Source organism: Pseudomonas alkylphenolica (genome assembly GCF_004025535.1).
Taxonomy (GTDB): domain Bacteria; phylum Pseudomonadota; class Gammaproteobacteria; order Pseudomonadales; family Pseudomonadaceae; genus Aquipseudomonas; species Aquipseudomonas alkylphenolica_A.
On sequence record NZ_QJRG01000050.1, the window covers coordinates 111,260 to 226,602 of the forward strand.

Annotated in this window: 78 protein-coding genes and 1 pseudogene (2 of these 79 running past the window's edge); 41 read left to right on the forward strand and 38 right to left on the reverse strand. The window is 62.1% G+C overall.

The window, feature by feature from the left end:
* Positions 1–938: the 3' portion of an AraC-like transcriptional regulator QhpR gene (gene qhpR / locus DM813_RS27395; RefSeq protein ID WP_128326537.1), read on the forward strand. The gene continues 73 nt to the left of window position 1, outside the view; the window shows 938 of its 1,011 coding nt (coding positions 74–1,011); its start codon lies off the left edge, out of view; its stop codon occupies positions 936–938.
* A gap of 41 nt (positions 939–979) precedes the next feature.
* Here the strand turns inward: qhpR and DM813_RS27400 are convergent, their stop codons facing one another.
* The 13 genes from DM813_RS27400 to DM813_RS27460 all read right to left on the reverse strand — a co-directional run bounded on the left by DM813_RS27400 (position 980) and on the right by DM813_RS27460 (position 16,027).
* The gene (locus DM813_RS27400; RefSeq protein WP_128326538.1) at positions 980–2,443 is read right to left on the reverse strand and encodes a flavin monoamine oxidase family protein; all 1,464 of its coding nucleotides are present in this window, start codon (positions 2,441–2,443) and stop codon (positions 980–982) included.
* Between the two features lie 159 nt (positions 2,444–2,602).
* The gene (locus DM813_RS27405) at positions 2,603–3,385 is read right to left on the reverse strand and encodes a cyclase family protein (protein ID WP_128326539.1); all 783 of its coding nucleotides are present in this window, start codon (positions 3,383–3,385) and stop codon (positions 2,603–2,605) included.
* On the reverse strand, positions 3,372–4,370 hold the full coding sequence (locus DM813_RS27410) for an NAD-dependent epimerase/dehydratase family protein (RefSeq protein WP_128326540.1): 999 nt from the start codon (positions 4,368–4,370) through the stop codon (positions 3,372–3,374). Before DM813_RS27410 ends, DM813_RS27405 begins: the two co-directional genes overlap by 14 nt.
* Positions 4,361–5,353, reverse strand: a complete 993-nt coding sequence (locus tag DM813_RS27415; RefSeq protein WP_128326541.1) for a fumarylacetoacetate hydrolase family protein — start codon at positions 5,351–5,353, stop codon at positions 4,361–4,363. Before DM813_RS27415 ends, DM813_RS27410 begins: the two co-directional genes overlap by 10 nt.
* Positions 5,350–5,922 carry a cupin domain-containing protein gene (locus tag DM813_RS27420; protein ID WP_128326542.1) on the reverse strand — a complete coding sequence of 191 codons (573 nt, stop codon included), beginning with the start codon at positions 5,920–5,922 and terminating at the stop codon, positions 5,350–5,352. The genes DM813_RS27415 and DM813_RS27420 overlap by 4 nt, the downstream gene beginning before the upstream one ends.
* A 10-nt stretch (positions 5,923–5,932) precedes the next feature.
* Positions 5,933–6,748, reverse strand: coding sequence for an SDR family NAD(P)-dependent oxidoreductase (locus DM813_RS27425; RefSeq protein ID WP_128326543.1), 816 nt, complete (start codon positions 6,746–6,748; stop codon positions 5,933–5,935).
* Positions 6,738–9,197, reverse strand: coding sequence for an efflux RND transporter permease subunit (locus DM813_RS27430; RefSeq protein ID WP_241653252.1), 2,460 nt, complete (start codon positions 9,195–9,197; stop codon positions 6,738–6,740). Before DM813_RS27430 ends, DM813_RS27425 begins: the two co-directional genes overlap by 11 nt.
* Positions 9,198–9,200: 3 nt before the next feature.
* Positions 9,201–10,259: a WD40/YVTN/BNR-like repeat-containing protein gene (locus DM813_RS27435; protein WP_128326544.1), complete on the reverse strand. Its 1,059-nt coding sequence runs from the start codon at positions 10,257–10,259 to the stop codon at positions 9,201–9,203.
* Positions 10,260–10,316: 57 nt separating this feature from the next.
* Positions 10,317–11,684 (reverse strand): DUF1329 domain-containing protein, encoded by a 1,368-nt coding sequence (locus DM813_RS27440; RefSeq protein WP_128326545.1) that lies wholly within the window; start codon positions 11,682–11,684, stop codon positions 10,317–10,319.
* Positions 11,685–11,698: 14 nt separating this feature from the next.
* Complete coding sequence (locus tag DM813_RS27445) at positions 11,699–13,381, reverse strand: DUF1302 domain-containing protein (RefSeq protein WP_128326546.1); 1,683 nt, start codon at positions 13,379–13,381, stop codon at positions 11,699–11,701.
* A gap of 83 nt (positions 13,382–13,464) precedes the next feature.
* Positions 13,465–14,586, reverse strand: coding sequence for an FAD-dependent oxidoreductase (locus DM813_RS27450; RefSeq protein ID WP_128326547.1), 1,122 nt, complete (start codon positions 14,584–14,586; stop codon positions 13,465–13,467).
* Positions 14,587–14,683: 97 nt separating this feature from the next.
* Positions 14,684–15,082, reverse strand: coding sequence for a Rieske (2Fe-2S) protein (locus DM813_RS27455; RefSeq protein ID WP_128326548.1), 399 nt, complete (start codon positions 15,080–15,082; stop codon positions 14,684–14,686).
* 3 nt (positions 15,083–15,085) lie between these two features.
* Positions 15,086–16,027 (reverse strand): VOC family protein, encoded by a 942-nt coding sequence (locus DM813_RS27460; RefSeq protein ID WP_128326549.1) that lies wholly within the window; start codon positions 16,025–16,027, stop codon positions 15,086–15,088.
* A 273-nt stretch (positions 16,028–16,300) separates the two neighbouring features.
* Between DM813_RS27460 and DM813_RS27465 the strand changes: the two genes are divergently transcribed.
* The gene (locus DM813_RS27465) at positions 16,301–17,248 is read left to right on the forward strand and encodes a LysR family transcriptional regulator (RefSeq protein ID WP_128326550.1); all 948 of its coding nucleotides are present in this window, start codon (positions 16,301–16,303) and stop codon (positions 17,246–17,248) included.
* A gap of 152 nt (positions 17,249–17,400) precedes the next feature.
* Positions 17,401–18,558 (forward strand): alpha/beta hydrolase family protein, encoded by a 1,158-nt coding sequence (locus DM813_RS27470; protein WP_128326551.1) that lies wholly within the window; start codon positions 17,401–17,403, stop codon positions 18,556–18,558.
* Positions 18,559–18,600: 42 nt separating this feature from the next.
* Here the strand turns inward: DM813_RS27470 and DM813_RS27475 are convergent, their stop codons facing one another.
* The 4 genes from DM813_RS27475 to DM813_RS27490 all read right to left on the reverse strand — a co-directional run bounded on the left by DM813_RS27475 (position 18,601) and on the right by DM813_RS27490 (position 23,508).
* Positions 18,601–19,878 carry an OprD family porin gene (locus tag DM813_RS27475; RefSeq protein ID WP_128326552.1) on the reverse strand — a complete coding sequence of 426 codons (1,278 nt, stop codon included), beginning with the start codon at positions 19,876–19,878 and terminating at the stop codon, positions 18,601–18,603.
* Positions 19,879–19,914: 36 nt separating this feature from the next.
* Complete coding sequence (locus DM813_RS27480; protein ID WP_128326553.1) at positions 19,915–21,249, reverse strand: MFS transporter; 1,335 nt, start codon at positions 21,247–21,249, stop codon at positions 19,915–19,917.
* Positions 21,250–21,441: 192 nt separating this feature from the next.
* Positions 21,442–22,518, reverse strand: coding sequence for an aromatic ring-hydroxylating dioxygenase subunit alpha (locus DM813_RS27485; protein ID WP_128326554.1), 1,077 nt, complete (start codon positions 22,516–22,518; stop codon positions 21,442–21,444).
* 36 nt (positions 22,519–22,554) lie between these two features.
* The gene (locus DM813_RS27490; protein WP_128326555.1) at positions 22,555–23,508 is read right to left on the reverse strand and encodes a PDR/VanB family oxidoreductase; all 954 of its coding nucleotides are present in this window, start codon (positions 23,506–23,508) and stop codon (positions 22,555–22,557) included.
* A gap of 254 nt (positions 23,509–23,762) precedes the next feature.
* Here DM813_RS27490 and DM813_RS27495 point away from each other — a divergent pair, with 254 nt between their 5' ends.
* Positions 23,763–24,236 (forward strand): MarR family winged helix-turn-helix transcriptional regulator, encoded by a 474-nt coding sequence (locus tag DM813_RS27495; protein WP_128326556.1) that lies wholly within the window; start codon positions 23,763–23,765, stop codon positions 24,234–24,236.
* On the opposite strand, the gene DM813_RS27500 is transcribed toward DM813_RS27495, so the two are convergent.
* Positions 24,233–25,051 carry a helix-turn-helix domain-containing protein gene (locus DM813_RS27500; RefSeq protein ID WP_128326557.1) on the reverse strand — a complete coding sequence of 273 codons (819 nt, stop codon included), beginning with the start codon at positions 25,049–25,051 and terminating at the stop codon, positions 24,233–24,235. The two genes, DM813_RS27495 and DM813_RS27500, sit on opposite strands and share 4 nt — an antisense overlap.
* A 108-nt stretch (positions 25,052–25,159) precedes the next feature.
* Here DM813_RS27500 and DM813_RS27505 point away from each other — a divergent pair, with 108 nt between their 5' ends.
* From DM813_RS27505 to betI, 5 genes are all read left to right on the forward strand, one after another.
* Complete coding sequence (locus DM813_RS27505; protein WP_128326558.1) at positions 25,160–25,483, forward strand: DUF2834 domain-containing protein; 324 nt, start codon at positions 25,160–25,162, stop codon at positions 25,481–25,483.
* 140 nt (positions 25,484–25,623) lie between these two features.
* Complete coding sequence (locus DM813_RS27510) at positions 25,624–27,120, forward strand: aldehyde dehydrogenase family protein (protein ID WP_241653253.1); 1,497 nt, start codon at positions 25,624–25,626, stop codon at positions 27,118–27,120.
* A 9-nt stretch (positions 27,121–27,129) separates the two neighbouring features.
* Positions 27,130–28,314 (forward strand): iron-containing alcohol dehydrogenase, encoded by a 1,185-nt coding sequence (locus DM813_RS27515; RefSeq protein ID WP_128326560.1) that lies wholly within the window; start codon positions 27,130–27,132, stop codon positions 28,312–28,314.
* Positions 28,315–28,379: 65 nt separating this feature from the next.
* A complete protein-coding gene (locus DM813_RS27520) occupies positions 28,380–29,825 on the forward strand; it encodes a purine-cytosine permease family protein (protein WP_128326561.1) in 1,446 nt (481 codons plus the stop codon).
* Between the two features lie 117 nt (positions 29,826–29,942).
* Positions 29,943–30,584: a transcriptional regulator BetI gene (gene betI, locus DM813_RS27525; protein WP_128326562.1), complete on the forward strand. Its 642-nt coding sequence runs from the start codon at positions 29,943–29,945 to the stop codon at positions 30,582–30,584.
* Positions 30,585–30,596: 12 nt separating this feature from the next.
* Here betI and DM813_RS27530 read toward each other — a convergent pair whose 3' ends face one another.
* The 3 genes from DM813_RS27530 to DM813_RS27540 all read right to left on the reverse strand — a co-directional run bounded on the left by DM813_RS27530 (position 30,597) and on the right by DM813_RS27540 (position 33,172).
* Complete coding sequence (locus DM813_RS27530; RefSeq protein ID WP_128326563.1) at positions 30,597–31,172, reverse strand: GNAT family N-acetyltransferase; 576 nt, start codon at positions 31,170–31,172, stop codon at positions 30,597–30,599.
* A gap of 161 nt (positions 31,173–31,333) precedes the next feature.
* Positions 31,334–31,789, reverse strand: coding sequence for a type II 3-dehydroquinate dehydratase (locus DM813_RS27535; protein WP_128326564.1), 456 nt, complete (start codon positions 31,787–31,789; stop codon positions 31,334–31,336).
* A 15-nt stretch (positions 31,790–31,804) separates the two neighbouring features.
* On the reverse strand, positions 31,805–33,172 hold the full coding sequence (locus DM813_RS27540; protein WP_128326565.1) for an MFS transporter: 1,368 nt from the start codon (positions 33,170–33,172) through the stop codon (positions 31,805–31,807).
* A 164-nt stretch (positions 33,173–33,336) separates the two neighbouring features.
* Between DM813_RS27540 and DM813_RS27545 the strand changes: the two genes are divergently transcribed.
* Positions 33,337–34,221, forward strand: a complete 885-nt coding sequence (locus tag DM813_RS27545; RefSeq protein ID WP_128326566.1) for a LysR family transcriptional regulator — start codon at positions 33,337–33,339, stop codon at positions 34,219–34,221.
* Positions 34,222–34,278: 57 nt separating this feature from the next.
* On the opposite strand, the gene DM813_RS27550 is transcribed toward DM813_RS27545, so the two are convergent.
* Positions 34,279–40,761: a hypothetical protein gene (locus DM813_RS27550; protein WP_128326567.1), complete on the reverse strand. Its 6,483-nt coding sequence runs from the start codon at positions 40,759–40,761 to the stop codon at positions 34,279–34,281.
* A gap of 2 nt (positions 40,762–40,763) precedes the next feature.
* Positions 40,764–48,143, reverse strand: coding sequence for a hypothetical protein (locus DM813_RS27555; RefSeq protein WP_128326568.1), 7,380 nt, complete (start codon positions 48,141–48,143; stop codon positions 40,764–40,766).
* Between the two features lie 458 nt (positions 48,144–48,601).
* Between DM813_RS27555 and mnxG the strand changes: the two genes are divergently transcribed.
* Entirely contained in the window at positions 48,602–54,358 is a 5,757-nt protein-coding gene (gene mnxG, locus DM813_RS27560; protein WP_164897313.1) for a manganese-oxidizing multicopper oxidase MnxG, read from the forward strand.
* A gap of 29 nt (positions 54,359–54,387) precedes the next feature.
* Entirely contained in the window at positions 54,388–56,376 is a 1,989-nt protein-coding gene (locus DM813_RS27565) for a YncE family protein (protein ID WP_241653254.1), read from the forward strand.
* 21 nt (positions 56,377–56,397) lie between these two features.
* On the opposite strand, the gene DM813_RS27570 is transcribed toward DM813_RS27565, so the two are convergent.
* From DM813_RS27570 to DM813_RS27600, 7 genes are all read right to left on the reverse strand, one after another.
* Entirely contained in the window at positions 56,398–57,984 is a 1,587-nt protein-coding gene (locus DM813_RS27570; protein ID WP_128326570.1) for an arylsulfatase, read from the reverse strand.
* A 112-nt stretch (positions 57,985–58,096) separates the two neighbouring features.
* A complete protein-coding gene (locus DM813_RS27575) occupies positions 58,097–58,921 on the reverse strand; it encodes an SDR family NAD(P)-dependent oxidoreductase (protein WP_128326571.1) in 825 nt (274 codons plus the stop codon).
* Between the two features lie 26 nt (positions 58,922–58,947).
* Positions 58,948–59,364, reverse strand: a complete 417-nt coding sequence (locus DM813_RS27580; RefSeq protein ID WP_128326572.1) for a MaoC family dehydratase — start codon at positions 59,362–59,364, stop codon at positions 58,948–58,950.
* Positions 59,365–59,378: 14 nt separating this feature from the next.
* The gene (locus DM813_RS27585; RefSeq protein ID WP_128326573.1) at positions 59,379–59,819 is read right to left on the reverse strand and encodes a MaoC family dehydratase N-terminal domain-containing protein; all 441 of its coding nucleotides are present in this window, start codon (positions 59,817–59,819) and stop codon (positions 59,379–59,381) included.
* Positions 59,820–59,848: 29 nt separating this feature from the next.
* On the reverse strand, positions 59,849–61,033 hold the full coding sequence (locus tag DM813_RS27590; protein ID WP_128326574.1) for a lipid-transfer protein: 1,185 nt from the start codon (positions 61,031–61,033) through the stop codon (positions 59,849–59,851).
* Between the two features lie 27 nt (positions 61,034–61,060).
* Positions 61,061–62,161, reverse strand: coding sequence for an acyl-CoA dehydrogenase family protein (locus tag DM813_RS27595; protein WP_241653264.1), 1,101 nt, complete (start codon positions 62,159–62,161; stop codon positions 61,061–61,063).
* Positions 62,162–62,398: 237 nt separating this feature from the next.
* The gene (locus DM813_RS27600) at positions 62,399–65,209 is read right to left on the reverse strand and encodes a LuxR C-terminal-related transcriptional regulator (RefSeq protein WP_128326576.1); all 2,811 of its coding nucleotides are present in this window, start codon (positions 65,207–65,209) and stop codon (positions 62,399–62,401) included.
* Between the two features lie 198 nt (positions 65,210–65,407).
* Here DM813_RS27600 and DM813_RS27605 point away from each other — a divergent pair, with 198 nt between their 5' ends.
* The 18 genes from DM813_RS27605 (at position 65,408) to DM813_RS27690 (ending at position 89,281) form a co-directional block, all read left to right on the forward strand.
* Positions 65,408–66,562 (forward strand): CaiB/BaiF CoA transferase family protein, encoded by a 1,155-nt coding sequence (locus tag DM813_RS27605; protein WP_128326577.1) that lies wholly within the window; start codon positions 65,408–65,410, stop codon positions 66,560–66,562.
* A 51-nt stretch (positions 66,563–66,613) separates the two neighbouring features.
* Positions 66,614–67,417, forward strand: coding sequence for an enoyl-CoA hydratase/isomerase family protein (locus DM813_RS27610; RefSeq protein WP_128326578.1), 804 nt, complete (start codon positions 66,614–66,616; stop codon positions 67,415–67,417).
* Positions 67,418–67,477: 60 nt separating this feature from the next.
* Positions 67,478–69,034 carry an acyl-CoA synthetase gene (locus DM813_RS27615; RefSeq protein ID WP_128326579.1) on the forward strand — a complete coding sequence of 519 codons (1,557 nt, stop codon included), beginning with the start codon at positions 67,478–67,480 and terminating at the stop codon, positions 69,032–69,034.
* 4 nt (positions 69,035–69,038) lie between these two features.
* Positions 69,039–70,571, forward strand: coding sequence for an acyl-CoA synthetase (locus DM813_RS27620; RefSeq protein ID WP_128326580.1), 1,533 nt, complete (start codon positions 69,039–69,041; stop codon positions 70,569–70,571).
* Positions 70,572–70,689: 118 nt separating this feature from the next.
* Complete coding sequence (locus DM813_RS27625; RefSeq protein ID WP_128326581.1) at positions 70,690–71,829, forward strand: acyl-CoA dehydrogenase family protein; 1,140 nt, start codon at positions 70,690–70,692, stop codon at positions 71,827–71,829.
* Positions 71,830–71,858: 29 nt separating this feature from the next.
* Positions 71,859–73,070, forward strand: a complete 1,212-nt coding sequence (locus DM813_RS27630; RefSeq protein WP_128326582.1) for a lipid-transfer protein — start codon at positions 71,859–71,861, stop codon at positions 73,068–73,070.
* Positions 73,067–74,224 carry an acyl-CoA dehydrogenase family protein gene (locus DM813_RS27635; protein ID WP_128326583.1) on the forward strand — a complete coding sequence of 386 codons (1,158 nt, stop codon included), beginning with the start codon at positions 73,067–73,069 and terminating at the stop codon, positions 74,222–74,224. The genes DM813_RS27630 and DM813_RS27635 overlap by 4 nt, the downstream gene beginning before the upstream one ends.
* A 21-nt stretch (positions 74,225–74,245) precedes the next feature.
* A complete protein-coding gene (locus tag DM813_RS27640) occupies positions 74,246–75,247 on the forward strand; it encodes an acyl-CoA dehydrogenase family protein (RefSeq protein WP_128326584.1) in 1,002 nt (333 codons plus the stop codon).
* Positions 75,248–75,257: 10 nt separating this feature from the next.
* Entirely contained in the window at positions 75,258–76,046 is a 789-nt protein-coding gene (locus DM813_RS27645; protein WP_128326585.1) for a crotonase/enoyl-CoA hydratase family protein, read from the forward strand.
* Positions 76,047–76,213: 167 nt separating this feature from the next.
* A complete protein-coding gene (locus tag DM813_RS27650) occupies positions 76,214–78,046 on the forward strand; it encodes a DUF1302 domain-containing protein (RefSeq protein WP_128326586.1) in 1,833 nt (610 codons plus the stop codon).
* Positions 78,047–78,090: 44 nt separating this feature from the next.
* On the forward strand, positions 78,091–79,458 hold the full coding sequence (locus DM813_RS27655; RefSeq protein ID WP_128326701.1) for a DUF1329 domain-containing protein: 1,368 nt from the start codon (positions 78,091–78,093) through the stop codon (positions 79,456–79,458).
* Positions 79,459–79,589: 131 nt separating this feature from the next.
* Entirely contained in the window at positions 79,590–81,710 is a 2,121-nt protein-coding gene (locus DM813_RS27660; protein ID WP_128326587.1) for a helix-turn-helix transcriptional regulator, read from the forward strand.
* Between the two features lie 134 nt (positions 81,711–81,844).
* Positions 81,845–83,197 carry a coniferyl aldehyde dehydrogenase gene (locus DM813_RS27665; RefSeq protein ID WP_128326588.1) on the forward strand — a complete coding sequence of 451 codons (1,353 nt, stop codon included), beginning with the start codon at positions 81,845–81,847 and terminating at the stop codon, positions 83,195–83,197.
* Positions 83,198–83,226: 29 nt separating this feature from the next.
* Positions 83,227–84,312 carry a Zn-dependent alcohol dehydrogenase gene (locus DM813_RS27670; RefSeq protein ID WP_128326589.1) on the forward strand — a complete coding sequence of 362 codons (1,086 nt, stop codon included), beginning with the start codon at positions 83,227–83,229 and terminating at the stop codon, positions 84,310–84,312.
* A 65-nt stretch (positions 84,313–84,377) separates the two neighbouring features.
* On the forward strand, positions 84,378–85,571 hold the full coding sequence (locus tag DM813_RS27675) for an acyl-CoA dehydrogenase family protein (RefSeq protein ID WP_128326590.1): 1,194 nt from the start codon (positions 84,378–84,380) through the stop codon (positions 85,569–85,571).
* Between the two features lie 10 nt (positions 85,572–85,581).
* The gene (locus DM813_RS27680) at positions 85,582–86,724 is read left to right on the forward strand and encodes an acyl-CoA dehydrogenase family protein (RefSeq protein WP_128326591.1); all 1,143 of its coding nucleotides are present in this window, start codon (positions 85,582–85,584) and stop codon (positions 86,722–86,724) included.
* A 106-nt stretch (positions 86,725–86,830) separates the two neighbouring features.
* On the forward strand, positions 86,831–88,186 hold the full coding sequence (locus tag DM813_RS27685) for a DUF1214 domain-containing protein (protein ID WP_128326592.1): 1,356 nt from the start codon (positions 86,831–86,833) through the stop codon (positions 88,184–88,186).
* A gap of 57 nt (positions 88,187–88,243) precedes the next feature.
* A complete protein-coding gene (locus tag DM813_RS27690; RefSeq protein WP_128326593.1) occupies positions 88,244–89,281 on the forward strand; it encodes a DUF1254 domain-containing protein in 1,038 nt (345 codons plus the stop codon).
* Between the two features lie 135 nt (positions 89,282–89,416).
* Here the strand turns inward: DM813_RS27690 and DM813_RS27695 are convergent, their stop codons facing one another.
* Positions 89,417–90,787: a DUF1329 domain-containing protein gene (locus DM813_RS27695; RefSeq protein ID WP_128326594.1), complete on the reverse strand. Its 1,371-nt coding sequence runs from the start codon at positions 90,785–90,787 to the stop codon at positions 89,417–89,419.
* Positions 90,788–90,810: 23 nt separating this feature from the next.
* Complete coding sequence (locus tag DM813_RS27700; protein WP_128326595.1) at positions 90,811–92,643, reverse strand: DUF1302 domain-containing protein; 1,833 nt, start codon at positions 92,641–92,643, stop codon at positions 90,811–90,813.
* A gap of 205 nt (positions 92,644–92,848) precedes the next feature.
* Here DM813_RS27700 and DM813_RS27705 point away from each other — a divergent pair, with 205 nt between their 5' ends.
* On the forward strand, positions 92,849–95,314 hold the full coding sequence (locus tag DM813_RS27705) for a LuxR C-terminal-related transcriptional regulator (protein ID WP_128326596.1): 2,466 nt from the start codon (positions 92,849–92,851) through the stop codon (positions 95,312–95,314).
* Here DM813_RS27705 and DM813_RS27710 read toward each other — a convergent pair whose 3' ends face one another.
* Complete coding sequence (locus DM813_RS27710; RefSeq protein ID WP_128326597.1) at positions 95,315–98,041, reverse strand: LuxR C-terminal-related transcriptional regulator; 2,727 nt, start codon at positions 98,039–98,041, stop codon at positions 95,315–95,317.
* Positions 98,042–98,233: 192 nt separating this feature from the next.
* On the opposite strand from DM813_RS27710, the gene DM813_RS27715 reads away from it, so the two are divergent.
* From DM813_RS27715 to DM813_RS27750, 8 genes and pseudogenes are all read left to right on the forward strand, one after another.
* Entirely contained in the window at positions 98,234–99,361 is a 1,128-nt protein-coding gene (locus DM813_RS27715) for a CaiB/BaiF CoA transferase family protein (protein WP_128326598.1), read from the forward strand.
* 148 nt (positions 99,362–99,509) lie between these two features.
* Positions 99,510–100,697: pseudogene (locus DM813_RS27720) on the forward strand (lipid-transfer protein).
* A gap of 31 nt (positions 100,698–100,728) precedes the next feature.
* A complete protein-coding gene (locus DM813_RS27725; RefSeq protein WP_128326599.1) occupies positions 100,729–101,169 on the forward strand; it encodes a MaoC family dehydratase N-terminal domain-containing protein in 441 nt (146 codons plus the stop codon).
* A gap of 9 nt (positions 101,170–101,178) precedes the next feature.
* The gene (locus DM813_RS27730; protein ID WP_128326600.1) at positions 101,179–101,613 is read left to right on the forward strand and encodes a MaoC family dehydratase; all 435 of its coding nucleotides are present in this window, start codon (positions 101,179–101,181) and stop codon (positions 101,611–101,613) included.
* 45 nt (positions 101,614–101,658) lie between these two features.
* Entirely contained in the window at positions 101,659–102,489 is an 831-nt protein-coding gene (locus DM813_RS27735; protein WP_128326601.1) for an SDR family NAD(P)-dependent oxidoreductase, read from the forward strand.
* A gap of 18 nt (positions 102,490–102,507) precedes the next feature.
* Positions 102,508–103,659, forward strand: a complete 1,152-nt coding sequence (locus tag DM813_RS27740) for an acyl-CoA dehydrogenase family protein (RefSeq protein WP_128326602.1) — start codon at positions 102,508–102,510, stop codon at positions 103,657–103,659.
* 129 nt (positions 103,660–103,788) lie between these two features.
* Positions 103,789–105,357: a long-chain-fatty-acid--CoA ligase gene (locus tag DM813_RS27745; protein ID WP_128326603.1), complete on the forward strand. Its 1,569-nt coding sequence runs from the start codon at positions 103,789–103,791 to the stop codon at positions 105,355–105,357.
* 12 nt (positions 105,358–105,369) lie between these two features.
* Positions 105,370–108,027: a LuxR C-terminal-related transcriptional regulator gene (locus DM813_RS27750; protein ID WP_128326604.1), complete on the forward strand. Its 2,658-nt coding sequence runs from the start codon at positions 105,370–105,372 to the stop codon at positions 108,025–108,027.
* A gap of 92 nt (positions 108,028–108,119) precedes the next feature.
* Here the strand turns inward: DM813_RS27750 and DM813_RS27755 are convergent, their stop codons facing one another.
* The 5 genes from DM813_RS27755 to DM813_RS27775 form a co-directional block, all read right to left on the reverse strand.
* Positions 108,120–109,493: a DUF1329 domain-containing protein gene (locus DM813_RS27755; RefSeq protein ID WP_128326605.1), complete on the reverse strand. Its 1,374-nt coding sequence runs from the start codon at positions 109,491–109,493 to the stop codon at positions 108,120–108,122.
* 33 nt (positions 109,494–109,526) lie between these two features.
* Positions 109,527–109,940: a GFA family protein gene (locus tag DM813_RS27760; RefSeq protein WP_128326606.1), complete on the reverse strand. Its 414-nt coding sequence runs from the start codon at positions 109,938–109,940 to the stop codon at positions 109,527–109,529.
* Between the two features lie 11 nt (positions 109,941–109,951).
* Positions 109,952–111,352 carry an MFS transporter gene (locus DM813_RS27765; RefSeq protein WP_128326607.1) on the reverse strand — a complete coding sequence of 467 codons (1,401 nt, stop codon included), beginning with the start codon at positions 111,350–111,352 and terminating at the stop codon, positions 109,952–109,954.
* A gap of 73 nt (positions 111,353–111,425) precedes the next feature.
* Positions 111,426–112,424, reverse strand: coding sequence for a flavin reductase family protein (locus tag DM813_RS28750; RefSeq protein ID WP_241653255.1), 999 nt, complete (start codon positions 112,422–112,424; stop codon positions 111,426–111,428).
* Positions 112,425–112,490: 66 nt separating this feature from the next.
* Positions 112,491–113,552, reverse strand: coding sequence for an LLM class flavin-dependent oxidoreductase (locus DM813_RS27775; RefSeq protein ID WP_128326608.1), 1,062 nt, complete (start codon positions 113,550–113,552; stop codon positions 112,491–112,493).
* Positions 113,553–113,637: 85 nt separating this feature from the next.
* Between DM813_RS27775 and DM813_RS27780 the strand changes: the two genes are divergently transcribed.
* Positions 113,638–114,555, forward strand: coding sequence for a LysR family transcriptional regulator (locus DM813_RS27780; protein ID WP_128326609.1), 918 nt, complete (start codon positions 113,638–113,640; stop codon positions 114,553–114,555).
* A 66-nt stretch (positions 114,556–114,621) separates the two neighbouring features.
* Positions 114,622–115,343: the 5' portion of a Ku protein gene (locus tag DM813_RS27785; protein ID WP_128326610.1), read on the forward strand. 124 nt of this gene lie beyond the right edge of the window; the window shows 722 of its 846 coding nt (coding positions 1–722); the start codon lies at positions 114,622–114,624; its stop codon lies beyond the right edge, outside the window.

Here is a 115,343-nt window from a genome sequence, read left to right on the forward strand (position 1 = left end):
TCGGTCTGGCGGGCTTGTCTTCGGAAGTGCTTGAACGCCCCGACGCGATCATCCCGTTGAGTAAATACACCGCGTTGCTGGAAATTACGGCGGCGCATACGGACCCTGACCTGGGTTTGCACCTCGGGCTGGGCCTGCCAGGTGAGGCGCCTCAAGCCAGCCTGCTGGGTGGCTTCGGGCACGCGGCGCGCAGCGCTGCGAGCGTGCGTGCCTTGCTGGAGTTCGTCACGCGCTACATGGTGGTTCACGCCCAGGCCAACGAGTTTACCTGGCAGCTGCGCGGCAACCTGCTGGAAATGTGCTATCGCCTCACCGACCCCAGTATCACCGAGCGTCGCCAGGATGCCGAGTACGCCATGGCGGTGTTGTTCACCCGCCTGAGAGCCTACACGGGTGATCGTTTTGCCCCTGTTCGGGTCGACTTCGTCCACCCGCAACCGGCCGACATCACCCAGCACCGCCAGGCCTTCCAGTGCCCGATACGTTTTGATCAACCCGGCAATGTACTGGTCTGGCCGGCGGCGATGCTCGACGCGCCATTGGTCACGGCGGACCCCAGGTTGTTTCAGGCGTTGCTGCCGGGGCTTGAGCAGGAGCGCAGGCGGCGGCTTGCCGACAGCGACCTGTCGATGCAGATCAGCCTGGCCATCGAGGCCGATCTGAAGGGCGGCAAGGTCGGGCTGGAGGAAGTGGCGTCACAGCTGTGCATGAGCAAACGCACCCTGCAGCGACGGCTCAGCGAACTGAACGTGGAGTTCAACGAACTGGTCGAAGACGTACGCCAGGCCAGGGCCATGACACTGGTTCGCCAATCGTCGTTGAGCCTTACCGAAATTGCGATGCAGCTGGGCTACAACGAGGCCAGCTCGTTTACCCGGGCATTTCGGCGCTGGACCGGGCTGACGCCGCGTGAGTACCGCCAGCAGATCCAGCACTAGCCGATAGCCGGGGCGCGGCTATCGGCAGGCTTTCCGGGCTATCAGCCGAGCAGCTTCTGCGTGCGCTTGGCGGCCTGGCCGCCGGCAGCGATGGCGCCATCGATGAAGCCGCGCCAGCCTTCGCCATGGTCGCCCTGGCCGAAGATCACCCGGCCGCGGTCCTTCTGGAAGTGGTCGTAATATTTGCCCAGCCAGTTGGGCTTGTAGCTGCAATAGGTGCCCTTGGAATAGGGGTCGAGTGTCCACTCATAGCCGTAGCAGGCTTCTACTTCCATGCCCGGGAAGAACTGACTGACCACCTGTTGCACCGCGTCTTTGTCCTGAATGTCGAGCTTTTCCGGGTCGCTGCCGAAACCCACGAAAATGGTGTGGTCTTCAGCCTTGGCGTAGGTAACCAACAGGTTAAGCGGCTGTTTCGAGTCGGCGATGCCGAGCAGTTTGCCCTCGGTTGGCAGCTTGCCTTTGGTGCGAACGAACACTTTGATCCCGCTGCCACTGTGACCTTCCTTGGCGGCCTCCACCAGTGCCGGGTCGAGCGCGGGAGTGAAGGCGATGCGCGGCAGCACGTTCATCGGCACCGCGACGATCACCGCGCCCGCCGACAGGGTATCGCCTTGCTGGGTGGTCACCAGCACGCGGTCGCCTTGCTCGACCACCTTTGTGACCGGCGAAGACAGGCGTACCTGCGGCTTGCCGTCGTCGACCATGGCGTTGATCAGGCTGACGGTGCCGTCCTTGAAGGTGTAGTGGCCCAGGGAGTCGACGAACAACGACAGGTCCCAGCCCGGCAACGACCACCAGCGCACAGCATCGGCGTAAGAAGCGCGATCGCTGGTGGTGTGTGCAGCGCCGGCGACATAGGCATCGACGATCGTGCGTTGCAACGGGGTGAGCTTGAGCTGGGCATAGCGGTCGGCGGCGGTCATGCTGTCGACGGCGAGCAGCTCGCTCCAGGTGTGCTTGGCGTCGTAAGGGCGCTCCCAGAGTTTGCGGCCTTCCGCGAAGTAGGCGTTTACCGCCTGGGCGACGGTTACCAGGTCTTGCCCCTTGAGCTCGACCCGCTTGCCCTCATGAAGCACGTAGATGGTCTGCTGGTCTTCAACGAACGGTTCGGGGGTTTCCTTGAGCTTGAGGCCGTAGCGTTGTACCTCGCTCCACACGAACGGTTGCGTCCAGTGAATCCAGGTGCCACCCAGTTCGATCTTGTGGCCGGCGAACTCACTGCTGAAGGTGCGCCCGCCAAGACGGTTGCGTGCTTCCAGGACCAGGGTCTTGTAGCCGTTCTTCATCGAGTCGCGGGCGGCGGTAATACCGGCAAAGCCACCGCCGATGACGATCACGTCGTAGTCGCAATCAGGTCGCTTGCTGGCGCGCTGTGGCGTGTCCGCAAAGGCAGTGCCCTGCGGCACGGCCGCTACCGTGGCCACCGCACCGGCTGCGCCTACCACGCCTGCGTTGCGGAGAAACTTGCGGCGGCTGACGCCGGTATTGTGATGCTTGTCCATAACCACACCTTTTATTCCGGGATTGATAGTGCTGGGGCTCGCCGCAGCCTGCCGGAATCGGGTGTGGTTCGATTGTCGAGGCACGCCAACCTTTTGCCATCGGGTGCCAAGTCGAGCCGGGCAGGCCTACCGGGCTCGATTGAACAGGTGCTGCCTACTTCATTCGAACAACGCTACCGCGCGAACAAAACCCGCCGAGGCATGGCGAATTTTGTAGGGGAAACACGAAACCCAGAAACCCGACGCTGGCAGCTGATCCAGGTTGGCCAGCTTCTCCATTTGCCCGTAACCAATGTCACGCCCGGCCTTGTGCCCCTCCCAGATGATCGAAGCGTCGCCCGACTCGGCGAAGCGCTCGCGGGTGTACTTGAACGGGGCGTCCCAACTCCAGGCGTCCGTACCGACCACGCGTACGCCGCGCTCCAGAAGATACAAGGTGGCATCACGCCCCATTCCCACGCCCGCGTCCAGGTAACCCGGCTGCCCGAACAACTCACCGGCGCGGGTGTTGATCAGCACGATTTCCAGTGGGCTCAGGCTGTGCTCGATGCGCCGTAACTCTGCTTCCAGGTCCGCTACGGTGACCACGTGACCATCGGGCAAGTGCCGGAAGTCGAGTTTTACCCCGGGCTGCAAACACCAGTGCAGCGGCAGTTCATCGATACCAAACGCCGGTTTGCCGCCATCCGTTGTCGATGCATAGTGCCAAGGGGCATCCATGTGGGTGCCGCTGTGCGTGGTGATGGAGAGGCGCTCTGCCGCCCACGACTCATTGCCGGGCAGGTCTTCTTTGCGCAACCCGGGGAACATTGCCGCCATTTCCGGCCAGCCTTGCTGGTGGTCCATGTAATCGATGCGCGGGAGCAGTGGCGGTGGGTCGGTATAGGGGTTGTTGTCGAGACAGACCGACAGATCGAGCATGCGGCACTTATTCAGGTTCATGGACAGCGACTCCGGCGTTGGGTGTTGTCGATGGGGTGGAACGCGGTTTCAGGTTCAATGCATTGCGCAGCAATGCCGCGGCGGAGCCATCGTGTCGAAAGCCGATGGCACGGGCGCGGGGGGCGCGAAGGGGAGGCAGGCGCCCGAACAGACGTTCCAGCTGTGGGTCGGGTTTGAAGCGAATGTGTGCGCCGTTGTTCTGGCCAAAGCGGGCACCCAGTGCATCGAGCACCTGGGCAATGGACAACTGAAGCACCGGTAGCTGCCATAGACGTTCATGCGCCAGATTGTTGAGTTGCGCCGCGTGCAGCAGGTTGTCCACGCAGCAGCGCGCCGACATCCACCAGGCCGTGGCCTGGGGTGATACCGGACAGTCATAGGCATCACCGGCTGCAAAGGCATGCAGCAGGTCGCTCATGAACGCGGATTTCAACTCGTTCGACTCACGCGGGCGCGCTACGATGCCGGGCAGGCGCAGCACGCGACCATCGACTTCGCCCCGGCGTGCCAGGTCTTCGATGGCAATCTCGATCATGCGCTTGTGGGCCGCATAGGAGAGCTGAGGCTGTGAGACCTGCGACTCGTCCATCCGTGCCGGCAGGTCACCGCCGTAAACGGCAACGCTGCTGGCGTAGACCAGCACCGGCGGGCGGTGGTGATTGCGCAACTGGTGCAAGAGCTCAAGGCTGGCTTGCAGGTTGACCTGGTAACCGAGTTCATAGTGCGCCTCGGCAGCGCCGCCGGGAACGCTGACGAGGTGAAACACCACGTCAATGCCGTCGGCCAGCACTCTGCGCAGCAGCGCAGGATCAGTAATGCTGCCGCTGTGGCGACGTAGCCGGCGGTCTTCGGGGAAGCCCTCCAGCGTTTGGTCGAGCAGCAGCAGCGCGTCGATTTTCTGCCCGCGCAGTTCACCCTGTTCAAGCAGGCGGGCAACCAGTTCACGGCCGACAAAGCCATTGGCGCCACTGACCATCACGCGCATGGCCAACCTCCTTGCACCACGCGCTGGTCAATGGCACCAAACAGTATCTCGCCGTCCAGGCCTCTGGCTTCCATGCGTACCCGGTCACCGAAGCGCATGAACGCGGTGCGCGGCGCACCCTCGGCAATGGTTTCGATGGCACGGCGCTCGGCAATGCAGGCTGATCCGACGCTGCGATCACTGTTGGACACGGTGCCGGAGCCGATCAGCGTGCCAGCGCTCAAGGGGCGGGTCAGCGCGGCGTGGGCTATCAGCTGGTGAAAGCCGAAGTGCATGGCGCCGCCATGCGGATGGCCGAACCACTGGCCATTCCACTGAACCTGCAACGGCAGGTGGACGCGGCCATCGCACCAGGCGTCGCCCAGCTCGTCCGGGGTCACGGCCACAGGGGCAAAGCTGCTTGACGGTTTGGCCTGGAGGAAACCGAAGCCGGTTTTCATCTCGCGTGGTGCCAGGGCACGCAGGCTGACGTCGTTCAACTGCAGCAGCAGGCGCACATGGCGCAGTGCCTGTTCGGCCGGGCAGCCCATGGGGACCGTGTCCAGCAATACGGCAAACTCGCCTTCGAAATCGATGCCATGTGCTTCGCTGGGCAAAGGGATGTCTGCACGCGGGCCAAGGAAATCGTCGCCGGCGCCCTGGTAGATCAGCGGAATGCGTTCGACTCCCTCAATGGGGGCGAGGTTGAAGGCTTTCTGCATCAACTCGCCATGGCTGAGGAAGCAGGAGCCGTCCAGCCATTGCCACGCCCGTGGCAATGGCGCCAGCAACTGCTCGACAGCCAGTGCAAAGCTGCCTGCGGCCTCATTGTCATTCAGGCGGCGATACAACTGCTCCAGCGCCGTGTGCACGTGCTCCCAGTTATCCAGCGCGGCCTGCAGGGTCGGGGCTATGGCGCTGGCATCTACCGCGCGCAACAGATCGCGGGACACCACGAGCAGGCAGCCGTCGCGCGTTCCGTCATTGAGCGTGGCCAGCTTCATGGCAGCAGCTCCTGCAGGTTGGCGGTGTAACGGCCGTCGAGCAGGATGAATACCATCCTCGCCATGTGTTCGGTGCGGTTGCTCCAGGCGTGGTTGGTACCGCGCTGCACCACGATGTCACCGCGTTTGAGGTGCACCTCTTCGTCGTCGAGCACCAGCCAGACTTCACCTTCGGTGACGACGCCGTAGTCCAGTGTTTCGGTGCGGTGCATGAGTTTGTGCCGGGACTGGGCGTTACCGGTACCGGCGTGGGACTGGCCAATTTCAGCGAACGCCGCTGCGGCATCCTCGGCGCTGACCTGGTTTTGCACGCTGTCCGGCGGGATATCCACCACGCGAATGACACTGCCCAGAGGCCCGGGACTGAGCTGCAATGGCTGGGCCGTAGGGTCATCGGCATTGTCCAGCGGAGCCGGCGAAGTGGTGCTGTTCCACACCTCGTAGAAAACCGTGCCAGGGACGGCCTTGAGCGGGAAATTGTTCGGCGTGGCGCCGGCGCTTGCGATCACGGCCAGGCCCTCGGCGTTGTGGCCGGTCACGATGCGTTTGAAACCAGGAAGTTGTTGCATGACTTCTCCTTTAGTTGCCATCGCCGATGGTGGTGCCACCGTCGACGATGATGTTCTGACCGCTGATGAAGGCGCCGCCGGGTGCGGCCAGTAACAGCGCCAGGGCGGCGATTTCTTCAGGGCGCCCGACACGGCGCAAGGGTGTGAGCGCCAGGCGGCGCTGCATCACCTCGGGGTTATCCGTGAGGGGGCGGGCGAATTCGGTTCCGATCACGCCAGGGCTGATGGCATTGACGCGGATGTTGCTGGGCCCCCACTCGACGGCGAGGTTGCGCGCCAGTTGTGCCAGGCCCGCCTTGGATATCCCGTAGAGCCCAAGCGCTTTGTTGCCGCGCACGCCGGCAATGCTCGCCATGAGAATGACGCTGCCGCCGCCTTGTGCGGCCATGGCCGGGAGCAAGTGGCGGGCAAGCCAGACGCTGCTACGCAGATTGACGGTAAGCGTCAGGTCCCAGTCAGCGTCGCTGGCGCTGGCGATCGGCCCCAGGTGCGGTGCGACGCCAGCGTTGCAGACCAGCACGTCGATCCGGCCCAACTGCGCCAGCGCCTGTGTTGCCAGTTCAACGACGTCAGGCTGGCAAGACAGGTCAGCAGGCACGGCATGGGCCTCTATACCGGCGTCCCGCAGCACGGCGGCGGTATCCCGGGTGGCCTGAATGTCTTCGCTGCTGACAACCAGCCTGGCGCCGGCGCGACCCAGCTGCCAGGCGACCGCCAGGCCGATTCCGCGTGTTGCACCGGTAACAAGCGCTGTTTTGCCGGCAAGTGAGAACAGGTCATTGTGCAAAAGCGATTGAGCTGTCCCGGCTTTTTGATCACGCGACATGGTGCACCGCCTTGTTCAAACGGATGTCGGCTGACGTCGTACCTGGCGAATCAGCCGTCGGAACCGTTCCGGCTGCGGTAACGCGACGCGGCAACAGGAAGTAGGCGAGGGCTGGCAGCAGTATCAGGGCACCGACCATGTTCCAGACGAACATGAAGGCCAGCAGCACCCCCATGTCGGCCTGAAACTTGATCGGCGAGAAGATCCAGGTGCCCACGCCGATGGCGAGGGTTACACCGGTCAGCATGACCACCTTGCCGGTGAACAGCAGAGCCTGGTAATACGCCCTGGACAGGCTGGCGCCCTGGCGCAGCTGGGCCAGCACGATACTCATGACGTACAGGGCGTAGTCGACACCGATGCCGACACCGAGGGCGATCACCGGCAGGGTGGCGACCTTGACGCCCATCCCCAGCGCAACCATCAAGGCCTCGCACAGAATGGAGGTCAGCACCAGCGGCAGGACCGCGCAGAGCACCGCTCGCCACGACCGGAACGTCACCAGGCACAGCAGGACAACGGCGCCGTACACCCACCAGAGCATGTCGTGGTTGGCTTGCTTGACGACGATGTTGGTCGCCGCTTCAATGCCGGCGCTTCCGGCAGCCAGGAGGAACGAGGCCTCTTCATCGCCGTTGTCGCGGGCAAAGGCTTCGACGTGATCGACCACGTTAGTGAGCGTGTCGGCCTTGTGGTCCTTGAGGTAGGCATAGACCGTCAGCAGGCTGCAGTCATCGTTGTACAGGCCGCGTGGCGCACCGGCGGTGACCATGTTCAAGGTGGCCTGGTTGTTCACCAGCTCGTACCACTTGGGGTTGCCCTCGGAGAGGCCGACCAGTACACGGCGATTCAACAAGGCCAGTGAGTTGGTCGAGTCGACGCCTTCAAGCCCGCGCAGTTGCCAGTCAAGGTCGTCGACGCGTTTGAGCGTGCTGTACGCCGAACACACGCCGGCCGGGGTCTTGACCATCACCGCGAAGACATCGCTGCTGGCACCGTAGTGCTGGGTGATATAGGCATTGTCACGGTTGTAGCGCGAGTCCGGACGCAGCTCGGGCGCTCCGGCATCCAGGTCGCCCACCTTGAGCTTGAGACTGACCGCATAGCCGCCACAGGCCATGAGCGCCGCGACGATCACGCACCCCGTAGCCCAGCGCTTGCGGGTAAAAAGGTCGAGAAAGCGCCAGACCACGTGCTTTTCTGCGCCGCCAGCCTCGGCTTCTTCGGCGCGCAGGCTGCGCCGCGCGGCGGTGGGGCTGACGCCGATATAGGACAGCAGCACCGGCAGCAGGATCAGGTTGGTGAAGATCAGCACCGCAACGCCAAGGCTGGCGATCACTGCCAGGTCCTGGATGACCTGGATCTTGATGATCATCAGCACCGCGAAGCCGACCGCGTCGCACAGCAACGCCGTAAGACCGGCCAGAAACAACCGGCGGAAAGTGAAGCGTGCCGCCACCAGGCGGTGCATGCCGCGGCCGATGTCCTGCATGATGCCGTTCATTTTCTGCGCGCCATGGCTCATGCCGATGGCAAACACCAGAAAGGGCACCAATACCGAGTACGGGTCGAGCTGGTAGCCCAGCATTGGCAGCAAGCCAAGCTGCCAGATCACCGCGACCAGCGAACAGGTCACCACCAGCACCGTGCTGCGCACACAACGGGTGTACCAATAGAGCACCGCAGCGGTTATCAATATGGCGGCGGCGAAGAACAGCACGATCTGCTTGAGGCCATCGATCAGGTCACCGACGACTTTGGCGAACCCGGTGATGTGGATTTCGACACCTTGTGCCTGGTACTTGCTGCGCAGCGTTTCAAGCCCGTGCGCGAAGTCGGTGTAGTCGAGTGGCTGACCGTCCGGCGTGCGCTCCAGCAGCGGCACATAGACAATACTGGAGCGCTGGTCGAAGGCCACCAGTTGGCCTATCTCGTTGGAGCGCTCCACGTTGCGCTTGAGTGCCTCCAGGCTGGCACTGCTGCCGTCATAGCCATCGGGGATGACCGGGCCGCCTTCCAGCCCCTCTTCGGTGACACCTGTCCAGCGTGTCGAGGGCGTCCAGAGCGATTTCATCGCTGCCCGGTCAACTCCGGGCAGCAGGTAGACCTCATCGTTGAGTTGCTGCAGCGTGTGCAGGTAATGACTGTCGTAGATGCTGCCCTGCGGGTTGACCACGGCAATGCGCACGGCATTGCCTAAACCGGCCAGTTCCTGGCGATGTTCCAGGTAATTGACGATAAACGGATGCTCGCGGGGAATCATTTTTTCGAAGCTGGCGTTAAGCGTCAGGCGTGTCGCCTGCCAGCCCAGCAGCAGTGTCGCGGCCAGGCACAGCAACAGCACCAGGGCGCGATGGTTGAACAGCGCGCGCTCCAGCAGAGAACCGGAAGTGCTGTCGAACTGATCGAGGCCGCCTGAAGACGGCACAGGGGAAGTAGGTACGTGCATGGCTCAGTCCGCGATGGTGTTAGGGGAGAAGGGCGCCAGGCGCCGTGGCCCGCCCATGCCGACGGCGACCAGGGCGCCATCGGCCGCCTCGGTAACGGCAGTCAGTGGCAGCCCTTCGGAGACGCCTATGGGTTGCAAGTGCAGATCGGTCAGCGCGCTGCGCATGAGCATCCCGGCCTGATTCACCGCCAGCAGATGCTTGCTTGCGATACGCAGGGCGTTCAGCGAGGCCGGAACAGGGTTGTTGACCGACTGGAAGCTTTGGCCGCCATCATCGGAGGCGAACAGCGTGCCGCGCAGGCCACCGACCAGCATCCGGCCGTTGGGCAGCAGGGTGGCTGCGAAGTAACTGCCCTCGTAGGGGCCCTTGAGGGCGTCAAACGTGCGACCGCCATTGATGGAGCGCAGCAGCAAGCCTTGCTCCCCGGCAATGACGACCTCATCACCCTGCCGCGCGACGGCATAAAGGTGCAGGCCACGGGGATTGGGCAGCGTTCCCATCAGGGACTGCCAGCTAGTGCCGCCATCCCTGGTGATCAGGGCAAGGCCGTAGGCGCCCAGGACAATGCCGTGGCGGGCATCAGCAAAGCTCATCGCCAATAGCGGTTTGTCGGCGCCATCGGCCAGCAATCGTTGCGCGGCCGCGATCCGCCGCGCGTCGTCGGTACGTTCGGCTGCTTTTAGTTCCAGCGCAGCCGCTTGCTTGCCATCGAGCTGCAGCTGCCAGCTTTCGCCGCCGTCATTGCTGTGCAGTACCACGCCGGAATGACCGACGGCCCAGCCATTGCTGGCGTCGGCAAACTGAACGGCGGTCAGCGTGGTGCTGACCGGGCTGACAGCCTGTCGCCAGTGTTGGCCGTTGTCATCGGACAGCAGCACCACGCCACGCTCACCGACCGCAACCAGGCGGGCGCCGGCAGGCGTGACGTCCAGGAGCACCGCGCCCAGTGCCTGAGTGCCGGCAAGCGCCTTCTGCGAAAGGACATCCACGGTTTCTGCTGCCCAAGCAGGCAGCAAGGCGCAGCTGGCTGCCATCAGCAAGCCACAGACTATCTTCTTCATCGCACGCAACCTTTGTTGTTCTTGTTTGCAGCAGGCGGGGCTTGCGCCCCGCCAACATCAGCGCACGCCTTCTCCGGCCATGGCGTCGGCGGTAAACACCGCATCCTTGTAGGGCGGCACGATGCGGTACTGCTCGTTCTTGCCGGCAAACACATCACCGACGAACCAGGCACCGGAGAGCAGGTCGTAGAACCCGGTCGTGAGCGAGGCGGTGCCCGGAAGGTCGGGCAGCACGACAGGCGAGGTCCACAGCACTTTCGCCAGTTGCCCCTGGGCGTCGTAGCGATCGCCAAGCACAGCTGTCCAGGTGTCCTCATCGAGGTAGTAGGTGCTTTTTGGCATGACGTGCCGGGCACCTTTTTTCAGCGTGGCTTCAACCACCCAGACACGGTGCAGTTCCCAGCGCACGGCGTCGGCTTTCATGTGGTGCTTGTCGAACAGGGCTTCGGGGCTTGAAGCGGTGAGTACGCGGTTGGCGTTGTAGGGGATGTACAGTTCTTTCTTGCCGACCAGCTTCCAGTCGAAGCGGTCGATGCGACCATTGAACACATACAGCTCGTCGAAGCTCATCACCCCCGCAGTGGCCGGTGTCGGGGTATCGCAACAGGCGTTTGGCAGGCGGCGGACCCGCCGCTGGCCGGGCAGGTAGGTCCAGGCCGCAGAGCTTTCGGCGTTGAGGTTCTCAAGGCCGGTGATGGCTTCGCCGGCACGCAGGGGCGGGCCATCGTTGGTCATGCGGATCGACCAGTACACGCCCTTGTCACTGCTGAAACCGGGGAGGTACCACGGCATCTGCAGGTCGGCCCGCGAATCGTTGGTCAGTACATGCTTGCCGTCTGCCGTGGTCAGGTACTGGGTGAAGCTGGCGTGCCAGGAAGCCCCGCGCCAGCGCAGCAGGTGGTTCCAGATCGCTTGCGCGCCGTCCTCGGGGATCGGGAACGGAATGCCGCCGGCAGCGCCTACTGGCATGGGGCCGGCCGGGCCGTCGACCAGTTTGCCGCTGGTGGCGTTGGCGAAGGTCGCCTCGTAGACCGACTGCGGAGCAGCGGCGCTGCGGTGGGTGGGGTACACGACGACCTGATAGCTGTCCGGGTATTTTTTCAGCATGGCCTGGGTGCCGGCCGAGAGCTTGTCGGCGTACTGCGCCATGTTCTGTGCGGTGATGGTGAGCAGCGGCTGGTCGGCCGCGAACGGATCACTGCGCTTGCCACCTGGCTTATAGGCAGGGTCGGCCTGGGTCAGGCCACCTTGCCACTCAGGGATGCTGCCGTCGGCATTGCCGGCGCGTTGCGCGCCAAACGGCGTCAGGGTCGACTTCAGTTTTGCCGCTTCATCGGCGGAGACAGCCGCCATGGCACCCTGAGCAATCATCAGCGAAGCGCTCAGGGCAGTGAGCAGGTGTACCCATTTATTGGTGTGTTTCATCGAAAAATCCTCGGTCAGAACGTGCGGCTGACGGTGAAGGCGATGAAGTCGCGGTCTTTGAGCGACTGTTCGAAGGTGTAGTGGTTATCGGCGTCCAGGAAGGTGTTTTCCGGGCCGTAGTAGTGCGTGTAGGTGAGGCCCAGGTTCCAGGTGTTGAGGTAGTTGCCTTTGATCCCGATGTTGATGTCGCCGCCGTTGTCGGCACCAAAACCTGTGCCCAGCGCCTCGGAGGCGCCGTTGGTGTAGCTGGCACCGATTGGTACAGAGACATCCAGGCCCGGCAGGAGCTGGCGGTACATGGGCTCGTAGACCAGGCGCAGGCTGGTGGCGTCGCGGTCGGCATTGGGGTCGAGGGCGTCGCTGTTCTTGCTGACACTCATGACCCTGTTCCAGGCAATTTCACCGAGGAAGCTCGCTTCCGGGGCGATGAAGTTCGGCTCGAGGCTGGACAGCCAGGACAGGTTGGCGTGCAGCGTGCGCCCCGTTGCGTACAACGGCTCATCGTCGTTGTTGATCGATTCGCCGGGGGCCAGGGCGTGCTGGCTGGTGGAGGCCAGGGGTTGATTCCAGCGTGTGGAAAGTTCACCGGCAATGTTGTAGTTGCCGACGGTGGTGGAGAAGCTTGCCCCCAGCGCCTCGATACCTTCCGGATACACCCAGTAGTACTCGCCGGCCTTGCCCGACAGCGGGTTAAGGTTGGCAAAGTCCGGGCGCACATTCAGCTGCGGGTTCTTGTCGTGGAAACGTATCGCGTACAGGCCCCAGTCGACCGTCTCGGTGCGCCAGCGCAGTTGCACACCGCCTTGCCCCGAGTCCTTCGCCTCTTTGTCATTGCCGTGATAAAAGGCCAGTGGCTGGGCCCCCGGAAACAGCGGCGCACCAACGAACATGCGCTCGTTGCCGTCACCGAAGGTGTCGCTGGAGGAAAAATAGCTGCCGGCGGCAGGCAATCGGTTAGCCTCCCATTCGAACTGGTAGTAGGCGCCAATGGAGACATCCGGGGTCAGTTGCAGCTGACCGGAAAGTTGCTGGACGGGGCGGATCAGTTCCTTGAACTGGGTGTTGGGCACCGACAGGCCTTTGACGACATCGATCGGTGCCATGCCGCCGGCGATACCGTTCATGCCGTAGAACAGGCTTTCGCCCCACTGCATGGCGTACTGACCGACACGACCGGACGCTTGCATGTCGCCGATTTCCGCCTTGCCGAAGATGAACGCATCCAGCAGTTCGCCCTTGCGGCCGTGCAGGGTGCGGGTGTCGTCGGTGAATTCGTCGTAACTCACCGAATAGCTGTTGGCCCGCGACGGGTCGTTGTTGTCGGTGTCACGGTTGTAGACATCGTCGTACCAGGCGGCGCCACTCAGGCGGGCACCGACGTTGCGGTAGGTGATATCCATCTCCGAAAGCAGATCGAGGCGGTTGGAGATCAGGCCCTTGTCGAAGTTGCGGTCGCCGTCGTCGAGGTTCTGCGCGGTCTGGCCCTCGATCAATTTGTCGCTTTGGTCCTTGGTGCGCCAGGCCGCGCTGTATTTGAGGGTGTTATCCCAGCGTGCCCGAAGGTCGGGGTTTCCCGTATCGAATTCAAAGGCACGGGCGTCCGGCAGGCCGGCGCTGATGGCCAGCACGGAGACAGCCAGTGCCAAAGGTTTGAGCGGCGGCAACGGCCGCGCAGGTGCGCGCTTGCGAGACAGCATTCAAGTCACCTCATTCTTGTTTTTGTAGGTCTGTGTTGGCGTGCGGGCGGGGGCAGCACAGGCGTGGCAGCCCCGCTGCGCTGTCAGACGGGGCGTGCCGTGACTTCGAGCATTTGCTTGACCAGTGCGATGCGGTCGAACTCCGGGTCTTTTTGCATTTCCTTTTCGCCCGCGAGCAGCGACTTCTCGCTGATGAACTTGCAGCGCTCGAACCTGCGCGCCATGAAGCGCTGCAGCTGGTCGGCCAGGTTGCCGCCAGTGGTGAGCTCTTCGCTGAGGACCACGGCGTCCTCAATCGCCATGCCCGCACCCTGGCCAAGGTGGGGCGTGGTGGCGTGCGCCGCGTCGCCGATAAGCAGCACACGGCCGCAGTACCAGGGCTCATCGACAAACACCGCCTCAAGCGGCTTGTAGACGACTTGCGCGTTGTCGGTGATCTGCTCGCGCAGTTGCTCGATCAGGCCGCCAAAGCCGGTCAGGCGTTTGCGCAGTTCCTCGGCCAGGGTGCGTTCGTCCATCCACGGGTTGCCCGGCTCGTGGGAGGTGGTGAACAGGTACATCAGGTCATCGGCCAGTGGCACCAGGCCGGCGTTGCCGAACGGGCCCTGGTAGTTGGCCAGGTGGTCGATTTCGGCGACGCGAGGGAAGTTGTAGCGCCACACCGATTGACCGGTGAACTGCGGTTGGTACGTGTCGCCGAACAGCAAGCTGCGCACCCTGGAAAACAGGCCGTCAGCACCCACCACCAAGGCATAGCGCCCACGGCTGCCATCGCTGAGCAGCACCTCGACGCCATCGGCATCCTGCTCGAACTGCTCGATGGAGGTGCCCAGGCGCACCCGGGTGCCCAGTGCGATGGCGGTTTCGCTGAGTACTTTGTGCAGCGCGCGGCGCGAGATGCCGACGTTGGCGGGGTACTCCGGCCCGGCCAGGCGCTGCCCGGGAATGCGCACCAGCGGCACACCGTCGGTGTTGTAGATGCCGACGTCCTCGAAGGCGTAGGCGGCGTCAAGGTAGGCGTCGAGCAGGCCCAGCTTGGCCATTTCGCGCACGACGTTGCTTTGCTGGATGATGCCGACCCCGTAAACCGTCCATTCGGTTTTCAGCTCGACCAGGTCAACCTCGATCCCTTTGCGGCGCAAGGCAATGGCGGCGCACAGGCCACCAATACCACCACCGACGATCAGTACGTTTGCAATAGTCATGACGTTACTCACGTGTTGTTCTTGTTCTGCGCAGCCATCACTGGATGCGGGCGTTTTTCGTGTGTGGCCCGAGTTTCCCGAGTGCCACAGCATTTGACTAATCGAGTCCCCGGATGCGACCTATCGCGCTACGCGATACTTCAATGGGCTGCCCCAGGGAGTCGATACACAGGCGCAACCAGCCGTCCTCGCAGCGAAACGCGAGCCCGGTCAACGATTGCCCCAGGCACGGGCCGAAGACGCATTCGCCGCTGTCCGGCATGAACTGCGCGCCGTGCGCGTAGCAAATGACCCGCTGCCCGTTGGCGGACAGGAACCGGTCCTTGCGGTACTCAAGGCGTACATCGAGATGCGGGCAGCTGTTGCGGTACACCCGCAGCGCGCCTCGATGCATGAGCGCAAACACGCTGTCGTGCCCTGAGTTGAACGGATCAAAGCCGATCGCCTGGCCTTCTTCGAGGTGCTCGAGCGGGCACAGCGCAACGCTGCGGTCCACGGCTCAACCCTGCTTGGGTGGCGGGCCACCCGGCGCCCATTTGTCGCGGGAGGTGAAGAGGAATAATTGCGAGTTGTCCGCGGACATCGGCGCCTGGCGAGCCGCCCAGGCGTCGTCGTGCTTGTCCATGTCGGCGTCGTATTCGATGTGGCAGCCCAATGGGCTGTTGAAATACCAGAACCAGTTGGAGCCGAAGAGGTGACGACCGGGGCCCCAGAAGCTCGTCCAGCCTTTTTCCTGGAAGCGGGTGCCCGCCAGCAGCACTTCGGTGCCGCTGCCCATATGAAAGGTGAAGTGCTCGCAGCCCTGCATGTGCGGCGGGGTCTGGATCATGAACAGGCAGTGATGGTCATCCATGCCGCGTGCGCGCATGAACGGGCCGACACCGACAAAACTGTCGGTGGTGACGAAGCCCAGGCGATCTCGGTAGAAGGCTTCACCTTTGGCCGCATCGGGGACGAAATACACCACATGCGAAAGCGAACGGGGCCGGGCGTCCATCTGTGGCGTGATACCCGGCTGATTGATCGGGCGTTGCGGCGCGCTGCCAGGGGCGTTGGTGAGGTCGGCAGGCGCCGTGAAGGGGCGGCGCCAGGAAACCTGGAAGGCAATCGCAAAGCCCAGGTCATCGACCGTGTGCAGGGCGCCATTGACGTCGCGGCGCACCTCGCGGTCGCGGCTCAGTTCATCTTCGATGGCGGCAAGGTCGGCGCTGCTTTCCACGCCGTAGATGGTTTCACGCAACGAAGGTGCGGGGCCCAGTGAAGGCGGCAGGTCCGGGGCGTCGGCAGGACGAATGATGATGGCCGAGCCGTCCAGGGACTCGAAGTGGCCCCCGTCAGCATCCAGGTGCACTGCACTCAGTCCGTAGTCACGCAGGCAATCCGCACAGGCTTGCAGGTCATCGACGCCAAATACCAAGGCATCAAGGCCAAGAATGTTCATGGCTACCACTCCATTGAAATTATGATCCGGCAGCGGGGCCGGTGGTGGTGTCGCTGCGCCAAGCTGGCTGCACGACTGGCGAGCAGGGTGCTGTCAGCGTCGGTGGCTGACCAATCGCAATGGGGGATGCCTGCTATCGGCAAACTCCATACATGGCTGCGAAACCCGCAGGCATTGGGCTGCCGGGGTGCGCGGCGCGCCGATGGCTTGACGTATCGAGAAGGGCGGACGAAGGTATCGCGAAAATAACTACAAAAACGGAGATGCATCGCCATGCGATTTCATCATTTGGATCTGAACCTTCTGGTGGCACTCGATGTGCTGCTGGATGAGCAGAACATCACCCGTGCTGCCGAACGCCTGCACATGACCCAGTCCGCTACCAGCGGCGTGCTCGGCAGGCTCAGAAAGTACTTTGAGGATGACCTGCTGGTGCAGGTAGGCCGGACCATGCAACCCACGCCCTATGCGCTGGAGCTGGCGAAACCGGTGCGTGAGGTGTTGCTGACGATCCGCTCCTCGATCACCGCCAAGCCGGTGTTTGATCCTGCCTCCAGCAAGCGGCATTTTCGCCTGGTCACCTCCGATTACCTGATCAGCGTGCTGTTTGCCCAGGTGATCCAGCGCATTTACCAGGCCGCGCCCGGGATCACCTTCGAGATGCACCCGCCTGGCGAGCAGGGCGTGGAGATGACCCTGCGCGGGGAAATCGACCTGATGATCGTGCCGGAGCGCTACCTGATCGAGGGGCATCCTTCGCAACTGCTGTTCGAGGAAGAGCATGTTTGCGTGGTATGGAGTGGTAACACGGCGGTCGGGGAGTCGCTGACGCTGGAGCAGTACATGGACATGGGCCACATTTCTGTCGGCTTTGGCCGCTCGCGACAGCTGAGCATTGAAGACTGGTTCATGAGTCAATACGGCTTCAAGCGCCGGCTCGAGGTCATCACCAACGACTTCAACACGCTGCCGCAGCTGCTGGTCGGCACCCATCGCGTGGCAACCATGCACCGCAGGCTGGCCGAGCTGTACTCGCATTACCTGCCGCTGCGCATCCTGCCCCCACCGGTGAAAATCCCGGTGATGCGGGAAATCATGCAGTGGCATCGCAGCATGGACGGTGACCCCATGCACCGTTGGCTCAGAGAGACCGTCCGCGAGTTCATTCAAACGCTCGACCAGGCCGGCGGACAGGTCAGCAAAGCGCTGGTAGTCAGCTAGCGCCCGGATGTGGCATCGCGTTTGCCGATACCTCGCATCCCCACTCGCGATTGGCCAAAGCGCGGCGCGCTGCATAACGTCCTGCTCTGATCGTGCCCGGTACGGCTGTTGCTGCCGGGCTCGCCTTCAGACCGCAAAAGGACAACAAGAACATGTTCCGCTACTTCCCCACGAATTATGTCTGGAACCTCTCGGTGGATCTCGCCATCGAAATGGGCGCTCGCCTGGGCGAGATCGAAGCGATGTGCGCGCCGCTGCAAGAGGCGGCCAAACAACCTGATGCAGCCGGCTCCGCTGCGTTTCGCCAGACCTGGTCATCGATGGCCGACAAACTCTGTGGCCTGGCCGAAGAAGACGAAGTGGCTGGACGCCTGTTGTCGGCAGGCGAAAAGTACAACCGCGCCGCCACTTACTACCTCACCTGCGAGCGCCTGCAGGCCCATGGCGCAGCGGGGCGTGAAGCACTGTATCAGCGGTTTCTGCACACCTTTGCCCGTGGCATTGCCTTGTCCGGGGAAAACTGCGAGCGCGTTGAAATCCCTTATGAAGGCAAGCACATCAGTGGCCTGTACGTGCGCGCCGAAGGGGTCGAAGGCCCGGCACCGCTGCTGGTTCAGGTCAACGGCCTGGATTCGACCAAGGAGATGAAATACCGCGTCGGCCTGCCGGCCTGGCTGGCCCGGCGCGGCGTGTCCTCGTTGATCATCGACCAGCCGGGAACCGGCGAGGCGCTGCGTCTGCACGGCCTCACTGCGCGTTTTGACAGCGAGCACTGGGCCAGCCGGGTGGTGGACTGGCTGGAAACGCGCAGTGACGTCGACGCCAGGCGCATCGGCATGGAAGGCGTATCGCTGGGCGGCTACTACTGTCCGCGTGCTGTGGCGTTCGAGCCGCGTTTCGCCTGTGGCGTGGTATGGGGCGCCAACCACGACTGGCGTGATGTGCAAAAACGTCGCCTTGAAAAAGAAGGCAGCTTCCCGGTGCCGCATTACTGGAGCCATGTCTGCTGGGTATGGGGGGCAAAAGACATCGATGACTTCATGCGCATTTCAGAGAACGTGCACCTGGACGGCATTCTTGACCGCATCAAGGTGCCGTTCCTGGTTACCCATGGTGAGCAGGACTCGCAGATTCCGCTCAAATGGGCTCACCGCACCTTCGAACAGCTGGTCAACAGCCCGAAACGCGAGTTGAAAGTGTTCACCGAGCGGGAAGGTGGCGTGCAGCACTCAAGTTTTGATAACAGCATCAATGCGGGTCACTACATTGCCGACTGGATCGCCGAAACCCTGGGCGGGCGTACGGCGTGAAGCGGGCGCTGCCTGTGCCAGGCACAGGCAGCGCCAACCGTTTCACCAGACCTTGAGGGTGTAGTCGACGTTTATCCGCGTTTCGTTGTCGCTGCGAAACGTCGAGGCCGCTCCCTGCTGATTGCGGTAGAACGCTTCCCTGACGCGAAACGCCAGGCCTTTCGCCGGGCCGGACTGGATTACATAAGCCAGCTCCAGGTCTTTGGACGATTCGCTGAGGTTGCTGCCCCCCAAGGCGGGCAGGTCAATGTTGTCACCGTGCAGATAGCGCACCATCCCGGTCAGCCCCGGAATCCCCGAAGCGGCAAAGTCGTAGTCATACCGTAGCGCCCACGTCCGCTCCCTGGGGTTGACGAAGTCGGCACTCATCGTGCCGTCGCTCAACACCACTGGCTCGCCACCGGCGATGTAAGGGAAGGCAGTGTCGCCAGACTGGCGCATGTAGCCGATCCCCACGCTATGGCCACCCCAGAGGTAGCTGAACATCCCGCCAATGTTGAGGTTATCGACGTTGCCAGCCTTGGCCTGGCCGTCCTCCCGGCTGTTGAACACGCGGATATCCGATCGCACCTTGCCAGCCCCGAACGGTAGCGTGTGCAGCACGCCGAAAAAGTCCTGGCGGTAGATGTCCTGCAGCTCGGCATGGATCAGGCGCACGGTCAGGCTGTCGGTCCAGCGATAGTCACCGCCATAGAAGTCGAAGCGTTCAGACGTCGCACCGGGCCTGAAGCGGCCATTGGGCGACGCCACTGCCATCGGTTGATAGTCGGTGGAATCGCGCAGGTTGACCCTGTCCATGCGTCCTGCATGAACGGTCAGGCGGTCTATGTCGTCCGAGATCAGGTAGGCGCCACGAAACGACTGCGGCAGAAGGCGCGCCGGGCTTGCATTGATCACCGGTAACGCCGGGAACTGCGTGCCCAGCGACACCCGGGTTTTCGACACTTTGCCTTTGAGGGCCAACCCGAGTTCCGAGTATTCGTCCCTTGCCTCACGGGTGACCGGGTTGTAGGCGAGCAACTGGGTACCGGTGCGATCAGGCGACGAGTCGAGCTTGAGCCCCAACAATCCGGTCATATCCAGGCCGAAGCCTACCGGGCCGTCGGTGAACCCGGAGTTGGCTTTGACGATAAAGCCCTGCGCCCACTCACGGGCAGCGGCGTAGGGCGTCTCGCCTTTGTAGTCGCGGTCCAGGTAAAAGTTTCGTGCGGTGAGCGTAACGCTGCTGTCTTTGATGAAGTCTGCAAAGGCACTTTGCGATAGCAGTGCCGCGAGTATTCCCAGGCCGGTCAGCCTGAAACTGAAAGCGTGTGTGTACATGCACTATCACCTTATTGTTATTGTCAGGGGTGATGCTCAGGCGGCGGGTTTCAGTGCAACCTGCAGCACGGCACGGCTGTTCAGGCGCCAGACGGCAATCGCAGCGACAACGAAAGCGCTGGCAAACAGCAGGTAAAGGTCGGCCGGTTGCCAGTGGGCATCGATCAGACGGCCTGCGACCAGCGGCGAGAGGATGGCGCCCATCCTGCCCATGCCGATCCCCCAGCCCAGCGCGGTGACGCGTTGCTCCGGTGCATAGATGCTGGGTGTCAGTGCGTACAGGCCGGCCACGCAGCCGTTGACCAGCACCCCGATCATCAGGACCAGCGCGAATGCCAGGTCAAGGTTGGCGGTGAAGTGGACGAAGAGGGCGAGAAACAGCGCATTCAGGCACAGGTAGCTGATCAACACCCGAGGTAGGCAGTAGCGGGCCGCCAGCAAGCCGATCAGCGAAGTCCCGACGATGCCGCCGACATTGAGCAATACCCCGCCCGTGATGCCCTGCTGGTTGGAAAGCCCGGCGCTGACCAGCAGCTTGGGTGTCCAGCTCATGACGAAGTAGAAGCCGAACATGACCAGGAAAAAGCTGGCCCAAACCAGCAGGGTCGACCGCCGCAAGGCCTTGGAAAACAGACCGGCGAGCGTTTCCCGGAATGAAGCCTGGGCACCGCTCTGGGGTGTTGGCAGGTGGCTGACCGGCTCCAGGCCTACCCGGTGCAGCAGGCGGTTGAGGCGACTCAGGGCATTGCGCGGCTGGCGTGCCACCAGGTAGGCAATGGACTCGGGCAGCACGACATACATGACCGGCAGTACCAGCAGTGTGACCACACCGCCATAGAGGAACACCGAACGCCAGCCCAGATGCGGAATGATCTGCGCTGCAATCACGCCGCCGACCGTCGCGCCCAGGGCATAAGCGGTCGATTGCAGGCTGATCGCAAGGCTTCGCCACTTCTTGTTGGCGTATTCCCCGGCAATCACATAGCTGCTTGCCAGAACCCCGCCAATACCCAGTCCGGTCAGCAGCCGGAGCGCGCCGAGCATGGTCACCGAAGTGGCCTGGGAGGACAGCAGCATGCCCACCCCGGCGATCGAGATGCACAGCAGGATCAGCGGGCGACGGCCAAACCGGTCGGCCCAGGGTGCGATGAACAGTGAGCCGAGGGCCATGCCCACCAGCCCGGCACTGAGCAGGTAGCCAAGCTCGATGCCGCTGAGCCCCCACTCGCTGGAAACCGATGCCGCGGTAAAGGCCATTACCAGTACATCAAAGCCATCCAGCATGTTGATCAGGAAGCAGAGGGCGACGACCACCCACTGAAACGCCCCCATGTCTTTCTCTTCCAGCGCGATACTGATCGACTGACTCATCGCCCGGCACCTCCTGTCGACAAAGCCAGAGGGTTTTTGCAGGCGAGCGTGGTCATCCTGCTGGGGAGGAAACGTGAGAAATTCATTGAACACCTTCTTGTTTTTGTTAGGCGTGCTACGCAGGGCCCCGGCATTGGTAGCCGGGTGATCTCCGGCTGCCGATCCGATCAGGATGGATCGGCAGGGCGGTGCTTAAGAGGACTGGCGAAGCTGCTCGATGATCTTGCGGGCGCGATTGGCGCCCACGTCGACATGGATATCCACCATCGGCTTGCTGCCGAACGCGAGCATGTTCTTGTACTGGGCTTCGATAACGACCTTGTCTTCATCGAAGGTCATTACCGTCTGCTCCACGACCTTGGCCTTGGTTTCTTGCGGATTGCTCTTCGGGTTGGTCGCCATGCTCCAGAAGTAGTGGCAGGTGGTTTCGGTTTCCGGCGTGACACCATGGAAGCCACGCATGTGAAACCCGTCCCGTTGCGGATCATCGAGCGACACGGTGTTGGCGTCTGCCGCACCGGTCCAGATGCGCAGGTGGGTGACGTGGAATTCGATTTCCTGCCAGCGATCGACCTTTCCCTTGAAGGGGTAGGCTGCCGTGTAGGTGGGCGGCGGCACGGAGTCCGGCATGTGACGCGTGACCTTCACCGTGGTGTCATCGCTGTCGACCTGCATGTGGGCGTTCATGTGAATGCTGGCATTGCCGCCGATGGTGCGCAGGTGCACATAGCCCAGGTGGCTCAGGTCCAGGAGGTTGTCATGGATGAGCTGATAGGGGGCGTCGTAGTGGTAGACGTCACCTTCGAACAGGTAGTCGGCATCGCTGTGGAAGGCATAGGCAGGCGGTTCGCCCGTGGGCGCCTGCTGATCCGCACTGCCGAACCAGATCCAGATGATCTGGTCGCGCTCACGAACGTGGTACGCAGGTACCTTGGCCTTTGAAGGAATCTTGGCCTGGCCGGGCACTTCCATGCATTGCCCGGCGGCGTTGAACAACAGGCCGTGATAACCACAGCGCACGCCGTGCGCCTCAAGCGTGCCGTGTGACAACGGCAGGGCGCGGTGGCAGCAGCGATCTTCAAGGGCCGCCGGCTGGCCATCGGCGGTGCGGAACAGTACGACGGGTTTACCGAGCAAGGTCCTACCCAGCGGTTTGTCTTGCAGTTCCCAGGCAAAGCCTGCGACGTACCATTGATTGAGTGGAAACAGTGGCAGCGCTGCAGGCGCTCCCACCTCATAGGCCAGCGCCTGGCCGTGCGATGTACTCATGGTGATCTCCATCTGTCGGGTGTGTTGTTGTCGGGGTTACAGGTCCAGCACCAGGCGCGCACTGCGCGCGCGGGAGCAGCACGGGGTGAATCGGTCGTTGCGGGCATGCTCTGCGGCGGTCATGAATTGGTCGCGGTGATCGGGTTCACCCGTCAGCACCGGGGTGATGCAGGCCCCGCAGATGCCTTGCTCACAGGAGCTTTCGATGGCCACGTCGTGCTCAAGCAGCACCTCCAGGGCAGACTTTTGCGCCGGCACCTGGATCACTCGACCCGAGCGGGACAGCTCGATTTCGAACGGCTGATCGCCCTCCAGCACCTGCGACGGGGCTGCAAAGTCTTCCCGGTGCAGCTGCGGGTCACGCCAGCCGCACGCCTTGGCGGTGGCAAGAATGTGCGACATGAAGCCGGACGGGCCGCAGACATACAGCTGGTCGCCGAGTGCCGGGCGGGCGAGGACCTGCGCGGCATCCAGGCGTTGTTCAGCCGGGCCGTTGTCGACATGAACGTGAACATGGGCGGCGAAGGGGGCCTGGCTCAGCACGCCGAGAAATGCCAGCCGTTCCGTAGCCCGGCCGCAGTAGTGCAGCTCGAACGGCTTGTTCGCTGCGATCAGGGTATGGGCCATGGCCAGAATCGGCGTGATGCCGATGCCGCCGGCAAACAGGACATAACGTTCGCCCGACAGGTCCAGGTCAAAGAGGTTGCGCGGGTTGCCGATGGTCAGCGTCGAACCCACGGCAATATCGGCATGCATGCGCCGCGAGCCGCCGCGAGACGCCGGCTCTTCGAGCACCGCTATCAGGTAGCGCCCGCGTTCGTCAGGGGCGTTGCACAGTGAATACTGGCGGGTAAAGCCGGGTGCGACCTGCACGTCGACATGTGCGCCTGCGGTGAAAGCAGGCAGTTCGGCGGCATTGGCAGCCATCAGTTCGAAGCTGCAGACACCGGCGGCTTCAACGGTTTTTCGGGAAACATAAACTTCGAGCATGAGCGTAACCCCACCGCGGATGAGCAGTGTTTGAAAACGAGTGGACGTTGGGCCGCTAGCAGCGGCCAGGCGGACGAACGGGGGTGATCAGGAAGGCGGGGGCAGGAACAGGCGAGTCATGGCACGGTACCTCTGAGTTTTTATTGTTGTACGGCGCGCTTATGATGCAGGCGCGCAGTCGTTGCGTGATTCTTATCCTAAGCATTTTAGTTGCGGTGTCAACTAATTCAATCGACGTTCAGGAACCGCTCGTCATGACCCCATCAACACCCCTCAATCTGGACCGCTACGTTCCTGCGTTGCTGACCTTTCTCACCAACAAGATGTCGAGCGGTGCGTCGGCGTGCTATCGCAAGCATTTCGGGATCGGCATCGTTGAATGGCGGGTGCTGGCGTTGCTTGCGGTGGAAGACCACATCAATGCCAACCGCATGGTGCAGGTGATCGGCCTGGACAAAAGTGCCGTTAGCCGGGCACTGCAACTGCTTGAGCGTGATGGTCATGTTTCAACGCAGGTGGATGCCAAGGATGCGCGCCGCTACACCGTGACCCTGACACCCTCAGGGCGCACGCTGCATGACCAGGTGCTGGAGATAGCCCTCAAGCGCGAGCAATTGCTGCTGGCTGCCTTGAGCGAAGATGAAGTCGATACGCTGATCGGCTTCCTGCACCGTATGAGCGGTCAGCTGGACGCCGTGAACGCGGTGGAGCCGGAGCCGCGCGGCTAGCCCTGAGCCGCCGCGTACTGCGCATACGCCGCCGTCATCACCTGCCAGGTGTGCGCATCGGCGGGGATCAGGTGTTCGATGCGCAGCGACGCCACGCTGATGTCCAGCGGCATGCCGAATGTCGTAAATGTGGACAGAAACCTCAATTCCCCTTGGCGGGCGCGGACCCGGGTCAGCACCACAGGCGTTGGCGCCGTCTCCAGCGGCAGATGGGGCGGGCAGGGCAGTTCGCCTAGCAGGCGAGCCAGGTCGGGACTGCTGGCAGCCTCGCGGGTAGCGCGCTGCCAGGCAATCGCACGGATCTCTTCGGCATTGACCAGATGATCACCCAGGCCACCAGGGCGTAGCAGGGTGTCGAGCAGGTTGAGGCCGGACCCGCTTCCAGCCGGTACCCCGGCCATGTCAAAAAGCAGGCCGGCGCTGGCATTGGCGGCAGTGATGTCCCAGTTGCTGGCAATCACAATCGCCGGCGCCGGGTTGTTGGCCAGCAGAATGTGCCCGATGGCGCCATGCACCATTGCCATGGCCGGTGCATCGGGCGCGGACGCCATGTAACGGGGTGCATACCCCGCCGCCAGGAATACCTCGTTGCAACCTTCCAACGGTACGTCGAGGGCGGATAACAGCGCATGCAGCGTGCTGGGACTTGCCTTGGCGCGTCCCGTCTCGATGCAGCTCAGGTGGCGCTGGGATACACCGGCGATGAGCGAAAGGTCGAGCTGGCTAAGCCGGGCCTGATGGCGAAGACGGCGAAGATGCTCCCCGGCGGATGCGCTGGCACCTGTAAGCGTGGCGTGGAACGTGTGTTGGCGCATGGGTGAACTCTGACTGTCCCTGTGTGAAGCGTCCATGACCTTTCAGGTCATTGAGCGGCGATCCACTCTATCACTACTGTACAGCGGTCACTCACCAAGGAGCGGATGATGAAAACCCACTGGATTGCACTGCTGCCGTTGCTGGCTTTTTCGCTGTACACCGGCTGGACGCTGTTTACAGCCGATCAGTCGCTGATTGCCTTCGGACTGGAACTGATGTCGCGGCAGGACACCGCACAAGTGGTCATCGATCTGTACCTGATGGCGGCGCTTGCCTGCCTCTGGATGCTGCAGGATGCCCGGTCGCGGGGCGTTACAACGCTCAGTGTGCTGCCTTACCTGCTGGTTACAGTTGTCTTCGTCTCTATCGGCCCACTTCTGTATCTGGTGGTCAGAGGCCTACGCAGCAGCGCAGGGAATAAGCAGCGCTGAAATCATTCGTGCATTTCAAGCCCGCCAACGCGGGCTTTTTATTGAAATAAAATTCAATACGCGATGATTTGTTATTGAAGATATTTTCAGTAATGCCTAATATCGGCCGCAGCCTGACAAGAACAAAACGAGGTGTTGCCGTGCCAGAATTGAAAGACAGGGCCTACTGGCTCGAAAAAGCGCAGTCGCTGCGCATTGAAGGACGGGCATTTGTTGAGGGGCGCTATGTCGATGCGCAAAGCGCTGCGACCTTCAACGCCTACAGCCCGGTTGACGGTTCGCTGCTGGCGCCTGTCGCCCTGTGTGCCAGCGCCGACGTCGACCTGGCGGTGGCTGCCGCCCGCCGCAGCTTCGAGGCCGGCGTCTGGTCGCAGCTGGCGGCCCGCGAGCGCAAGGCGGTGTTGCTGAAGTGGGCGGCGTTGCTGGAAGCCCACAGCGATGAACTGGCAGTGCTGGAGTCGCTGGACAGCGGCAAACCCATCGCCGACACCACGGGCGGCGACCTGCCGGGCACGATCTACTGCCTGCGCTGGTTCGCTGAACTGATCGACAAGGTGCACGGCGAAGTCCCGGCGACCGACCCACAGTTCTTCGGCACCGTCACTGCGCAGCCCATGGGCGTGGTGGCTGCGGTGGTGCCGTGGAACTATCCGCTGTTGATGGCCGCCTGGAAATTTGCCCCGGCCCTGGCCGCCGGCAACAGCGTGGTGCTCAAACCGTCGGAAAAAACCCCGCTCAGCGTCTTGCGCGTTGCCGCCCTGGCGGTGGAGGCGGGTCTTCCTGCAGGTGTGTTCAACGTGGTCACCGGTGATGGTGCCGTCGGCCGCGACCTGAGCCTGCATGGCGATGTCGACTGCATTGCCTTCACCGGCTCGGGAAAGGTCGGGCGGGAAATCGCCCGGAATGCTGCTGCCTCCAACCTCAAACGGGTCTGGCTGGAGCTGGGGGGCAAATCAGCCAATATCGTCATGGCCGATTGCCCGGACATTACCCAGGCTGCGCGCTCGGCCGCTGCCGCGATTTTTGCCAACATGGGCCAGGTCTGCAGTGCCGGGTCGCGCCTGTTGGTGCAGCGCTCTGTTGCCGAACCGTTGCTGCGCGAGTTGCTCGTCGCTGCCGACGCCTACCAGCCGGGGCACCCGTTGGACCCTGACAGCGTCACCGGCGCCATCATCGATGGCGTGCAGTTCGAGCGCGTTTTGCATTACATCGACATCGGCAAGCAGGAAGCGCAACTGCTCAAGGGCGGACAGCCGCTGGCGCTGGAAGCGTCCGGTGCCTACCTGGAACCGACGATTTTTCTCGCCGAGGATTCATCGGCACGCATCGCCAACGAAGAAATCTTCGGCCCGGTGCTGGTGGTGATTCCGTTCGACACCCTTGAAGACGCCATCGCCATTGCCAACCAGACCGAATTCGGCCTGGCCGCGGCGGTGTGGTCATCCGATCTCAAGACGATCCATATCGCTACCCGCCAGCTCAAGGCCGGCACCGTCTGGGTCAATTGCTATGACGAGCTGGTGGACATGAACTTCCCGTTCGGTGGCTTCAAGGAGTCCGGCAACGGCCGGGACAATTCGGTACATGCCTTGAGCAAATACACCGAATTGAAATCAACCATCATGCGCTGCGCTTAAGGTGAACCCGTGGAAAACAATCTTTCAGCATTGAACCCGCAGAAGTGGACCGTTCCGGTGCCGATGGAATACGGCCCGGGCGTGCGCAACCAGCTCGCTGCCCTGTGCCGGGAATTCAACATTTCCCGGCCGATGATCATCACCGACCAGGGTTCGTTGAACCTGCCTTTCGTTGGCGAAATTCAGCGTAGCCTGACTGAGGCTGGCCTTACCTGTGGCCTGTACGGTGGTATCGAGCCGAATCCGACCGATGTGTCGGTGATGGCCGGTGCGGCGGCGTACCAGGCATGGGAAGCCGACGGCATCATCGCCCTGGGCGGCGGCAGTGGTCTTGATGGCGGTAAAGCGGTTGCCCTGATTGCCCGCCAGCAGCGTTGCGAGCTGTGGGCGTTCGATTTCGACAAACCGGTGCCTGCCGGTTTCAGTGCCGCAGACTTCCCGCCGGTGATCACCATTCCGACCACCGCCGGTACCGGTGCCGAGACCGAAAGCACGGCGATGCTCACCGACACCGGGCGCGGCATCAAAGGCTGTGTCTGGCACCCTCACGCGCGGCCATCCGCGGTCATCCTTGACCCCGAGTTGACGCAAAGCCTGCCGGCCAACCTCACCGCCTGGACCGGTTGCGATGCGATCATTCATGCTCTGGAGGCCTACTTCGTACCGAGCTTCAATCCGCTCAGCGACGGTGCTGCCTTGCAGGCCCTGAACCTGCTGTGGAGCTCGATCGACACCGCCGTGGTGCACGGCCGGGACCTGGAGGCGCGGGGCAAGATGCTCATCGGTTCGTGCCTGGCCGGGGTGGCCTTCCTCAAGGGCCTGGGCCTGGTGCATGCGCTCAGCCACATGGTCGGGGCGACCTACAACACCCACCATGGCCTGACCAACGCGGTCATTCTGCCGGTGGTGTTGCGATTCAATGAAGCGGATATCACCCCACGACTCAAGCCCGTTGCGCAGGCACTGGAGTTGCCCGACGCCCGCTTCGAGACCTTCTACAACGCCGTGTGCGCCATGCTCGACCGCCTCGACATTCCCAAGTCTCTGGCTGCCCTGGGGGTCAAACACGCTGATATCGGCGAAATTGCCCGCAAATCCGTGGGTGATCCCGCACGCCTGACCAACCCGCGGGACAGTTCGCTGGAGCAATTGGAGGCGCTGTTGGCCCAGGCCATCGAGCGCGCTCGCGACTGATCGCCTGAACCACGCTTCGCGTTTTTCGCCGTGCAACCAAACCAATAAAAAAAGGTGCAACCGCCATGTCTGCGTCTAGCCAAACGGCGTCCAAGGGACGTCTGAACCTTGAAACACGCTCCATCGATTACGTCCCGCTTGCAGAACGTCACGGCAAGGCCTGGCATTTGTGGCCGATCTGGTTTTGCGGGGAAGCGCACCTGACCACCCTGGCGGTGGGCATCATCGGCGTCGGCATGGGTGCCAACCTGTTCTGGTCGGCGCTGGCGATCTTCCTGGGCTGCGCCTTCGGCACGCTGTTCATGGCCGGCCACTCGACTCAGGGCCCGCAAATGGGGCTGCCGCAGCTAATCCAGTCGCGCCCGCAGTTTGGCTACCTGGGCGCGCTGCTGGTGTATGTGGTGGCGATCGCCACCTATGTCGGCTACAACGCCTTCAACCAGTTGCTGGTCGGGCAAACCCTGCATGAGTTGTTCGATGTGCCGGAAAACGGCTCGGCGATTGCCTTCTCGTTGCTGGCGATCATCATGGCGATTGCCGGCTACAACACCTTCCACAAGGTGCAACGCTTGCTGGCCTTCGTGTTGATTGCGGTGATGCTGGTGTTCACCATCGGCCTGTTCTTCTTTGTCCAACTACCGCCAGAGCAACTGAGCGTATCCGGCTTCAAGGCCACGCCGTTCCTGGCGCAGTTCTTTGTGGCGGCGGCGTATCAGCTGAGCTGGGCGATCTACGTGTCCGACTATTCCCGCTACCTGCCTGCCAACGTCAGCGTGCGCTCGTCGTTCTGGTGGACCTACCTGGGCGCGATGATCGGCGGGGTGTGGATGATGCTGATCGGTGCTCTGGCGGCGGCATTGAGCCCGGGGCAGAATCTTGCCAAAGGCCTGGTGATGCTCGGCAACACGCTGTTCAGCGGCTTCGGTGAGTTCCTGCTGATTCTCGCCGTGCTCAGCCTGGTGACCAGTGCTGCGCAGAACTTCTACGGCGCGTCGATTACCCTGCTTAGCATTGCCGATACGATCAAAAGCCAGACCTCGACCTTGCTCAAGCGCATCGTATCGATGCTGCTGGTGGGCGGCACGGCAATCGGCATCGCCATGACCGCCTCCGATAACTTCGTGAAGGACTTCGGCGACTTCCTGGCGATCCTGCTGTACTTGTTCACGCCGTGGACGGCGATCAACCTCGTGGACTTCTACAAAGTGCGCCACGGCAAGTTCTCGATCACCGAGATCTTCAAGCCCAACGGCATCTACGGTCGCTGGAACTGGCGCGGGATCGGTGCCTACGTGGCAGGCTTCGTGGCCATGCTGCCGTTCTCCAGCACCGGGTTGTACACCGGTTATGTGACCACCTTGCTCGATGGCGCAGACATCAGCATGCTGGTGGGCCTGGTGGTCTCGGCAGTGGTGTACGGCTGGCTGTGCCGTTCGCAGAACATCCAGGCCGAACTGTCGCGAATCGACGAACTGGACAAGCACCTGGAAAGTGGTCTGCAAGCCGGTTGATCGCAGCTTCAGTCAACTCACCGCCTGTAACGGGCGGTGAGTTTATTTGCTGTTGCTCAGGCGCCAAAAGTTGCTAGATTGGCGCCTCGTTTCGCGTACCTACAAGGTTGTTGATGGATGAGCAGTGAATCTGGACTGGTCGAACCGAAGAAGCGCCGGACACGTATCGACCCTTCGATGCGACGCAAGGCCATTATCGAGGCAACGATGCAGTGCATCACCCGCTACGGCCACAGCGGCAGCACCCTGGAGCGCATCTGCGCGCAAGCCGGGGTGTCCATCGGTTTGATCGGCCACCACTTTTCCAGCAAGGAAGAGTTGATGCTGTCGACCTACCAGGAACTCACCGACCAGTTGCGCGAAGAAACCCGCAAATACCTGGAAGTGCAGGGCGGTTCGCCCGACGACCGGCTGCTGGCGATCATTCGCTCGTCGTTTCGCGGGCAGATCTTCAACGAGTTCATCCTCACCACCTGGCTGGGCTTCTGGGGCGCGGCGGTGTCGTCGGATGAACTGCGCGCACTGAACAAAAAGCTCTACGCCGACTACCGCAAGGAACTCGAGGCGGTGTTCAAGGCCATCGGCAAACAAAACGGCACGCAGATAGACGCCAAAAGCGCCGCGCTGACCATTACCGCGCTGCTCGACGGGTTCTGGCTCGAATGGGCGCTCGACCATAAAGCCTTCAGTGCCAAGAAAGCCGAGAAGTGCTGCATCACCACGGCGCACATGTTTGTGAACTGCGCAGCACCTGTTTGACCGGCAACGATCTCAATCCGTCAGTTGCAGGCGATGGATCACCTGGCAGGCATTGTTGGGATCACGCACGGTCGAAAAGCCGAAGTCGCGTGCCAGGTCCTGCATCTCGGCATTGGTCGCCGAGTCGACCGAGTGCATCGCCTTGAAGCCATTGGCTCGCGCCTTGTCGATCAGGTGACCGAGCAGCAGCGCGCCCAGGCCACGACGCTTCCATTGATCGTCGACGGTCACCGCGCATTCACATTCGCCGGCCTGGTCACAGGCCGCATAACGGCTGATGCCGACTTCCCGTAGCTCGCCATCGACATGCGCCAGCGCCACATACGCCATGTTGTCGTGGTGATCGATGTCCATCAACTGATCCAGCATGGCCTCGCTGGGCTCCTTGATCTGGCACAGAAAGCGAAAATGCCGCGATTCGGGTGAGAGGCGCATGATGAAGGCCTTCTCGCGTGCACGGTCCTCGGCGCGCAGTGGCCTGATCAGTACGTGCCCGCCATCGTCGAGCGGTTCGATCCAGTGCTCACCCGCTTGCGGCGCGAAGGCGGGGGTAGAGGGTGTTGGTGTATTGGCGTGGAGAGAGGTCATGAGATGTACTCCGAAAGGTTGGAGAGATTCATCAAGCATGCTTCATATCTACACCTGTCCGCGCGTTCCGGTTTGATGCATGTCAAACATGAGGTGGAAGGCCCATGCAAATGGCCCCGGGCGGTACTGCAAGGGGCCATTTGCATTGCGTGATGGCGAGCTTAAGCGGTAGTACGCTTGCGCTCCAGCAGGCCGGCAACTGCTTTAAGCGCCAACGGATAGCCGTCAGCACCCAAGCCGCAAATGACCGCGTTGACCACACCGGACATGATCGAGTGGCGATGGAGTTCATCGCGGGCATGGATATTCGACAGGTGCAGCTCGATCAGCGGCGTTTCGATCAGCTTCAACGCATCGAGCACCGGGATCGAATGAAACGACAGCCCCGCCGGGTTGATGATCAGCGCTGCGCCTTGTTCATAGGCTTCCTGAATCCAGTCGACCATAACCCCTTCGTGGTTGGTCTGGCGAAACTCGCAGTGCAGGTCGAGGGCGGTTGCTGCGGCCACACTGTCGTGCTGGATCTGCGCCAGTGTGGTGTGGCCGTAGATGTGCGGTTCACGGCGCCCGAGCATGTTCAGGTTCGGGCCGTTGAGGATAAAGACGGTACGGTTCATGGTCGCTCTGCCGGATCAGTTGGAAGGTTGCTTGTTGAACAGGACGCGCGGTTCGCCTTCGGTGGGTGGCTGGTCAGCGACCCGGTTGAGGTCGATACCGCGGGTTTCCGGGCCGATGACAATCATCGCCAGGGAAATCAGGTTGATCGCGGCACACAGTGACACCAGCGGCCATGGCGAGTTGCCGGACTGGCTCATCAGCCACACGGCGATCATCGGCATCGGGCCACCGATCAGCAGGTTGGCACCGGTGTAGGCCAGGGCCGAGCCCGAGTAACGCACCTGGGTCGGGAAGGCTTCGGCAAACGCCACCGGCTGGATACCGCTCTGAAACTGGGTAAAACCGAGGAACAGCCCCATGATTGCCATGATCGCAGCAACGTTCTGGGTGTTGAGGATCGGGAAGTACACGGTCAGGATCAGCAGGGTCATGCACGAGCCAAATGCCAGGGCTTTCTTGCGCCCCCAGCGATCCGACAGGTAGCCGCCGGCCAACGCGCCCAAAATCGCAAAGACGTTGGCTACCATCAGCGACATGAAGCCCATCGACTGGCTCATGCCCAGGTGCTTGGTCAGGTAGCTCAGCGAAAAAATCACGATCAGGTAAAACAGTGCTGCGGGCGAGCAGAAGAACAGCATCAGCCGCACGATGGTCTTGCGGTGGCTGCCTAATGCCGCTTTCAACGGGCTTTTCACCGGTTTCACCGGTGCGTTCTGCAGGGCGACGAAGGCGGGGGTTTCATCGACTTTCAAACGGATGAAAATCGCCACCACTACCAGCACAAAACTCATCAGAAAGGGGATGCGCCAGCCAAAACTCTCGAACTGCTCGCTGCTCAGCAGAGCTGCCAGGCCCATCAACACGCCGTTGGCGAGGATCTGGCTCAACGGCGAGCACAGGCCCAGCAGGCCGGAGTAGCGGCCACGACGATCAGGGGCGGCATGCTCCAGGGCCATCAGTTGCGCACCTGTGGATTCGCCACCCAGCGCAAAGCCCTGAATGATCCGCAGCAACACCAGCAGGATCGGTGCCCAGACCCCGACCTGGCTGTAGGTCGGGAGCAAGCCCATCAGCACGGAGGCCAGGCCCATCATGGTCACGGTGGCGAGCATCAGGTTGCGCCGCCCAAGCTTGTCACCGAGGTAACCACAGGTGATCGCCCCGAGCGGGCGGGCCGCGAGGCCGACACCGAAGGTGGCCAGCGAGGCGAGCAGCCCGGCGGTGGGCTCCATGGCCGGGAAAAACAGTTTGGGCAGCACCGTGGCTGACACCGCGCCATACAGGGTGAAGTCGAACCATTCCAGGGCAGTGCCGATGGTGGCGGCCGTCACCGCTTTGCGGGACATCCGGGCATCGGCCGGGGAGCGAGTGGTTGTGCTCATTAGCGGTACTCGTCGTTGTTTTTGTCGTTATGGACTCGCGAAGCGCCGCTGGACCGGCGTCGGTGCAGTGCGCGTCGAAGTGAGTAGACGGTAGCGCAATTGGCTTGCAGAATAATTATTGAAAAAACAACATTTCAATAAGCTAGCCTTATAGGTTATTGCGCATGGAACTTCGTCATCTGAAAGCCTTTGTGGTGGCTGCCGACTTGCAGCACTTCAGTCAGGCCGCCGAGCAACTGGGCATTGCCCAACCCGCGTTGAGCCAGTTGATGCGCACCCTGGAAAAAGAACTGGGAGTGGCGCTGTTTCGCCGTGAACACCGCAGCGTGGCGCTGACCGCGGCCGGCCAGGCGTTCCTGCCCCATGCCCGCCAGTCGATTGCCGCCAGCGAACTGGCCAGCGCTGCCGCTCGCCGTGCGCGCCGGGGCGAAGCAGGGGAGATCAACATCGGCTACCACTCGGCGCTGTTCGAGGCGAACCTGCCGCAGCTGCTCAGGCATTACTTCAGCAGCTTTCCCGAGGTCAAGGTGTCGTTGGTGGATGCCGGCATTCGCGGGCAGTTCGACATGTTGCTCACCGATAAAATCGACCTGGGGTTTGCCCGGGTGTTCAAGGACCACCTGCCGGACCGCCTGCGCACGCACCCGTTCAGCCACTCGAAACTGGTGTTGCTGATCCCCGATAACCACCCGATGGCTGCCGATTTCAATGGTGAACTGGCAGCCCTGCGCCACGAGCAGTTCGTCTTCCTGCAAGACCCCACCGGCATCGGCCTGACCTCGCATACCCTGCACGCGTGCCGGCAGCATCAACTGCACCCGAGCAACATCCTTTACGTACCGTCGTTGATGAGCATTCCCGGCTTGGTTGCTGCCGGGATCGGCATGAGCATCGTGCCGGAACCGATGGCCCGGTTGACCATGCCCGGCGTGCACATCGTGCCTCTGGAGCAGCCGGAGATGGTCAGTGAGCTTTCCCTGATTTCGCGCATTGATGAGCGGTCCAGTGCAGTGCTGCACTTTATCGAGGAGGCGAAAGGCTGGGGGTAGTGCATTGAAGCCAGTAACGGCAATGGCACAGCCTCCGGTTCAAGGCGGTAGATGAGGCTACTTGTCACGGATGACCACAGCCATGGGCGGCGAGACAGATACAATGCGTGCTTGAGCCTCTGTTCTGCTTGCCATCGCGTCTGGCATGAGTGCCTGCGCCATCTCGTCAGGGAGGTCGCGCGAGAACAACCAGCGAAGGTCCAGCGCGTCTTTTTGGTTCAATGGGCCTTTATCGTCAGCATTAACAAGGGTGTGCAGCATGGACACATCACACCAGCACTCTCCGGCATCTGTTGTTGCATCAAAACTCAATGCAAGACCAACACAGCCGACCAGACCTTTTGCTGACTGATTGAGTAAGGTGCTCACGGCTTGATCGAGGACCAGTGTGTTGGCTACGCCGTTGAGGTCTATTGATGTGATTGTTGAACTATTGGGATGTAACCACACTTCGATCGCGCGCACTGATCCTGTGCCGGGTTTGACCGGAATCGGTGTGAGGTCTGTTTCTTTCGAAGGCGTTTGCCCGGCTTGAAGGACTTCCAGACGCAGTGTGAGCTCTTTCGGAAGTGATGCCGCGATGCCAACAAAACGAAACATCAGCTTCAAATGTCCTGGTTTGTTGCTCCCCGTCGCCACCAGGTCCAGTTCATGTCGCCGATACTCGCCAGGCATGTCCTTGATTGCCGTCCCCGACAGAATCAGCGCTGAAGTTTCGAACTCTATTACGCGAATGTTCAATCGCCCCGAGACATTGGCATCTTCCGGCAGGGAGGAGGTAGTGCTGTTAAGCAGACCGCTGTGAACATACTCTTCAATGGGTCTTCCGGGCTCGTCACGCAGGCGCGTCATCACATAGGCCAGGTGACGTGCCCTGCGCAGCGGGACAGGGCTGGCCTCGGTCGACGATGTCAGGTGCAGCGGTGCGGAGTCGGGGCTGAAGTGGATACTTAACGTTCGCCGTTTACCTTGGTCGACACACTTTGCGGTTAGATCGGATACCAGGGCACGCTCCGCATTGCTGCGTTTAGCGTGGCCTAGGGTCAGGTTTGCGAAGTCGCGGTGCGTGCGTGCCCAGGCCAGAAAGGTGGAGGCGCTCGCAGCAGTGGCCCGAACACTTGCACCTTCTGGTAGCAGAATGCGCCTCAGCTGCTTTTCTTCGGTCGGATTTGCTATTCCAGATGAAGTGGGGGTTGCCGGCGGGCTCCACACGAAACTAGCAACCTTTTGCCATGTGGCTGAACGCCCCCGGGTGATATCCGCCGACTCACGGGGCAAGAAGATGGAAAGCCCGTATTGCCCCGGAGCGACCGGCTGGTGCAGGAAGGCAACCGAGGCAGCGTCTTGGGGTACCTTCACAATCGTTACTTCATGGCATTTCAAGCCCGCCACGCCATCAAGCATGACTTTGCTGACCGTGATTGTACAAGGCTGTCCCTGGCCACGCTCAAGACGCACGAACGGTGTTTTTTCGTCTGCGTTCCACATCAGACCGTTATCCGCTGTCTGGTCTAGCGGCATTTCTATCCACCAGCAGCGATCGGCATCGCGCCCGGGAGTTCCGGCGTTCTGCGCATTAACCGGCGCTGCGGGAAGATCGGGCAACCAGTCGGGGTCCAGATGGCGCTGCATCAGGATTCCCAGGAAGTGCTCCTCCAGCGCCTGCAGGGGCTTTTCATCCAATGGTATTGGGGTCAGCGAAAACATTGAGTTGGCGAACAGGGGCGCTGCAGCATGAGGTGAATCGAAGGTCAGGCCAATCGGACCCTCGGCCGTCAAGGCCAACCCCATTGCCACCTCGTTTGGCATTGCGCTGTAGGTCAGTGTCGGATCAGGCCCAATTTCCTTGCGGGCATCGCGAATTTCGACAAAGTCGGGGCTTTCGAATCCATAGCCGAACCCGGTTTTAAGTTCGGCACTTATGCGTTCGGCCAGCCCGCCATGGGCCAAGGGCGGCTCCTGCAGGACGGCCAGTACGGAGGGTGTATCCCCGGCGGTGGTGGTTGTAAGGGGAATCAGCGCTCGCAGTTGCGGACGGGTGAGCTGGATATGTGCAAGGTCGGCAAACATCGCTGCGCGCAGTGTCCAGGTATCGGCTAGCCGCCGTTTGGCTTCGTTGAACGGCAGGAAGGCCTCGATTTCACGACGATTGACTGATTTGAGCGCTCCCGAATACCGCGACTTGAGGACGAACCGGTGCCGCCAATAGCAGGCTGAAGGTGAGTCCCACGTTACGGTCTGCAGTACGGTGCTGGCGGGAAGTGGATCGAGTTTTATCGGCAAGGTATCAGCGTCGATATTGCTGCGGTCGAAAAACAGTTCATCTTCGAAATCAAGGACACTCGACGCGTGGTCTTGCAGGCGTAGTGACGTTTCCAGAACGGGAACATTCTGCGCCTGTTCGCTGCGCCCCCACGCGACACGCTTGGGATTCAACGCGCGGTAGATAGGTCGCCCCGAGTAGCGCCATTGTTGGCTGATTACTCTGGCGTGGCTGTAAATCCGCCAGGCGTTACGGTCGCTCTCCAGGGGAGGCTCCTGCGCAGTGACGAGGTTGTAGCGGCGGGCGTTGGCCGCTGCTTTAAAACCAATCATCTGGTAGGCAAGCTCGATAAGCGCCTGGTGCGCGGCAGTGACCGTGCTTTGACTCCTGTCGTTGCTGGCAACCCAAACTGGAAGGGCATCCACCATCGTTTCGATGCACAGAGCGGCCATAGGGAAGGCATGGTGGCTGTCGGTGCTACTTGATGCGTATTGAAGCAGGCCCGAATGAATAGGGGCCAATGCGGCCAGCACATTTTTTTGGATGGGAAATGAAAACAGCCGGCTTTCAACCCTTGCATCAATGGTGAATTGGACAACCTTGCCTTCCGGGAAGCTGGCGATGACTCCGGGGTTAGGTACCACCTGATCCGGATCTTTCAAGTCAGCTGGGTAGGGGTTGATGATCTGCAGATTCGCTTTTTCATCGCAGTTCAGGGTCAACTTGAAACTGAACTGTTCATCAATATCCTTCATCAGGGTGCTGATGGCTTTGCCCCTGGAATTTTCATCCGCCCACGTTCGGGTGAACCGAGTTGCAATCGAGTGGAGCAGCCCTTTGGGCTTGGCCAGTTGCAGTGACACTGTGCATGGTGGACTGGCATTGCCGCCGCAAAGCCGGTCCGTTTCACACCAGGAAAAGCCGATTTCGGTCACTGCCGGATCTGGAAGGCGGTCAAAAAAGTTGCCAAGGATCGAGTGAACACTGCGTATTGAATAGAGTGCTGCCAGGTCTGTATAAAACTGTTCTGCAAGCTCAGGGTCACCAACTGCTTGGTCCCGCAAAGTCCTATTGGCCATCCAGCGCTGAAAATCGAGATACCCGACCCGCGGTGTCGACACCTTGAAGCAGGCCGGTTGCATAACCTGCTCTGGTTGCCAAACCCGATACTGGGGGGAGGCCATGAGCAGAAGCGAGGGGGCAGGGCGGGAGCCTGTGGGACACTCAGGCGCGGTGAAGCTTACGGCGGCAACATCTGTACCCGCTTTTAGTACCAACCGCAACCAGACCAGGTCACCATCCGAAAGCCGTAGCGTACCCAATTGACGTTTGCGAGCACCATCGAGGACGAGGCTCACTTCCAACTCATAAAAGTCCGTCTGGAATTTGCTGTTAAACACGAGGCGGATCGATGCGTTCGACAAATCATCGACGAGGTCTTCGCAAATGAAATCATCGTCGTGATCCTCTCGGCGATCGAAAGGTGAAGGCGTCGCGGCCGGGCCGTTCTGTATGCGCAACCACAAATGATCAACCTGACCGGTGATCTGAACGTCTGCGATTGACAGTGCGAGTTCTTGATTCTTTTGCCCAAACGCCAGCGCGAGGGTGCCGATGCCGTCACTCTCGCGGTACAGATCCACTGTGCCGAGCGATTGGGCCGCCGCGACCACACTGACCCTGGGATAGTCGCTGGTAAGTGCCACCACATCGGGCAGGTTTCGATTGAGGCGTTGTTGGTCTTTGGTCAGTGGCATCTGTGTTTGGGGATGAAACTCGGCTATCTCCAGTTCTCCGATTGCTGTACGGCGCTGGTAGTCTGCATGCGCGATAACATCTGGAGCGGGTTCATTTGCAACGCCCGGCAACCAGGGCTCTTGTTCACTCAGGCGTTGATCAACAGGGAGCGCGCCAGCATTGGTCACTGCAAAGGCGAAACTGTCGTAGTGGCAACCATAGGCGAGGCGGGGCAGTGGAAGTTGCCCTTTCAAGTCATCTACAACATCGGCTGCGTAGAACGGCGATGTTACGGATTTATCCTGTGCCGTTTTCGTAGTGGGGGCTGTCAGGACGCTGGCCAGACTCGCGTCGGCAAACGGTGCTCCGTGGTACTCAACAAATGCCGGGCCGCGCCCGTCATTTACGGTGGGCAGAAAGGGGTGCAGCGTGAATGGCACCTTCGGCGGTGTTGTCAGCGTCAGGATAGCACCGCTCCAATGCAGTTCAGCCAGATTGGCATGGGCAAACCCTGGCTGGTCCTCACGATGAATCGCGAGGGCAATTCCGTTGAAATCATCGAGAAATTCGTCGAGTAGTGCGCCCGTAATGTCGCCTGTGATCTGCAGCGGGAGCGGTTGTGGCGCCATATCCGGGACAAAGCGTTTTCCTTCGCCAGCTAGATCGCGCAGATTGGACATGGTTGCCTTGTAGGCGCGGTCAAGGTGGTTACAGATGAGGGAGAGTTCACTGTAGGAATATTTGTTTGGCCAGGGGTAATATACAAGTCGCCAAGCAATATGATCAAACAACAACTCCGCTCCATCGAAATTGGTCAGGCGGCGCTCAAAATATTTAGACTGTTGAATTCTGGTTGCAACGTTTTCTGGAGAGGGACCATCTATAAACTGGAACAGATCCTTACCTTGGTAAACTGTGTGCAGGAGTTCAAGGCTGGCGCTTCGGCGCACTGCTTCGGCGCCATTGAATGGACCATTGAGCAGTGAGCAATAGCGAATCCATGCTTTGGCTACAGGCTCTTTGGCGGTTATGGAAAGCTGACGCTCGATCAGTGTCGCAACAGAGCCCACCGAGGCATTGTCGGCTGCGGTTTCGAATAGTCGAATTACCGCGGTTTCTGCACCGGACTCTTCAGATAGTGTTGCCTGGACGTTGGACAGCGCACGCATCAGAAACTCAATCGGCGGGGTACTTCCCATCGCCTTTGAAAGTTCCTCGCCTATCTCATAAGCAAACACATTCCCATTACTGTCCGGCACGGAATGCGCCAGAAGTGAATGGAAGAGTTGCATGTCTACAGGCGTGTCGGCACTGCTTTTTTCGCTCAGGTCATAGACGTGCCGCAGCGCTGAGTCAAAGTTCACTTCTGCGCGTCTGTCGTGTCCGCCAGGTGAGACTATCAACGGGGAGTGCGCAAGGGCGTCACGAATGGCGTTGAGGATCTGCTTACGCGTGAGGCCTGTCGTTGGATTGGATTTTTTGAGTTCGTCTTCAATTGCGCTTACGAGGGGAGCAAGCAGTTCCCCTTCGGTATTCAGATCAGAAACGGGCTTCATCATCGCGATGACGATGTTGTCGAGTGCGGCTAATAGGCCTGAGACTGCTGCCCATATCAGCGCAACCGGTACTAGCGTACGGTTTGCACTTTTCTCGAGTTGGAAAAGTTGCTCGTAAGCCGCCTCATCATGCTGGGCGGCATCCTGAACCCGGCCTCGGCTGAACAGCGATGGCGTAACCGCCATCAGGCCGCAAGCACGGTGCTCAAAGGCGATAAGCAAACGTTGCAAGGGAATGGCATGGCGGTTGACCCTGAAATAGCCTTCCCGGGTCAAACGCCCTCCCAGCAGTTGGCTATGCCCCTGTTTGAGCACGGCGGTGCGACAACGCAGGCCGGGTATCTCACTGCCAAATTCCGTCTTGAGGGACGCATTGGGGTCTTCAGCGCAGCTGAGCAGGTCACAGGTGGTGTCCTCGCAGGCAAATACAAGTTGATCAGGCGCTTGGACGTTGCCGAAAAAGGGCAGCACTGCATGGGCCTTGCCAGGTTCGAGTGGTTCAACCTCAATGACATAGGTCAGGCCAAAACGATGCCCCACCGGGGCGTTCCAGGCATGCACCGCACGCAGCAGCGGGCCGGCACCTGCGGCTGTCACCGCGACGACTTCTTTGTTGGCGACCGGTTCTGCTCGGGTCCAGAACTGTTGCTGATCGATACCTGGAGTTGCATTGCCGGCAGGCACTCGACTTTTCAGCCAACTGAACAGGTCATTCCGCCGGGACGTTGCAGGGCGGGCTGGAAACTTTCGCTGGATTATCGATACCCTGTCTAGCGTGTTTACATTGACCTGGTACACCGCAAAATTTACTGGGCCCTGGACTAACTCCAGAAACTTCTCAAAGGCCTGTTTTGCTTCATATTCATCGGCGAAGTTGTCCGAGAAACATTCAAAGCTCAAGTTGACTGCGTACATCCCTGGCGTGGTGTAGTAGCGTTCTGGTTCAGCGTTTACGAGGCAATAAATAACCGGGCTCATTGTCATGGTTACACCATCGATCCCTGAATTTTTTTGGCGGCGGCGGAAGCTTTGTTGGTAATTTCTTTGAGGTCCTGCGATTCGGCCTCCACTGAGGAAGTGCTTCGCGTCTCGGCATGACCGTTTCGCAGTCGGTACTGGACACCGGCGCGAGCGGAGAGGGTGAAGAAACTGGAAATCTTGATCGTCACTGAAATTAGGCCGTCGGCATCGACCTGTCCGTTATCACGGTAGGTGATTCGCAGCGTTGCATAGATACCGGCCGTGGCGATGCCCGCGACGTCGACGTTGCCAGCAATTACCAATAGTGCGCTGACGGCCAGGCCACCCCCTGGTCGTCCCAGCGCTTTGCGGTAGCTGAGCACCGCCGAAAGCGTGATGAATATCTGACCGGAAAAAGGGCCGGCAGATATACCCAGTAGCGCCGATGCCCCCATGGCCGCATCGACCGTTACGGTTAATTCCGAATCAAACGGTCGATACTCGGTTTCTATCTGGACAAACCCGGTGCCACCGAGGATGAACAACGAGAAAATGAACGGGCGTTCCGGGCGCGAAAGGCTGAAACGGTCAGATATCACAAAGTCCGGGTAAGCGATCAGGCGTAACCGGTTTTCGATGGAGAGGTTGGACATGCCACTGGTGACGGCATTGGCCGAGATCACCGGGAGCACGTACTCATGTTCAAGCCCAATTGGGATGCCGTTCTCTTTGATCACGGTCAGCGGGCCGATCATGTCGGGGAACAAGCTGGCCAACGTATCCTGGACAACCTGGAAGGCTGGATTGAGGCGGATGTTTTTTGGATCAAAGTCGATTTTCAGGCCGTGCTCACGGGTGAAGTTAAGTGCGAATTTTTCAAAACTGACCATCGACTGCCCACTGACCATGACGTCAAGTGTGCCGGCGATGCGGCCCGCCCCGGTTTGTTTCACCTCTTCACTGTCTTTCGACGCTTCGATGCGCATTTGCCCGTCTATTTGCATGTCGACAAAGTCGCACTGAAATGGGCCGATGCTGAACAGCGTGTTTCTTCCGGGCATAGGCGCGTTGATATCAACCTGCACCCAGGCCCGCGCTTGTTGGCGATCGAAGTCGTGGGTGAGGCGGATCGCATCGCTCATGTTGTTTCTGAGCATTTGCCCCTTGAACAGCTTGCTCAGGTCAACACCGGAAATGTTGTTGAACAGTTTTCCAACCGCCCCATCCACTTTGAGTAATATTCGGTCGCTCAGCTTGTCGAAATTGCTGCTGATCCCGAGTGCTTTGAGCTGGTCGCCCATGCGGTTGAGCAAGGCACCGGCTTCGGTGGTGTCAATGATGTCGGACAGTTCGTCGAAGCCGGCACGGATGCGTTCGATATCGGACTTCAAACCGAGCAGTTCAGGTGCCGAAGACACTGCGGAGTACAGCTTGAGAATGTTGCTCGGCGCGGCCATGAGATCGCCTTCGCCAAGGCGGCTTGCGGCGGCTAGCACCCGGTTGCCGTACATCTGGGCAGTCTCGACCGTTCGCGAAATATCGTTCTGCAGATTGCGGACGGAGCGGTCGAAATCCCTGGCTGCCGCGATCACCTTGTCAAGGTCTTCCAGGTTGTTTGAATAGGCCTGTGCAAACCGGGCACGAGCCTCATCGAATTTTTGGGTGTACTCGCCAGCCGTTTGTCTAGTCAGCTGATCCAGGCTTTGTGCCGCCTGGTCAATGCTACCAAACACCTTTTTGCAAAGATCGGCGATCTGGTCCAGGGCCCCAAGTGCTTGGGTATCCAGTGCATCCAGGCGCTTGGCAATGCTATCGGCCAGTAGCGCGAGTCGGCGAGTGGCCTCGGCCCGATCCTCATCTTTGATGCCCAGGGTTTCGGGAAGTGGCTCCAGCATTTCGACCAATGCGGGCACCACGACTTTTTCAATGACGACCCGTTGGAGAAGCTGGTCAGGTGCCAGTTGTTGTTTCAGCCCGTCGAGGACGGAGCTGACGCTCGAAAGCGCATCATCGATGGTCCCGTTCAGATCGCGTAATGCGCTCAATGTGTTGAACAGGACATCTTGAATCCACTGACGCAACTCAGCGACGAAATGATCCAGATCATCGAGTTTGCTGCTCAGTTCCTCGAACGGTTCGGCCAGTGCGATCTCGAGCTTCTCAACCGCCGCCTCTACATGCGGCCAGCAGGCGAGCATCAGGTCATTCAGGTCGGAGTAGCCCGCATCGATCAGGCCTTGCGAATACTGACGGGCCGCTGTGTTGGCGTATTTCAGGTCCTGAATGATGGTTCGGGCCGTGGAAGCCAGAGCGCCCACTGTCAGTGCCAGGCTTTCTACCACTTCATCGTTCTGCCGACTTAGTTTGTCCAGCAGTTCGACAAGCTCTGTGACACGGGACGAGACTCCCGTTGCCAGGCGATCAAGCTGTAAAAGTACCTGTAGAACGTCAGCCTTCAGCTTCAGGTTGGCGGGCGTGTCGTTTGGTGGCTTGGCGAGATCGCTTGCGACAACGCGGGTATGGGCCAATTTGATCGCATTGGTAAATAGCGCCACCTTGTCCGAGGACAACTCATTGACCGTAGCGATGAAGTCGACCAGTTTGCGCCGGATGGCAACATTCAGAGCCCCCAGGCCTTGCAGCGCGGTGTTCTGTTCAATGGCCAACAACGACAGCGCCCGGCCCAGCTGGCTGCCAATCTGTTGAGCGAAGTCCGAGAGTTCAACGCTCAATCGTTGGCGACCTTCGTTGATTGCGCCAGTGAGGTCTACCGCTACGCTACTGATTGCCGTTCTGATTTCAGCGCGAAATGCGCGCTTCCTTTCTGCCGACCAGGGCTTGTCCCGGTCGTAGGCGACGGCAAGTTGATCGATGCGTGCGAATGCCCGTCTAACCAATGTATCTGCATCTGCCTCGATTGAGAGCAGGATCGCTCGCGCTTTTTCGACGCCTTCGGCTACATTGCCGACATCGTCGCTCGCTTCTTTAAACAGGGGGGCCAGGCTGCGTCGAATGTCCGTGGCAAGCGCTTGGACAACTTGATCTTTAGAGTGCCCTTGCAGGTCTTTCAGGAGGCTATCCACACCTGCCTGCCAGTCTTGCAACACGGTGTAGATAAGCAGCGTCTTGCGCCGAAGCTGGCTGATGGCGTTGTTTTTGAGGCGCTCGCAGCCCGACTCACCGTCCGCGAGCTTCTGGTCCAACGCTTTGATGGCCGTTAACAGGCTGCCGTTACCGTCTTGATCATCATCCACGGCCTTGTGCAGCAGTTGTGCGTTGTCCCACAGCGCAGAACCCAGGCGCTGCCCGAAGGTGCTATTGGTGGCGAAGAAGTCTTTTAGCTTGTCGTAGGCTTCGATGAGCGATCTTTGGTCTCTGGCTGACATGAGCGTGCCGACCAGCTCGACGTATTCGTTGGTATCAACGCCGGCCAGTGTCGAAGCCTGTCCCGGTTGCCAGAGCCCATGATCAGAAAGCGTATCGACTTTGCCTGACGTTGCGAGAAGCGCACCCAGGTGCGCGAACTTTTCACTTCCCGTTTCCATACCGGTGAATGAGGCACGCATGAAACTGACCGATTCCAAACCCACATAAATAGGCTTGTCTGCCCGCCCAGCGTTGATGGCGGTTTTTCGTGCGGCGGGCGCAAGCCGCCAGGTGAACCGGCGTGCACCAGGCAGTGCACGACTCACCGCCGGACGTCGCTGGTTGACCGTGTCGCTGTGCACTGGCCGGGCGGTGGATGCTTGGTCTACGGTCTTGGCAATAATCTGCGCCAGCGGCAGGTTGGCAAAGTCGACATCAAGCCTGGCCTGCCAGAGGTTGGTATCACTGGTTGCCGCCTTGAAGTCGGCGAAAAAGAAAAGCAGATCTGTATCGAGGCATTCCTGCGCAACCAGGGGCGTTTCACCTTCACCCTCGGATACGGTGACGAATGCGATGTCCGGCATTGAATAAACTTGTGGACGCTGCCGCGCGGCTGCCCGGTTCCACAAGGGTACCTGCCATCCAAAGGTTCCGACCTCACTGCCCCACGCACTGTCGACGTTGATGATCCGTGAGTTGAAACGCACCCGGTCAAGAAAACCAGTAGTCCTTGCTGCGGCCTGGGGAAAATCGGGATACAGGCGTACGGGCTCCAACAACTCTATGTATTCGCGAACCTTGCGCAAGATGGGACGACGTGAGCGGGAGCCTTCAACATCGACTCCAAATGCAGGTGCGAACTGGGCCGATGGGTTGACGGTTCGCTCATAGACCACCACATGTTTAGCACGATGCCACAGCGAACCGACGCGGCCAAGAACCTCAACTTTCTGTCGTTCAATGTATCCATTGCGGGTTTCACTGATGATCTTGACAATGCCCTTGAGAAATTCGGCTGTCTGTGAGGCATCGCCGCCAAAGGGCGCCAGGGCAACCTGTTCAAGCGTGCCGCCGTGTGATTCCGGCAGCGCCTTCAACGCATTGAGCAAGTTGATCGATTCGATCGGCCACAGTGCCCCGCCACTCAACCCTTGTCGGTGAAAGCGCAGTTGGCCGAGCACCGCTGCGGGCAGGCTGGCATCCGCTGAATCAGCCTGGGCAAGCGGTGGACGGTGCAGGGCGGTGCTGCGCAATGAGAACCGGGTACCCTCGGCAAAACGTGCCGGCGCGAAGTCGACAGGTGAATCGGGATCACGTGTCCAGACTTCCAGGCGCTCTGGGCGCCGGGCAATGGCATGCGAAAGCCTTGACCAGCGCTCAGTGATGGCAGGATCGGCCTCATGCTCTCGTGCTGGACCGACGATGTCTCCGGTCAATGCAGAGATCTCACTTACGCGGCTGAAACGCGCGACAGACCGTTCTTTGCTGACCTCAATGCTGACTGAAAGCCCGTAGAGGAACTCGCTGCGCAGCCCGGCCAGAGCTGTACCCAAACCGTATTCGCCTCGCTGGCGGAACAGGTCATAGCTGGCCTGTTCGGGCATGAAGTAGCCGCGGACAACATCGCTTGGTTGAACCCAGAGGTCCGTGGATGGCGTAAGACGAAATTCGACTGCGCGGTATTTCAGCGCTTTTCCGTAGGGGTCGCCGTCACCAATATAGGGATGAGACGGTGTAGCGCCTAATACCGACAGGTCATGAATCTCCAAGCGATTGGGCTTGTCGGCGCTCTCTCCGATAGATTGCGGAGGTAGCATGAAATGGTAAAGCGGTGACACCATACGAAGCTGCCACAGGCGATCATCACTCGAATACAGCGCCACTTCGGTGCTACTGGCGTTTCCTCGGGCTCCGAGGCGGGTCTGGCGAAAGCGCAGTACGGAATAAGGTTCTTCTGCCAGCAAAAAGTAATCGCGCTCACCTTGCTCCAGCGCATTGTCCAGGAGCGATACCGTCAGTAGGCGGTCATCGTCACTGCCAAAGGTTTCTGTTGCGCGCAGGTAGTAGTTGAACGGCGCTGGGGAGTCGTTTTGGCTGCCGTACAACTGGTCCATATCGATCAGTAAAGGGGCAGGGCGGCGGCTCCTGTCTGTACGCGCGACGTCAGTCGACAGCGGGGTTACGCTCAAGACAGGAAGGGTCAGGCGCAGCGTTGCGTTCAGGTGGCCTTTACCCGCTTGGTAACGAAATGCCTGGGGGCCTCCCAAGCCTTTACCAGCCGTTCTCAGGAAATCGGCATCGGTTTTCAGGTCCGTCAATTTTGGAAACGTGAACGCCAGAGCACCGATTCGCCCGGTGTTCTCGGCGATGGCCGTCACATTCAGCGCAAATGAAGCGAAGTACGGGCTGCCAGCATCGCCTGCATTGGCCTCTCGCTGTGCCCAACTTTCGTCTTCGCTCAAGCTCAGGTTGAGTGCCTCGCCTTTTTTTGCTGAGTTGAAGAAGGCAGGTAAGTCGGCGCGCAGCGGTAGACTGTTGTTGTTTTCTACGACATCGTCCAGATAATCGTCTGCCTGCGCTGAGCGCTTTGCCATTGTCATTTTAAGGTGGGCCGGGGCGTGTGACTGCCAACGGAGGAAGGCACCTTGTTGCCGTGCAGTGCGCTCGAAGTAGGCGCTGCAGCTTCCCTGCAGTTCTTCAGCAATCAGCGCGAAGGTAAAGCGACGATCAGCGGTAATGCTGACCTTCAGGTCAGGTAGTAGTGAAACGGGTTGCAGCGCCTCGACATAGGGCAATGTGGGCCGAGTCGCGTTGATCTGCGCAAAGGTGTCTGCGAGCAATCGCCGTGCAAAGGTTGTGAGTGACGTTGACGGAAAGTCGTTTACTTTAAACGCCTCACTCCAATACAGGCGAAAACCAATCCGGGGCTGCCAGGCCTCCGGTGTCCAGATCAATTGATCGGGAATGCTCCATTTGATATAGGCATCAAGATGAATAGACGAGCGAGTGGCCGGCGATAGTTCAAGATCCGGTTCGATGTCACGCAGGGTTTTGAGGGCTATTTTTTTTGCGTTGGTTGTCAAGCGGTAGGTGAACGTACTGACGTCGCCATCGGTTGATAGGAAGCGAATATGGGTGTCTGACAGTGTGCCCTTACCCGGGACGGGATAGTCGGTTTCGCCTATAATGGCCGGTGAGAGTCCTGCTTCACTCAGGAATTTTTCTGCAACGGGGGAAAAGGCGCGCGGCCAGTAGTTCTCCAGCTGTGTGCTGTTGTTCTCCAGCTGCTCAATGTAACTCGCACAGGTCTCAGTCCCTTTGCCATATGCCGCCAGGTTGAAATTGCCCAAGTGTTTACTGCCAGGCAGCGTTTTGAATGCAAAGTTTTGTTCTTTCTGCTTGTTGAACCCCCGGCCAAAAAATTCATTGATCTCACCGATTGCTGCCCGCGTCATGACCTGCGGATAAAAAGCTGCACGTAGTGGAAAAGCTGCCCACTGGTTGTTGTCTGCATGACTGACAGGCAAGGGCAAGGAGAGGTCAAAATCAAAGCGTGGTTGCAAGGGGGCTGCTGTCTTTCGTTTTCCCTCAGTGATGACCAGCGCTGAGTAAACGGAGGTTGTTTTGTTGCTGTACTCAGGGATCAAAGGCCAGCGTAGTTTGCGCTTGCCTTCTAACGAATATTGTTCGAACAGATAAGCCCCTCGGAAAGCAACGCGTATTGGCTGCTTGATATTGCCTGCAGAACCATCGATCCAGATCGACTGGCAGGTGTTTATTTTCTCTGCAAACCATCCAGCGGGATCCTGCTGTTCGTATAGTGTAATTGAACCATCAGCGGGTGGTGCCGGGTCTTTGTTCTGAATACCAAACGGTTTCCAGACGATGTAAGCGCGATACGTGTTGGCTGTACCGGTGGGCCAGGCAACATAGTGAACTTCAACGCATCCGCGCACACGAGCCGGATCCGCTTGCAGTTCCGCAGTTGGCGGCCAGTGGAAATCACCGTAGAGCTTGAACACCAATGAAGTGTCGCCCATGTCGCCCTCTAAGACTTTTAAGTTTGGGGTAGCTAACGTGCCTATTGTTGCGAGTCTAGCCGCTGGCTTTCGCTCAGCAAGTCGCGTTTTTGTGGCCTGCAATAGTTGCGGAGAAAGTCAGGCGAACGTTGAACGTAAATTTTTGCACTATGGGATATAGCCACTAGTTCGTAGTGGTGGAATTAATACGCCAGGCAGGTAACTTGCGAACTGGACAGTGGGGGTTTTTCGACAAATCGGTTATCGCGTTGGGGAATTGGGTGGGGAATGGGTGGGGGTATGGATCCAATTTTCGGGTGATTTTTACTAACCTGTTGATATAAAGCGAAAAATATTTTGGCGCAGAATTTGCTCGTCTGAAGGTCAACCACGTTCGTCTGACTTGGAGGCCTGCCAACATGATCTGCGCGCTGGAGCACACTCGACCCGACCTTAATGGTCTTCCTGGCTGGTTGAAAATGCCGGCCCGACTGGCACTACTCGCCGGCGTGTGGCTTGGCGGGGAGGAGGTGGAGGCCGCGGTGCAGTGTCAGCGCACTCTGGTGGCCGACGTGGTGGCCATGGACCAGCCGCTTATGTTCAACCGCCTGGGTGCGCACAACCCCAACGGTATGATGTTTGCCCTGCGCAGCGATGTGGTCGACACCAATGGCGTGTTGATTAGCCAAGGAGGGAGTGCGGTGCCTGGCCAGGTTACCTTGCGCCCGGACAAGCGCCCGCGTCCTTTGGTGCTGCGGGTGGCGAGCGGGGACTGCCTGACGGTCAAGCTGCACAACCTGCTGGCGTTCCAGGCCAACCCCAATGGCCAGGGCAACGACCACGAAAACGCCGCCAATGGCGAGTTGCATGTCGACGCCCAGGTTGCTGACCGCCATGTGGGCTTTCAGGTCAACGGCATGCAGGCGTTCGGTTCGATCAACGACATTGCGGCCAATAGCGGGCGTAACGACAACGCCTTGCTGGCGCCCGGGCAAAGCCGCACCTACACCCTTTACGCGGAGCGCGAAGGTACCTTCGCGGCCACCAGTTACGGCGCCACCTTTGGCAGTGAAGGCTCTTCCGGCAACGTCGGCAATGGCCTGTTCGCCCAGGTGGTGGTGCTGCCCAAAGGTGGGCGCGCCTACCACAACACGGTCACCGAAGAAGACATGCGCCTGGCAACCCGCGGCCGGACACCGGCCGGGCAGCCGGTCATCGATTACGAAGCGCGTTACCCGGTAAGTGAGCCCTGGATCACCGAGGGCAAGGCCGGCAAGCCGATCCTCAACATGGTCGATGGCAGCGAGATCATTGCCAGCAATGCCGATGCTCTGGTCATGGGCCCCAACGCCGACGGCAGTTTCCCGCCAACCACCTACCCACTGGAAAGCCAGGGCAAGCGTAACCCGAGCCTGCCCAACCGGCTGGAGCCGTTCCGAGATTTCGCCGCGGTGTTCCACGACCAGTCCGCGGTCATTCAGGCGTTCCCCGGGTTCTGGGGCGACCCGGTGTTCGGCCGGGTGCTGGACCCGACCCGCGACGCTTTCATGGTCAACTACGGTTCCGGCGGCATGGGCGCCGAGGTCATCGCCAACCGCGTGGGGGTGGGCCCCATGCATGATTGCCTGTCGTGCGCCTATGAGGAGTTCTTCCTCAGCGCCCACACCACCGGCGACATCGCCATGCAGGTCGACGTGCCGGCCAACACCGGCCTTGAGCTGCTTGCACCTGGTCAGGTGCCGGCTGCCGAAAACGTCGGGATCAAGGCCAGCATGGCCCTGTATCCTGCCGAGCCTGCCAACGTCGCCCACAGCTACCTGGGGGATGCGGTGAAGTTCCGCAACATCAGCGTCGGCTATGAACAGCACGTGTTCCACCTGCATGGTCATCAGTGGCTGTTCAACCCCAACGACGACAACTCCGACTACATGGACGCCCAAGGCGTCGGTCCCGGCTCCGGTTACACCTACGAGATCGCCAATGGCGGCTCCGGCAACCGCAACCGGGTGGTCGGTGATGCCATCTATCACTGCCACTTCTACCCGCATTTTGCCCAGGGTATGTGGGCGATGTGGCGCATCCATGACGTGTTCGAAGAGGGCACACGCCTGGCCGTCAGCCAGGAGGGCGAGAATGCCTATCATGACGAGCCGTTTGCCTTGCGCAGCGGCTTGCCGGCCCAGGGCGCGCGGGCCTTGCCCGATGGCGAGATCGTCGCCGGTACACCGATCCCGGCCATCGTGCCGCTGCCGGGCAAGGCCTTGCCACCGATGCCGGGCAAAGTGGTGGTGGTGCCGAAGCTGAGTGGTGAAGCGGTGGCCACCGGGGATGACGCTGGCGAAGGGGAGACCGGGCAGAAGGTCGTCGGCTCCCTGGCGCTGGTCGACCGCAGCGAAGCCAACCGTAACGCCGATGGCACGCTGAAGAACCCGGGCTATCCGTTCTGGATCGGCGGTGTGGAAAGCACCGTCGGCCAACGGCCGCCGACGCCACCGCTGGACATGCTCGATGCACAGACGGCCAAGACCCTGCGCGACAGCGGCAATGCCCTGTGGGCGGCGCTGGATCCAGCCCAGGCCGGTGGTTTTGACGGCGGCTTGCCACGCCATAACCTCGATGGCTGGGTGGCTGGCGGCGAAGCCCAGGTCACCACCAGTGCCCTGGACATGAGCAAGACCCTGGAACGGGCCAAGCCGGTGTATTACCCGGAGGAGGGCACCGAGGTCGAACAGTCGGCCATGGCCTTCCACGCCAAGCCTGCGCACGCCAGCTTCGCCGTGCTGCCCAGCGGCCAGCTGCAGTCGCGCAGCTTCCTGACCAATGGCGCGCCGCCGGTGGCAGGCGCGCCGTTTTTCGAGCCGTGCATGGACGATCGGCAAAAACGCCTGACCCGCAACGCAGGCCTTGGCTACTACAACAGTGGCGAGCGTCTCGATGCCCAGTCGTTCAGCGGTGCTTCGCTGTTCAGTGCCGACTCCCCGCGTGTGTACAAGGGCGCCAATATTCAGTTTGACGCCGTGTTCAACAAAGTCGGCTATCACTTCCCGCAAACCCGCATCCTTACCCTGTGGGAGGATGCCTGGCCAGTGATCAACAAGCAGCGCCCACCGGAGCCGCTGGTGATGCGTATGAACACCTTCGACTGCACCATGTACCAGCACACCAACCTGGTGCCGTCGGTGTACGAACTGGACGACTTCCAGGTCCGTACGCCCACCGACGTCATCGGCCAGCACATTCACCTGCCCAAGTGGGACCTGACCGCCGCCGATGGCTCGGCCAACGGCTGGAACTATGAAGATGGCGTGCTATCACCGTCTACCGTGGTCGAGCGCATTCATGCCATCCGCCGCTTCAATGACTGTCAGGAAGGCGACCCGCGCCAGGGAACCCCGGAATGCCCGGTGGCCAAACAGCACCCGTACTTCGGACAGTTCAACCGCGCAGACTGGCTGGGCGCACGCACCACGCTGCAGCGCTGGTTCGCCGACCCGGTGTTGAACGTGCACAACGTCGACCGTGGCCTGGGCAATATCTTTACCCATGACCACCTCGGCCCTTCGACGCACCAGCAGATCGGCCTGTATGCCACCGTACTGGCCGAGCCCGCCGGTTCCAGCTGGTTCCATGCCGAAACCGGCGAGCCGCTGTATAACGGCGGCGGGCGTCAGGACGGCGGCCCGACCTCCTGGCAGGCGGTCATCGCCACCGGTGACATGAACGGTGACAACAAGGACGACAGCTTCCGGGAATTCTTCCTCGAGTTCAGCGACTTCCAGCATGCCTACGAGGCCGGCGTGTATGTCGGCGCCGGGCCGGATGGCATTCCGAATGCGGGGGCGTTCCCGGCAACGCCGGACAGTTTCCGCTATGCCATCAACCCACCAGCACGCAAGCAGGCGGTGAATCTGCTGGAGTCGGTGCTGGAAGTTGCCGGTGGCCAGTTGCTGACCTGCCCCTCGCGGCCATGCCCGCAAGCCATTTCGGCGTCTGACCCTGGCATTTTCGTAGTCAATTACCGTCATGAGCCCCTGGGCTTGCGTATCTATGACCCGAACAAAGTTGCCCCGGACGGCAAGCCAGGCATGCAGGCCGACGGTCTGGCCGGTGACCTTGCCTATGCTCTGCAAAGCCGTACCGACCGGGCAATCCCGGCACTCAACCTGGCACCCAGCGCGGTTAACGCAGCAACCGGCCCAACCGGCGGTGTCACGCTGTTGCCCAAGCATATCAACCGTGGCGACTTGCCGGGTGACCCGTTCACGCCGACCTTGCGCACCTACACCGGCGACAACGTACGCCTGCGGGTGAATGCCGGCGGGCACGAGGAAGAGCACAACGTGACGATGCACGGGGTGAAATGGCTGCATTCGGGCAGCGGCTTCGGCAACAGCTCCAACACCGGCTGGAAGGCTTCGCAAATGGTCGCGATTTCCGAGCAGTTCGGCTTCATGGCGCCGGTGGCGATGATGTCCAGCGCGGCCAGCGAAACGGGTGACTACCTGTATGCCATGGACGCGTCCCTGGAGGGCTACTGGAGCGGCCTGTGGGGCATCATGCGCAACTATTCGCAAAGCCGTAGCGACCTGTTCCCGCTGCCTAACAACCCTAAACCGGTGACCGCGCGCAACACGGTCAACTTCAATGGCGTGTGCCCGCGCACCGCCCCCAACCCCAATGGCATCGGCATACGGCCGACCGTGCAACGCAACTACGAAGTGGTCGCGGCGCTGGCCAACGACATCCTTGCCAACCCGTTGGGCCTGAGCGTCGTCGATCCGACCGCTGTCGGCCAGCATGTGGGCGGTCCGCTCAAGCCGCAGGGTGGCACGCTGGTCTACAACCCGCGGCCGGTGACGGTGCCGCAGGTGACCATCTTCGACCCTGAAGACGGTGAGACCTTCACCATTGGCGGGCAATCCGGACCGCTGCACGACCCGACGGCGATTCTCTATGTGCGCAAGGCCGACCTCGACCCTGTCACCGGCAAGCTCAAGGCCGGGGTTCCGGTGGAGCCGCTGGTATTGCGCGCAGCAGCCGGCGACTGCATCAACATCACCCTGGAGAACCGTTTGCCACTGGTGATGCCGGACCTGCCGAACTTCGCGGTGATGCAGGGCACGGTCAAACGAGACCGCGCCGGGGCCCAAGGCTCGACCACCTTCAACAACAACCTGATGCGTCCATCCAGCCATGTTGGTCTGCACGCCCAATTACTGACTTACGATGTGAGCAAGTCGGATGGCTTCAACGTCGGCAGCAACCCGGTGCAGACCGTGGCGCCACGGGCGGGTAACACGGGTGCCTGGCCAAGCCGTACCTATCAGTACTACGCCGGGCACCTGGAACGTGCCGGTCAACCGACTGCCTCGCAATTGGGCCGCAACGTCGATGTCATCGAGGCCACGCCCATCGAGTTTGGTGGGCTGAACCTGATGCCGGCCGACCCGATCAAGCAACCGCAAAAAGGCCTGGTGGCGGCGATGTCGGTGGCACCGGCCGGCGCGACCTGGCAGGAGGATGCGGCCTCGCGGGCGTCGGCAACCGTACAGACACTCGACGGCAGCCGCTATCGTGATTTCTCCCTGGTCTGGCAAAAGTCGCTGAACATGCGCTGGGCCAACGGTTTGCCGGTCGAGAACATGTCGTCCGAAGGGCCGGGCATTCCCAACGACCCCAAAGACAACTCGGACATGGCCATCAACTACAAGAGCGAACCGCTGTGGTACCGCTTCGCGCGCGCGCCGAACGCACCTTTCGGCCAGGCGGGCGGCAATGGCCTGGGTGCGGTACCCAATGCCCATATGGCCTACAGCAACGCGCTGGTTGGCGGCGACCCGGTAACCCCGATACTGCGGGTCAAGCCCGGGCAGCCATTCCGCACCCATGTGCTGATGCCTTCCGGGGGTAGCCGTGGTGCAACCTTCCAGCTCGATGGCCATGTCTGGGCGTTCAACCCGTTCCAGGCCGAGCGTCTCGACCTCTGGGGCTACCCGTTGAAAGACGCCGGCATCGGCTCGGTACGCTTTGGCTACAACCCCATGGCCATGTACATCGGGGCGCAGGAAAGCGTACTGCCGGCTGCGCATTTCAGCTTCATCTTCCCCAGCGCCGGCGGCGCCAACGCGGTACCTGGCGACTACCTGTACCGGGACTATGCCGCCTTCGGCAACCTGGGCGGTATCTGGGGGCTGTTGCGGGTGAGCGATGAGCCGCTGCCGGCCACCGCGCAATAAAGGGATGGAATGATCAGGAGGGTGCCAAGATGGAACGCAGACGGATGATGCAAACGGCGATGGCGACCGGGGTGCTGGTACTGCTGGTCAGTGCCGGCCTGTACCTTCACCGTGCCAACGGGCAGCACGTTACGGCGCAACCCCCTGTTGCAGCCAAGGCGGGAGCCAGTGAGCGCCAGCGGGTAACGCGCGACGGCGTCTCCATCGAATTCGAAGCGCTGCCGGCAGTTGCCGGTGAGCCATTGATGGAGGGCAACCTCGCCGACATCCGCTTCCATATTCGCGATGCTGCCAGTGGCCAACCGCTGAGCGGGGTGGCGCCCGGGGCCTGGCTGGACCCGGCGTCGACCACGGTCAGCCGTGACGGCCGCAAACTGGGCTGCAAGGCGCGTATCGGGCTGTACCTCAAGGGCGTGATGGGGGCGCGTGCATTGCTGGACCTCAACAGTTATTACCTGTTGCTGATGAACAAAGACCCCAGCATCTCGGTGATAGACCCGTCGATTTCGGTCGGCGGCATCACCAGCACCCTGAGCCGTATACCGCTCAAGCGCGCGCCCATGGACTGGGTGGTCAGCAACGCCGACAAGCGTCTGTACGTGTCGATGCCCGATGCCGGGGAGATTGCCGTGGTCGACACCGAGAGCTTCCAGGTGCTGAGCTATGTCGCGGCCGGCAGTGAGCCGGTGAGGGTGGCGCTGCAGCCGGACGGGCGCTACCTGTGGGTCGGCAACAATGCGCCGGACAGCGTTGGCAGCGGGGTAACTGTTATTGACACGCAAACTCTGGAGAAGGTTTTCAGCTACCCGTCGGGGCAGGGCTTTCACGAGATCAGCTTCAGCGACGATTCGCGCCATGCCTTTGTCAGCAACCGCGACAGCGGCACCCTGAGCGTGTTCGACATTAGCAGCCTGCGCCACATCAGTGATGTCGCGACCGGCCCACAGCCACTGTCGGCGGCCTATTCGCCCCTTGCCCAGGCCGTGTATGTCTCCGATGGCAAAGCCGGTACCATCAGCGTGATCGATGCCCGTACCCTGAAGACACGCGCGTTGATCGAAACCGGCCAAGGCGTGGGGCCGATGCGCTTCACGCCCGACGGGCGCTTTGGCCTGGTGCTCAACACCCTGGAAAACCGCTTGCTGGTCATCGATGCGGCGAACGACCAGCGGGTGCAAGCGCTGGAAGTGACCGCCGAACCCTATCAACTGACGTTTACCCGTGCTTATGCCTATGTGCGCGGCCTGGCGTCCTCGCGGGTGAGCATGATCAACCTGGCCTCGCTGGGGCAGGGCAAGCAGCCCATCGTCCAGGACTTCGAGGCGGGGCCGGCGGCGCCCAAACTGGCGGGCAACCTGCCATTGGCCGACAGCCTGACTCCGGCGCGAGACGAGGCGGCGGTGTTTGTGGTCAGCCCGGTCGACAACACCGCCTATTACTACATGGAAGGGATGAACGCGCCTATGTCCGGTTACCTCAACCGCGGCCATACGGCGCGTGCCGCCATGGTGGTCGACCGCAGTCTGCGCGAGCTGCAGCCTGGTGTGTACGGCGGGCGGATAAAGCTGCCGGCGGCCGGGCAGCTCGACATGGCGTTCATGCTCAACCAACCGCAAATGACCCATTGCTTCGCTGTCGAGGTGCAGGAAAACCCCGGGCTGGAGAAGCTGCGTGCGACCGCCAAAGTGCAGTTCATGCTTGAACAGGCAACCGTGCGCGCGGGCAATGAGCCGGTACTGGCACGGTTCCGGGTCGTCCAGGGCACTACGGGCAAACCCTGGCAAGGGCTGCAGGACCTGCAGGTGCGATACTACCTGGCGCCGTCTGCCTGGCAGGCCACGGCATTGGCGCGGGAAGTCGAGGAGGGCGTCTACGAAGCACCGCTGCAGATAAAGCGCGCGGGGGCCTATTACCTGCAAGTGCAGTCGAGCACTGCAAGGCTTGGGGGCAACGGGCAGAGTTTTGCCAGTTTGAGGGCTTTGCCGGCGCAGCCCTCGACAGAAGCCGCCGCCCACTGAAAAAGCAGGCGGCGGCATCGCTTACGGCTTGGCCTGGGCCTTGTTGTTCTCTTCGATTTTCGCATCCACCGCCGCCCGGATCTGGTCAATGCTGAAGCTGGCGGGTTTCTGGCTCGGCGGGTAGGCGATGAAGGTCTGCAGGAATCTCGCCGCTTTTGCCACCCCTGCGGCCAGCAGGTAGGAGTTTTTCACGGTCCAGTCGTAATACTGGTCAGACACGACGTCTGCGCGCTCGTAAGGGTCCATGCGCATGTTGAACAGCTTGGGCACGCGCAACGGCACGAACGGGCTGCTCCATACGGCAAAGCCGCCGGGTTCGCGTTGCTCGGCGAACACTACCTTCCAGTTGTCATAGCGCATGGAAACCAGCATGCCGTCGTCGTTGAAATAGTAGAACTCGCGACGTTCTCCTTTTGGCTGTTTACCGGTCAGGTAGGGCAGCTGGTTGTAGCCGTCCAGATGCACCTTGAAACGTGTGCCGTCGCCCGTCGGTGACCAGCCCTGGAGGAGCTTTTCCTTTACGCTGGTGTCACCAGCCGCAGCCAGCAGGGTCGGGAACCAGTCCATGCCCGAGAACATCTCGTTGGAGACTTCACCGGCCTTGATCTTGCCAGGCCAACGAACGATGGCCGGTACCCGGTAGGCGCCTTCCCAGTTGGAGTTTTTTTCGTTGCGAAACGGGGTGGTCGCTGCATCAGGCCAGGAGAACTGGTTCGGGCCGTTGTCGGTGGTGTAGACGACGATGGTGTTATCGGCGATTTTCAGGTCATCGAGGGTTTTCAGCAGTTTGCCGACGTCGCCGTCATGTTCGAGCATACCGTCGGCGTAGTCGTTGCCAGGCATGCCACTCTGGCCTTTCATCGACTCGCGCACATGGGTGAACAGGTGCATGCGCGTAGTGTTCATCCAGACGAAGAACGGTTTGTCGGCCTTGGCCTGCTTCTCGATGAAAGATTGCGCGGCTGCGGTGGTTTCGTCGTCGATGGTTTCCATGCGCCGGGCGGTCAGCGCACCGGTGTCTTCGATCTTGCCGTCGGCATAGCTGTGGATCACACCGCGTGGCGTTCTGGACTTGACGAAGTCCGGGTCATCCTTGGGCCAATAGGCGCGCTCGGGTTCTTCTTCGGCGTTGAGGTGGTAGAGGTTGCCGAAGAACTCGTCGAAACCATGGTTGGTCGGCAGGAATTCATCTTTGTCGCCCAGGTGGTTCTTACCGAACTGGCCGGTGGCATAGCCCTGGGACTTGAGAGCCTGGGCAATGGTGATGTCGCGTTTCTGGATGCCGATCGGCGCGCCCGGTACACCGACCTTGGTCAGGCCGGTGCGCAATGGCGACTGGCCAGTGATGAACGACGAACGCCCGGCAGTACAGCTGTTTTCCGCGTAGTAGTCGGTGAACAGCATGCCTTCGTTGGCGATGCGGTCGATGCTGGGAGTTTTGTAGCCTACTACCCCATGGCTGTAGGCACTGATGTTGGTCTGGCCGATGTCGTCGCCGAAGATCACCAGGATGTTGGGTTTTTCCGCGGCGGCAGCACTGGCCGAAATTGCCATGACCGAAACCGCGATCAACGCGAGATCCGGTAGCCACTTGGTTATACGCGCCATGTTACGGGCTCCTTGTTGTTGGGCGTCGCGGTGAGCGATCAGCATCCATGTTCAGGCGTCGTCACCGGGATCGCGCCACCCGTATCAGGTGGCGCGACGCTTGCCGCACGGCTTACTGCAGGTTGCCGGCGACGGCAATGGTTTGCGCGGTGATGTAGTTGGATTCGGGCGAGCAGAACAGGTACACGGCGTCGGCCGCTTCCTGTGCGGTGCCCGGACGGCCAAGCGGGTTGCGTTGGGCGAACGATCTGGCCGCTTCCGGGCTGATGCCGACGCGGATGTCACGCCCTTCGATGTTCACGGTCGCACCGGCATGGGCGTCGGCGCAGGTCATGCGGGTTTCAATGAAGCCGAAAGCCACCGCGTTGACGTTGACCTTGAAGCGGCCCCACTCGCGGGCCAGCGCACGGGTCATGCCGATTACCCCGGCCTTGGCCGAGGAGTAGTTCATTTGCCCGGCATTGCCGTTAAGGGCAGACACCGAAGAAATGTTCACGACTTTGCGGAACACCTCGCGCTCCTGCGCCGCTTCAGCCTGGGCCTGGGCCTTGATGATCGGGTAGGCGGCGCGCAGGATGCGAAACGGTGCTGTCATGTGGCAGTCAAGGATCGCGTACCACTGCTCGTCGCTCATTTTCTGGATCACGTCGTCCCAGGTGTAACCGGCGTTGTTGACGATGATGTCGATGGCGCCGAAGTGATCCATGGCGGTCTTGACGTAGCGCTCACCAAAGTCCGGGGCGCTGACGTTTCCGTGGCACACAGCCGCTTCGCCACCCAGCTTGCGGATCAGTTCTGCGGTTTCGTGGGCCGGATCGGCATCCAGGTCGTTGATCACGATACGTGCGCCTTCGCTGGCCAGTTTCAGGGCGATCTGCTGGCCGATGCCGCGACCGGAACCGGTGACCAGTGCGACTTTGCCGTCGAGTTTTGCCATGGGGTGTTGCTCCTCAATAAGGGGGATTACAGGGCGATCACGGCGTCACCAACGATCTTGGTCTCGCCGTATTGATTGGTGGTACTCACTTCAACCTTGATGCGTTGCTCGCCTTGCGCTTCAAAGCGCTCGATCACGGTGCCGGTGCAGGTGATCTGGTGGCCCAGGTGGGTAATGCCGAGAAAGCGCACGCCGAACTCGCGCAACTGGCGCTGGTCCACCCACTGCGTGAGCAGGCGGCCCAGGTAGGCCATCGACAGCATTCCGTGGGCGAACACATCGGCCATGCCGGCCTTGCGTGCGTAATCGGTGTCGATATGAATGGCGTTGTGATCGCCCGAAGCGCCAGCGAACAACGCCAGGGTGGTGCGGTTGATCGCCGGCAGGGCGAGGGGCGGCAAGCTCTCGCCGACCTTGATTGTTTCGAGGCAGGTAGCGTTCATCAGGGTTCTCCGTCTTAGCCGTTGCGCTGCACAAGCACGCTGCGCAGGTCCGCGACGTGTTCACCGTGCTGGTTGGTGACGCGGGTTTCGCGCACCACGAATTCCAGGGCACCGCCTTTTTTGTCGTAGATGTCGGCGATGCGTACATCGAAGCGCAGCGTGTCACCGGCGTAGGCCATGCGGTGGTAACGGAACGACTCTTCGCCGTGGAGGACGCGCGCGGTGACGATGCCCAGCTCATCGCGCCAGGCATTGGACGGGATCTGGAACTCCAGCGAGAACAGAAAAGTCGGCGGCAGTGGCAGGTTGGGGTGACCGGCGTCGCGAGCGGCCTGCTCGTCGAAATAGATCGGGTTGGTTTCCCCCGTGGCCTTGGCGAAAAAGCGCAATTGCCCGGCTTCGGCGGTGGCGAGGAAGGTAGGCAGTTGCTTGCCAATGTGTTTCTTGTCGATCATCTGGATGGCTCCTTTACAGGCCGGGCGCGTCAGTTTTTCTGGTACACGGTCACCACGCAGGCGCCGCCCAGGCCGAGGTTGTGCTGCACGGCGATGCGTGCGTTCTGTACCTGGCGCTGCGCGGCGGTGCCACGCAACTGGTGGGTCAGTTCAAAGCACTGGGCAAGGCCGGTGGCACCCAGCGGGTGGCCCTTGGAGAGCAGGCCGCCGGAGGGGTTGGTGACCCATTCGCCGCCATAGGTGTTGTCGCCGTCGCAGACCAGTCGCTCGCCAGCACCTTCGGCACACAGGCCCAGGCCTTCGTAGGTCAGCAGTTCGTTCTGGGCGAAGCAGTCGTGCAATTCGATGACGTCGATGTCTTTAGGGCCAATGCCGGCCTGGTTGTAGGCGATGTCGGCGGCCATGCGTGTCATGTCGAAGCCGACCACGCGGATCATGTCGTTGGCGTCGTAGGTGCTGGGCAGGTCGGTGGTCAGCGCCTGGCCTGCAATCAAGACATCGGTGCGCAGGCCGTGTTTCTTCGCGAACGCTTCGGAGACCACGATGGCTGCTGCGGCCCCGCATGTAGGCGGGCAGGCCATCAGGCGGGTCAGTACTCCTTCCCAAAGCATCGGCGCGGCCAGAACTTCTTCGCTGCTGACGACATTGCGAAACACCGCCAACGGGTTGTTGGCCGCGTGGCGGCTGGCCTTGGCGCGGATCTTGGCGAAGGTGTCGAGGCGGGTACCGTACTTTTGCATGTGCGCATAGCCGGCACCGGCAAACTGGCGAATGGCGGTCGGCAGGTCAGGCATGCCCACCAGTTCGTTGGTCAGCTTCAGTGCACGCTCGGTGGCCGGGGCGCGGTCGCTCCAGGCCGACTTCAGGGCACCCGGGTTCATTTGCTCGAAACCGAACGCCAGGGCGCAGTCCACAGCACCGCTGGCCACGGCCTGGCGCGCCAGGAACAGTGCCGATGAGCCGGTGGCGCAGTTGTTGTTGACGTTGACCAGCGGTATGCCGGTCATGCCCACGCGGTACAGCGCCTTCTGCCCGCAGGTGGAGTCGCCGTAGACATAACCGGCATAGGCCTGCTGGATGTCATTGAAATCCAGGCCGCAATCAGCCAGGGCCTGACGGATTGCCTGCTCGCCCATGACGTCGTAAGGCTCGTTGGTGCCCGGCTTCTTGAACTGGATCATGCCGACGCCGGCCACAAATACGTGTTGGCTCATCGTAGTTTTCCTTGTTGTTTTGAGGGTTCAGAGCTTGCGCGCGATCAATTCACGCATGACTTCACTGGTGCCGCCGTAGATACGGTTGACGCGCATGTCAACGAAGGCGCGGGCAATCGGGTACTCGAGCATGTAGCCGTAGCCGCCGTGGAGCTGGACCATGTCGTCGAGGCACTTCCACAGGGTTTCGGTGGTGTGCAGCTTGGCGATCGCGGCTTCTTCGAGGGTCAGGCGCCGGCGCATGTGTTCGCCCAGGTAGTAATCGACCATCACCCGCAGGGCGCAGGCCTGGGCCTTGATGTCGGCAAGCTTGAATTTGCTGTTCTGGAAGTCCCACACGGTCTGGTTGAAGGCCTTGCGCTCCTTCACGTAGTCGAGGGTCTGTTCCAGCAAGCGCTCAAGCTTGGCGGCGGCGGAGATGGCGATGGAAAACCGTTCCTGCGGCAGCTCACCCATCAGGTAGGTGAAGCCCTGGCCTTCTTCCCCGAGGCGGTTGGCCAGCGGTACGCGAACATTGTCGAAGTACAGCTCGGCGGTATCGGCCGCGTGCTGACCGACCTTCTCCAGTTTGCGCCCGCGCTTGAAGCCGGCACGGCTGGCTTCCACGGCGATCAGGCTGATGCCCTTGGCGCCGGCGGCCGGATCGGTCTTGCACACAACGATCACCAGGTCAGCGGTCAGGCCGTTGCTGATGAAGGTCTTGCTGCCGTTGATCACATAGTCGTCACCGTCGCGCACAGCCGTGGTGCGCACGGCTTTCAGGTCACTGCCGGTACCGGGCTCGGTCATGGCGATGGCAAGGATGATTTCGCCGGAGCAGATGCCCGGCAGCCACTTCTGCTTCTGTTCTTCGTTGCCGCAGCGGTTGATGTACGGGGCAATCACATCGGAGTGCATGCCGAAGTAGGCGCCACTGACCCCGGCCCGGGCAAACTCCTCGTTGAATACTGCACAGTGGCCGAAATCGCCACCGCCACCGCCGTATTCGGTCGGCAGGGTGATGCCCAGCAAGCCTTCGCGCCCGGCTTTGAGCCAGGTTTCGCGGTCGACCTGGCCGGCTTTGTTCCAGGCGGCCTGGCGCGGCAGACATTCGCGCTCGAAAAATCGGCGTGCGGTAGTGCGGAACATCTCATGGTCGTCGCGGAAAACGGTTCGGGCGATATGCACGCAAGACTCCTCAGTGATCACGGGCCGGCTGTGCGGCCAGGCGCGAGTTGCGCCGTTGAACTGAGGGTTACGATAGGCTGGGGTACACAGGGCGAACGCCACCCGAGGTGGGTGGCGGGGCAGGGAACTCGCGGTCGTCGCAGCCCTTGTGGGAGCTGGCAAAGCCTGTGATCGAGCGCGAAGTGGTGGAAAATTCGCCTACACGGGCCCTGAACCGCTTTGCGATTCAAGATCGCGCACACGCGCTACTGCTTCATCGCGGCTGCTGACGCCGAGCTTGCTGTAAATATGGCTCAAGTGCCATTTCACGGTTTCCGGAGACAACCCCAGCGCGCGGGCGATCTTCTTGTTGGGCAGGGCCTGTGCGAGCAGTCGGACCACTTCGATTTCACGCTCGCTCAATGGCTCCATGCCGCTGGTCAGCGCCTTGCTCGGCGTTGCCGGGGCAGCTTTTGTTGTCGGAACGGCTGGTGCTTTCACCTGCGCTTCCTGCAGCCGTTCAACGTAGAACGCCAGTACCGGGTCCAGTGTCTCCCGGCTGGCGATTTCACTGATCAACGCCAAGGCATTGGGGTGGGCATCAAGCAGGCTGCGCAGCAAACCGAAGCGTTGCCCGCGACGCAAGGCTTCAAGCACCTTGTCTCGCGCCGCCTGGGTGTTACCGCGCTGGGCTTCGATCACCGCGCTGAGCACCAGCAGGCGCACCGTACCGAGCTGGCGGCGGTGCACTTCGCAGAGTTCAATCAAGTGTTCAATGCGCGCCAGCGCGCCATCCAGATCGCCTTCATGCAGCTGCCAGCGCGCCCGCGCATTTTCAGTGAGGATGCGAATTTCCTTGAGCGCGGTATGCCCGACATCCGGGTGACGGGCATCAATGGCTTCCAGGCGCAACAGTTTGGCGTGTGCCTGCGCAGGCTGCCCGAGCATGATCAGCCAGCGGATTTGCCAGGTCAGGCTGTAGGCCTGCAGGCGCTCAAGCCCCAGCTTGATCGCGTACTCATCGAGGCGTTCGACATAGGCCAGGGCTTCCTGATGATTGCCTGCCATCCACTGCACGTGCCACAACACCTGCATCACGCGTAGCACCGAGTCGGGAATGGAGATCCGCTCAAGAATGTCGACCCAGCCCGACAGCAGTTTGAACGCGCCATCGACATCGTTGGTTTCGTAGAGCACTTCACCCAGCAGGGCCACAGAAAGGTATGTCGCGTCGGCACCGGCTTTGCCGCACTGCGTGGCTTCGTGCATGACATCCCGGTAAACCCGCTCCGCCAGCTTCATCTGGCCTTCCAGCGCGTGGCTCAAGCCGAGCATGCAGCGGCCCTGAAGGCTGCCAGCGGTGGTGCCCAGCAGGGGCTCGCCATTGATCAGCAACATCGGCCGCTCGAGTTGCACCTGGCGCGCCTGTTCGTATTCGCCCCGATGCATGTACAGCCAGGAAAGGATATTGGCGCAGGAACCCAGCGCCACGGCGTTGCTGCCAGGGGGAGGGTTGAGCAACTGTGGCAGCACGGTCATCGCCGCGTCGGTGTCATCGCGCTGCAGGGCAAGTGAGGCGCGCAGCAAGGCGATCATGAAGCGGTCATGGACATCGCTCTCGGGCACGTCCCTGAACAGCTGATCCAGGCTCTGGATACAGCCCGTGAAATCCCGTGCATAGAGCTGCATCCGGGCCTTGAGAATGCGCAGTTTTACCCGTGCCTGCACTTGCTCGACCGGCAACAGGCGAACCAGTTCAATGAGCATGCGCAGATCGCCATGGGCATACAGCGATTCGGTGTGCTGTTCCACAAGGTCGGCGGCAGCGTCGGGGTCGCCGGACATGACCGCATGATGCACCGCTTCATCCAGGTGCTGGTGCTGACCAAACCAGGCCCAGGCCCGAGCGTGCACGGCCTGTTGTTCGGTCTGGCTGCGCGAGTCGAAATACTTGAGCAGGGTTTCCCGCAGCAATGGGTGCAGCCGGTACCAGGTCTCGCGCTCGGGGCTGTCTACCGGAATCAGGAACAGGTTGTCGCGTTCAAGGTGTGCAAGCAGCGCATTGGCGTCGTGGACGGCCTGCGGGTTGCCGCTCAGGGCCGCGCACAACGAGGCGCAAAAGCGGTTGCACACGGCCATGAGCAGCATCAGGTCGAGGTCGGTCGGTGACAGATGCGACAACACCTCGACTTCAAAGAAATCGGCAAACGCCTTGTCGTCCCGCACCTGCGCCTGGCTGGCGGCGGCGGGGCGGTTCTTCTTGCGGCTGACAGCCAGCAGTTGCAGGCCGGCCACCCAGCCATCGGTCAGCTCATGCATTTGCCTGGCGTCGCGGGCGTCGATCTGGCCCAGTTGGGCGTTGAGAAACTGCTCGGACTCGGCGGGCGTGAAGCGCAAGTCGCGCAGGTTCAGCTCCAGCACCTGTTCCTGACTGCGCAGACGTGCCAGCGACAGCGGCACGGCGCTACGAGACACCAGGGCCAGGTGCAGGTTGACCGGGGCGTAATCAAGCAGCCATTGCAAGGCCTGGTGAATGCCGACGTCGGTCAGGTGATGGAGGTCGTCGAGCACCAGCACCAGTTCCCGGCCACGGCTGGCAATGCTGCGTACCAGGGTGATAACGGTGCGCTCGACGGCTTCGCTATCGATGCCGCGACCTTCGAGCTGGGTGGCTTCGTGGACCAGGCCCGGATCGATCTGACCGAGGCTGGCCAGCAGGTAGTCGATAAAGCGCGTCAGCTCGTTGTCGTCGGCAGACAGCGTCAACCAGGCCACGTCAAAGCCTAGCGGCATCAGCGCCTGACGCCAGGCAATCAGCGTCGAGGTTTTGCCGCAGCCTGCCGGCCCCTTGAGCACGATGCAGCGCTGACGGCGTGCCCTGAGCATCTGCTCCTGCAGGCGTTCCCGGGAAATCAGCCGCCCGGTACTGCGCGGCGGGATCAGTTTGCTGCTGACGATCGGCGACTGGGCCGGATTCAGGACCGGGCGTGTGGGCGTGTCCGAGGCTGTGGGCTTACGGGGTTTGTCCATGGGGCTGTCCGAATCTTTTTTATTTTGAAGGTGCACTGAACCCGGACGAGTGTAACCCACCGTCGGCAAGACAGAACCCTGTGTTCGGCTTTCGCCACCCGATGCGGGTGGTCGACGCCAGCGTTGCGGTTGATTAACTGGGCGGCACAACAATAGGGGTGCTGCCTGGCGCTCCGTCAGATCAATGGAGCGGCGGCAATGGGTGTATTGAGCGGCATTCGAGTGGTGGAGTTCGCGGCAATCGGCCCGGCGCCTTTTGGCACGATGTTGCTGGCCGACATGGGCGCCGACGTGGTGCGCATCGACCGACCGCAGGCACCGAGCGACCTGGGCCCGAAGCTGGAAGGCAAGCGTGTCGATGTGACCGGGCGCAACCGTCGCTCGCTGACGCTGGACCTCAAGTCCCCGCAAAGCGTTGCGGCGGCGCTGGAACTGATCGAGCGCGCCGACGTATTGATCGAAGGCTTTCGTCCGGGCACCCTGGAACGCCTGGGGCTTGGCCCCGAGGTAGCCCTGGCACGCAATCCGCGGCTGGTGTATGCGCGCATGACCGGTTGGGGCCAGACCGGGCCAATGGCCGAGCGTGCCGGGCATGACCTGAACTACATCGCCCTGTCCGGTGTGCTGTCGGCCATCGGTCCGGCCGGCGGCCGTCCGGTGCCGCCGCTGAACCTGGTGGGCGATTACGGCGGAGGCGGCATGCTGCTGGCCATGGGCGTGCTGGCGGCGCTGTTGAATGTGCAGCGTGGCGGTGCCGGGCAAGTTGTCGATGCCGCAATGACCGAAGGTGCGGCACAGTTGGGGTCGGCGATCTGGGGGCTGCTGGCTGGCGGTGACTGGCAGGAACAGCGTGGCAGCAACCTGCTCGATGGTGGCGCGCCGTGGTACGACACCTATGAGACCGAGGATGGCCTGCACATGTCGATCGGGCCGATAGAGTCGCGGTTCTATGCGCAGATGCTGGAGATCCTCGGGCTGGCGGACGCCGACCTGCCGCACCAGCATGACCGCGCCGGTTGGCCGCGCCTGCGTGAGGCGTTCACCGCCGCCTTCCTTGGCCGTACCCGCACACAGTGGGCCGAGGCCTTTGCCGCCAGCGATGCCTGCGTGGTGCCGGTGCTCGGCCTTGCCGAAGCTGCCGATCATCCCCACAGTCGGGCCCGCGGCAGCTTCATCGAGGTCGATGGCGTGGTACAGCCGGTTCCTGCCCCGCGTTTTCTTGGCACCCCTTCGGCGCAGCCGCGACCCGCCCCGCAACGCGGCGAGCTGGGTCATGCGGCATTGCGCGACTGGGGCTTCGACAGCGTTGCCATCGAGCGTCTGCAGGCGTCAGGCCTGGGTTTCAAAGCCTGATAGCGCAGCCGTGAACACCCCCTGGAAGTCCCGCAGCGCTGGAGTTAGGCCATGACCATTCAGTTCAAAATCATCAACCACGTGGCACTGATCACGCTCGATGCGCAGCCGTTGAACAACGCGCTCACCGTCAGCGACCTGATGCACCTGCGCAAGACCCTGGTGGCCTGCCAGGATGATGAGCAGGTCCGCGTCATTGTGCTCACCGGTGCCGGAGATCGCGCGTTCTGCTGCGGTGGCGCTCACCGCGAACCGCTGCTGGCAGCTCAAGGCTACGTTGCCGGCGCGATGAAAAGCCGCGAAACCGAAGCCGAGGAGGGCGGTTACGCCCGACTGTTCGACTTCACTGATCTGGAAATCTGGAAACCGGTGATCGCCGCGGTCAATGGTGCCTGCCTGGGTGGCGGACTGGAGCTGGCGCTGCAGTGCGATGTGCGTATCGCCACGGCCAGCGCCATATTCGGCTTGCCTGAAGTACATGAGGCCAGCATTCCGGCCGCCGGTGGCGTGCAATACCTGCTGCGCGCGGTGCCAGCGGCCCATGCGATGAAAATTGCCCTGAGCGGCGAGCCGATCGACGCCGAGCATGCCTTGCGCATTGGCCTGGTCAGCGATCTGGTAACCCGCGACCAACTGCTGCCGTGCGCCCTGGAACTGGCTGAGCGCATTGCCGCCAACGGGCCACTGGCGGTGCAATCGATCAAGCGTCTGGCGGTGCAGACGGCTCACTTGTCTTCCCGGGAGTTCGTTGCCCAGGCCCATCTTTACTGGGGGCTGCTGCGAGACAGCAACGACCTTGCCGAAGGGCGTGCAGCGCTTGCCGAGAAACGCCCGCCCAAATACACCGGTGCCTGATAGCGCCTCCCACCGTTGTGTTCTTCCTTGCCCGACAACAATAATTTTCAGGAGAACCCCATGTACCTCACTCAAGGCCTGCACCATGTGCTGCAGCAACGCCCTCATTCCCTGGCAACGGTGTTTCGCGGTCGACGCCACACCTACGCCCAACTGGCCGAGCGGGTGGCGCGCCTGGCAGGTGCGCTGCAGCAGCTGGGTATGCACAGCGGCGACCGGGTCGGCCTGCTCGCACTGAACTCCGACCGCTTTCTTGAATACTACCTGGCCACCTGGTGGGGCGGCGGCGTGGTCAACCCGGTCAACATTCGCTGGAGCGTGGCAGAAATTGTCTACTCGCTGGACGACTGCGACACCCGCGTCCTGATGATCGACGACAGTTTCCTGCCCATGGCCGAAGCCATCGCCGGCAGTGCCAAGGTGCGACCCCTGCTGATTCATGTTGGCGACGGTCCAGCTCCCGAGGGCATGCTTTCGTACGAACAGCTGATCCACGACACTGCACCGGTCGGCGATGCCTTTCGCGGTGGCGACGACCTCGCCAGCATCATGTACACCGGCGGCACCACGGGGCGGCCCAAAGGTGTGATGCAGTCGCACATGAACCTGTGGTCGGCGGCCGTGGCGCGGGCTGCCGATGTGCCGGTGCCGGCCGATGCCTTGACCCTGCACATTGCGCCGATGTTCCACCTTGCGGCGTTGTCACGGGTGATCCTGATCTCGTTGCTGGGACTGCCCGCCGTCTTTGTGCCGGCGTTCGAGCCGCTGGACGTGATGCAGACCATCGAGCGCGAGCGCATTACCGACATTCTCATCGTACCGACCATGATCCAGGCGTTGATCATGCACCCGGACTTTGCCCGCTACGACCTCGGCTGTCTGCGCGACCTGACCTACGGCGCTTCGCCGATCGCCGTGCCGCTGCTGGAACTTGCCCTCAAGGCATTGCCGAACGTGAGGTTCACCCAGGGTTACGGGATGACCGAAGCGGCGCCACCCATCAGCGCCAACGGCCCGGAAAACCATGGCCCTGAAGGCATCGCCAATGGCCGCCTGCGTTCTGCCGGGCGCCCGGGGCTGGGGGTGATGGTGCGCATCGTCGACGAACATGACAACGAAGTGCCCCGGGGCACGGTCGGTGAAGTGGTGGTACGCGGCCCGAACATCATGCTCGGTTACTGGAACAAGCCCGAGGAAACCGCCCAGGTGCTGCGTGGCGGCTGGATGCACACCGGTGACGGTGCCTACATGGACGAGGACGGCTACCTGTACATCGTCGACCGCTTCAAGGACATGATCGTCAGTGGGGGCGAAAACGTGTACTCCGGCGAAGTCGAAAGTGCCATTGCCAGTCATCCTGCCGTGGCTGCCTGTGCGGTGATCGGCATTCCCTGCCAGCAATGGGGCGAAGCGGTGCACGCGGTGATCGTCCTCAAGGCCGATCGCCAGGCGCTGGGTGCCGAGATCATTGAACACTGCCGCCAGCAGATTGCCGGTTACAAGACGCCGAAGTCGGTCGAGTTTCGCGCTGCCTTGCCGCTGTCGGGCGCCGGCAAGGTGCTCAAGCGGGATTTGCGCGAGCCTTACTGGGCTGGCAAGGACCGAGGGGTGAGCTGAGTCCATGTACATGACCCAATGCCTGCAGCGCATGCTGCAGCAGGACCCGGAGCATACCGCGACGGTTTTTGCCGGGCGCCGGCAGACCTACCGCCAGTTTGGCCGGCGCGTGGCGCGCCTGGCCGGTGCATTGCAACACCTGGGCATGGCAGCGGGTGACCGGGTCGGCATGCTGGCGTGCAATTCAGATCGCTACCTTGAATACATCATGGGGGTGTGGTGGGGCGGCGGGGTACTCAACCCGGTCAACATCCGCTGGAGCGTGGCGGAAATCGTCTATTCGCTGGACGATTGCGCCACCGGTATCCTCATCGTCGACGCGCACTTTGCGCCGATGGCCGAGGCCATCCGCCAGAGCGCCCGCCAGGCGCCGCTGTTCATTTATGCGGGGGACGGCGAAGTGCCGCCGGGCATGCTCGGTTTCGAGCAGTTGATTGAGCAGGCAAAGGCAGTTGACGATGCCGGCCGTGGCGGTGACGACCTGGCCTGCATCATGTACACCGGCGGTACCACCGGGTCGCCCAAAGGGGTGATGCAATCCCACTTGAACCTGTGGTCGGCGTGCATGCCGCGCATGGTCGATATGCCGCCGATACGCGGCGGACGGCTGCTGCACGTGGCGCCGCTGTTCCATGTTGCCGGTATGGCGCGTGCACTGATTCAGTTTCTGGCCGGCGAAAGCCATGTGCTGGTGGCAGGCTTCGATGCCGGGCAGGTACTACAGGTGATCGAGCAGGAGCGAATCACCGAGACACTGTTGGTACCGACCATGATCCTTGCCCTGTTGGCCCATCCGGACATTGACCGCTACGACCTCGGCAGCCTCAAACGCCTGACCTACGGTGCCTCACCCAGTGCCGGCGAGATGGTCGAGCAGGTGCTGGCACGCTTTCCCGACATTGAGCTGTCGCATTCATACGGCCTGACCGAAGCCTGCCCGGTGGTCTCAAGCAATCTGCCCTGGAACCACACGCCGCAAGCGCGCAAGTGTGGCTTGTCGCGCTCGGTCGGGCGCGGCGGGCTGGGCGTGAATGTAAAGATCGTTGACCCTCAAGGCCACGAGGTGCCGCGTGGCACGGTGGGCGAAATCATTGTGCGCGGGCCGAACATCATGCTCGGCTACTGGAACCGTCCCGAAGAAACCGCCCGGGCCTTGCGTAACGGCTGGCTGTACACCGGCGATGCGGCGTACATGGACAAGCAGGGGTACCTGTTCATTGTCGACCGCCTCAAAGACATGATCGTCAGTGGCGGCGAGAACGTGTATTGCGCCGAGGTGGAGAACGTCCTTGCGCGCCACCCGGCGGTGGCGCAGTGCGCTGTCATCGGCATCCCCCATGCGCAGTGGGGCGAAGCCGTGCATGCGGTGGTGGTCCTCAAGCCGGGTGCTAAAACCGACGCTGAGCAATTGAAGGCCCATTGCCGCGCCTACATTGCCGGCTACAAATGCCCCAGGAGCGTGGCGTTTCGCGACCAACTCCCGCTTTCCGCTGCCGGCAAGGTCCTCAAGCGCGAGCTGCGCAAACCCACGCTATAGAGGTCGCCCGCCACCCGGTATCGCTACCCGATCCGGGTGGCTTCAAGACCTGCCCCCCTCAATACATTGGACTCACATACCAGGCGGACAGCCGCCTGGCCAGCCACTGGAGAGTCCGATGCACATCAACCGTACCGTTTACCGTGAAGACCATGAAATGCTGCGCGAAACCGCGCGCCGCTTCTTCGAGCGCGAGTGCCTGCCCAAACAGGCGCAATGGGACGAAGACGGGCAGGTCGACCGGGAAACCTGGCTCAAGGCCGGCCGCCACAACCTGTTGTGCCTGACCGTGCCGGTCGAATACGGCGGCGGCGGTGGCGACTTCGGTCACTCGGCAGTGCTGATTGAAGAGCTGTACCGCGCCGGTGTTTCGGGCTGGAGCCTGGGCGTGCATTCGGACATCGTCGCGCCATACATCGTGCGCCTGGGCACCGAAGCGCAGAAACAGCAATGGCTGCCGAAAATCTGCAGCGGTGAAACCGTGCTGGCTGTGGCCATGACCGAGCCGGGTACCGGCTCCGACCTCAAGGCGATCCGCACCACGGCAGTGCGCGACGGTGACGAGTGGGTCATCAACGGCAGCAAGACCTTCATCAGCAACGGCCTGACCTGCGACATGGTCGTGGTGGTGTGCAAGACCGACCCGAGCGCCGGCGCCAAGGGCTGCAGCCTGATCATGGTCGAGTGCGACCGCGAAGGCTTCCGTCGGGGCAACAAGCTGGAAAAGGTCGGCCAGGCAGCTGCCGACACCGCCGAACTGTTTTTCGACAACGTGCGGGTGCCGGTGGGCAACCTGCTCGGTGAAGAAAACAAGGGCTTCATGCACCTGATGGAGGAGCTCCCGCAGGAGCGTCTGGTGATTGCGCTGTACAGCGCCGCGAAGCTTGAGCGCCTGCTGGAGCAGACCATCGAGTACGTCAAGGACCGCAAGGCCTTCAACCAGACGGTGTGGGACTTCCAGAACACCAAATTCAAACTCGCCGACATCAAGGCCCAGGCCACGGCCGTGCGGCTGACCATCGACCACTACATCAGCGAGCACATGCGCCGGCGCCTCACCGTGCAGGAGTCGGCAATCGCCAAGCTGCTGGCCACCGAAACCTTGTGCAAGTGCATTGACGACATGGTCCAGCTGCACGGCGGCTACGGCTACATGCTGGAGTACCCGATTGCCCGTGCCTTCGTCGACATGCGGGTGACCCGCATTTTCGGCGGTACCAGCGAAGTGCTGCGCGAGTTGATCGCGCGCCAGTTGTGATCTTTCCCCCCTCATTTTCAGGTGACAGCATGAGCGAAAAAGTACTGGTGGCCGGCGTTGGCATGATCCCGTTCAGCAAGCCGAGCGCCAGCCCGACCTATGTGCAGATGGGCGCCGAAGCCGTACGGCGTGCCCTGGCCGATGCGGGTATCGATTACACCCTGGTCCAGGAGGCCTACGCCGGTTACGTCTATGGCGATTCCACCTGCGGCCAGACCGTGCTCTACGAAGTCGGCATGACCGGCATTCCGGTGGTCAACGTCAACAACAACTGCTCCACCGGCTCCACGGCGCTGTATCTGGCACGCAAGGCGATCGAATCCGGTTCGGCCGATTGCGTGCTGGCGGTGGGTTTCGAGCAGATGCAGGCCGGGGCGCTGAAGTCCCATTGGGACGACCGGCCGCCGACCCGCGAACGCTTCCTGCCGATCCTGCGCGGGCTGACCGCCGATGTGGGTGCCGACATGGCGCAAGCCCTGCGCACCTTCGGCGGTGCCGGGCGCGAGTACATGCAAAAGTACGGTACACGTATGGAGACCTTCGCTGCCGTGCGTGCCAAGGCCAGCCGCCATGCCGCGAACAATCCGCTGGCACTGTTTCGCAAGGTATTGAGTAGCGAAGAAGTGATGGCTGACCCGGTGCTGTGGCCGGGAGTGATGACCCGTTTGATGGCGTGCCCGCCAACCTGTGGTGGTGCTGCCGCGATCCTGGTGTCGGAGCGCTTTGCGAAAAAGCATGGACTGCGCCGTGACGTGCAGATCGTCGCCCAGGCCATGACCACCGATACGCCTGAGTCCTTCAATTTCGAAAAGCCGTCGATGCTCGATTGGGTCGGCACCCACATGACCCGAGCGGCGGTCGACCAGGTGTATCAGAAAGCCGGTGTCGGCCCGCAGGACATCGATGTCTGCGAACTGCACGACTGCTTCGCACAGAACGAAGTCATCTGCTACGAGTCACTGGGATTTTGCCCCGAGGGTGGCGCAGAAAAGTTCGTGATGGACGGCGACAACACCTACGGCGGGCAGATCGTCATCAACCCGTCCGGAGGCCTGCTTTCCAAGGGCCACCCACTGGGCGCCACCGGGCTTGCGCAGTGCTACGAACTCACCCAGCAACTGCGCGGCAACGCTGACCAGCGCCAGGTTGACGGTGCGCGCCTGGCGATGGCGCACAACCTCGGGCTGGGTGGCGCCTGTGTCGTGACGCTGTATGGCAAAGTCAACGGAGGTGACCTGTGAGCAGCCTGCTCGATGCCTTCCGCCTGACCGCGTTACCCGCGCATGCCGAGGCCTTCCGCGCTGAAGTGAAACGCTTTCTGCGTGACCACCTGCCCACCGTGTCGGCCGATGTGCGGGCACGCAGCTGGACCGGGTTCGACGCAGCCTTCAGTCGCAAGCTGGCGCAGCGCGGCTGGGTCGGCTTGACCCTGCCCAGCGCCTATGGTGGCGCGGGGCTGGATGCGTTCAGCCGCTTTGTGCTGGTCGAAGAACTGCTGGCTGCCGGCGCTCCGGTCGCAGCGCACTGGATCGCCGACCGCCAGAGCGGGCCGCTGATCCTCAAGTTCGGCAGTGAGGCGCAGAAAGATTTCTACTTGCCGCGCATCTGTGCCGGCCAGGCGTTTTTCTGCATTGGCATGAGCGAGCCCAATGCCGGCTCCGACCTTGCCAGCGTGCGCAGCCGCGCCACGCCCGGCGAAGGCGGTTGGCGCCTGAACGGGCGCAAGATCTGGACCACCAATGCCCACCATGCTGACTACATGATCGCCCTAGTGCGCACCAGCGGCGCCCCCGAGGACCGTCACCACGGGCTGTCGCAGTTCATCATCGACCTCAAGCAGCCGGGCATCAGTGTGCGGCCGATCCTTGACCTTGCCGGTGATGCGCATTTCTCCGAAGTGGCCTTTGACGATGTACTGCTACCACACGAGGCGCTGGTGGGCGAGGAGGGCAGTGGCTGGAAGCAGGTCAACGCCGAACTGGCCTTCGAGCGCAGCGGCCCGGAGCGTTTCTATTCCAGCGTAGTACTGCTCGACCTTTGGGCCGACACCTTGCGCCGCCACGGCGCCAGTGCCGCCGAGACCGCCTTGTTGGGCAGCTTCATTAGCCAACTGGCGAGTTTGCGCAGCCTGTCGGTGGCGTTGACGGCATTGCTGGCCCGGGGTGAAAGCCCGGTGGTGGAGGCCGCCCTGGTCAAGGACATCGGCACCGAGTTCGAACAGTCGATTCCGGCGGCGATCGCTGCGGCGATCAGCGCCGCGCCAGACACACCGATTGACGACGAGCTGTACCGCACCGTTGCCTACCTGAACCAGGTTGCGCCGACCTTCTCGTTGCGTGGCGGCACCCGGGAAATCTTGCGCGGCATGATCGCCCGTGGCCTTGGCCTGCGCTGATATCGAAGAGGAAAGATCGTCATGTTCACTGAAGCAATTGAAAAAATTCTTGCTGACCTATGTACGCCGGCACGCGTCCGTGCGGTGGAAAACGGCGACGGCGCACTGGCGCTGTGGCGCGCCCTGGAGGACGGCGGATTCCTTCAGCTGCTGACGCCGGAGTCGCAAGACGGTGCGGGGCTGTCGCTGGCTGCGTTGTTCCCCGTGTTGCTTGCTTTCGGTCGCCATGCATTGCCGGTGCCGGCGGCCCAGAGCATCGCCGCACGGGCGTTGATGCAGGGCTGCTCGCAGCAGCCACCGGCCGGCATGCTGAGCCTGGCCGGCAGCAGTCACAGCGATGCCGAGGGTGGCGTGTGCGTGCCGCGATTGGCCTACGGCATGCTCGCCGGGCATGTCCTGGTAAACCGCGGCGGCGACCTGCTGCTGCTCGATTGCAGCCTGGCCCGGCGCGAGCCTGTGGGTGTCCATGCCAGCCAGTGCGCCACGCTGTACTGGCCCAGGGACGCTGTCGGTACGCCGCTGGGCAGCAACGGCGAAGCGGTGCGTCTGTTCGCCGCGGCGATTCACGCAGCGAGCATGGCCGGTGCCATGGAGCGGGTACTGGACATGACGCTCGCCTACTGCAACGACCGGATCCAGTTCGGCAAGGCCATTGGCAAGTTCCAGGCCGTTCAGCATCAGCTCAGCGTGATGGCCGAACAGGTGGCTGCTTCACGCATGGCGGCCGAACTGGCCTTTGCCTCTGAACAAGCGGTTCCGGCAATGATCCCGGTGGCCATCGCCAAGGCGCGCACCAGCATGGCCGTGCCCCGGGTTACTGCCACGGCCCATGCCTTGTTTGGCGCTATCGGCGTGACCGAGGAACTGGACCTGCAGCTGTTCACCCGACGCTTGCACGAGTGGCGTGTCAGCGAAGGGTCGGAAACCTGGTGGAACGGCCAGGTAGGGCAGGCACTGCTGGCGCAACCACACATGACAGCCTGTGAATTCGTGCGCCATGTCACCGAATCGACCATCGCCTGAGGAGGCATCCGTGAGCAATTTTCTGAAGTATGAGCAAGCGGGTCATGTCGTCACCCTGACGATGAATGACCCGGAGCGGCGCAATCCATTGACCGGCAACAGTGCCGTAGCCGAGTTTCTTGAGGCCATCGAGCGGATCGAGCGCGACAGCAGCGTTCGCGCGGTAATCATTACCGGTGCCGGCAGTGCGTTTTGCTCAGGTGGTAACGTGCGCGACATGGAGCGCTACGGGCAAATGTCGGGGATGGCGTTGCGTCAGGAGTATCGCACCGGCATCCAGCGCCTGCCGTTGGCGCTGTTCAATCTGGAAGTGCCGGTGATCGCCGCGGTGAATGGCGCGGCCATTGGCGCCGGCCTTGATCTGGCCTGCATGTGCGATATCCGCGTGGCCTCTGAAAACGCCCGGTTTGCCGAAAGCTTCGTCAAACTGGGGATTATTCCCGGTGACGGCGGTGCATGGTTGTTGCCGCGCATTATCGGCCTGTCCCGGGCCACCGAGCTGACCCTGACCGGGCAGATGATCGATGCCCGCCAGGCTGAGCAATGGAACCTGGTGTCGCGGGTGGTGCCGCCCGAGCTGTTGCTCGAGAGTGCTCGCGAGATCGCTGCAGCCATTGCCGAAAACCCGCCCCATGCGGTGCGCCTGGCCAAGCGCCTGTTGCGCGAAGCCTTGCATACCCGGCTCGACACACTGCTGGAAATGTCCGCGACCTTTCAGGTGCTGTCGCACCAGACCGCGGATCACCGCGAGGCCGTAGCAGCGTTTATCGAGAAGCGTCCGGCGACTTTCACCGGTTGAGTGTCACCGCACGTAACGTCCGCTGCGCACCCCGCGCAGCGGGTTGTTACACCCTCGAACAGCAGACGAAAAACACTTCATCCAAATCACCCGTTCGGGTGTGAGGGCCTCACCGCAGCCTCGCTAGCATGAGCGCTCACCACGTCATTCTTTACCGGGGAAACCGCATGACAAAAACAACAATGCGCGGCGTCTTTCAGCCCAGCCTGCTGGCGGTAGCCGTGATGGTTGCCTCCTGTGCGAGCCACCAGGCGCAGGCTGTCGATTTTGCGATTGGCGAGATTCAGGGGTCGTTCGATTCATCGCTGTCAATCGGGGCCAGCTGGTCGACAGCCGATCCCGACAAGCAGTTCATCTCCAACTTCAACTCCCAGGGTGTCAGCGGTGGCGAGTCCGCTTCGCGCACCACCGACGACAACCGCTTGAACTTCAAAAAGGGCGAGACCTTCTCGAAGATCTTCAAGGGCGTGCATGACCTGGAGCTGAAATACGCCGACAGCGGTGTGTTCGTACGGGGCAAGTACTGGTACGACTTTGAACTGATGGACGAAAGCCGTCCGTTCTACGACATCGATGATGCGGGGCGTGACCGCGCTGCCAAATCGTCCGGGGCGATGTTCCTCGACAGCTTCATCTACCACAACTACACCCTTGGCGATCAGGTCGGTAATGTGCGCCTGGGCAAGCAGGTGGTGAGCTGGGGCGAGAGCACCTTTATCGGTAACTCGATCAACAGCATCAACCCGATTGACGTGGCCGCCTTGCGTCGCCCCGGCGCCGAAGTCAAAGAAGGTCTGATTCCGGTCAACCTGCTCTACGTGTCCCAGGGCATGGCCGACAACATCACCGCCGAAGCGTTCTACCAGCTGGAGTGGGACAAATCGGTGGTCGACAACTGCGGCACCTTCTTCGGCAGCGATGGCGTGCCGCAAGGCTGCAACGACCGCCTGGTAGTCGCCGGGCTGGACCTGCCGCCTGGTGTGGCGCGCAACACCGGTGGAGCGGCCGCGGTCGCTGCGGGCACCGACAATGCCTTCATTCCACGCCTGAAAGACAACGATGCCCGCGACAGCGGCCAGTATGGCGTGGCCCTGCGCTGGTATGTTCCGGAGGCGAACGACACCGAGTTCGGCGCCTATGCGATGAACTATCACAGCCGCAACCCGTACCTGAGCATCAACCAGATGACCAGTGCGGCAGGTGGCGTGACCTCGGCGCGCAGCGTGCGCTACTTCATCGACTACCCGCAAGACATCCGCCTTTACGGCCTGAGCTTCCAGACCAACGTGTCTGGCATGGCACTGGGCGGCGAAGTCAGTTATCGGCCGAACATGCCCTTGCAACTCAACACCGCAGACCTGCTGTCGGCAGGCACCTTTGGCGCCACCTCGCCACTGATCACCAGCGGCTTTGCCGGCCGCACGCTGGGCGCCCAGGTCAATGGCTACAAGCGCATGCCGGTTACCCAGGCGCAGGTCACGGCAACGCAGTTTTTCGACCAGGTGTTGGGCGCCAGTCGTCTGACCCTGGTGGGCGAGGTCGGCTACAACCACATCAATGGTCTGGGCAAGGCCGATGGCTCCGACCTGCGCTTCGGGCGCAGCCCGGCCTTCGGTTCCGGCGAGCTGCAGGGCGCAGCCGGGGCAGCAACCTGCCGAGGAACGGCGGCGGGCACGCCAACGGCGAGCAACCCGGCGCAGGAGTGCAACGACGACGGCTTCTATACCAGCAACAGCTGGGGCTACCGCCTGCGCGGCAAGCTCGATTACCAGAACGTGGTCGCCGGCATCAACCTGTCGCCCAACCTGGCCTGGTCCCATGACGTCCAAGGCTATGGCCCGAACTTCGATGAAGGCTCCAAAGCAGTCAGCGTCGGCGTCGATGCCGACTACCTGAACACCTATACCGCCAGCCTCAGTTACACCAACTACTTCGATGGCGATTTCAACACCAACGTCGACCGTGACTTCGTTGCGCTGAGCTTCGGCGTGAATTTCTGATGCAACTCTGCCCCCAGAGGTACCTGGAAATGACTCATTTCACTATCAATGCACGTACGATCCTGCGCGCTGGCGCGCTGAGCCTGTCGCTGCTGGCCAGCGCGGTCATGGCGGCGGTATCGCCCCAGGAAGCCGCCCAGCTGGGCACTACCCTGACGCCGTTGGGGGCCCAGAAAGAGGGCAACGCCAGTGGCAGCATTCCGCCCTGGACCGGGGGCTTGAAACCCGGTGCGGCGCCGCTCGACAACGGCTTTCTCGGTGATCCGTTTGCCGCAGACAAACCGCAAATGATCATCACTGCGGCCAATGCCGAACAGTACAAGGACAATCTGACGCCGGGGCAACTGGCTATGTTCAAGCGTTACCCGGATAGCTACAGGATTCCGGTGTACAAGACGCAACGAACCGCAGCCGTGCCACAGAACATTTATGACCTCGCGAAAAAGAGTGCGGTAACCACCGAGCTGACGCCGGACGGCAACGGTCTGCTGAACTTCTCGCAAACCCGCTATTACCCGTTCCCGATTCCGAAAAACGGTGTCGAGGTCTACTGGAACCACGCCAACCGTTACCGCGGTGGCAACATGGAACGCCAGGCGGCCCAGGCGGCCCCGCAAACCAACGGTTCGTACTCCATCGTCGAATACGTGGACAAACTGGCCTTTCCGCAATTGATGGAAGGGGTCGAAGGCGGGCAGGGCGACAACGTCCTGTACTACTACAAGCAGGAAATCACCGCTCCGTCGCGCATGGCCGGCAGTGTGATCCTCATTCACGAAACCATCGACCAGGTGAAGGAACCACGCCTGGCGTGGGTCTACAACGCCGGTCAACGCCGGGTACGCCGGGCTCCTCAGGTGGCCTATGACGGCCCGGGCAGCGGCTCGGACGGCATGCGCACCGCCGACAACACCGACATGATGAACGGCGCTCCGGATCGCTATGACTGGAAACTGGTCGGCAAAAAGGAGCTGTACATCCCGTACAACAACTACAAGCTGCAGTCGCCAGCGCTCAAGTACGACGAGATTATCAAACCGGGGCACATCAACCAGGACCTGACCCGCTATGAGCTACACCGGGTGTGGCACGTCGAGGCGACATTGAAGCCGGGTCAGCGTCATATCTACGCCAAGCGCGACATGTACTTCGACGAAGACACCTGGCAGCTGGCCGAGGTCGACCACTACGACGGCCGTGGCCAACTGTGGCGGGTGGCGGAAGGTTATGCGATCAACGACTACGAACGCGGCGCGCCCAACTTCGCCATGCTCGGAATTTATGACCTGATGGCCGGTCGTTACAACGTCCTGGCAATGACCAACCAGTCCCGGCATGCCACTACCTATGGCATGAGCGCGAAAATGAACGACTTCACCCCGTCGGCACTGCGCAACGCCGGTATCCGCTGACCGTTGGTCTTAATCACAACGCCCTGTTCGCAGGGCGTTGTGCGATCAACGGGCGACCACCTGATGTGGGTGGCGCGTAACACGCAGGCGAAGCCAATGATGGTCACCTCACTCTATCAGCGAGGTGCGCCATGTTTGTACCACGGCCGCATTTGTGCGACTTACTCAGGCGCGAGCAGCGCCGCCTGCAACTGCTCTGTGCGCCTGCAGGTTACGGAAAGACAGTGCTGCTGCGCCGCTATGTGCAGGACCTGCCATCGTCCACCAGGGTGGTCTGGCTGGACCTGGAAGGGCAGGCGCCGAGTTTGCTGGAGTTGATCAGGATCCTGGCCGGTGAGCTGGGGCTGGCTGCCGAGACATCACCTGAAGCCCTGTTGGTGTATCTGGCTGCCACGGGCCGGGCAGTCCAGGCCACAGACGACGATCACATCCGCCTTCGCCTGGTCTTCGACGACCTGCCAGGTGTTATGCCTGCGGACCTCAACCGCTGGTTCGACCAACTCTTGTGCCTGCACAACCCGCACCTGCAGCTACTGGTCAGCTGTCGCCAGCGCCCCGACTGGAACCTGCCGCAACTGATGCTCACGGGTGAACTGCTGGAGCTGGACGCCCGGCAACTGGCACTGCGCCCTGATGAGTTCGATGCCCTGGTTGCACTGATCGCGCCTGAATCCGACACGGCATGGAGGGAAAACCTCTGGCATCAGACCGGCGGGTGGTGTGCCGGTGTTCGCTTGCTGCCCGCGTCATTGCTCGGTGCCTACCTTGAGCGCGAGCTGCTCCAGCGTCTGGGCGATGAACAACGGGAAATGCTTTACGGTCTGGCCCATTTGTCCAAGGCCAGCGCCGAACTTTGCGAGCAACTCTGGGAAGGGCAGCAAGGCGCGCACGTGTTTGGTGGCCTGGTGGCAGCCCAGGCCTTTTTGTTTCCTATCGATAATCAGCCGGGCTGGTTTCGCTTGTTGCCGGCGGTGGCGCAGGCACTGCAACCGCACCTCAGTGGTGCACCCTTGCTACGGCTGCGCTTGCGTGCCTGTCAGCGGCTCAATGTACTGGGGCAGGTCGATGATGCCGTCGAGCAGGCACTCAGTGCCGATCGGCCGGAAGTGGCGGCCAGTTACATGGAGCGCTTGTGGCTGAGCTGGATTTTGGCCGAGCGGCACCTGGGCCGGTTCATGGACTGGCGTGAGCGTATCGAGCCGCAGCTGCTGCAGAGTAGCCCGCGGCTGATCTACCTGTGCGCTAAGGCCCTGGTGTTCAGTGGACGGCTGGAAGAAGCCGAGGACTGCCTGCAACGGCTCGGGCAGTTTTTGCCGCTGCCCGAGCCGCAGCGCAACCGGCGCCTGCTGGCGAACTGGCAGGCGCTGTATGGCACCCTCCAGGCGATCCGAGGCAACCTTGATCCGGCGCGCGAGCATTGCCTCGACTCACTGCCGGCACTCACGGCACAGGACTGGCTGTCGGTGCTGTTGTGCCATTGCACCCTGGCGCGCATTGCCATGCAACGCGGCGAACTGCAGGAGGCCCACAGGCTGCTGGAACAGTCGCTGGAGCTTGCCCGGCGCCAGGGCAGTCGCGACGCCGAGGTGCTGGTGAACACCGACCGGGTGCGCTTGCTGCTGCTTCAGGGCCGGCTGAGCCTGGCACAGGCGGTATTGCGCAACGAGTGTGCGTACCTCAAAGGTGCCAACACCCAACCCAATCCCTTGCTGGGCCGCTTGCTGTTTATGCACGGCGAACTGTTGCTGCTGCAGGGGCGCGGCGATGAGGCCGAGCAGGTCTTGCAGAACGGGCTGTTGCAGGTACGCGACGTGTGCGCTCCGTTTGTGCTGGCGGCCTACTTGCTGTTGTCCGAGTGTGCCGCGCGCAAGGGGGAGGCCGACAAGGCGCAGCTGCTGCTTTACGACGGCGAGCGTCGCATGCAATGGGCAAAAATCGACACGGCCTGCTTCCAGGGGCCTATTGCTGCGCAGCAAGCACGCAACCAGGCCTTTGCGCAGGGCAAGGCTGCTGATGCTGCGCCGCCGGCCCAGGCCGCTGGCGTAGCGGATTACCAGGATGACCTGACCCCTCGGGAAGTGTCGGTGCTCAAGTTGCTGGCAGAAGGCATGTCGGTGCGTGAAGTCGGCCATCGCCTGTTCATTTCGGAGAACACGGTGAAAAGCCATGCCAAGAACATCAACGTCAAGCTGGGTGCGTGTCGCCGTACCCAGGCCATCAACAGCGCCAAGGCCATGGGCATTCTTGCCTGAACCAGCCGTTTGCACCCACCCACCACCTGATCCGGGTGGCGGCGCGACGTCGGGCGATGGTCAACCATGCGGCCATCCCCGACGCACGGCTGCGCACTTGCACTGGCGTCCAGACAACCACAAGAGAGGTAGTGATGAGCGCCATCGAAAGCTGGACCGGCACCGACATCCGCACGATCCTGGACAAACAGCGGACGGCCTTCCTGGCCAATGAACCCTGGACGGCGGAGCAACGCTGCGAACTGCTCGACCGGGCGATTGGCCTGCTGGTCAACCACGAACAGGCGTTCATCGAGGCGCTGACGGCTGACTTTGGCCATCGCAGCCCGAGTTTCTCGAAGGGTAGCGAAGTGCTGTCGCCGCTGGCCACGCTCAAGCAGACCAAGGCGGAACTGGCCGAATGGATGCGCCCGGAGCAGCGCAAGGCCCGGGGTGGCGAGGCGTGGGTTCAGTACCAGCCGCTCGGCGTGGTGGGTATCGTCACGGCCTGGAACGTGCCGGGCTATATGGTTTTCAGTGGCCTCGCCGGCGCCCTGGCGGCGGGTAACCGGGTGATCATCAAGCCCTCGGAGTTTACCCCTCACACTTCGGCACTGATCGCCCGCCTGCTGCGTTCGGTGTATGCCGAGGACGAAGTGGCGGTGGTGCTTGGCGGGGCCGAGGTTGGCCAGGCGTTTTGCGCCCAGCCGTTCGACCATTTGCTCTTCACCGGTGCCACCAGCATCGGCAAGCACGTGCTGCGTGCCGCGGCTGAGCACCTGGTGCCGGTAACCCTTGAACTGGGCGGCAAATCACCGACCATCATCTCGCGCAGCGCCGACCTCAAGGAGGCGGTGGCCAGAACCGTGGTCGGCAAGTTGCTCAACAGCGGCCAGCTGTGTGTGGCGCCAGACTACGTGTTCGTTCCGCGTGAGTCGGTGGAGGCGTTCATCCACATCGCCAGAGCGGTGGTCGCCGGCTTCCTGCCGACGCTCAAGGACAATCCCGAGTACACCGCAATCATCAATACCCGCCATTACCAGCGGTTGCAGGGGTACCTGAGCGAAGCGCGGGCGGCCGGTGTCGAGCTGATCGAACTGAATCCGGCCAATGAGGATTTAACCACCGCGACACACAACAAGATTGTGCCGACTTTGCTGCTCAACCCGGGCGACAACCTGCAGGTGATGCAGGACGAAATCTTCGGTCCGCTGCTGCCGATCAAACCTTACGACAACATTGCCGAAGTGATCGCCCAGGTCAATGCCCGGCCACGGCCGCTGGCGCTGTACTACTTCGGCCAAGATGCCGACGAGCAGGCCCGGGTACTGAGCCGCACCTGCTCTGGCGGCGTGACCCTGAACGGGGTCATGAGCCATGCCAGTAGCGAAGGCCTGCCATTCGGCGGCGTCGGCCAGAGCGGTATGGGTGCCTATCACGGTATCGACGGCTTCCGCACCTTCAGCCATGCCAAAGCGGTACTGCGTACTGCACCAACCCCAGCCTGAGCCCCCATTTACCAGTCGAGAGAATTGCCATGAAAGCTGCCGTATTCCACCAGGTTGGAGCCCCGTTGGTCATTGAAGAAGTGGGCATCAGCAAACCGGGCCCGCGTGAAGTGCTGATCCGTACCCGAGCGGTTGGCGTCTGTCACTCGGACCTGCACGTCATTGACGGTTCGTTCCCGTACCCCGGCCCGATGGTGTTGGGCCACGAAGCCGCCGGTGTTGTCGAGCAGGTCGGTTCCGAAGTGCGTTCGGTCAAGCCGGGCGATCACGTGGTCACCTGCCTGACGGTATTCTGCGGCCATTGCGATCATTGCGTGACAGGGCACCTGGCCCGTTGCGTGTCGCCGGAAACCAAGCGTGGCAAGGAAGAAGAACCGCGCCTGACCTACGTGCAAAAGCCGATGCCGCAGTTCGTCAACCTGTCGGGTTTTGCCGAGCAGATGCTGGTGCACGAGAACGCCTGCGTCGCCATTCGCCGCGACATGCCGCTGGACCGCGCCGCGCTGCTGGGCTGCGCGGTCACTACAGGTACTGGCGCGGTGTTCAACACCGCCAAGGTACGGCCGGGCGAAACCGTTGCGGTGATCGGCTGTGGCGGCATCGGTCTGGCGGCGATCAACGGTGCGGCACTGGCCGGGGCAGGGCGGATCATTGCCATCGACATGCTGGATTCAAAGCTGGAGCTGGCCAGACAGTTCGGTGCCACCGACCTGATCAACGGCAAGGACGGTGACGCCGCCAAACAGGTACTGGAGCTGACCCGTGGCGGTGTGCATCACGCCTTCGAATGCATCGGTCTCAAACAGACCGCCGAACAGGCCTTCGCCATGCTCGCGCGCGGCGGCACCGCCACAGTGATCGGCATGCTCAAACCCGGCCTGAAGATCGAGCTGGACCCGCTGCAGCTGTTGCACGAGCGGCGCATCCAGGGCTCCTTGATGGGCTCCAACCGTTTCCCGGTCGATATGCCGCGGCTGGTGGATTTCTACCTGAGCGGCAAGCTCAAACTCGACCAGATGATTTCCCAGCGGATCAGGCTTGAGCAGATCAACGACGCCTTCGATGAACTGCGCCGTGGCGAACTGGCGCGCTCGGTGATCGTTTTCGACGCGTGACCGCGCCCCGCACGAACCTGCTGCCGGCCTGGGGGCCGGCACGCCCCTGGCTACGGAGTAGAAGGATGGACATTGATTTCACCGTGCACGAGCGTGCCTTTCGCGATGAAGTGCGCGCCTACCTGCGTGATCACTTGCCGGATGAGTTTGCCCAGCGCATCGCCCAGGGCAAGCGCCTGAGCAAGGACCATCAAGTGCAGTGGATGCGCACGCTCAACCAGCAAGGCTGGCTCGCACCGGGCTGGCCGGTCGAGTTTGGCGGAACCGGCTGGACGGAGGTGCAAAAGCATATATTTGATGAAGAGTGCTTTGCCGCCGGTGCGCCGAAGGTGGTGTCTTTCGGGTTGAAGATGGTCGCCCCGGTCATCATCAAATTTGGCACGCCGGAGCAGAAAGCGCGGTTTCTGCCGCGCATCCTCAGTTGCGACGACTGGTGGTGCCAGGGGTACTCCGAACCGGGCGCAGGCTCGGACCTGTCTTCGCTGAAGACCCGTGCGGTGCGCGAGGGCGAACATTACCGGGTCAACGGCCAGAAAACCTGGACCACCCTGGCGCACTATGCCGACTGGATGTTCTGCCTGGTGCGCACCGACCCCGAAGCTCGCCAGCAACAGGGCATTTCCTTTCTGTTGATCGACATGAAAACGCCTGGCATCACCGTGCGGCCAATCATCACCCTGGATGGCGAGCACGAAGTTAACGAAGTGTTCTTCGACAACGTACGGGTGCCGGTCGCCAACCTGGTCGGCCAGGAAAACCAGGGCTGGACCTGCGCCAAATACCTGCTCACCCACGAGCGCACCAGCATCGGCGGCATTGCCCAGAACAAGGCATTGCTCGGCCGACTCAAGCGCATTGCCAGCCAGGAGCTGCGCAACGGCGTGCCGTTGATCGAAGAGCCGATGTTCCGCGCGCAGATCGCCGAAGTCGAAATACAGTTGATGGCTGCCGAAATGAGCAGCCTGCGCACCCTGGCGGCGGTCAGTGGCGGCGGCGTACCGGGCGCGGAAAGCTCGTTCCTGAAGATCAGGGGCACCGAGATTCGCCAGGCGATCACCTACCTGATCAGTAAAGCCGTAGGGCCTTATGCCATGCCGTTCATTGAGGATGAGCTGGGCTATGGCGAAGAGCCGCTGCTGTACACCGACTACAGCAGCGCGGCCACCTACCAGTACCTGGATGCGCGCAAGGCGTCGATTTACGGCGGGGCGAACGAAATCCAGAAGAACATCATTGCCAAAATGATTCTCGAACTCTGAGGAGCCGACCATGGACTTCAAACTGAACGACGAGCAGTTGATGCTGCAAGACACCGTGGCGCGGCTGGTGCGTGACACATACGGGTTTGAGCAGCGCGAGCACTTTCGGCAAAGCGAGCACGGCTTCAGTACTGCGTTCATGCAGCAGCTGGCAGATCTTGGCCTGTGCGCCGTACCTTTTGCAGAGGCCTACGGGGGCTTTGGCGGCAGTGGCGTGGAAACCATGCTGATCATGACCGAGCTGGGCCGCGGGCTGTGCCTTGAGCCGTTCCTGCATTCGGTGATCTTTGCCGGTGGGCTGGTCTCCCAATTGGGCACCGAGGCGCAGAAAGCCGAGCTGCTGCCGCAACTGGCCACTGGCACCTTGCAGATGGCGGTCGCCGTCGATGAGCCGCAAAGTCACTACCAGTTGCATGATGTACAGACTGTCGCGCAACCGGTGGCCGGTGGCTGGACACTCAACGGTCGCAAGTCGGTGGTGGTTGCAGGCCAGAGCGCCGGGTTGATCCTGGTGTCGGCCCGCACCGGGCAGGGTGTTCGGGACGAACAGGGGGTCAGCCTGTTTCTACTTGACCCCCAGGCTCGCGGCGTTTGTCGGCGTGCGTTTGCAACCATGGACGGACGCATGGCGTGTGAGGTGTACCTGGAGGACGTATTCGTCGACAGCAGCGCGATACTCGGGGAGGTCGGGCACGCGCTGTCAGCCTTGCGTTACCAGCAGGGTCGCTGTATTGCCGCGCAATGTGCCGAGGCAGTCGGCAGCATGGAGGCGGCCTGCCAGTTGACCCATGACTACCTGAAAACCCGCCAGCAGTTCGGTCAGCCGATCGGCAAGTTCCAGGCCTTGCAGCACCGCATGGTCGACATGCGCATCGAACTCGACCAGGCCACTTCCATGACCTTGCTCGCGGCCTGTGTGGCCGATCAGCAGGACAGCGACCAGCGTAACCGGGTACTGGCGGCGGCAAAGTTCATCGTCAGTCGCGCCAGCCGCTTCGTTGCCGACCAGGGCATTCAGTTGCATGGCGGCATCGGCCTGACATGGGAGTACGTGTTGTCGCACCATGCCAAGCATCTGCTGATGGTAGCCCGGCAGTTTGGTGATGACGATCATCACCTGCAGGCGTACGCGAGGCTTTTGCAGGTGGCCTGAGCCGCGCCAATTCTCCAACCCCACTCCCCAGGAGCGGTGCGGATCCCACTCGACTGATGCATAAGCTGCCAGTGCTTCAACGAGTGGATCCCCAAGGAGAATAACAATGTATCGCTCATCACCTTTTGCGTTTGCCAGAAGTGCACTCGCCGCTGCCTGCCTGGCGGCGACGCTGCAGCCGGCACTGGTTCATGCCGCGCAAACACCCCCGGCCGCCTCGGTGCAGGCGTTCTCGGACCAGGACGTCAGCGACGCCTACACCTATCTGCTCGGGCGCCTGCTGGTGCTGCGCCAGCAGCAACTGGATTTCCAGGCCGGGATGCAGTGGAACCAGCTGGTACACCGCAAACCGGGGGACGTCGAATGGCCCAACCCCAACCTCGACGTGGCCTATTCCGAGGCATGGCTGGCACTGGACGCACACAGTTGCACCCTGGTCGGGGTGCCGAAGATCGTCGATCGCTACTACACGGTGCAGTTCCTCAATGGCTGGGGTGAAACCCTGGCCAACATCAACGAGCGCAGCCAGCCCGACCATCCTTATGGCGACTATGCGGTGTGCCTGAAGGGGGCAAAGGTCACGCTGCCGGTCGGGGTCAAGCGCATCGACCTGCCGGTGCGCACGGCACGCATACTGTCGCGGGTTGAACTGGGCGCTGACTGGAAGCAGGCCGAGCACTTGCAGCAGCAGTTCAGCCTGCGTGCCAGCGGCACGCCCGTCACCGAAGCGATCCCTAAAACGCCGATGTTTGCCCTTAACAAACTGCCGGGCGTCGAAGCGTTCGACAGCGCCGTGGTTGCCTTGCAGGAGCCCGACCTCAACCCGGGTATGCAGGCGCTGCAGGCCAAGGTGCGCGCCATTGCAGCGCAGATCGGTGATCCGGCGGCACGTAATGCCATCGACCGGCAGATCAGGGCGCACGCTTTTCCCGCCCTGGCCAAGGCGACGCTGACCATCGGCCCGGGTACCTTGCGCAACGGCTGGGTGCGTCCGGCAGTGTCCGGGGCCTACGGCGAGGATTACCTCACGCGCACCCTGGTCGACTACGGCGGCATCTGGGCCAATACCCAGGCGGAAGTTCACTATTTCCGCGGCGGTGCGCTGGAGAACGGCGAACTGCTCGACGGCGGCAACAGCTACTCGCTGACGTTCCCGGCCGACCAGCTGCCGTCGAAATTCGCCCGCTATTTCTGGTCGATCACCGCCACTGACGCTAAACAGTTCCGGGTGCTGCCCAATGCTCAGGGGCGCTTTCTGCTCAACAACCAGTCCAGCCTGAGCTACAACGCCGACGGTTCGCTGACCCTCTACTTCGGGCCGAAAGCGCCAGAGCAGGGCGCCGAGGCCAACTGGTTGCCTACGGTGGCCGGGCAGCCGTTCAAGCTGACGTTCCGTTACTACGGTGCCAAGGGCCTGGTCGCCGATGGCAACTACTTCCCGCCGGCGTTGGTTAAACGCTGAGTTCAATCCGGGCCGCGGGCAGGCGCCCCGGTCCCTTCACTTGCATGGATAATAACAATGACTGCATTGAAACCCTTGGCAGCCGCCATCGCTTTGTACGCGGCCTGCCTGCCGGTCGCCCACGCCCAGGCCACAGCCGAAGCGCCTGTGGCGGTGACCGTTGACAATTTCATTCGTGCCGAAACCGATCGCTATTTCGGCCTGACCGTTCAGCGTGGCGGTTTTGGCACGTTCTCCCACTGGCGCGACCTGATCCCGGTGGATCGCCCGACCGTGATCCGTCCCAACCGGGATACCCTGTATTCCACGGCAATTTTCGACATGAACGCCGGCCCCGTCAGCGTGACCCTGCCGGATGCCGGTAAACGCTTCATGTCGCTGGTGATGATCGATGAAGACCATCAGGTCATTGGCGTGCACTATGGCGCCGGTGAGTACCGCCTGAACCCGGCGGATGTGTCTACCCGTTATGTGATGTTCGGTGTCCGCACGCTGATCAACCCCGCCGACCCGCAAGACCTCAAGAAGATCGCGGCACTGCAGGATGCCATCGTCGTCAGGCAGGAAAACGGTCCGGGGCAGTTTCAGGTACCAACGTGGGATGAAGCCAGCCGTGCGCAGATCAGGCAGACGTTGTTTGCCCTGGGTTCGACCCTGAGCGATTCACGGGGAATGTTCGGCAAACGCGGTGAGGTCGATCCGGTACGCCACCTGATCGGCAGCGCCATGGCCTGGGGCGGCAATCCGGAGAAGGACGCCTATTACCAGGTGGTGACCCCGGCGCACAACGATGGCGCCACTGTATACCGGCTGGATGTTCCACCGGTGCCGGCCGGTGCGTTCTGGTCGGTCAGCGTGTATGACGCGCAAGGGCATTTCCACAAGAACCCGCAAGAGGCGTATGCGTTGAACAACCTCAATGCGCAAAAGGGCGATGACGGCAGCGTTTCGGTGCGCTTTGGCGGGTGCACGGCCACGGTCGCCAACTGCCTGCCGATCATGCCGGGCTGGAACTACATGGTGCGTTTCTATCAGCCGGCCAAGGCGGTGCTGGATGGAACCTGGAAGTTGCCTGACGCACAGCCGGCGTCCTGAAGGCGTCCATTGCACTTCCCCTGTAGGAGCGGATTTATCCGCGAATGGGCCGACGCGGATGAGTTCGTTGTTACTGTGGCCAGGCAATAAAAAAGCGGCGGTCAATTGACCGCCGCTTTTTTTTGCGCTTCGGACTCAGCGAACGCCAGCGTTACGCAGGGCTGCCGGGGTGTAGTCGTTCATGCGTGCTTGCTTGCCATAGAAAGTCGCGTGCTTGGACTCATTGGTCATCGCCAGGACGTTGTAGCGGCCGGCCATCAGGTCGTAGATACCTTGCATGGCGTAGGCCGGCGCGCCCCGTTCGAAGTCGTTGACGGCGTAGCCTTCAGCCACGCGCCAGAGCTGGCCACGGCCGTCATAGTGATCGACCTCGGCAAGCTGCCAGGTGTCTTCGTCGAAGTACATGTCGCGCTTGGCATAGATGTGGCGCTGACCGGCCTTGAGCGTGGCCTCCACATGCCATACCCGGTGCAGCTCGTAACGGGACAGGTCCTGGTTGATGTGCCCGGGCTTGATGATGTCGTCGTACTTGAGGCTCGGCGACCACAGTTTGTAGTTGTTGTAGGGAATGTAGAGTTCTTTCTTGCCGACCAGCTTCCAGTCGTAGCGGTCCGGTGCACCATTCATCAGGTCGGTGTTGTCGGCGGTGCGCAGGCCGTCGGCGCCTGAACCCGGACCGTCGTAGGCGATCTGCGGTGCACGTCGAACACGGCGCTGACCGGCGTTGTAGACCCAGGCCAGGCGGGGTTCCTTGACCTGGTCGATGGTTTCATGGATGAGCACGACGTTGCCGGCCAGGCGCGATGGCGCGGTGATGCGCTGTTTGTAGAAGTAGAAGATGTTCTCGGCCTGTTTGTTGTCGACGCCGTCCATGTACTGCGGGTAGCTCAGCTCGTCGTCATATTCGACGATGGAGTAGGAACCGTTCGCCTGCGGCGCAGCCTGGGCAGCCTGGCGAAACATGTTGCCACCGCGGTAGCGGTTGTTGTGGTTCCAGTACACCTCGACGCCGTTTTTCGGGATCGGGAAGGGGTAGTAGCGGGTTTCGACGAAGTTGCGCAGGCCGTTGCCGTCGTCGCTCAGTTCGGTGTTCAGTGCACTCTTTTTCGCCAGGGCATAGATGTTGTCCGGTACAGCGGCGGTACGCTGGCTCTTGTACACCGGAATCTTGTAGCTGTCCGGGTAGCGTTTGAACATTGCCATCTGGCCGGGGGTCAGCTTGTCCTTGTATTGCTCGGCGTTGGCGGCGGTGATGACGAACAGCGGTTTGTCGCTGGCAAACGGGTTGCCCAGAAAGCCATTGGCATCCACCGGCGCGGCACCGGGCTTGAGGCCGCCGGTCCAGGCCGGGATGCTGCCGTCGGCATTGCCCTCTTTTTGTGCCCCCAACGGTGTGAGGGTGGTGCCCAGTTGTTGCGCTTCCTGCGGCGAAACGGCGGCGATCACACTGGTCGCCAGCAGCGACAGCGCCAGGGCGCCGGTACGCATCATGATTCGGGTGTTCATGCTGGTGGTTCTCCGCTCTTGTGTCAGAAGTTCACGCCGAAGCTGAGCGCGACATAGTCGCGGTCGACGTTGGTGTTGAAGTCGCCACCGAAAAAGTCGGTGTAGCTGAGGCTGGTGGTGTAGGTGTTGAGGTAGTCGGCATCCAGGCCAATGCTGATGGCCTTGTTGCCTTCCTCGAAGTTCGGGCCGTAACCGTCGACATCGTGCGACCAGGCCAGGTTGGGCGAGAGGTTGATGCCGGCGATCACGTTCGGGTAGTCGAGCTTGGCGCGCAGGCGGTAGCCCCAGGAGTTGGTGGTGTAGAAGCCTTTGTCGTTGCACTGCTGGGCCGGGTTGCTGGCGGTGGGCGTACCCACACCGGTGCCCTGGCAGGTAGCGAGCCCAGCGACGCCCGGCAGAATGCCGGAACCGTAGGCAGGGCTGCGGCCAAAACGCAGGTCGGTGCCGTCTTGCTCGCCCAGGCCGTTGATCCGGTTGTAGCCCACTTCACCCACCAGGGTCAGGCGGCTGGCCCCCATGACCTGGTCAAAGAACTGCGTGGCGGTCAACTGTGCCTGGAGTACCGGCATGCGCTTGTAGCCATTGATATCGGTACCGGCGACCGCCGCTGACGGCGGGGCGATGAAGCCGGTGGTGATCAGCGGCGAGGTCAGGCTGTTGAGCGTGCCGTTGAGCAGATCGGCGGTGTTGAGCTGCAGGGGCATGTTTGGCCGGTAGCTGACTTCACCGCCCAGCGAAACACTGCTCAGCGTGGTCTGGAAGCTCAGGCCATACAGGCGGATGTCTTCGGGATAATCAATGAAGTAACGGGCGTTGCGCGGCACGTTCAGGGCGCTGGCGGGGGTGCCTGCTCCGGTGGTGCGTACGGTACTCAGGAACGGCGAACGGCTGTGGTAGTTCATGGCGTACAGGCCGAACTCGGTGTCGTGCAGCTCGGGCACGTACCAGCGCAAGGCCAGGCCGTACTGGCCGCTGTCACCGGGTTCGTTGTCCTGCAGGCGCGGGATGTACACGTTGCTGTTGGCATCCGGTGCACCCAGGTTGTCGGAAACTCCGGGCGCCAGGTCCAGGCCGGCGACCACCAGGCGGTCGTTGCAGCCGCGTGGTACACCGTCGTTACCAAAGAACGTGCCGCAGTTGTCGACCACCGAGTTGTCCCACTCCAGCTGATAGAACGCCTCGGCGGTGATGTTGTCGGTCAGGCCCTGGGAAACGTACAGCATGTTCACCGGGATCAGGCCTTCCTTGATCTCGGCACCGGGGCGGCGCAGGGCCGCCACGTCGATCGGGTTGATGCTGTTGATGGAGTTGCCGATGAAGGTGCTTTCGCCCCAGCTCACCACCTGCTTGCCCAGGCGCACGTTGCCGGCCAGGTCACCCAGGGTGTAGTTGTGGTAGACGAAGGCATCGAGGAATTCGGCGCCGGACGACTTGGCCAGGTCATCGCGACCGCTGTCATCGATGTCGTAGAACAGGCGGTGCTCGTCTTTGAGTTCAAAGTCGTACCAGTACTTGCCGCGGACGAACACGCCGCTGTCGCCGTACTTGAGCTCCAGGTCGTGGACACCTTTGAAGATCTTCGAGAAGGTTTCGCCTTTCTTGAAGTTCAGGCGGTTGTCGTCGACGGTGCGCGACGAGGCGGTGCCACGCTTGCCCATCGAGTTGAAGTTGGAAATCAGTGAAGGGTCGGCACCCCGTACCGCCCAGCTGGCTCCGATCGACAGGGAAGAATCGAACTGCCCCTCGATTTCCCCGATGTTGAAGTCAACGGCACTCGCCATTTGGCTTGCGCCGAGAGCGACGGCAGCAGCCAGCAGACTTGGCTGAAACACTCCGCGCTTTCTTGTTGTTGTCATGCGGTTCTCCAGGTTCGGATGATGTGGCGTTGCCATCCTAGGTGGCTGAACCTGGGTGATGAATTGCCTGATTGGATGTTTCTAGCGACTACCCGAAAGCATTAGTGGCGGCGGTTTACGCTGCAAAATACCTCGATTGGCGGATGGGTTAGTGGCGTCTCGCGCGCGAATATGCAGCCTGACTTGATTGATTTCAGGAGCCGCCGTGTCCCAGCCCCTTTCCCCGATGGCCCCGCCCAGAGCGCCGTCGGGCCATCTTCAGCGCGAACCGCTGGAAGAGCGGTTGCTCGGCCGTACGTACCGGCTGCGTTTGCTGTGTGCCCCGGCGGGCTATGGCAAGACGGTGCTGCTCAACGATTGCATGCGTCGCTGCAATGACGGTGTACGCTGCCTGTGGCTCGACCTTGGCGGGCACGCACCTACCCTTGCGCAGTTTTGCCGACGCTTGGCCGATGGCCTCGGCCTGGGCCCCGAAGTGGCCGAAGACACCGAGGCTTTGCTCTGCGCGTTGACGTCCAGCAAGGATCATTGCTGGCTGGCCCTGGACGACTTTCCCGCCGACGCCAGCGCAGAGCTCAACACCTGGATCGACCGCCTGATGCGCTCGCAGGCCCCGGTGCAACTGTGGGTCAGTTGCCGCCAGCGGCCGGCCTGGAAGCTGGCGCGCCTGTTGCTCGAAGGTGAATTGCTGGAATTGGGCGCCCGCCAGCTTGCGTTCAGTCGTGACGAGCTTGAAACACTGGTAGGGCGCCTCGATCCGTTGGCCAACGCCACCAACACTGCACGTTTATGGCAGCAGACCCAGGGCTGGTGCGCCGGCGTGCGCCTGCTATTGGGCACTTCCGGGCGCAATGAGCGGGCGGGGGCGAGCTGGATGCGCGAATACCTGGGCGGTGAGTTGCTTGCGCCCCTGTCAGAAGAGGAACGTATGCTACTGATGAGCGCAGCCCACCTGCCGCGGCTATCGGTGGATTTCTGCGAGCGGTTGTGGCCACAGGGCAACGCCGGTGCGTTGTTGCGGGGCTTGCTGCAATCCGAGTCGTTTTTTTTACCGGTTGGCACCGATGGCCTGTGGTACCGATTGCTGCCTGCCGTGGCGCTGGCGTTGCAAGGCGAGCTGCCGGCGCCTGCGCTCAACCGCTTGCGTCTCGACGCCTGCCGGCTGTTATGCGAAGCCGGGTTCATCGATGAAGCGATTGAACTGGCGCTGAGCACCCAGCAGCCGGAAATGGCCGCCAGCCTGATGGAGCGTTTGACCCTGGACTGGATGTTCAGCGAGCGCCACCTGCACACCTGGCTCGACTGGCTGACGCGGCTGCCGCAGCGGGCGCTGGAAAGTTCGCCCAGCCTGATTTACCTGAATGGGCGGGCGCTGCTGAGCAGCTGGCGCCTGGACGATGCCCGGGCCCACATCGCCAGGCTCGCCTGGGCAACGCCACAGCCAAAGGCCAGTCACCACAGCCGACTCCTGGCCAACTGGCAGGCCTTGCAAGGCACGTTGTCGGGGCTCAGTGGTGATGCGGCCAGCGCACGCGCGCATTGCCAGTCGGCCTTGCAGCACCTGGAACTGCGTGACTGGCCTTCGTCATTTTTGTGCTACTCGACCCTGGCGCGGGTGGCGATGGCCGCCGGTGAACCGGAGCAGGCGCGGGCACTGCTGGACTCGTCGCTGCAATTGGCACGGCGCCATGGCTGCATTGCCAGCGAGGTATTGATCAGCGCCGACCGAATCCGCCAGCTGATTCTCTACGGTGAACTGGACCTGGCCGGGGCCGTACTGCAGGAGTGTTTCGACCTGGTCGCCGCCGATGGTGGTAGCCACGATCTGTTGCTCAGTCGCCTGATGCTGCTGCGCGGTGAGTTGTACCTGTTGCGTGGCGACCTGGCGGCTAGCGAACGGCTGTTGCGCGCAGGCCTGGAGCGCGGCATCGAAAGCAGCGATCCCTATGTGCTGCATGCCTTGATCGGCCTCTCGGAGGTGGCGGCGTGCAAAGGCGAACTCGAGCAGGCGCGATTGCACCTGCGTAATGCCGAGCGGCATATGCAGCGGGGGCGGGTCAGCGAGGTGTGCTACAAGGGGTTGATCGACTACCAGTACCTGCGTCTGCTGGCCCGCCAGCAGGACTGGCAAAGCATACTGCCGCTGGTGCGCAAGGCGATCGCAGACGGCGCGGCGTGCCTGCCACCCTTGCACGCGCCGTCTTTGCCGCAACGCCTGCAAATGCTCCTGGCCCTGGCCGAGTGGGGCGTTGGCAAACTGGATCACGCGGTTGCGCGTTTGCAGGCATTGCTCGACACCTGTGAGCGCCTGGGTTTTTACAGCCTGTTGCCGGAAGTGCAGGTTGCGCGGGCGCGTATTGATCAACAGCGCGGGGTGTTGCGCCCGGGCGATGCACCGGCACTGGCGCGTACCAGCCTGCTGGCAGGTTGGGGCGGTCAGGGCAGCGCGTTGATGCTGGCGGCGCCCGGGGCCCGCGACAGCCTGACATCGCGAGAAATTTCGGTGCTGCAACTGGTCGCCCATGGCCTGTCCAACCAGGAAATCAGCGAGCAGCTGTTCATCTCCTTGAATACGGTCAAGGCCCACACCGTGAAAATCAATCACAAACTGGGGGTCAAGCGCCGTACCCAGGCGGTGATGCGCGCCAAGTCGCTGGGAATGCTGGCCTGATCAGTCGAGCAGGCCGCGGGCCCGGGCGATCGCCACGGCTTCGGTGCGGCCCTGGGCACCGAGCTTGGCGCTGATGTTGCGCAGGTGCGTCTTGACCGTGTGCTCGGACAGGTGCATCTGCTGCGCAATGGCGCGGTTGCGGTTGCCGGCGGCCAGCAAGCGAATGACCTGCAGCTCGCGGATGGTGAGCAGCAGGTCGTCCGCAGGTTCGGCACCTTCACTGCTCTCGCCCTGGGCGCCACTGCGCTTGAGCAGTTCCACAAGAAACTCCGGGGCGATATCCAGGCTGCTGGACAATGCCTGGCAGGCTACCGCCCAGCGCTCCAGGAGCTTGACCAGCGCCGGCCCTTCTTCGAGAAACGTGCGCAAAAAGCCTTCCTGGCTGGCCAGGCGCAGGGCCGGGGTGAGCGTCTCCAGGGCCTGCTTTTGCCGGCCATTGCCAGCCTGCGCCATGGCCAGCAACAGGCGCAGCTTGAGGGCGCGGCGCCGGTGCTGACGCTGTTCGGCTTCCTCCAGCGCTGCGCTCAGTGCGCGGGTGGCCGGGACATGATCACCACGGGCGATCAGCAGGCGCTGGCGGGCAATGAACGGTGTGTCGGCGTCGCAGGCAAAGGTCAGTACCTGCGGCACGTCCCATTGCCCGGCCAGTTCGGCCGTCGCCAATGCCTGGGCGGCGCTGTCCAGGCGCCCCTCCAGTGTGGCCACGCGGGTGCGCTCAAGCCAGGCGGCGCAGAGAATGCGCTCGCAGCCGCTGCGTCGGCCCAGTTGTTCAAGGTCGGCAAGATGGCGCATCCAGCTCTGGCGATCGTCGCGTTGCAGCGCGATACGTGCCAGCACGATTCGCTGCGCGATTAACAAGTCGGGGCCGCCCAGATCAAGGACATGGGGCGGGATGCGGTCGAGAATGGCGCTGGCCTGGTCAAGGGCATCCCCCTCGTACAGCACCAGGGCATGGAGGATCTCCAGGGTTGCCCGTGGGCCGACTCGCTTGCCCTGGGCGCTGTTGATACGGTCGGCATTGGCACGGTCGGTTGCGGCGGCCTCGAGGCGGGCAAGCGCTGCTCGGCGCTGGCCTTGGGTCAACTCCAGTGAGCTTTCTATATAGACGACGATGCCGTCGACCAGCACAGAGCGCTCCTGCGGCGCCTGCCTTGCCAGGCGCATCAGCAGTGCCCGGGCTTCGTCGTGGCGGCCGGTGGCAATCATGCAGAAGGCCAGCGGGGTGGCGACCATGCCGAATTGCAGGATGTCGTTGGCGGGCAACTGTTCAAGGTGGGCCTGGGCCGTGCTCAAGGCTGCTTCGAGCTGGTCGGTGAACGCCAGCAGCAGGCAACGGATGGTCTCGGTTTCCAGCGTTACGCTGTTGCGTTGCACCACCTGCATGGCGTCGCGATAACGGCGGTCCAGGATCAGCAGCCAGGCATGCGCCAGCACCAGGCGCGGGCGTTCCTGCAATGTGCGCACGGGCAACTGGTCCAGCCAGCGCAGCAGCATGCGCAGGCGCCCGGCGTCGACCAGTTCATCCAGGCGTCGGTCCAGTTCGGCAACCACCTGATCGATGTCGCCAGCCTGCAGTAAATGGTCGATGGCAGCGGCGGGGTGGTTCTGCTCCAGGTACCAATGGGCAGCTGCGCGGTGCAGGTCCTGCACCTGTTGCGCCGATTGCCGGGTCATGGCATTGCGCAGGTAACCATGCATCAGCCGGTGATAACGGAACCACTGGTGTTGCGGGTCGGCAGGCTGAATGAACAGGTTGGCGCGTTGCAGCTGCCCGATCAGCACGGCGCTGTTATTACGCTGGGTGAGCGCATCGCACAACGGGGCGCTGAAACGCTCCAGAACACTGGTCTGCAGTAAAAACTGGCGCAGCTCGTCGCTTAGCCTGGCGAGAATGTCTTCGGTGAGGTATTCGGCCAATTGCTGGTTGTTGCCACAGAAAGCACCGACTCCCTCACCCAGGTCCGTGCGGCCATTGAGCGACAGGGTGGCAAGGAATAGTCCGGTGATCCAGCCTTCGGTGATTTCCTGCAAGCGGGCGATGTGCTCATCGCCGATGGGTGACGGGCAGCGGCTGCGCAGGAACGCCGCCGTCTGATCCGGGCCCAGGCGCAATGCATCGGTGCCCACGTCCAGCACCTGGCCCCGCGTGCGCAGACGCCCGAGGGCAAGTTCGGGATTGGCGCGCGAAGCGATGACCAGGCGTGCACCGGGTGCCAAAGCAGCTAGCACCTGTTGAACAAAGGCGAGGCTCTGCGGCGATTCAAGGGCTTCGAAGTCGTCCAGCATGATCGTGAAGCCCGGCTCAAGTGCCGGCAACCGTTGCAACAGCAGGTGCTGATCGGTAATGGGCTCTCCCGCGGGTTGACCGTCGAGGGCCTGTAAACCGGCATGCAGGTGTGCGGCAAGCCTTGCCGGAGCATTGTCGGCGCGGTCGAGCGTCAACCACACCACACGACGGCCCGTGGCCAGGCAGCGCTCACGCAATTGGCGCATCAAGGTCGTTTTGCCGTAACCGGCGCCGGCACAGATCAGCATCAGACGGGTTTCTGCCGCCGCCTCCATGGCGTCGACCAGGTTATCGCGAGCAAGCAGGGGCGAGCCGCCCGTGGGGACCACGAATTTGTCCGCATGGATCACAGGGGCGGGCGCTTGTGCCTGTTGCGCCGACGGCAGGACGCGGCTGGGTACAAGACTCAGGCGGGCAGTCAGGTCGTGACGAGTGGGCATGGGTCTCTCTGGCCAAAGGGGCCGCCTGTGACGGGCAGCTCTGGTTGTTCTGTGGTGCAGATAATGCCACGGGCGCGCAACCTCGCGTCAATTTCACTCGTTCGAGCGATAGGTTGGCCCCGGCCCTCTGGCTAGCCTGTTGCAGGTCGGTACGCCGACCGTAATGCCACTAACCAATAAGAGAGAAAAAGCATGGCAGGACCATTGGCCGGGGTAAAGGTAGTCGAGATGAACGCGATCGGGCCCGCACCGTTCGCCACCATGCTGCTTGCAGACATGGGCGCGGAGGTGATCCGCATCGACCGCCAGCAATCGGGCTTTCTCAACGGCGATGACAGTGTGATCGGTCGGGGCCGTCGCAGCCTGGTCATCGATCCGCGCAAGCCGGGGGCGACCGATGTGCTTTTGCGCCTGATCGACGGCGCCGATGTGTTGATCGAAGGCTTCCGACCCGGTGTGATGGAGCGCCTGGGGTTGGGACCTGAGGTGTGCATTGCGCGCAATCCCAGGCTGGTTTATGGGCGCATGACCGGCTGGGGCCAGTCCGGGCCGCTGGCGCAGACCGCGGGCCATGACCTCAATTACCTGGCCATTACCGGTGCCCTGCATGCCATGGGCCACGCCGACCGGCCCCCGACGCCGCCCTTGCACCTGGTCGGCGACATGGGCGGCGGTGCAATGTTTCTTGCCTTCGGAGTTGTCTGTGCCTTGCTGGAGGCTCGTCGCTCCGGCCAGGGCCAGGTGGTGGATGCCGCTATCTGCGATGGTGCGGCGCTGCTCAGCACCATGTACTACGAGTTCAAGCAGGGTGGCCAATGGACCGACCGCGGCGAGAACATTTTCGACGGCGGCGCGCCGTTCTATGGCTGCTACACCTGTGCAGATGGCGGTTTCATCTCCATCGGTTCGATCGAACCGCAGTTCTACCAGCAGTTACTGACGTTGTGCCAGATCGACGACCCGCTGTTCAAGAACCAGTGGGACCGAAGCCTGTGGCCAGCGCAGCGCGAGAAGCTGCAGGCGCTGTTCGCCACGCGCACGCGCGACCAGTGGTGCGCATTGCTGGAAGGGAGTGACGTCTGTTTCGCCCCGGTACTGGACTTCAGCGAGGCGCCGGCTTACGCCCACAGCCAGGCCCGCGGCGCCTTCATGGACAGCGACGGGGTCAGCCATCCGGCACCGGCGCCGCGCCTGAGCCGCACCCCGGCGCAGGCGGGCAGCAAGGCCAGCAATGGCCAGCACAGCGAGGAAATTCTCCGCGAACTGGGCCTGGACGCAGCTGCCATTGCGGCCCTGCGCGAGACCGGCGCAATCGCCTGAACCGGGGAGGGTGGGATGACCCCACCCTTTCCCCACCCCTTTCTACTCGTGGAGGGCGGGGTACAGGCGAAAAGCGTTGCGCAACCATGATGCCAGGGCCCCGGAAACACCGGTGAGCCAGCCAAGTCTACTGACCGCGGAGAATACGATGTCCCAGAAAACCTACGTTGCCGGTGTCGGCATGATCCAGTTCGCCAAGCCCGGTGCCAGCGGCAGCTACATCGAAATGGGCGCCTAGGCTGTGCGCCAGGCGCTGCAGGATGCCGGTATCGGTTACGAGCTGGTGCAACAGGCCTACGCCGGCTACGTGTATGGCGACTCCACCTGCGGCCAGTCGGCGCTGTATGAAGTGGGCATGACCGGCATTCCGGTGATCAACGTCAACAACAACTGCGCCAGCGGTTCCACGGCGCTGTTCATGGCCCGCCAGGCGGTAGAAAGCGGTGCTGTCGACTGCGCCCTGGCGTTTGGCTTCGAACAGATGCAGCCCGGCGCTCTGAAAAACTTCTGGACCGACCGTCCGCTGACCATGGGCAAGGGCTTTGACAGCGCCGCGCTGGCGTTCCCGGAGGGCGTCGGTATGCCGGGCGCACTGATGTTCTTCGGCGGCGCCGGCCGCGAACACATGAACAAGTACGGCACGCGCATGGAAACCTTCGCCGCAATCCGTGCCAAAGCCAGCCGCCATGCCGCCAATAACCCGCTGGCGGTGTTCAAGAAAGTCGTCAGCACTGAAGAAGTGATGGCCGACCAGGTGGTCTGGGAAGGGGTGATGACCCGCCTGATGGCCTGCCCGCCGACCTGCGGTGGTGCTGCGGCGATCATCGTTTCCGAGCGTTTTGCCAAGCGTCATGGCCTGCGCACCGATGTGTCGATCCTGGCCCAGGCGATGACCACTGATACGCCCGATGCCTTCGAGCCGCCGTCGATGATCGACATCGTCGGTACCGGCATGACCCGCTCGGCTGCCTGGCAGGTTTACGACAAGGCCGGCGTCGGCCCGGAGGATATCCGCGTCTGCGAACTGCACGACTGTTTCGCCCACAACGAATTGCTCACCTATGAAGGCCTGGGTTTCTGCCCGGTCGGCGGCGGCGAGCAGTTCGTTCTCGATGGCGACAACACCTACGGCGGCAAGGTGGTGGTCAACCCGTCCGGTGGCCTGCTTTCCAAGGGCCACCCGCTGGGCGCCACCGGTCTTGCGCAGTGCTACGAGCTGACCCATCAGCTGCGCGGCAGCGCCGAAGCGCGCCAGGTGGAAGGGCTGCAGCACGCCTTGCAGCACAACCTGGGCCTGGGTGGCGCCGGCGTCGTGACCCTGTACGGTCGCGGCTGATCGTCCCGCCAATCACCAGGAAACCATCGAAATGGCAGATAAAAGTCTGATCGGTCGTGCCCTTGGCACCACCACCAGTGCCGTGGAAAAGGGGCGTCTGCGCTTCTTCGCCAAGGCCATTGGCGAGACCGACCCGGTTTACACCGACGAAGAAGCGGCGAGGGCGGCGGGTTATCCGGCCCTGCCGGTACCCCCCACCTTCCTGCTGTGCCTGGAAAGTGAAGGCCGTGACCCGCAAGCGATCGTTGAAGACATCATGGGCTTTGACCTCGGGCGCATCCTGCATGCCGAGCAGGAATTCAGTTACCACCACATGGCCTTTGCCGGCGATGTACTGACCTTCGACACGCGCATTGCCGATGTCTACGAGAAGAAAGGCGGGGCCTTGCAGTTCGTGGTCCAGCAGACCCGTATCACCAACCAGGACGGCGTACACATCGCCGACCTTCGCTCCTCGCTCGTGCAGCGCTGAGGCCTAGTCATGACCCATACCCCGACCCGTGCCCTCCAGTACAGCGATGTACACGTCGGCACCGAATTGCCGCTGCTCAGGCTACGTCCGGTCAATCGCACCATGCTGGCGTTGTACGCCGGTGCGTCCGGCGACCACAACCAGATCCACATAGACATCGACTTTGCCCGCAAGGCCCGCGTCCCTGACGTGTTCGCCCACGGCATGTTGTCGGCCGCCTACCTGGGCCGTCTGCTGACCAGCTGGGTGCCGCAAACGCAAATCCGCAGCTTTTCCATGCGCTTTGTCGGCATTACCCAGATTGGCCACATCCCGCACCTGACCGGCCGCGTAACGGAAAAATTCGAGGCCGACGGCGAGCAACGCGTGCGCCTGCAGATCCAGTGCGCCAACCAGTACGGCGAACCCAAGGTCGTCGGCGAAGCCGTTGTCGCCCTGGCCTGACCCCTCCCTTACAGATGCTAGAAGACGTTTAAGAAGGTAATAACAATGAAAAAACTCGAAGGCAAAGTCGCCCTGGTCACTGGCTCCGGTCGTGGAATCGGCCGCAGTGTCGCCCTGAAACTGGCCGCCGATGGCGCCCGCGTGGTGGTCAATGACCTCGATGCCGGCCCGGCCGAAGAAGTCGTGGGCGAAATTCGCGCTGCCGGTGGCGACGCCGTTGCCTGCGTGGGTAGTGTCACCGCCGTGGATTTTGCCGAGCGCTTCATCAAGACGGCGGTCGACAGCTTTGGCGGCATCGACATCATCGTCAACAATGCCGGTTATACCTGGGACAACGTGATCCAGAAGATGAGCGATGAGCAGTGGTACGCCATCATCGACTGCCACCTGACCGCACCGTTCCGCATCCTGCGCGCTGCGCAGCCCGTCATCAGTGCCCTGGCCAAGCAAGAAGCCGCCGAAGGCCGCGTGGTCAACCGCAAGGTGGTCAACATTTCATCCATCGCTGCCGGCGGCAACGCCGGTCAGGCCAACTACTCGTCTGCCAAGGCGGGCATCCTCGGCATGACCAAATCGCTGTCCAAGGAGTGGGGGCGTTACAACGTCAACGTCAACGCCGTGGCCTTCGGTCATATCGATACGCGCATGACCCAGGCCCTGGCGGGTGATGCCAGCAAGACCGTCAACATCGAAGGCCGTGAAATCAAGGTCGGCATCCAGCCGGCGGCCATCGCCGCCAGCAACCAGCTGTGCCCGCTGGGCCGCCCGGGCACGCCTGACGAAGCGGCAGGCTCGGTCTACCTGTTCTGCATCCCTGAATCCAATTTCGTCTCCGGCCAGGTGCTGGTGTGCGGCGGCGGTTTCGGCAACGTCTGACTGAGTGAGGAGAACACCATGCGTGTAGCGAACTATGTGTCGCCTTGGGAAGATGCCGACCTGGTTGCCTTCCGTGACAGCATCCGCCGATTCGTACGCGAGCAGCTGCTGCCGCACGAAGACAAATGGCGCGAACAGCACCGTTCCGACCGCAGCGCCTGGCTGGCCTGCGGCGAGATGGGCATGATCCTCCCGGACATGCCCTCCGAGTACGGTGGTGCCGACGGTACGCCTGCCCACTACGCAGTGGCGATGGAAGAACTGACCTATGCCGGCGCGATGAGTATCGCCCTGAGCATCAACCACATCGTTGGCCATTACATTCTCGCCGGTGGTACCGAGGCGCAGAAACGCCACTGGCTGCCGAAGATCGCTTCCGGCGAGTGCATCTGCTCGATCGCCATGACTGAGCCGGGTACCGGTTCCGACCTGCAGGGCGTGCGTACCCGTGCAGTGAAGCACGGCGACAAGTACCTGATCAGTGGCTCGAAGACCTTCATCAGCAACGGCCAGAACAGTGACATGGTGGTGGTGATCGCCAAGACCGACCTGGAGGCCAAGGGCTCGCGTGGCATCTCGCTGTTCCTGGTCGATACCGCGACCCCGGGTTTCCAGCGCGGCAAGTGCCTCGACAAGATCGGCCTGCCGGGCCAGGACACCTCGGAAATGTTCTTCCAGGACTGCGAAGTACCGGCGGACTGCCTGCTTGGCGGCGTAGAAGGCCAGGGTTTTGCCCAGCTGATGCAGCAATTGCCGTATGAACGCGCGGAAATTTCCATCCAAGCGGCGGCTTCCCTTGAGCGTGCGCTGGCGTTGACGGTGGAGTACACCCGCGAGCGCAAGGCATTTGGCAAGTCGATCCTGGACTTCCAGAACACCCGTTTCACCCTGGCTGAAGTCAAGGCCACCACGCTGGCCTCGCGCCTGTTCGCCGACCTGATCGTGCAGCGTTGGGTGGACGGCACCCTCGACACCACCCTGGCGTCGATGGGCAAGTTCTGGCTGACCGACCGCCAGGGCGAAGTGATCGATGATTGCCTGCAGTTCTTCGGTGGTTTCGGCTACATGAACGAATACCCGATCGCGCGGATGTTCGCCGATGCGCGGGTGGCCCGTATCTATGGCGGTGCCAACGAAATCCAGCGTGAGCTGGTGGGACGCTCGCTGTAAGGGGCCAGGCCGGGCGGCGTTCATCCACGAGAGGGTCGCCCGGCTTGCCAGGGAAGGCATCAACGATTCTGCGCCGGACAGCAAATCCCTTTCAGATTCGATCCTAAAATAATAAGACAGGAGGCTCCGATGTACATTACTCAAGGGTTGCAACGCCATCTTCAGCAGCGCCCCAACGCGGTAGCCATTCGTGAAATGGGCCGTAGCCTGACCTTCGCCGGCCTGGCCGAGCGCGTTGCGCGCCTGGCCGGGGCGCTCAAGGCGCTGGGCATGGCCAGCGACGACTGCATTGCCATGCTCTCGCGCAACTCGCAGCGCTATATCGAATATGCCCTGGGCGTGCCGTGGGCCGATTGCGTGCTCAATCCGGTCAACACCCGCTGGAGCGTTGCAGAAATCGTCTATTCGCTGTGCGATTCGAATTCCCGCGTGTTGATCGTCGACGACACGTTCAAAGACATGGGCGCCGCCATCGCCGCGCAGTCGCCATGCGTTCGCCACGTCATTTATGCCGGCGACGGCCCGACCCCGGCCGGCATGCTCAACTATGAAACCTTGCTGGCCGAAGCGATCCCGCAGGAGGATGCGCGCCGTGGCGGCGATGCCCTGCTGGGCATTTTCTACACCGGCGGCACCACCGGCTTCCCCAAAGGCGTGATGATCAGTCACGCCAACCTGGCATTCGCCGGGCTCTCGGCCATGACCCGTGGGTTCTTCGGCGAAGACGCCGTGTTCCTGCATGCCATGCCGATGTTCCACCTTGCCGACTTCTCGGCCCTGTACTGCCTGACTGTCAGTGGCGGCACCCATGTGGTCCTGCCAGCCTTCAGCGGCGAAGCGGCGATCAGTACCATCATCAGCGAACAGGTCACCGACCTGATGCTGGCCCCGACCATGATCCAGATGATGCTTGATGCGCGCCAGGCGGACACCCAGACCTGCGACATTGCCCTGGGCTCCATTCGCTACATCGTCTATGGCGCTTCACCGATTACCCCGGCACTGCTCGATCGTGCCTGCGAGGCCTTCCCGGCAGCGGGCTTTTTTCAGGGTTACGGCATGACCGAGCTGACCACCGGCGGCACCATGCTTGATGCCGAGTACCACTGCGCCCATCACCAGCAAAGCGGCAAGATGTATTCGGCGGGGCGTGCAGTGAACTGCGTGGAGCTTAAGAAGGTCGACAGCGAGGATCGTGAAGTGCCTCGTGGCACGGTAGGCGAGATCATCGTGCGTGGCCCGAATGTCATGCTCGGCTACTGGAACCGGCCTGAAGATACCGCCCAGGTGCTCAGGCAGGGCTGGATGCACACTGGCGACGGTGGCTACATGGATGACGAGGGCTTTGTCTACATCGTCGATCGGCTCAAGGACATGATCGTCAGTGGCGGCGAAAACATCTATTCGGCAGAAGTGGAGAACGCCCTCAGCAGTCATCCGGCGGTCGCCCAGTGCGCGGTGATCGGCATTCCGTCAGACAAGTGGGGAGAAAGCGTACACGCGGTGATCGTGCTCAAAGCTGAAAATCACGTCCATGCCGATACGCTGGTTGCCCATTGCCGCGAGCGGATCGCCGGCTACAAATGCCCGCGCAGTATCGAATTCCGTGAAGCCATGCCGCTCTCGGGGGTCGGCAAGATCCTCAAGAACGAGCTGCGAAAGTCCTTTTGGGAAAATCGCACGCGTAATGTTGGTTGACCGGATAGTGCCATGCCCTGTGTTCAGTTGATTACCACCCAGTTCACTCCTGCGCGGCTGAGTACCCGTACCGTCCTGCGCGAGCAGTTGCTGGAAAAGCTCCAGCACTGGCGGCATAGCCGCCTGGTGCTGGTCACCGGCAGCGCCGGGTTCGGCAAGACGACGCTGATTGCCCAATGGCGACAGGCATTGATCACCGCTGGCGCGCAGGTGGCGTGGCTGTCGCTGGCGGTGGACGATGGCCGGCTCGAAACGTTTTGCGCCCACCTGATCGGCGCCTTGCGCCACGCGGGCCTGGCGATTGACGATGAGCTGCTGCAACCGATGCCGACCGCCGACGCCAGCGTGCAGGCGGCCTCGGCGTTGCTGATCAACGCCTTGGCGCAGCTCGGCGGCAAGCTCTACCTGATGGTCGATGATGCTCATCACATTACCGATGCACGCACGGTTGCGCTGATACAGATGCTCTGCGAGAACCTGCCCGAGGACGTGCACCTGGTACTGGCTTCGCGGGTTGTCTCGCCCCTGCAATTGGGGCGGCTGCGCGCGCTGGGCCAGGTGTGTGAAATCGACAGCGCAAAGCTGGCCTTCGATTTTCGTGAGTCGCTGGCGTTTCTCAGGGGGCATCTGGATGAGCAGCTGGAGCTTGAGACGGTCCATGCCGCCCATGCGTTGACCGACGGCTGGCCGATCGGCCTGCAGCTACTGGCCATCGCGCTGAAGAACAACCCGCGTACGCCCCTGCAAAGTGCTGCATTTGCGCACAACAATGCGGCGTTGGCCGACTACCTGGCGCAGGATGTCGTGGCGGGCTTGCCTGGCGAGTTGTTGGTGTTTCTGCAAAAGCTCTCCGTGCTGCGTCGCTTCAACGCTGAAGTGGCGGCGTACGTCTTTGAAGAGCCCGACGCGGTGCAGAAAATTGCCGCCCTGGAGGCACACAACCTGTTCATCCAGCCGCTTGCTGTTGAGGGGCAGGGCTGGTACCGCATGCATCCACTGTTCGCCGAGTTTCTGGCCCAGCGTCTGCGCGCCAGCGGTGTGGATGAGCGGTCGCTGCACGGGCGTGCGGCGCACTGGTTCGAACGCGCGGGGCTGGTTCAGGAGGCCTTTCGCCACGGTTTGCAATGTGAAGATTTCGGCCTGATCGTCGGGCTGCTGGAGCGCGTGCAACCGTCTACCCGCCGGGTGAGCCATCTGAGCCAGTTCATGCGCTGGCTGGAGCAACTGCCCCCGGGGGTGTTGAGCACGCACCCGAACCTGCTGTTGCTGGGGATCTGGGGTGCGGTGCTGACGGTGCTCACGCGCCAGGCGCACGACTGGATCGGCCTGCTTGAACGTGTGCCCCTGACCGATGACTGGGAAGGGCAACTGACATTGCTCAAGGCGGCATTGGCCATGCACCAGGATGACGACACCCGCTGCATGGTGCTGCTCGAATCCCTGGAGGGCAAAACGTTGCCAACCCCTTTTCAGGAGCAGGTGCGTATCGCGCTGACCATCAGTTGCCTGGCCTTGCGCGGGCACCATGGCCAGGCCCGCAACCTGTATCGGCAGCCCGCCGCGCGTTGCCTGCGCAGCGATGACGAAATGGCCTTGATGGGCCAGGTAACCATGGCCTCGGCGAGCCTGCTCGAAGGCAAGGCCGCTGAAGCCGAGCGCTTGTGCGCGCCCGTGCTGGACCAGGCAGAACGGCTGCATGGCAGGCGCTCGGTGAGTGCCTGCAGCGCTGCGGTGGTGATGGCCGAAGTGTGCTACGAGCTCAATCGGGTAGAGCAGGCCGGTGAAATCCTCGCCAACCGCCTGGACATCCTGCGCTTTTCGGCGCCGATGTTCATGATCGGTGCCGCACTGTGTCACGGGCGCTTGATCAACCTGCAGGCGTCGCCACGGGCGGCGCTGGATTATCTGGCGGAAAAAGAAGAGCACTTCGCCAACCTGGAACTGGACCGTGGCGTTGGCAGCATGTTGGCCGAGCAATTGCGCCTGGCCTTGATGTGTGGCGATTGCAGCCATGCCGAAGTGCTGCAGGGCAGGCTTGAAGAACTGGCGCGCAACCACCGTGGGGCGACGCCCTGCGATGCCGAGATCATGACCCTCGCGGGCTTGTCGAGAGCGCGATTGTCCCTGGCCAGGCAGCAGCACGAAGCCGCCCTGCAGGCGCTGGATATCGCCCAGCGTTATGCCGGGGAGTTCAACCGCGGGCGCTGGCGGGTTCAGGTCGATTTGTTGCGGGCGTTCGCCTTGCACGCACTCAAGCGCGAGGGCGAAGCGCAGGACAGCCTCAAGGCGGCAGTCGCCTGCGCTTATCGACTGGGCCTGGTGCGTACCTTGCTGGACGAAGGGAGCCTGTTCCAGTCGATGCTGGGCGAACTGAAGCTGGAGGAGGGGTCGGTGCTGGCCGAGTACCGCCAGGAGCTGCTCAGTACCGCACCGCCTGTCGCGGCGGTTGCGGTGGCGGCGCCAGTAACGCGAGAGCAGGGCCCGACGATGACCCGCCGTGAGCAGGAGATCCTTGACCTGCTGGAACAGTCGATGTCCAACAAGCATATTGCCCTGGCACTGAACCTGAGCCTGCAGACGGTCAAATGGAACCTGAAGAACATCTTCGCCAAGCTGGGTGTTTTCAGCCGTTACGATGCGATCCTGGCGATGCGCAGGCAGCGCCAGTGAGTTAATTCGCGGATAAATCCACACCTGATCTGTTTGAGCAGGTGTGGTCTGCGATGGGCTGCGTAGCAGCCCTAACTACGATGATTGTGCGATTAACGCACACCTGCCTGGCGCAGTGCCGCCGGGGTGTAGTTGTGCGCCGACGCGACAGCGCCGAACTCGATACTGCGTTTTTCCTCGTTCTTCAAACCCAGTACCGAATAGCGACCGGCCTGCAGGTCATACAGCACTTCTGCGGTATAGCCGGGGGCCTGCTTGTGGTAGTACTGCTGCGCATGCCCTTCGCCCACGCGCCACAGTTGGCCGCGTCCGTCGTAATGGTCCACTTCGGCCAACTGCCAGGTATCTTCATCGAAGTACATATGGCGGGTTGAATAGATATGGCGTTGATCGGGCTTGACCTTGGCCACCACCTCCCAGACGCGGTGCAGTTCGTAGCGGGTCAGGTCCTGGTTGATGTGCCCGGCCTTGAGAATGTCGGCATATTTGAGCGTGGGTGAGTCGAGCTTGTAGCTGTTGTACGGGATGTACAGTTCCTTTTTTCCAACCAGTTCCCAGGTGTAGCGGTCCGGGGCGCCGTTGAACATGTCGAAGTTGTCGGCGGTAGCCAGGCCATCGGCGGCCGTCGCCGGGCCATCGTAGGCAACCTGTGGCGCACGGCGCACGCGGCGCTGGCCGGCGTTGTAGAGCCAGGCACCGCGTGGCTCCTTCACTTGGTCGATGGTCTCGTGCAGCAGCATCACGGTGCCGGCAAGGCGAGCCGGGCCTGTTACCCGCTGGATGAAGTAAAAGAGGATGTTGTCGGCCTTGCTTTTGTCCAGGTCTGGTAGATTGCTTGGGTAGGAAATCTCGTCCTCCATCTGGATCATGCTGTAGGACCCGTTCGCCTGGGGCTGCACGCGCGTTGTCAGACGGTTGAGGTTTCCGCCACGATAACGGGTCAGGTGGTTCCACAGTACCTCGATACCGTTTTTCGGAACCGGGAAGGCATAGTAGCGCGTATCGCCAAAACCGCTCAGACCGTTGCCGCCATCCACTTCTTCGGTCTTGACTGCGCTGGCCTTGATGATCGAATAAATGTCTGCTGGCAGCGCCGCGGTACGATGGGTGGGGTAGACCGGAATTTTATAGCTGTCCGAGTAACGCTTGAACATCGCCAACTGTCCGGCCGTAAGCTTGTCCTTGTAGGTGTCTGCAGTGGCAGCGGTGATCACGAACAAGGGCTTTTCGTTGGCAAACGGGTCACTCAAAAAGCCTTTGCTGTCGACCTTGCCCGCCGTGGTTGGCAGGCCACCGGTCCAGGCCGGGATACTGCCGTCGGCGTTCGCCGCTTTGACGCCGCCCATAGGCGTCAAGGTGGTGCCTAGCTGCGCGGCCTCCTCGGGGGAAACCTTTGCCATTACGGCCGTGGCCAGAAGCGAAAGCGCCAGGGCGCTGGTTTGCACAACTGTTTTTATTGTTTTCATAACGTTGCTCTCACGTGGCGGAACCGCTTTGTTTCACTCGGTAGGGGACTGTTCAAAGCACGGTATCGTGCGGTCGATCGCCACCCATGGCTGTGCCGAGGCGCACCACAGGTGCAGGTTCGGTTTGGCGCTGGCCGGATCGCTCAGGGTTCCGGTTTTGACCGCCAGAACGCCAGGCATCGTTGCCACTTCGCTGTACAGCGCCGAGCCGCACTCTGCGCAGAAGTAGCGCTTGACCGGCAGGCCACTGCCACCAGCCTTGGCATAGCAGCCCAGGCTCGGGCCCTTGACCACAAAGCCTTCGGCCGGTACCAGCAGATTGACCGAAAAAGCGCTGCCAGACTGTTTCTGGCAGTCGCTGCAATGGCAGACCGCAACCGACAGCGGGGCCAGTTGGCTGGAATAATGGATGGCGCCGCACAAGCAGTTGCCGTTGATCGTGTTCATATGGGTTCTCGTCAGATTGAGGGGGTGATTGCAGTCGCGCCGGCGGGCCGCCATTCGCGGGCACGCAGGGCGGTGTGGTTGAAACTGTGGCGGGCGCGCAGCAGCAGCGGGCAAGCCAGCAGGCAGGCGATCAGGGTGACGATCAGGATCGAATAGCCGATAGCGGCGGGGTCGACCAGCAGGTAGTCGGTGATCACCCCCACCGCGAGTGGCCCGATACCGACACCGAGCAGGTTGAGCACACCGGTGAACAGGGCAATGAATTGCCCGCGCATCGGTGCCGGCGCAATCTCCACAATCAGCGCCGGGCCGATACCGAACAGGCACACCCACAGGGCGGCCGAGAGGGCCAGGAACGGCAGCGCCAGCGTGGCACTGGGGGCCAGCAGCAGCGGTGTGGCGCACAGCGGCAGGACGATGCAGGCAATAATCGCCACATTCAGGTTGCCATTGTTGATGCCACGGCGGCGCCAGTGCTCGCCCAGCCAGCTGGCGCCAAGCACACCGAGCGGCGAGCTTACACACATGATCAGCCCCATCACGGTTCCGGCCTTGGCGTAACTCCAGCCGAATTCGCGCACCAGGTAGCTGGGCACCCAGGCGCCGCTGCCATACACGGCGGCGTTGTAGCAGCCCATACCGATGATGATGGCGACGAAGGTGCGTCGGTTGCTGCGCAGGAATTTCATCACCTCGCCCAGCGGCACTGCCGCCACAGTGGTCGTCGCACCGACTCGCCCGCTGCCACTGCCTCGCGGTTCCGGCACGCCGAGCATCAGTAGCAGGATGAACAGGCCCGGCAGGCCGATCGACATCAGTGTGGTTTGCCAGGGCGCCAAGGCGCCGAGCACCGGTAACGTCAACGGGTGGGCGCTGAAGTAGCCAAGCACCAGGCCGGTGGCAAGCAGGCCACCACCAACGCCTACCGGCCCACCTGCGCCGAACACGCCGAGGGCGCGGCCACGCTTTTCGGCCACGAACAGGTCGCTGATCAGCGATACGGCACCGGGCAGCAGCACTGCCTCGCCAACCGCCACACCGACCCGCGCCAGCAGCAGGTGCCAGAACTCGGTGGCCAGGCCGCTGGCAGCCGTAGCCAGGCACCACAGGCCGATGCCGGTGGCGATGATCCGCCGGCGGTTGCCACGGTCGATCAGGCGCGCGATCGGCAGGCCGGCCAGCGAGTAGAAGGCCGCGAAGGTGAAACCATGGAGCATGCCCATCCAGGTGTCGTTGACGTGCAGCGCTTGCTGGATCGGGCCAACCAGCAGGCTCAGTACCTGACGGTCCATGATCGAGAAGACGTAGGCAAGCATCAGCACGCCAAGGGCATAGCGGGCTCGGCCACGGCCGGGCAGCAGGTGTGCCGCCTCGCCCATGGCAGTGGCATTCAGGGTTGTGGAACGGGTCATCGACAGCGTCCTCTTGTGGGCCTGTTCGTGTGATCGAGGCCGCGCGGCGAGCAGGGCGCCGCGCAGTACTGCGTCAGCGTGCCGAGGCGATGGCGTCGGGTTGCTGCCAGAGGTTGTTGTCCTGCCAGATGTTCTCCTTGCGCCAATGCGCCGGCAGTTCGCTACCGGTGTGCTGGATGACGCGCCCGATCAGGAGCTTCAGCTGCTGGGCTTCGTCGAAAGCCAGCGCCTCAAGGGCATTCATCTCGGCGGCCTTGGCGAATGCCAGCCACTGGATCGCCAGTTGCCGGCCCTTGTCGGTAAACAGTACGCGGCCGCTGTCCAGCGTCAGCAGGCCCTTCTGCAACCACAACGCCAGCTGTTCTTCGGCCAGCGCCTTGCCGGTGAACTCGAACAGCCTGAACAGTTCGTCCAGCGTGCGGCCTTCGCTGAAACTCAAGATACCCAGCAACTCGAAATCCTGGTCCTGCATGCCCATGGCCTGCAGCTGCTGGCGAATCGGCAACTGCAGCTGGTAATAGGCGCGACCGAGCAGGAAACCCAGCCAGTTTTCACCATAAATGGCAGATGTCGGGCGCTGCGCAGCTGCTGGCTGCAAGCGTCGGTAGCCACCGCTGTGGAACACCAGCGGGGCTTTATCGAAGCGGTCGAACGCCAGTACTTCACCGACCAGGATGATGTGGTCGCCGCCCTCGTACTGATAGGTGGTTTTGCACTGGAAGCGCGCCGAGCAGCCTTCCAGCAGTGGAATGTCGCTGGGGCCGCGCTGCAGGTTGAGGCCGGTGAATTTGTCCGCGCCGCTTTTGGCAAAGCGGTTGGACAGCGCTTCCTGGTCGGTTGCCAGGATGTGCACGGCGAAGTGTGCGCCTTCGGTGAAGGCCTGGGCCGAAGAGGAATCCTTGTTGATGCTCCACAACACCATCGGCGGGTCGATGGATACCGAGTTGAAGCTGTTGGCGGTCATGCCGTAGTCCTGAGCGTCCGCACCACGGGTGGTGACAATGGTCACGCCGGTGGTGAAGGCGCCGAGTGCCTGGCGGAACTGCTTGGGGTCGAACGGGGTGGTGTTCATCGAGGGGACTCCAGTTACCGCCGGGTGCACCGGCGGCTGATTGTTATTGGGCAGGAGTGCAAGGGCTCAGCGCTTGAGCAGTGGCATGACCAGGCGACCGAAGCGTTCGGCTTCTTCGTGGTGCGGGTAGCCGGACAGGCAGAAACCGCTGCATCCGGCGTCGACGAACGCCAGCAACTGGTCGGCGACCTGTTGCGGGTTGCCCACCACCGCAATCCCGGCGCCAGGACGCACCTCGGTGATGCCGGTCCACAGGTGCGGCGTCATCTTGCGGCCGACGGTGTTGGAGAGCTCTTTCATGCGTTGGTTGGCAACCGACTCGGCCATCATGGTTTTGACCTGTTCGGTCCAGGCCGGGTCGGCGCCGTTGACCAGCGTGTCTGCCGCTGCCCAGGCCTCTTCCTCAGTTTCACGGCAGATGATCTGCAGGCGCATGGCAAATTCGATTTCCTCGCCGCGACCGTATTGAGCGGCGCGCTCACGCATGGCCTTGATCTGCTCGGCGATGCGCTCCGGGTAGTCGCCCCAGAACAGGTGCACCGCAGAGTGCTTGGCGGAAATTTCGGCCGCATGCTCAGAACCACCACCAAGGAAGAACGGTGGGTGGGGTTGCTGGTACGGCGCCGGGATCACTTTCGGGCCGTGGGCCTGGTGATACTTGCCTGCGTATTCCACGTTCTGCTCGGTCCACAGGCGCTTCATCAGCTCGACTTCTTCTTCCAGCTGTTCATAGCGAGCGTCCTTGGAAACGATCTGGCCTTCGGCGTAAGCGTCTTTTTCGCTGAGGCCGGCGATCAGGTTGATGTAGATACGGCCTTTGGACAGCTGGTCGAAGGTGGCGAACATCTTGGCCTGGGCGACCGGATGGATGAAGCCGGGTTTTACCGCCACCAGGGCTTTGAGTTTCTCGGTGCGGGCGATGATGAACGAGGCGGTCACCCAGGCATCCCAGCAAAACGGGGTTACCGGCACCAGTACATAGTCGAAGCCGGCCTGTTCGGCAGCGACGGCGACGCGCTCGAAGTGCTCCAGGGACTGCGGGATGCTCTTGCTCGGATCGCTGAACGCCGTGGTGTCGCCAATCGTTGGAATGAACCAACCCATCTGCAGGGATTTTTTATTGTTCATGCTGGGGCTCTTTCACTGAGGGAAGGATGGAGCCACTACAACAAACCCTGTACTGTGAGAAAAATGAATAGTTGGAATCTCAGGTATGCACAACATAAATACAAGAACGCTCGACCTGAATCTGCTGGTGGTCTTTGCAACCCTGTGGGACACGCAGAACGTGACGCGCGCCGGCGAACGCCTGGCGCTCAGCCAACCGGCGGTCAGCCATGCGCTGCGCCGGTTGCGCGAGCGTTTGGGCGATGAACTGTTTGTCAGCGGACGCCACAGCCTGGTCCCCACCGCACGTGCAGCCGAACTCATCGGGCCGGTGCGCGAAGCACTGGCGCGTCTGGATGAAGCGCTGCAAGGCACTACACCCTTTGTGCCGGCAACCGCGCAGCGCACGTTCCGTATTGCCTCCGGCGATTTCGTCGAATTCCTGATTCTGCCCAGGCTGATCCAGCACATCGCCCGTGAAGCCCCCGGGGTGATGATCGAAGTGGTGCCGCTGCCCGCGAACAACGTCTTGCCGGCGCTACTGGAGAGCGGCGAAATCAACCTGGTCATCAGCACGCCCACGGTGTTCGGGGCGGGCCTGAGTGAAGAGTCGATTACCACGGTTTCGCTGCTGACGCTGATCTGGCAACGCGAAGGATTGCCGCCTGGTCGTTTTCCGCTCGACCTTTACCTGCAGCGGCCGCAGGTGATGATCGAAATGCACCAGCGTGAGGGCAATATCATTGATGAAACCTTAAGGGCTCAGGGGTTGGCCCGACGTATTGGCGTGCTGGTACAAAACTTCATGGCGATGCCGGTGATCGCCGCGCAAACCGGCTACATCTGCAACCTCCCGGGCCCGATTGCCAAGGCATTCGCCGCCACATTCGGCCTGAGCTGCCACGAGCCGCCGGTCGATTTCCCGGCCCCCGAACTGGTTGCCCACTGGCATTCGCGTTTCGATACCGATCCAGGCCTGAAATGGTTGCGCGGGCAGATCAAGGCGTGTGCTCAGACCGAATAAACTTTCACGGTGCCGCGCAGTCACTTCAGATAGGCATCCGGCATTTACCGGCCGAGGAGGTGATTGATGGCCAGGGCAATCTGGAAAGGCGCGATCAGTTTCGGGCTGGTGCATATTCCTGTCTCCCTCAACACCGCCGTGCGCACCGAACGGATCGATTTCGACTGGCTCGACAAGCGCAGCATGGAACCGGTGGGCTATAAGCGCATCAACAAGGTCACCGGCAAGGACATCGACGCGGACAACATCGTCAAAGGCGTGGAGTACGAGAAAGGGCGCTATGTGGTGATCAGCGAAGACGAGATCCGCAAGGCCCGGCCCGAGGCGACCCAGACCATCGACATCTTCTCGTTTGTGGCAGCCAGCGAAATCCCCCTGCAGCAATTTGATACGCCGTACTACCTGAGCCCCGACCGACGGGGCGGCAAGGTCTATGCGCTGCTGCGCGAAACCCTGGAAAGCACCGGCAAGGTCGCATTGGCCACGGTGGTGCTGCACACCCGCCAGCACCTGGCGTTGTTGCGCCCGCTGGATCAGGCGCTGGTGATGATCACCTTGCGCTGGCCCGAGGAAGTCCGGGACATTGAGTCGCTGGAACTGGACAGCAGCGTGACCGAGAGCAAAGTCGACAAGCGCGAACTGGACATGGCCAGGCGGCTGGTCGAGGACATGAGCGGGCCTTGGGCACCGGGTGAATACCATGATGCTTTTCGCGACACGATCATGGACCTGGTCGAAGAGAAGGCCAGCAAGGGCAAGATCAGCGTGGTGGACAAAGGTGAAGCGGT

Excerpts from the sequence above, each read along its gene's own strand:
- DM813_RS27550 (WP_128326567.1), bottom strand. The coding sequence starts at position 40,761 with ATGACAATGAGCCCGGTTATTTATTGCCTCGTAAACGCTGAACCAGAA.
- DM813_RS27475 (WP_128326552.1), bottom strand. The coding sequence starts at position 19,878 with ATGTACACACACGCTTTCAGTTTCAGGCTGACCGGCCTGGGAATACTC.
- DM813_RS27775 (WP_128326608.1), bottom strand. The coding sequence starts at position 113,552 with ATGAACAATAAAAAATCCCTGCAGATGGGTTGGTTCATTCCAACGATT.
- DM813_RS27505 (WP_128326558.1), top strand. The coding sequence starts at position 25,160 with ATGAAAACCCACTGGATTGCACTGCTGCCGTTGCTGGCTTTTTCGCTG.
- DM813_RS28750 (WP_241653255.1), bottom strand. The coding sequence starts at position 112,424 with ATGAACACCACCCCGTTCGACCCCAAGCAGTTCCGCCAGGCACTCGGC.
- DM813_RS27430 (WP_241653252.1), bottom strand. The coding sequence starts at position 9,197 with ATGCACGTACCTACTTCCCCTGTGCCGTCTTCAGGCGGCCTCGATCAG.
- DM813_RS27540 (WP_128326565.1), bottom strand. The coding sequence starts at position 33,172 with ATGAGCACAACCACTCGCTCCCCGGCCGATGCCCGGATGTCCCGCAAA.
- DM813_RS27450 (WP_128326547.1), bottom strand. The coding sequence starts at position 14,586 with ATGACTATTGCAAACGTACTGATCGTCGGTGGTGGTATTGGTGGCCTG.
- DM813_RS27700 (WP_128326595.1), bottom strand. The coding sequence starts at position 92,643 with ATGACAACAACAAGAAAGCGCGGAGTGTTTCAGCCAAGTCTGCTGGCT.
- DM813_RS27625 (WP_128326581.1), top strand. The coding sequence starts at position 70,690 with ATGCACATCAACCGTACCGTTTACCGTGAAGACCATGAAATGCTGCGC.
- mnxG (WP_164897313.1), top strand. The coding sequence starts at position 48,602 with ATGCCGGCCCGACTGGCACTACTCGCCGGCGTGTGGCTTGGCGGGGAG.
- DM813_RS27640 (WP_128326584.1), top strand. The coding sequence starts at position 74,246 with ATGTTCACTGAAGCAATTGAAAAAATTCTTGCTGACCTATGTACGCCG.
- DM813_RS27590 (WP_128326574.1), bottom strand. The coding sequence starts at position 61,033 with ATGAGCCAACACGTATTTGTGGCCGGCGTCGGCATGATCCAGTTCAAG.
- DM813_RS27440 (WP_128326545.1), bottom strand. The coding sequence starts at position 11,684 with ATGAAACACACCAATAAATGGGTACACCTGCTCACTGCCCTGAGCGCT.
- DM813_RS27650 (WP_128326586.1), top strand. The coding sequence starts at position 76,214 with ATGACAAAAACAACAATGCGCGGCGTCTTTCAGCCCAGCCTGCTGGCG.
- DM813_RS27425 (WP_128326543.1), bottom strand. The coding sequence starts at position 6,748 with ATGTCGCGTGATCAAAAAGCCGGGACAGCTCAATCGCTTTTGCACAAT.
- DM813_RS27520 (WP_128326561.1), top strand. The coding sequence starts at position 28,380 with ATGTCTGCGTCTAGCCAAACGGCGTCCAAGGGACGTCTGAACCTTGAA.
- DM813_RS27755 (WP_128326605.1), bottom strand. The coding sequence starts at position 109,493 with ATGAAAACAATAAAAACAGTTGTGCAAACCAGCGCCCTGGCGCTTTCG.
- DM813_RS27630 (WP_128326582.1), top strand. The coding sequence starts at position 71,859 with ATGAGCGAAAAAGTACTGGTGGCCGGCGTTGGCATGATCCCGTTCAGC.
- DM813_RS27745 (WP_128326603.1), top strand. The coding sequence starts at position 103,789 with ATGTACATTACTCAAGGGTTGCAACGCCATCTTCAGCAGCGCCCCAAC.
- DM813_RS27570 (WP_128326570.1), bottom strand. The coding sequence starts at position 57,984 with ATGGCGCGTATAACCAAGTGGCTACCGGATCTCGCGTTGATCGCGGTT.
- DM813_RS27740 (WP_128326602.1), top strand. The coding sequence starts at position 102,508 with ATGCGTGTAGCGAACTATGTGTCGCCTTGGGAAGATGCCGACCTGGTT.
- DM813_RS27615 (WP_128326579.1), top strand. The coding sequence starts at position 67,478 with ATGTACCTCACTCAAGGCCTGCACCATGTGCTGCAGCAACGCCCTCAT.
- DM813_RS27480 (WP_128326553.1), bottom strand. The coding sequence starts at position 21,249 with ATGAGTCAGTCGATCAGTATCGCGCTGGAAGAGAAAGACATGGGGGCG.
- DM813_RS27750 (WP_128326604.1), top strand. The coding sequence starts at position 105,370 with ATGCCCTGTGTTCAGTTGATTACCACCCAGTTCACTCCTGCGCGGCTG.
- DM813_RS27600 (WP_128326576.1), bottom strand. The coding sequence starts at position 65,209 with ATGGACAAACCCCGTAAGCCCACAGCCTCGGACACGCCCACACGCCCG.
- DM813_RS27470 (WP_128326551.1), top strand. The coding sequence starts at position 17,401 with ATGTTCCGCTACTTCCCCACGAATTATGTCTGGAACCTCTCGGTGGAT.
- DM813_RS27535 (WP_128326564.1), bottom strand. The coding sequence starts at position 31,789 with ATGAACCGTACCGTCTTTATCCTCAACGGCCCGAACCTGAACATGCTC.
- DM813_RS27620 (WP_128326580.1), top strand. The coding sequence starts at position 69,039 with ATGTACATGACCCAATGCCTGCAGCGCATGCTGCAGCAGGACCCGGAG.
- DM813_RS27460 (WP_128326549.1), bottom strand. The coding sequence starts at position 16,027 with ATGAACATTCTTGGCCTTGATGCCTTGGTATTTGGCGTCGATGACCTG.
- DM813_RS27410 (WP_128326540.1), bottom strand. The coding sequence starts at position 4,370 with ATGCGCGTGATGGTCAGTGGCGCCAATGGCTTTGTCGGCCGTGAACTG.
- DM813_RS27715 (WP_128326598.1), top strand. The coding sequence starts at position 98,234 with ATGGCAGGACCATTGGCCGGGGTAAAGGTAGTCGAGATGAACGCGATC.
- DM813_RS27725 (WP_128326599.1), top strand. The coding sequence starts at position 100,729 with ATGGCAGATAAAAGTCTGATCGGTCGTGCCCTTGGCACCACCACCAGT.
- DM813_RS27695 (WP_128326594.1), bottom strand. The coding sequence starts at position 90,787 with ATGAACACCCGAATCATGATGCGTACCGGCGCCCTGGCGCTGTCGCTG.
- DM813_RS27675 (WP_128326590.1), top strand. The coding sequence starts at position 84,378 with ATGGACATTGATTTCACCGTGCACGAGCGTGCCTTTCGCGATGAAGTG.
- DM813_RS27670 (WP_128326589.1), top strand. The coding sequence starts at position 83,227 with ATGAAAGCTGCCGTATTCCACCAGGTTGGAGCCCCGTTGGTCATTGAA.
- DM813_RS27545 (WP_128326566.1), top strand. The coding sequence starts at position 33,337 with ATGGAACTTCGTCATCTGAAAGCCTTTGTGGTGGCTGCCGACTTGCAG.
- DM813_RS27605 (WP_128326577.1), top strand. The coding sequence starts at position 65,408 with ATGGGTGTATTGAGCGGCATTCGAGTGGTGGAGTTCGCGGCAATCGGC.
- DM813_RS27555 (WP_128326568.1), bottom strand. The coding sequence starts at position 48,143 with ATGGGCGACACTTCATTGGTGTTCAAGCTCTACGGTGATTTCCACTGG.
- DM813_RS27780 (WP_128326609.1), top strand. The coding sequence starts at position 113,638 with ATGCACAACATAAATACAAGAACGCTCGACCTGAATCTGCTGGTGGTC.
- DM813_RS27660 (WP_128326587.1), top strand. The coding sequence starts at position 79,590 with ATGTTTGTACCACGGCCGCATTTGTGCGACTTACTCAGGCGCGAGCAG.
- DM813_RS27485 (WP_128326554.1), bottom strand. The coding sequence starts at position 22,518 with ATGAGTACATCGCACGGCCAGGCGCTGGCCTATGAGGTGGGAGCGCCT.
- DM813_RS27685 (WP_128326592.1), top strand. The coding sequence starts at position 86,831 with ATGTATCGCTCATCACCTTTTGCGTTTGCCAGAAGTGCACTCGCCGCT.
- DM813_RS27495 (WP_128326556.1), top strand. The coding sequence starts at position 23,763 with ATGACCCCATCAACACCCCTCAATCTGGACCGCTACGTTCCTGCGTTG.
- DM813_RS27710 (WP_128326597.1), bottom strand. The coding sequence starts at position 98,041 with ATGCCCACTCGTCACGACCTGACTGCCCGCCTGAGTCTTGTACCCAGC.
- DM813_RS27765 (WP_128326607.1), bottom strand. The coding sequence starts at position 111,352 with ATGACCCGTTCCACAACCCTGAATGCCACTGCCATGGGCGAGGCGGCA.
- DM813_RS27405 (WP_128326539.1), bottom strand. The coding sequence starts at position 3,385 with ATGAACCTGAATAAGTGCCGCATGCTCGATCTGTCGGTCTGTCTCGAC.
- DM813_RS27445 (WP_128326546.1), bottom strand. The coding sequence starts at position 13,381 with ATGCTGTCTCGCAAGCGCGCACCTGCGCGGCCGTTGCCGCCGCTCAAA.
- DM813_RS27415 (WP_128326541.1), bottom strand. The coding sequence starts at position 5,353 with ATGAAGCTGGCCACGCTCAATGACGGAACGCGCGACGGCTGCCTGCTC.
- DM813_RS27665 (WP_128326588.1), top strand. The coding sequence starts at position 81,845 with ATGAGCGCCATCGAAAGCTGGACCGGCACCGACATCCGCACGATCCTG.
- DM813_RS27500 (WP_128326557.1), bottom strand. The coding sequence starts at position 25,051 with ATGCGCCAACACACGTTCCACGCCACGCTTACAGGTGCCAGCGCATCC.
- betI (WP_128326562.1), top strand. The coding sequence starts at position 29,943 with ATGAGCAGTGAATCTGGACTGGTCGAACCGAAGAAGCGCCGGACACGT.
- DM813_RS27420 (WP_128326542.1), bottom strand. The coding sequence starts at position 5,922 with ATGCAACAACTTCCTGGTTTCAAACGCATCGTGACCGGCCACAACGCC.
- DM813_RS27680 (WP_128326591.1), top strand. The coding sequence starts at position 85,582 with ATGGACTTCAAACTGAACGACGAGCAGTTGATGCTGCAAGACACCGTG.
- DM813_RS27610 (WP_128326578.1), top strand. The coding sequence starts at position 66,614 with ATGACCATTCAGTTCAAAATCATCAACCACGTGGCACTGATCACGCTC.
- DM813_RS27730 (WP_128326600.1), top strand. The coding sequence starts at position 101,179 with ATGACCCATACCCCGACCCGTGCCCTCCAGTACAGCGATGTACACGTC.
- DM813_RS27465 (WP_128326550.1), top strand. The coding sequence starts at position 16,301 with ATGCGATTTCATCATTTGGATCTGAACCTTCTGGTGGCACTCGATGTG.
- DM813_RS27565 (WP_241653254.1), top strand. The coding sequence starts at position 54,388 with ATGGAACGCAGACGGATGATGCAAACGGCGATGGCGACCGGGGTGCTG.
- DM813_RS27530 (WP_128326563.1), bottom strand. The coding sequence starts at position 31,172 with ATGACCTCTCTCCACGCCAATACACCAACACCCTCTACCCCCGCCTTC.
- DM813_RS27400 (WP_128326538.1), bottom strand. The coding sequence starts at position 2,443 with ATGGACAAGCATCACAATACCGGCGTCAGCCGCCGCAAGTTTCTCCGC.
- DM813_RS27690 (WP_128326593.1), top strand. The coding sequence starts at position 88,244 with ATGACTGCATTGAAACCCTTGGCAGCCGCCATCGCTTTGTACGCGGCC.
- DM813_RS27585 (WP_128326573.1), bottom strand. The coding sequence starts at position 59,819 with ATGATCGACAAGAAACACATTGGCAAGCAACTGCCTACCTTCCTCGCC.
- DM813_RS27595 (WP_241653264.1), bottom strand. The coding sequence starts at position 62,161 with ATGTTCCGCACTACCGCACGCCGATTTTTCGAGCGCGAATGTCTGCCG.
- DM813_RS27575 (WP_128326571.1), bottom strand. The coding sequence starts at position 58,921 with ATGGCAAAACTCGACGGCAAAGTCGCACTGGTCACCGGTTCCGGTCGC.
- DM813_RS27735 (WP_128326601.1), top strand. The coding sequence starts at position 101,659 with ATGAAAAAACTCGAAGGCAAAGTCGCCCTGGTCACTGGCTCCGGTCGT.
- DM813_RS27580 (WP_128326572.1), bottom strand. The coding sequence starts at position 59,364 with ATGAACGCTACCTGCCTCGAAACAATCAAGGTCGGCGAGAGCTTGCCG.
- DM813_RS27435 (WP_128326544.1), bottom strand. The coding sequence starts at position 10,259 with ATGAAGAAGATAGTCTGTGGCTTGCTGATGGCAGCCAGCTGCGCCTTG.
- DM813_RS27490 (WP_128326555.1), bottom strand. The coding sequence starts at position 23,508 with ATGCTCGAAGTTTATGTTTCCCGAAAAACCGTTGAAGCCGCCGGTGTC.
- DM813_RS27760 (WP_128326606.1), bottom strand. The coding sequence starts at position 109,940 with ATGAACACGATCAACGGCAACTGCTTGTGCGGCGCCATCCATTATTCC.